Source organism: Streptomyces rishiriensis (assembly GCF_030815485.1).
GTDB lineage: Bacteria > Actinomycetota > Actinomycetes > Streptomycetales > Streptomycetaceae > Streptomyces > Streptomyces rishiriensis_A.
Genome location: NZ_JAUSWV010000002.1, coordinates 115344 through 226551, shown reverse-complemented (window position 1 = coordinate 226551; position 111208 = coordinate 115344). Strand labels below are relative to the sequence as shown.

The window sequence follows — 111208 nt, the reverse complement described above, 5'->3', positions numbered from 1 at the left end:
CGGACAGCAGGGACCGGGCGTCCAGCACATTGACAGCGAGCTGCGACGATAGGTGCACGGCTGTGGTCATCGTGGAGAGCCCCTTCGTCGTTCTTCCGGACGCCGGGTGCAGTGAAATGGTGGCACCCGACAACTGACTACAATCCTGTAGACGGTCTACTGAACTGTAGACGATGGCGGAGTGAGGAACGTTCCATGACCGACGCGAAGGACGAGCGGCGGCCGGCAGGCGAACTCGAAGCCGCCGTCATGGCCGCGCTGTGGGCCGCCGGGGCCCCGCTCACGCCCGGCCAGGTGCAGACCGAACTCGGCTCCGGCCTGGCCCGGACCACGGTGGCGACGATCCTGATCCGTCTGCACGACAAAGGCGTTGTCAACCGTGGGCGGGAGGGGCGCGGCTACGCCTACTTCCCCGTGCAGGACGCTCCCGGGCTCACTGCCCGGCGCATGCATACCGAACTCGACCGGGACGCCGACCGGGAGACGGCCCTGGCCCGCTTCGTCGCCCAGCTCAGCCCCGGCGACGAGCAGCATCTGCGCCGGCTCCTGGAGGGTGACGAGCGATGATTGCTCTGCTGCTCGTACCGCTCGTCCTGCCCTTCCTCGCGCGGCCACTGGCCCGCCGAACCCTCGGCCGCCTGGCCCCCGCCACCGCGCTGTGGGTCCTCACCGCCTCGGCCCTGGCACTGGCAGGAGCCTGTATCGCCGCCCTCGGAGCCCTGGTCCTGACCGGACTGCTCAAGCTCCCTGCCTTCGCCGCCCTCGGCGAACTGATCCACCCCCTGCGGACGCCCTCGGACTACCTCGTCCTCCCCGCCGCCATGGCGGCCACCGGAGTGCTGACCCTCAGTGCCTGGAACCTCGTACGCTCGGCCTTCCGGCAGACCCGCACCTTCCGTACCGCCCGAACTCAGGCCGACCGCCGCCCCGCCGCCGGCGACCTGTGCGTCATCGACTCACCCCACCCGGACGCATACGCCCTACCCGGACGGCCCCACCGCATCGTCGTCACCACCGCCATGCTGCGCAGCCTCGGCCCCGCCGAGCGGGAGGCCCTCTTCGCGCACGAACGCGCCCACAACCAGGCCGGTCACCACTACTTCCTGGCCGCCGCCGAACTCGCCGCCCACTGCCATCCCGCCCTGCGCGCCGCCCGCGACACCGTCCGGCTCGCCGCCGAGCGGGCAGCCGACGAGGCCGCCGCCACCGCCATCGGCGACCGACGCCTGCTCGCCACGGCCATCGCCCGCGCCGCCCTCGCCTGCCACGCCTCCCCGTCCAGCCGCCCGGACTTCGCACCCGGGGCGACGACCGGCCCCGTTCCGCAACGCGTCACCGCCCTCCTCCAACCGTGCGAGGGGCGCTCACGCGCCAAGCGCTTCACTGCGTCCCTCCTCGTGGCCTGCACGGTCTTGTCCGTCGCCACCGGAGCGGCAGGCGTCGTCGACTTCCACCACGAAGTAGAGGTCGCCCAGGGCGAGGAGGCTCCCTGACCAGTTCGGAGCCGGCGGCCTGACCACGAGGCCCTCGCTCTGCCCGCCCAGTGATCATTCCCGGGCGAGGGTCGGCTCCAGCCGCCGCAGGGTCACCAGTGGCACGCGACCGGAAGAGCGACGAAAACGGCGGAGCGCGCGGCAGAAAGGGCACGCGGGGAGCTGGAGAGCGGCGTCCTCGCCGCCCTGTGGGCCGTGGACGAGCCGCTGACCGCACGGCAGGGTTCGTGTGCTGGAGCGATGGGCCGACGAGGAGGCCGCGGCGCGGATCGGCAGCCGTACGGTCGTCGCCCGCGCCGCCGGACGGGCGGCTCTCGCCTCCGCCGTCCTGCCACGCCCCGCCGCGCTGGCCTCGACCGGCGGGGCGGTACCCCAGCGGGTACAGGCCCTGCCGGCTCCGCCTCCCGAGCGCCGCCCCCTGCCTTTCGCGGCGGGCGCCCTCCTGCTCTCCCTGTGCTGCGCGAGCCTGGCCAACGCCGCGTCGGACAGCGAGAGGCCTGGTCGAGCGCGCGGAACGCGCCCGGTGCGCCGCGGACGCCGGGACACCGGGCACGGTGTGGGCGGACCACCCTGCACAGCGGCCGGACGTCCGCTGCCACCAGGGTGGAACCGACGGACATGGAAGACACGGCAGGTGGTGGCGTAGTACCGCGGTACGACGTGCGCGGCGCGGTTCAGCCTTCCGGTACCACCGGATCGGAGCAATTCGGCGCTTAGCGTTGCCGGTGCGGCGTCGGAAGCGACGGACGCCGGTGGCCGACAGAAAGAACGCGAATGATCGACGCACGGCAGTTGACCAAGAAGTACGGCGAGAAGACGGCCGTCGACGGGCTGGACTTCGTCGTGCAGCCGGGAACGGTGACCGGCTTTCTGGGCCCCAACGGCGCGGGCAAGTCCACGACGATGCGCATGATCGTCGGCCTCGACGCCCCGACGAGCGGCTCCGTCACCGTGAACGGCCACCGGTACGCCCGCCACCAGGCACCCCTCCAGGAGGTCGGTGCCCTCCTGGAGGCGAAGTCGATCCATCCGGGCCGCTCGGCGTACAACCACCTCAGGGCCCTCGCACTGACCCACGGCATTCCGGGCCGCCGGGTCGATGAGGTCATCGACCTCGCCGGACTGGGCAGCGTGGCGAAGAAGCGGGCCGGCGCCTTCTCCCTCGGGATGGGACAGCGGCTGGGCATCGCCGCGGCGCTGCTGGGCGATCCGCAGACGGTGATGCTGGACGAGCCGGTCAACGGGCTGGACCCGGAGGGTGTGCTCTGGATCCGCAACCTGCTGAAGACGCTTGCCGTAGAGGGCAGGACGGTCTTCGTGTCCTCGCACCTGATGAGCGAGATGGCCCTGGTGGCGGACCACCTGATCATCGTGGGGCGCGGGCGGCTGCTGGCCGACACGACCGTGGCGGACCTGATCCGCGAGGCGGGCGGCGACACGGTGAACGTCGCGACGCAGGACCCGGCGCGGCTGCGGGACGTGCTGGCGGGACCGGGCGTCGAGGTCACCGGCCGGATCGGCTCCGAGGAGCTCCAGGTGACCGGGCTGACCACCCGCGAGATCGGGCTGAAGGCAGCGGAGCACGGGATCGCGCTGTTCGGCCTGAGCGCGCGGACCGTGTCGCTGGAGGAGGCGTTCATGGACCTGACCAGGGATGCGGTGGAATACCACGGCTCCACGCCCGGGATCGAGACCCTTGGGAGGCCCGCATGAGCACCCTCACCGCAACTGCCGAGGAACCCCGGACCACGCCCGTCCGACCCGTCTACCGGGTGACCGGACGGCGTGTGCTGTCCTCCGAGTGGGCCAAGCTGTGGTCCCTGCGCTCGACGTGGATCACCCTGGGCCTCGGCCTGCTGTTCCTGGTGGCGTTCGGCCTGATCTCCGCGAGCCACTACAAGTCGGGGATCAATTCCGGCCACACGGATCGGGACTTCGCCGATGCGACGGCCGTCAGTCTGTCCCTCTTCGGTACGAACTTTGCCCAGCTGGCCCTGGGGGTGCTCGGTGTGCTGGTCACTGCGGGGGAGTACTCGACCGGCATGATCCGCTCGACGCTCGCGGCGGTACCGCGCCGGCTGCCCGTGCTGTGGTCCAAGGCGGCCGTGTTCGGGCTGGTCGCGCTGGTCGTGGGGACGCTGGGCGGCTTCGTCGCCTTCCTGATCGGGAGCGGAATCGTCTCGGGCACGCCCGCGGCCATGAGCCTCTCGCACACGGGTGTCCTGCGGAGTCTGCTGGGCGCGGGACTCTACCTCGGCCTGGTCGGGGTGATCGGCACCGCCCTGGGCGCGCTGCTGCGGTCAGTGGCCGGCGGAATCTCGGTGCTGGTGGCCGCCCTGATGCTGATCCCGGGACTGATCTCCCTGCTGCCGAGCTCCTGGCAGGACGACATCAGCCCCTACCTGCCGTCCAACGCCGGGGAGGCTGTGTTCGCCCTGACCCACGACTCCACGACCCTGTCACCGGGCGTCGGACTGCTGGTCTTCCTCGGCTGGACGGCGCTGGCGCTGGGCGGCGCGGCGTACCGGCTCGTGCGCAGTGACGTCTGACGCCTGCACCATGGACAGGTGACGCCCGTGACCACCGATGACCTCAGCGGGATGGGACCGCTGGTCGCCCGTCTGTCCCGAGGCGGCCAGCGGTTGCGGCAGGCCGACAGGACACATCCGTGGGTGCTGGACACCGCGGTCGTCGTCCTGGTCTTTGTGCTGTTCTGCCTGCCCGACCTGTTCCACGGCGGTGGGGACAACGGCGACGGCGACGGCGACGGCGACGGTCCGCGCCGGTTCCGCCTCGCCCTCACCCAGCTGCCCGTCGCGGGAATGCTGGCCTTCCAGACCGGACTGGTTCTGCCCCTGCTGTGGCGGCGACGCAAACCCCTCGTGGCCTTTGCCGCCATCACCGTGGTGTTCATCGTCCAGTGGTCCGTGGGCGCGGCGCTGCGCGCGGACGTCGCCCTGTTCATCGCCCTGTACAGCCTCGCCCTGCACGGATGGCTGCGTCAGCTGCCGTGGGCCTGTGCGGCCATGGCGACCGCCATGGCACTGGTCGCGGTCCGGGTGTCCTCGGCCGTGTCCGTGTGGGACGCGCTGTTCTTCCTGCTGAGCACGGCGACCGCGGCCCTCGCGCTCGGCCTGATGGTACGGATCCGCCGGGCCCAGCTCGCTGGACTGCGGGACCGGGCCGCCCGGCTGGAGATCGAGCGCGACCAGCGCAGCAGGCTGGCCACGGCCACCGAACGCACCCGCGTCGCCCGCGAGATGCACGACATCGTCGGCCACAACCTGTCCGTCATCATCACGCTGGCCGATGCTGGCGCCTACGCCACCGACATTGCCTCCGAACGTGGCAAGGAGGCGCTCCAGCTCATCGGCGATACGGGCCGCCAGGCCCTCGGCGAACTGCGGCGCGTGCTCGGCGTGCTGCGCGAGGCGACGGACGGCGGCTCCCCGGGCGGGCCCGAACTCAGCCCACAGCCCGGCATCTCGGACATCGAGGTACTCTGCGCCAAGGTACGCGCCGCAGGGCTCGAGGTCGTCTACCGGACCTCCGGCGACGTGGACGCTCTCGACAGCGGCGTGCAGCTGACGGTGTACCGCATCGTCCAGGAAGCCCTCACCAACACACTGAAGCACGCCGACACCGACACCCTTGTGCGGCTGGCGATCGTGGAGAAGGACACCCGGCTGACCGTCCGGGTCCAGGACACCGGCCCGGCCCTACGGCCCGGACCGCCGAACGAAGAAGGACACGGTCTGGTGGGCATGCGGGAGAGAGCGGCTTTGTACGGAGGCACCGTCAGCGCGGGGCCGGCGGGTGACGGAGGATGGAGCGTCGAGGCCGTTCTCGACCTCACGCCGCAAGGTGGTGACGAATGACCACCGTGCTCATCGTGGACGACCAGCCCCTGCAGCGCTACGGCTTCCACCTGCTCCTGGACTCCGTCGCCGAGACCGATGTCGTCGGTGAGGCCGCCCACGGCGCCGAGGCCGTCCGCAAGGCGGCCGAACTGCGCCCGGACGTCGTCCTGATGGACGTTCGCATGCCCGGCATGGACGGCATCGAGGCCACCCGCCGCATCGTCGCCGCTGGGGGCCGTTCGCGTGTTCTCGTGCTCACCACCTTCGACCTCGACGAGTACGTCCACGCCGCCATCCGGGCCGGTGCAAGCGGCTTCCTCCTCAAGGACGTGCGCCCCGAGGAACTCCTTGCCGGCATCCGAGCCGTCGCCTCCGGCGACGCCGTCATCGCGCCCGCCCTCACCCGCCGTCTCCTGGACGAATACGCCCGCTACGTCCCCGCTCACCGCGCAGGCTCCGCCGAGGACTCGCGACTCGGCTCCCTCACCGACCGCGAGCGGGAGATCCTCGTCGCCGTCGGCAAGGGCTGGACCAACGGTGAGATCGCCGCCCGGTTCGTGCTGTCCGAGTCCACCGTCAAGACCCACGTCGGCCGCGTACTGGCCAAGATCGGAGCCCGCGACCGCATCCAGGCCGTGATCTTCGCCTACGACCACGGCCTCGCCCGGCCCAACGCGGACTGAGCCGATCGAGCGGCGGCCGGGCGGCCCGCTCGCCGGCCGCGACACATGGTCATCGGCCGCGCAGTGCGCCAGGTTGGCGGCGTCCGTCAGAGTTCCGGACGGTAGCCGTGCGCCCCCATGTGGCGCAGCTTGCCGGCTATCTGCTTCTGGTGGGTACCGCTGGTGTCGAACAGGAAGGCGCGCACGATGTCGCTGCCGGTAGCCCTCGCCACGTAGGCGGCGTCCGCGAGCGAGGGCGCCTTCGCGGCGGGCCGGACGCCGTAGAGGTCCTGGAGGTCGGAGCCGACGTAGGCGTAGCGGTGCTGGAGGGGCCCGACAATGCCGGACGCCGGAGACCTTCAGTTCTCCCGCCGCGCTCGGCGGGACCTGGCGGGCGCCGGGCGGTTCGGTGACGGTGACGTCCGCGCCGTTGGTGAGGCGGGCGTCAACGATGCACGGTCATGCAAGCCGATGGCCCGAGGTCGCCGGGTGGGGTCTACTCCGTCGCTCCGTCGCTCCGTCGCTCCGTGCGTCCAGCCGGACCACGAAGCGGTCGCGCCATAGCGTAAGTCCGGAATGATCCGGACATACCGTCGCCTGGATCCCGTCTTACGGAGGCACCTCGACATGACCGTCGCCAAGCCCGAACTCACCGGGGACTACGTTCTCGACCCCGCCCACACCCAGATCGGCTTCGTCGCCCGCCACGCCATGGTGACCAAGGTCCGCGGCGTATTCCACCAGTTCGAGGGCACCATCCATCTGGATGGCACGGATCCGACCCGATCCACCGCCCAGGTGGTGATCAAGACCGAGAGCATCGACACCGGCGTCGAACAGCGCGATCAGCACCTGCGCACCAACGACTTCCTGGACGCCCCCACCTTCCCCGACATCACCTTCCGCTCGACCGCGGTCGAGCCCCGCTCCGACACCGAGTACCGCGTCACCGGCGACCTCACCGTCAAGGACACCACCCGTCCGGTCACCATCGACTTCGAGTACACCGGCAACGCCGTCGACCCCTACGGCAACCTGCGGGTAGGACTGGAGGGATCGGTGACCATCTCCCGCAAGGAGTTCGGCGTGACCTGGAACGCGGCCCTGGAAGGTGGCGGCGTGCTGGTAAGCGACAAGATCGTCCTGGAGTTCGACATCTCCGCGATCAAGCAGAGCTAGCTAGGGCCTGTCCGATGGATCGCACGACTGGACCACGGGCGCATCGTTTCCCTGTCTCCGAACGTGCGCACTGAACGCGTCGGTCGGGGTCGGCTGCCGACACGGAGGGCGTCCAGCGTCCAGGTGCCGCCGCAGTACCTGCCGGAGCAGTTTGGGCGAATAGCGGTTAGGCAGCGGCGTCGCTCGGCCTGACTCCCCGATCCCTCAAGTTCGACGACGTGGGGCCGGACCGCCCCTGACCTGGAACCTGTACCAGGCCAGGGGCGGCATCCTCTCGCCCTTGACGCGGCGGCGGTTACGCGGCCGTCAGGCCAGATGCTCGGTCATGCGCAGAGTCACTTCCCGTGCCTCGCTGACGATTCGCCGCACGAGATCCCCCGCCGGTGCGATGTCGCGCACCAACCCCTGGGAGAGGCCGACGGACCAGATTCCGGCGTCGAGGTCACCGTCCTCGAAGACGAGGCGTCCTCGTGCACCGGTAACCAGTGGCTGGACATCGGGGAAGGTACCCCCGTCGGCCAGGATACGGACGACCTCGTCGCTGACCGCGTTGCGGGCCACCCGAGCGGTGTTGCGCAGTTGCCGGAAGATGAGACGGGTGTCGAGTTCGGAGGCGTCGATGATCCGCTGCTTGACCGATTCGGCGACCGGCGCCTCCGCCGAGCACAGGAAGCGTGTGCCCATGTTGACCCCGTCCGCGCCGAGCGCGAGTGCCGCAGCGAGCCCCCTGCCGTCGCAGAATCCGCCTGAGGCGATGAACGGGATCGTGAGCGCGTCGGCGGCCGCGGGGATCAGTACCAGACCGGGGACGTCGTCCTCGCCGGGGTGCCCCGCGCACTCGAAGCCGTCGATCGAGACCGCCGCCACGCCCAGCCGTTCGGCCTTGACGGCATGCCGGACACTTGTGCACTTGTGGATCACCCGCACGTTGTGCTCGGCAAAGAACTCCATGTGCGGTTCAGGACTCGACCCGGCGGTCTCGACGATCGTGACCCCGGAGTCGACGATCGCGCGCCGGTACTCGTCGTAAGGCGGTGGTGTGATCGTCGGCAGGATGGTGAGGTTGACGCCGAACGGCTTGTCGGTGAGCTTGCGGGTGCGCTCGATCTCGCGGGCGAGCTCTGCCGGGCTGGGCTGGGTGAGCGCGGTGACGATGCCGAGGCCGCCGGCCTCCGAGACGGCGGCGGCCAGTTCCGCCCGGCCCACCCACATCATCCCGCCTTGTACGACGGGGTACTCGATGCCCAGGAGCTCCGTGAACCTCGTCCGCAGCCGGGGCGCGGACGGTGCGGCCTCACTCATAGATCTCACCGCGTTCGGCACGCTCGACCAGTGAGCTCGGCGGGATGAACCGGGCGCCATAGGCCGAGGCCAACTCTCGGGCCCTGGCGACGAACCCGGGCAGACCGCCCTCGTACTGGTTGACGTACTGCAGGACCCCGCCGGTCCACGCGGGAAAGCCGATGCCCTGGATGGATCCGACGTTGGCGTCGGCCACACTGGTCAGCACTCCGCTGTCGAGGCAGTCGATGGCCTCGAGGGACTCGGCGAAGAGCATGCGTTCCTGGAGATCCCTGAGCGGCGGTACGCACCGGCCCGAGCCGTAGCGGTCGCGGACGCCGGGCCAGATGCCGAGCCGTTTGCCGGAGTCGTCGTAGTCGTACCAGCCGGCGCGCTCGCGCCGACCGATGCGGCCCTGTTCCAGCATCCAGTCCACGACGTCCTCCGAAGGATGGGCCACCCAGGTCCGGCCCTCGGCCTCCTCGGCCGTGCGCGTCTCGATGCGGATCCTCTGTGTCAGCGACAGCGTCAGCTCGTCCAGCAGCTGGAGTGCGCCCGCCGGGTACCCGGCCTGGAGCGCGGCCTGTTCGACGCTGGCCGGTTCGACTCCCTCGCCCACGGCGGCGACGGCTTCGGCGATGAAGCAACCGATCACGCGGGAGGTGAAGAAGCCGCGCGAGTCGTTGACGACGATGGGGATCTTGCCGATCTGCAGGACGTAGTCGAAGACCTTGGCGAGAGTCTCGTCGCTGGTGTGCTCGCCACGGACGATCTCGACCAGCGGCATCTTGTCGACCGGGCTGAAGAAGTGGATGCCGATGAAGTCGCGTTCCCGTGCGACGCCTTTGGCCAGCAGGGTGATGGGCAGGGTCGAGGTGTTGGATCCGAGCACTGCGTCGTGCTCGACGATGTCCTGGATCTGCTGGAAGACCTGCTGCTTGAGCGGTGCCGACTCGAAGACCGCTTCGATGACGAAGTCCACTCCGGTGAAGTCGGCGGCCTCGGAGGTCGTTGCGATCCGGCCGAGGAGCGCGTCGGCCCTCTCCTGGCTCTTTCCTCCGGCCGTCACTGCCTTCGCCTCAAGGCCGCGCGCGTAGTCCTTGCCCTTCTCCGCGGCCACGGTCGTGACGTCCTTGAGGACGACGTCGATGTCGGCCTTCGCACTCACGTAGGCGATCCCCGCGCCCATCATTCCTGCGCCGACGACCCCGACCTTGCGTGCGGTGAAGCGCTCGAAGCCCTCCGGCCGGCTCGCGCCCGAGGTGATACGGCGCAGGTCGAAGAAGGACGCCTTGATCATGTTCTTGGTGATCTGGCTGGTGATCAGGCTGACCAGGTAGCGGGTCTCGACCAGCGAGGCCGTGTCGAAGTCGAGGCGGGCCCCCTCGACGGCGGCGGCCAGGGCGGCCCGCGGCGCGGGCATCGGTGTTCCCTTGGTCTGCTTGCGCAGCAGGCCGGCCAACGCGGGCAGGGAAGCGGAGATTCCCGGGCTTTGCACGTCTCCGCCCGGCAGTTCGAAGCCCTTGGCGTCCCACGGCTGTACCGCTTCGGGGTGCTCGGCGATCCAAGCCCGTGCCTTCGCCTCGGCCTGCCCGGCGTCCTCGACGACCTCGTCGATCAGCTCCAGCGCCAGAGCTGCCCGGGGGCTGAACTCCCGCGCGGGCAGGATCACGTCGGAGAGCGCCTTGTGCAGGCCCAGCATGCGGACGGTGCGGGTGATGCCGCCGCCGCCAGGGAGCAGTCCGAGACTCACTTCCGGCAGACCGAAGCGGCTGCCGGGCGTGTCGGTGGCGATCCGGTGGTGTGCGCAGAGGGCGACCTCCAGGCCACCGCCCAGAGCGGTGCCGTTCAGTATCGCGACGACCGGCTTGCCCAGGCGTTCCAGCCTGCGCATAAGTCCCTTCATCCGGTTGATGTAGGCCGTCTCCTCGGCCGCCTTGTCGGCACTGCCCGCGCTCAGCCGGTTCAGGTCACCCCCCGCGAAGAAGGTCTTCTTGGCGGACATGAGCAGCACCCCGGCGATCTCGTTCCGCTCAGCCTCCAGTCGTGGAACGGACTCCTCCAGTCCGGTCATGAAGGCGTCGTTCATGGTGTTGACCGATGAGGAGGGGTCGTCCAGGAGAAGTGTGACGACCCTTTCGGCGTCCCGTGCGTAAGTGATGGCGGATCCGGACATGTCGTGGCTCCCATTCGGTAAGCGATGGCCCAGGCGTCAGAGGCGTTCGATTACGGTGGCGATGCCCATCCCGGCACCCACGCACAGCGTCGCGAGGCCCCGGCGTCCGCCGGTACGCTCGAGCTCGTCCAGTACGGTGCTGAGGATCATGGCCCCGGTGGCACCCAGCGGATGGCCCAGCGCGATGGCTCCGCCGTTGACGTTGACCTTGTCGTCGGGGATCTTGAAGTCTCGTTGCCACTTCATGACGACCGCGGCGAAGGCTTCATTGAGCTCGAACAGGTCGATGTCCTCGGTCGTCAATCCTGCCTTCGCCAGAACCTTCCTGGTCGCGGGGGTCGGCCCGGTGAGCATGATGGTGGGATCCGCACCGGTGACGGCGGTCGCCACGATCCGGGCGCGAGGGACGAGTCCGAGACGCTCACCGATCTCCCGGTTGCCTATCAGGGTCAGCGCCGCGCCGTCGACGATGCCCGAACTGTTGCCGGCGTGGTGGACGTGGTGAATCCGCTCCAGGTGGTGGTACTTCTGCAGCGCGACCGCGTCGAAGCCCGCCTGTGCGCCGGCGGCGGTGAAGGAGGGGGAGAGGGCCGCGAGTTTCTCCACGGTGGTACCGGGTCGGCGGTGCTCGTCGTGGTCGAGCACCAGGACGCCGTTGAGGTCGCGCACGGGCACGACCGACTTGCCGAACCGGCCTTCCCGCCAGGCGGTCTCGGCCCGTTCCTGCGAGCGGGCGGCGTAGGCGTCGACGTCCTCGCGGCTGAAGCCCTCGATGGTCGCGATCAGGTCGGCGCCGATGCCCTGGGGGACGAAGTACGCGTCGTACGCGGTGGTGGGGTCCTGTGCGTAGGCGCCGCCGTCCGAGCCGATCGGGACCCGGGACATCGATTCGACACCGCCCGCGAGAACGAGGCTCTCGTAGCCGGAGGCGACCTTCTGGGCCGCGAGGTTGACGGCTTCCAGCCCCGAGGCGCAGAAGCGGTTGACCTGGACGCCGGCCACGGTGTCGGGCAGCCCGGCGACCATGGAGGCGGTGCGGGCGATGTCACCGCCCTGCTCGCCCACGGGGGAGACGACACCGAGCACGATGTCGTCGATCCGGTCCGGGTCGAGGGTGGGGTTGCGTTCCCGGACCGCGTGGATCAGGCCCACGACCAGATCGACCGGCTTGGTGCCGTGGAGGGCGCCGCCGCGATTCTTGCCGCGTGGCGTCCGGACGGCGTCGTAGATGTAGGCGTCGGACATGACGCTCCCTTTCTTGGGACGGGACGTTGCCCAGAAGGAGTCGGATACCGCTGCGCGGGACACCGGGAAGCTCGGCGGGGGAGGGCTCCCGCAACCCCGAATGGAGAACCGCGGCGAACTACAGGCCCAGGTCGCGGCCGACGATCTCCTTCATGATCTCGGTGGTGCCGCCGTAGATGGTGGTGATCCTGGAGTCGAGGTAGTCATGGGCGATGCGGTACTCCAGCATGTAGCCGTAGGCGCCGTGGAGTTGAAGACAGCGTCCGACGATGTCGACGTAGTGCTCGGTGGCCCAGAACTTCGCGGATGCCGCGTCCACCGCGGTGAGTTCGCCGCGCGAGTGCCGGGTGAGCAGTTCGTCCAGGTACACGCGGCCTACCCGGGCTGTCGTGACCATTTCGGCCAGCTGGAAGCGGGTGTTCTGGAAGGTGCCGATCGGCCGGCCGAACGCCTTGCGTCCCTTGACGTAGTCCAGGGTCCGCTCCAGCACTCCCTCGATGGAAGCCACGGCGTTGGCGGCGATCGAGATCCGCTCCTGCGGGAGATTGCGCAGCAGGGACTCGAATCCCGAGCCCTCCTCACCCAGCAGGTGGGCGGCGGGTACCCGCACGTCCTGGAAGTACAGCTCGCTGGTGTCCTGCGCGTGCAGCCCGACCTTCTCCAGATTGCGGCCTCGTGCGAATCCCGGACGGTCGGCCTCGATCACCAGCAGGCTGATGCCGCCGTGGCGGTCCGGACCGGTCCTGACCGCGGTGACGATGAGGTCGGCGTTCTGGCCGTTGGAGATGAAGACCTTGCTGCCGTTGACCACATAATCGTCCCCGTCGCGGATGGCGGTGGTGGCGATCCCGGCCAGGTCGCTGCCGGTCCCGGGCTCGGTCATCGCCACCGCGACGACGAGCTCTCCGGCGGCGATACCCGGAAGCCAGCGGGCCTTCTGCCGGTCGTTGGTCAGGTCGGTGAAGTAGGGCACCACGATGTCGTTGGACAGCGTCACCGCCGCGAGGCCGTCCGCCGCGGGGTGGCGGGAGAACTCCTCACCGATCACCGCGTTGAAGCGGTAGTCGGTGACACCCCCGCCGCCGTATTCCTCGGGGATGTTGAAGCCCAGGATCCCGGCCCGGGCAGCCTCCTCGAAGAGCTCGCGGCCGACCTTGCCCTCGGTCCGCCAGCGCTCGGCGTGCGGAGCTGCGTGCTTGTCGGCGAAGGCGCGGGCCGTCTCCCGGAGCAGCTCGTGCTCCTCCTCGTAGAGCGACCGCTTGGCGGAGGTCACATCGGTCATCAGGACTCCTGTTTCAGACTCTCGGGTAAGTGGAAGTACGTGCGGTCAGCCGCCCGGCAGGAGCACCGGCTTGGTTGTCAGGCCGGCCCGTTGGTCGGCCACCGCCCGGTCGAGGTCGGCCAGCGGGTAAGTGGTCACCAGGCGGTCGAGGGGTAGCAGACCGCGCTGGTATCGCTGGATCAGGTGGGGGATGAGCACTGCGGGATCGGCGTCGCCCTCCACGCAGCCGCGTATCTGGAGCCCGCGCATCATCAGGGACCGCACGTCGAGGCAGACCTCGGCGGGACCGAGTCCGATCAGGGCGAGCACACCGCACGGCTGGAGCAGGGTGAGCGCGCGGGCGATCGACTCCGGCCGGCCCGTGGTGTCGAGTACATGGGTCACTGACGGCATCGGCTCGTCCAGCGAGGCGACGACCGTGGCACCACACTGCTTGGGGAGCGTGCGCCGGGCCGGGACCGGCTCCGCCACCACGACCTCGACGCCTTCCGAGAGGGCGGTGAGGGCGGCGACCGAGCCCACGCCGCCGGCCCCGAGGACCAGGAGACGGTCGCCGTGCCGGGGGCGCAGGACATTGAGCACCGCGCCCGCTCCGGTCAGGAACCCGCACCCCAGCGGCGCGATCGCCTCCGGGGGGACGTCACCGACGGGAACGCAGGAGCGGGCGTCGGCCAACGCGGCCGTGGCGAAGGACGACTGTCCGAAGAAGGATCCGAAGACGGGCTCTCCCCGTACGCGTATCGTCGGCGAACCGTCGAGACGCCGCCCCGAACCGTTGAGCGCGGTAGCCCATGCGCAGTAACCCGGAAGGCCGGCCCGGCACTGGGCGCATCCGCCGCACGAGGCGAAGGAGACCACGACCCGGTTCCCGACCGCGAGCTCCTTGACAGCTGAACCCAGGTGTACGACGGTGCCGCACCCCTCGTGGCCGAGGACGGCCGGGCGCTCGCCGAGCCACTGCCGGGTGACGAGATCCGTGTGGCACACGCCGACCGCCTCGATCCGGACGATCACTTCGTCGGACCGCGGGTCGTCCAGTTCGGCGTCGACGAGTTCGCTGGGGGCCCCGCCGCGCGAAAGGACTGCGGAGACCCTCATTCGCGTTCCAGGCCGAAGTAGAAGAGGTGACCGCTGTCGGACATCGCAGCAGCCTTGCCGTTCATCACGCCCAGGAGAGTCGTGTCGTCCACCCGCTTGAAGTGGTCGAAGACCGGCATACCGTCGTACGCCATGGTGGCGGTCACCTCGCCACGGAACTCGATGTTCCAGAGGCTGGCCTCGCCCAGGCCCGACGTGGTGTCGGAGTAGAGACCACCGTCATCCGCGCGGCAGATCAACGGTTTGGCGTCGTCCAGCGCGACGAACCGCTTGCCGTGCCACCGGCTGCGGGCGAGTACCCGTTCCACGGGATGGCCGGTCGGGAAGGCGAAGCCCCGCCAGGAGCCGAGGATTGACGAGGCATCGACCGTCTCGAGGTCGGCCCACAAGGCATCGAGCGCGTCCGGGTCGACCGGGCCCGCCGTGGCCCGCAGGGCGTTCCACCGCTCCCGCACGGGAGGCGTGCCGCCGCTCATCGCACACGCAGCCGACGCAGCAGGGCCAGCTGGCCGTTGGTCCGGCGTACGAAGCTCTGCGCCGACTGCCCGGCCGGGGGCCCGAGAGGTATGAGGCGCTGGACGGCGACCGTCTGTGTCTCCGTGTACTTGCGGATGCCCTCCGCCCCGTGCCGGCGGCCGAGTCCGCTGTCGCCCATTCCGCCCATCTCGGCCTCGATGCTTCCCGCCGCGGCGGCCGCACCGTCGTTGATGTTCACCGATCCGGAGCGAATCAGGCCGGCCATCCGGGCGGCTTCGCGGGTGTTCTTGGACCAGATCGACGCGGACAGGCCATAGGCCCCCCGGTTGGCCAGGCTCAGCGCCTCGTCGTCCGTCGTGTACCGGTACAGCGAGACGACCGGTCCGAAGGTCTCCAGGGCGCAGACGTCCATCTCCGGGGTGACGTCCTCAAGGACCGTGGGCTCGTAGAACAGCGGCCCGATGTCGGGACGCGCCCGGCCGCCCGTGAGTACCTTGGCCCCCTTCGCGACGGCGTCGTCGACGTGGGCCTCGACCGCCGCGAGCTGTGCCGCCGAGACCAGCGAACCGAGGTCGGAGGCGTAGTCGTACGACCTTCCCAGCCGCAGCGACTCGGTCACCCGGACCAGTTCGTCGCGGAAGGCGTCGTACACCTTCTCATGCGCGTAGACGCGTTCGACGTGAATGCACATCTGCCCGGTGTTCGCGAACACGGCCACGGCCGTGCCGGCCGCCGCTGCGGCGACATCGGCGTCCTCGCGCACGATGAGTGGATTCTTCCCCCCGAGCTCGAGGGAGGCGCCGATCAGCCGCCGGGCGGCGCGTTCGGCGACGGTCCGACCGGTGGCGGTCGATCCGGTGAAGCAGACGAAGTCGACCGCGTCGACCAGGGCGGTACCCACCACGGCTCCGTCACCGGCAACGATCCGCCACAGGCCGGCCGGCAAGCCCGCCTCGTGCAACAGGGCTCTCGTCCAGAGCAGGGTCAGTGCGGCCTGGGGGTCGGCCTTGGAGACCACGCCGTTCCCGGCGAGCAGTGCCGGGAGCACGTCACCCACCCCGAGGTAGAGCGGGTAGTTCCACGGCGAGACGACCCCGATCACGCCCCTGGGGACCCGCAACTGCTTCACCCTCGTCAGCCCGGGGACCATCCCCCGCACCCGGCGGCCGGCCAGGTACCGGCCGGCGCGGCGCGCGTAGTGCCGGGCCAGGGTCGCTACCTGCGCCACCTCCTGCCAGGCGTGGTAGCGGGCCTTCCCCGTCTCCCACTGGATCAGGTCGAGCACCTGGTGCTGCCGGTCGAGGAGCAGGTCGTGAAAGGCGAGCACGATCTCAGCGCGCCGTGCGACCGGCGTTCGCGCCCACTGTCGCTGGGCGGCCGCGGACGCGGCGGCCGCGGACTCCACATCCTGCGGAACACAGGAGGGAACGGGCGCGACCGGCGACAGGTCGAACGGTGCGAGCGCGGTCAGGGGTTCCGCCGCGCGCGGCTCCCGGCAGGTCTCGTCCCGGTGCACCCACGCACACCAATGTCTGATCAGTTCGTCGGTCACCCACAGGGGGCGCGAGTCGGTCACCACCGTGGGTGAAGGCGCGTGCATCGGGTCCTGCTCCGTGCTCATGAGGGCTCCTAGTGAGGGGGCCTGGCAGGTGCGTGGGTCTGGTCGGTCCGGTGCCGTCACGGCCCGCGCGACTGCGACGCCGACGGTGCCGGGCGGAGACAGCGTTTTAGCGCGTGCACAGGTCTTGCCGACGACTGAACGCATCGTTATGTTAATCAAAAATCACATCACAGGACAACCGTGTGACCTGCTTGAAGTTGGCACCACGTGCGCTTCTGCGAGGTGCCGTCCGACCGCGTGGAAGGTAGGGAAGTAAATGGAAGATCTCACTCGAAGGCGCGCCCTGTCGATCGGCGCCATACTGGGCCTCGCGAGCGTTACGAGCACCCCGAGCGCCTGGTCATGGTCCTCGGCGGGCTCGATCGCCGGAACCGACACGGTCACCGACCCGTTCCAGGTCTGGGACCCGGACGCGGACGACGTCGCGGCGCGGCTCCTCGCCGACGGCTCGATCCCCTCGGTCAACAGGGCCTGGGACTCGTGGGTCCGCAACAAGGACGCTCTGCCGTCCGGCATGCCCGGCTACCTGACCGAGTACCTGAGGGGGGTCAACCAACTCCCCTCGTGGGCCGACCCCGAGCTGCTCGCCGCGTCCGAGAAGCTCTACAAGCGTCTGAACAGCTACCTGTTCGTTTCGGAGAGCCTGGGCAGCGGGATTCTCAGCACCGTGATCCCGCGGGAGGCCAGGGCGGTCTACTGGTCGGCCGGCGGTGCCAACATGAAGGACCGCGCGGCCAAGACCTTCACCTTCGGGTACGACCTGCACAGTCCGACGGCCTGGCAGCCCTCGGGGTACTTCATCGTGAGCGCCAACAAGACGCGCCTGGTGCACTCGGTGGTCCGCAACCTGCTGGTGACCTCACCGCGCTTCATGGAGACAGCGGACCAGCCGAAGCCGATCAGTAACGGTGACATCCTGGTCACCTTCCACTCCGTGGCCACCGTCGCGTACGACAACATGAAGAAATGGGGCATCAAGCTCTCGGCCAAGGAAGAGGCAGCCGACCTGCACGCCTGGCAGGTCGCTCTCCATCTGCTCGGTGTGCAGCGCCAGTTCATCCCTGCCAGCTGGGCCGAAGCGCATAAGCAGGCGGACCAGATGCTGTGGCCGATCGTCTCGCCGACGGTCGAGGGCATCAGTCTGACCAAGGCGTTGCTCGGGTACATCGAGGACGCCACCCTGGGGCTGACCACCGGGTTCGTCAACGAGATGGTCCGCTACCTGATCGGTGACAAGTGCGCCGACTGGCTGGGTCTGCCGCGCGACTGGGTGTCGCGAGGTCTGATCCAGGCCGCCTGGCCGACCTACGTCGCGTTCCGAGAGGGTCTCTCACCCATCGTCCCGGACGGCATCTACCTGTTCGACCAGTTCGTACGCGGCGTCGCGATGATGTTCCTGAACAACGGGACCTCTCCGACACAGACCCCGATCACCCTCCCCGCCGCCAACCGGCCCGGGGCCTGAGCCGGTCGGAGACTCCGCCTCGCGGCCGTCCTGGCGGATCGCGGAGTGCCACCTGCCCGGCGCACCGGAAGTCGCCGCTATCCCAGGCCGAAGGCCGCGATGACCAGGGCGGTGACGGAGCTGCGGTTCTCAGGGGTGTCCTGCCAGTGCAGTCTGCGGCCGGTTTCGACCACGACGCCGAAGCCCGCGTGCACCAGCAGGCGCGCCTGCCGTGGGTCCAACTCTGTTCTCACCATGAGCAGTTGCTGTTCCCACACGGCGATGTGGTCGCGCTGCGCGCGGATCAGTGGCTGGCGCAGACGGTCTGGCAGGCCGACGACCTCGGCCTCGGCGACGCTGGTGAGCGCGGTGTGCTCGAAGCTGTAGGCCACGTAGGTGGCCGTCAGCGCGACCAAGGCGTCGTGCGGGTCGTCGGTTCCCTCGAGGCTCTGGTCGACCGCCTGGGTGAGCAGTTCCGCGGCCTGCAGGCATGCTGCCACCAGGATGTCCATTTTGGTGGGGTAGTGCCGGTAGATCGCGGACGGAACCAGTCCGACCGCCTCCGCGATCTGTCCGTTGGTGACCTTGGCGAACCCGTCCCTCGCGAACAACGGGATGGCGGCGGCCAGGATCTCCGCGCGCCGAGTGCGTGGCACCGGGCGGGCGGGCGGTTCAACGGAGCGCGGTCCGTCCACCCCCGGCGCGGGGTCGGTCGCGGCCACGCTCAGGGCGGACGCCAGCAGGGCACTCTCGGCCCGGCGCTGGGCGATGGAGACGTGATGCGTCGTGATGGATCCGATCACTCCGAGCGCCGCCACGGCACACAGCTCCGCTGACGGTGTCGCGTGCTCGCGGCGTACCGCCTCTGTCACCCTTCCCACTACACGCGCGAACTTCGCCCGCAGGAGCCGTCGGTCCTCGTGGTCGAGGTAGCGGGCCTCCCACCGGTACAGTCCGCCCGAGGCGCGATGGGTCACGGCGACACGGGTGACGGCGCGCAGCAAGTCTGCCAGGTCCGCCTCGGGTGGCACCCCGTCGAGCGCTCCGACCAGCCGGTCCACCATGGTGTTCGCGCACTCGGCGAACAGCGCGTACTTGTTGGGGAAATGCCGGTACAGGGCCGCCGCGCTGATACCCACCTCGGCGGCAATCTCCTCCATGGACGCCGCGTGATATCCGCGCTGGCTGAACACGCGGCCGGCCGCCTCGGAGATGAGCTGTCTGCGGTTGCGTGGCCGCGCGGCCACGAGCGGATCGGCGCTCACCGAGGGGGTGAGGTGTACGGGGACAGAGCCATGCGTGCAAGTCAATCACAGGGCGCCCCAGGGTCAGAAGCCGCCAAGAAGGGGGGCCGGGCATCACGTGATCAATGATTCACATCTATGTGATTTTTGATTAACAAAGTCCTTCTTGAGCGGCTGCTTCGCAGGCATAATGTCGCCCGTCCCCGAGTGCAAGGAGTGGCATGTCCACGGATACGGCTCCCGCCTGTTCCTTCCGTCACCACTGGATGGCGCACGCGGCCACCCACGCGATGATGCGGCCCGACAAGCCCGCCTTGCGATACCTCGGGGTCACCACGACCTGGGCCCAGCTCTCCAGTCGCTCGCTGCGACTGGCCGCCGCGCTCGCCGACCGCGGCGTGCGTGAGGGGGACAGGGTGGCCATGCTCACCCTGAATCACCCGTGGTTCGTAGAGAGCGTCTTCGCCGCGAACAGCCTTGGGGCCATGGCGGTTCCGCTCAACTTCCGGCTCGCGCCGCCGGAGCTCGACTGCATCCTGTCCGACTGCACACCGTCCGCGATCGTGGTCGACGCGCAATTGCTGCCCCGACTCCGCGACGTCCCGGCGATCGACTCCATCGGCACGGTGATCGTCATCGGTGAGCCCGGTGACGCCGGCGGGCGGTATGCCACCTACGAAGGCTTTCTGGCCGGGCACCCGCCGATGGAGCTCCCGGACGTCAGCGAGGAGTCCACTGCCCTGATCATGTACACGTCGGGAACTACGGGGCGGCCGAAGGGGGTGATGCTCTCCCACCGAAACATGCAGGTGCAGGCAATCACCTGCCTCCAGGCGATGGAAATCTTCGACGACTCCGATGTCGGCTTCCTCACCGCCCCGTTCTTCCACATCGCGGGGCTGGGGTCGATCGTCGCGAACATCCTGGTCGGCGGCACGGTGGTGATCCACCCACTCGGGGCCTTCGACCCCAAGGCCGTGCTCGACGCCTATGAACGTGAGGGCGCCACCATCGTCTTCAACGTACCGCAGCAATGGGACCTGATCTGCGCCGAGCCAGGCATCGGCGAACGCGACCTGAAGCTGCGTGTCATCAGCTGGGGGGCCGCCCCCGCGAGCGACGCGACCCTCCGCGCCATGAGCAGGAGCTTTCCCGAGGCGCTGAACGTAGCGGTGTTCGGACAGACCGAGACGTCGCCGATCTCCTGCGTCCTGCGCGGCCAGGACTCGCTGCGCAAGCTGGGATCGGTGGGCCGGCCCATCCCGACCATCCAGTACCGGGTCGTCGACACGGCCATGAACGACGTGCCGGCCGGTGAGGTGGGCGAGATCGTCTACCGCGGCCCCACGGTGACTCGGGGGTACTGGAACAAGCCCCGGGAGACAGCGGAAGCCTTCCACGGAGGGTGGTTCCACTCCGGCGACCTGGTCAAGCAGGACGAGGACGGCTTCGTCTGGGTCGTCGACCGCAAGAAGGACATGATCATCAGCGGCGGTGAGAATATCTACTGCGCCGAGCTGGAGAACGCCATCGCCGAGCACCCCTCGGTCCTCGAGATCGCGGTGGTCGGTCGCACCGACGAGCGCTGGGGACAGGTGCCGGTCGCGTTCGCCACGGTGGCGCCCGGGGCCACCCTGTCGCTGACCCAGCTCACCGACTTCCTCGACGGGCGGCTGGCTTCCTTCAAGATGCCCAAGGACCTGGTGGTGGTTACCGGCCTCCCGCGTAACGCCGGGGGAAAGGTCGTCAAGGGAAAGCTCATCCACGGAGTGATGTAGGGCCATTCCTTCGGAGCACGTCGCTGCACCTCCCTTCCCGTGTTGGCAGCGGCATCACGGCAGAGTGATCTCCTCACCGATCGATTGCTCGCGGGCGGACGCGACGACCAGGGCCGTGGCTGCGGCATCCTGCACGGCCACACCGACGGACTTGTAGAGGGTGATCTGGTCCGGCGCAGTGCGCCCCGCTTTGCTGCCGGCGATGAGTTCGCCCAGCTCGGCGTGCACGTGATCGGCTGTGATGAGGCCGTCGCGGATCGGGGTGAGCAGATCGTTGCTGCCCGCGGGGGGCGGGGCAAGGACGGCCTGGCGGGATTCGACGCACACCAGCGCCTCGGCGACCGTGGCGTCGTCGATCTCACGGCCGGCCGGGTTGTACCCCACGGACGTGATGTGGACCCCAGGTGTCAGCCAGGGGCGGCGGATCACGGGGTCGACGGTGTGCGTCGTCGCGGCGGCGATGTCCGCGCCGTCGAGCGCCTCGGCGTAGCCGGACACGGCCTGCACGTCGGCCTCCAGGGCGTCGGAGAGTTCCTCGGCCAGGGCAGCGGCTTTCGCCGGGTCCCGGCCGGCCACGCGGATGTGCCGGATCGGGCGAACCCGGCAGATCGCGCGGGCGTGGGAACGGGCCTGCACGCCGGTGCCCAGCACCGCCAGCACGGTGGCGTCCTCGCGGGCCAGCAGCCGCGCCGACAGTGCGGAGCAGGCGCCGGTCCGGGCCGCGGTGATGGCCGTACCGTCCAGCAGGGCCGTGGGCTCACCGGTGTCCGGATCAAAGGCCATGATCAGCGCCTGATGGGTAGGCAGCCGTGTCCCGTCATTGTGGGGAAAGAGCGACACCAGCTTGGTCATGAGCATCCCGGCCGACGGCAGAAAGCCCGGCATGGCCGCCAAAAATCCATCGCGTTCGGGCACCAGGGCGGCGACACGGGTGGGTACCGAGGCGCGGCCCGCACTGAGGTCTGCCATCGCCGACGCCAAGGCATCGATCAGCGCATCCACATCGAGCAGGGACTCGACCTGCGAGCGGCTCAGAACGAGCATGCGCCTCAACCTCCTGTTGCCGATCATTCGGCTAGCGACCCCGCAGCCGCAGTCGCGGCACGCAGCGGCGGTCGGCCCGGGGCGTGTCTTCTGCCGCCCTTCGGACTGAGCAGGCACGGGCACCGTAGTCGCGTCCTCGAGTCGGCTGCGGCACCCGCCTCGGCTGACTGGCCGATCTGCAACGGAGTCGTGGGTGCTCAGGGGGAGCGGGTTGGTATGTCGTCGGCTGGGGGTCTCGCGTCGTCTGCGGTTGCCGGGCGGGGGAAGAGGTGATCCTCGAGCGCGTCCATGGCGCAGAGGAATGCCAGCATCAGGGCGGGCACGAGCAGGGCGAGCAGGATCACAGGACCTCCCGGAGGCGGTCGGCCCGTGGAGCCGATGGTGCCGCTTCTCAGGATGGGGCCGAATGGCGCACTGCGCATGTCATGCAGCCTGTCGCAGCGTCGCCGGCGCCGGGTCGGGCCGCCGTCGGCGTGAACCTGGCAGCGAAGGAAGTCGCCGCCGGCGCCGGTGAGGAGGCGTCATAAGGGTGCGGCCGACTATCCGAGCACCGCATCGTCGTGGTCTGGACGCGTGATGCAGTGGATGTCATGATCACGTTGTCGTCGGGTGTGCGCCGGGTACGCAGGGAGAAAACGTGAAGCTGTACCTGGCCGCGCCTCTTGTCCTGGTGGCGCTGCTCATCGCTGTCTCCGGCGTTGCGGCGGTTACCAGGGGCTGGGTGCTTCCCATGAACCGGCGCCATATACGCGCCCCCCGCATCTATGGCTGGGGTCAGCTGGTACTGGCCTTCGCGCTGTGCTGGCAGCTGGTCTTCGGATTGCTGATCAGCGATTCCGGCGTCCGGCCCTTGGGAACGCTGATCGGCGCCGTGATCATCCTTGCCGGTCTCCTCGTCATGATGGTGGGTCAGCTCGGCGGTGGTGAGCGGAACGGAGGCGGCACACCGTAAGCCCTGGCTGAGGGGTCGTGTCCGGAGCCAGGCAATGAAGGCAGCTGCTGTGACGGTGTGCCAAGGAAGACGCAGCCGCGCCTGTCACAGCGGTCCGCGTGCCCAGATGCGTACGGGGAATCGCCGGGCCCGGCACTCGCGTCACGTCCAGATCGCCGAGGTCGAGCCGGATCGGCTGTGGCGGCGGCTGCTGCAGAACCAGCGGGGCGCGCTCGTCGCGTATGCCGTACGACCGGACACGGACGCGGTGATCTACCGGCTGCGGTTCCACATCTCCTGACCTCTGCGCCCGAACGGCCCGCACCTCACCGGTGCGGGCCGTCGGCGTTCCCGAAAGGAGCTGGTCCGGCACCCGCGGTGGACTCCGGCATATGGGTTCCGTCAAAAGCGTACGGGCCACCGTATGGAAGGCGTCAACGCCCGCCGAATCCGGCCAGCGAGGCGCTTTCCTCTAGTCGTCCGTTCGATCCGATCCTCATCTAGGAGCTCGCGATGGCCGACCTGGCCTTCGTCGTCACCACCATCACGGTCTTCGCGCTGGTGGCCCTCGTCGCCAAGGGGGTGACGAAGCTGTGACCGTCGAGAATATCGTCGGCCTGATCGTGGCCGTCGCCCTGCTGGGCTATCTCGTCCTCGCCCTGGTGTTCCCGGAGAGGTTCTGAGTCCTGATATGAGCCCCGTCCTCGCCGGTGTGCTCCAGTTGCTCGCGCTGATCGCGGCGCTGGCCCTGGCATACCGCCCCCTCGGCGACTACATGGCCCGGGCCTACTCCTCCGACAGACACCTGCGTGTCGAGAAGTGGATCTACAAGGGCATCGGCGCCGACCCGAACACCGATATGCGCTGGCCCGCCTATCTGCGCGGTGTCCTCGCCTTCTCCGCGGTGAGTGTTCTCTTCCTGTATCTGTTGCAGCGCGTGCAGGGCAGCCTGCCCGGCTCGCTCGGCTTCTCCTCGATCGACCCGGACCAGGCGTTCAACACCGCCGCATCCTTCGTGTCGAACACCAACTGGCAGTCGTATTACGGCGAGCAGGCCATGGGCCACGTCGTGCAGACCGGCGGCCTTACGGTGCAGAACTTCCTCTCCGCCGCCGTCGGTCTCGCCGTCGCGGTGGCACTCGTACGAGGATTCGCCCGCTCCCGCACCGGTGAGCTGGGCAACTTCTGGGCCGACATGGCGCGCGGTGTCATACGCATCCTGCTGCCGCTCTCCGTGATCGCTGCGATCGTGCTCGTGGCCTGCGGTGCCATTCAGAACTTCTGCGGGATTCACTCCGTGGGCCGGTTCATGGGCGGCTCGCAGGAGTGGAACGGCGGCGCGGTCGCCTCGCAGGAGGCCATCAAGGAGGTGGGCACCAACGGCGGCGGTTACTTCAACGCCAACAGCGCCCACCCCTTCGAGAACCCCAACGCGTTCTCCAACCTCTTCGAGATCTTCCTGATCCTGCTGATCCCGTTCGCGCTGACGCGGACCTTCGGCCGGATGGTCGGCTCGCTGCGCCAGGGCTACGCGATCCTCGCCACGATGGCGACCATCTGGGTCGGCTTCATCTGCCTGATGTGGTGGACCGAGTTCGCCCACCACGGCCCGGCGTTCGAGATCGCGGGCGGGGCGATGGAGGGCAAGGAGACCCGCTTCGGCATCGGTGCCTCGTCGATCTTCTCGGTCTCCACGACGCTCACCTCGACCGGTGCGGTGGACTCCTTCCACTCGTCCAACACAGGTCTCGGCGGCGGGCTGAATCTGCTGGGCATGCAGCTCGGCGAGATCGCGCCCGGCGGCGTGGGCTCCGGCCTCTACGGCATGCTGATCATGGCGATCATCGCGGTGTTCATCGCGGGTCTGATGGTCGGCCGCACGCCCGAGTACCTGGGCAAGAAGATCGGCACCCGCGAGATCAAGTTCGCGGCCTGTTACATCCTCATCACACCGGCACTGGTGCTCATCTTCACCGCGGCGGCGATGGCGCTCCCGACGCCCGGCAACTCGATGACCAACCCGGGCGCGCACGGTTTCTCCGAAATCTTGTACGCGTACACCTCGGGCGCCAACAACAACGGCTCGGCCTTCGCCGGTCTGAACGCGGACACGCAGTGGTTCAACACCACGATCGGCATCGCGATGCTGTTCGGGCGTTTCCTGCCGATGGTGTTCGTGCTGGCGCTGGCCGGTTCGCTGGCCGAGCAGCAGCCGGTGCCGGCCACCGTGGGCACGCTGCGTACCGAGAAGCCGCTGTTCACCGGGCTGTTGGTGGGTGCAATTCTGATCATCACCGGTCTGACGTACTTCCCAGCGCTGGCGCTGGGGCCGCTCGCTGAAGGGCTGGCGTCATGACCAGCGACATCAAGAAGCACGACGACGCACAGAAGCAGGACACCATGTCCACCTCGACTCCGACGCTCGCCCCCCACCAGGGCGCACCCACCGGTCACAAGACCGGCGAAGGCCGGGTCGGCGCGGGCCTTTTCGACCCCACGCAGTTGGTCAGGTCGCTGCCGGACGCTCTGCGCAAGACCGACCCGCGGGTGATGGTCAAGTCACCTGTCATGTTCGTGGTGCTCATCGGCTCGGTCCTGACGACGGTGTTCTCGTTCAAGGACCCGGGCGACTGGTTCGGCTGGGCGATCAGCGCCTGGCTCTGGCTCACCGTGATCTTCGCCAACCTTGCGGAGGCGGTCGCCGAGGGCCGCGGAAAGGCCCAGGCGGACACCCTGCGCAAGGCCAAGACGGACACCGTGGCGCGCCGGCTGTCCCAGGACAGCAGGGCCGAGGAGCAGGTGCCCGGCACCGAGCTGCGCATCGGCGACCTGGTCGTCTGCGAGGCGGGTGACATCATCCCCGGCGACGGTGACGTCGTCGAGGGCGTGGCATCCGTGGACGAGTCGGCGATCACCGGTGAATCGGCTCCGGTCATCCGCGAGTCCGGCGGCGACCGCTCGGCCGTCACCGGCGGCACGAAGGTGCTGTCCGACCGCATCGTCATCAAGATCACGACGAAGCCGGGTGAGACCTTCATCGACCGGATGATCAACCTGGTCGAGGGCGCCGCACGCCAGAAGACGCCCAACGAGATCGCGCTGAACATCCTGCTTGCCTCGCTGACGATCGTCTTCCTGCTCGCGGTGGCCACCCTGCCGCCGTTCGCGGACTACGCGGGCACGCATCTGACCATGGTCGTGCTGGTGGCCCTCCTCGTCTGCCTGATCCCGACCACGATCGGCGCCCTGCTCTCCGCGATCGGCATCGCCGGTATGGACCGGCTGGTGCAGCGCAACGTACTGGCCATGTCGGGCAGGGCGGTCGAGGCCGCCGGCGACGTGTCGACCCTGCTGCTCGACAAGACCGGCACCATCACGCTCGGCAACCGGCAGGCCGCCGAGTTCGTACCGGTAGCCGGCACGACCGAGGCCGAGCTGGCCGATGCCGCCCAGTTGTCGTCGCTGGCCGACGAGACGCCCGAGGGCCGCTCCATCGTCGTCCTGGCGAAGGAGAAGTACGGGCTGCGCGAGCGTCACCAGGGCGAGCCGGCGCAGGCAGAGTGGATCGCCTTCACCGCGCACACCCGCATGTCCGGTGTCGACCTCACCGAAGACGGCACCGCCCGCAAGGTCCGCAAGGGGGCCACCGGTTCGGTGCTCACCTGGGTCCAGGAGCAGGGCGGCACCGTCGCAGACGACGCCGACACCATCTCCAACTCCATCTCCGAGGCGGGCGGCACACCGCTGCTGGTGGCGATCGAGGACGCCGACAGGGCCCGGGTGCTGGGCGTGATCCACCTCAAGGACGTCGTCAAGGAGGGCATGCGCGAGCGGTTCGACGAACTGCGCCGCATGGGCGTCAAGACCGTCATGATCACGGGCGACAACCCGCTGACGGCGAAGGCGATCGCCGAGGAGGCCGGCGTCGACGACTTCCTCGCGGAGGCCACCCCCGAGGACAAGATGGCCCTCATCAAGCGCGAGCAGGCCGGCGGCAAGCTCGTCGCGATGACCGGCGACGGCACGAACGACGCACCCGCGCTCGCGCAGGCCGACGTCGGCGTGGCGATGAACACGGGTACGTCGGCCGCCAAGGAAGCCGGCAACATGGTCGACCTCGATTCCAACCCCACCAAGCTCATCGAGATCGTCGAAATCGGCAAGCAACTCCTCATCACCCGGGGCGCGCTCACCACCTTCTCCATCGCCAACGACGTCGCGAAGTACTTCGCGATCATCCCGGCGCTGTTCGCGGCCGTCTACCCGGGCCTGGACAAGCTGAACATCATGAGCCTGTCCTCGCCCGACTCCGCGATCCTGTCCGCAGTCATCTTCAACGCGCTGATCATCATTGCGCTGGTCCCGCTCGCCCTGCGCGGCGTGCGGTACCGGCCGGTCAGCGCGGACAAGATGCTCCGCCGCAACCTCGCGATCTACGGCCTGGGCGGGCTGATCGCACCCTTCATAGGCATCAAGATCATCGACCTGCTCATCTCACTCATCCCCGGGATCGGCTGACCGCCATGAACCACTCGGTTACGAACACTGCCCGGTTGCTCTGGGCCGGCCTGCGCGCCCTCCTCGTGCTGACCGTGGTGACGGGCATCCTCTACCCGCTCGCCGTCACCGGCGTCGCCCAGGGCTTGTTCCCCGGCAAGGCGAACGGCTCCGAGATCAAGGCGGACGGCAAGGTCGTCGGCTCCTCGCTCATCGGCCAGGCGTACAACCTGCCGCTGAAGAAAGGCCAGGAAACCCCCGAGCCCGACCTGAAATGGTTCCAGGGGCGCCCTCGGAACGGCCTGGGCACCAACAGCGTCAACACCCGGTACACACTGATCCTCTCCGGCGCCACCAACCGTTCCGGTGACAACTTCGACCTGATCAAGTGGGTCAAGGACGCCAAGGCCGCGGTCATCAAGGACAACTCGACCACGGACTACAAGGTCGAGCCGTCCGACGTACCAGCCGACGCCGTCACCTCCTCGGGCTCCGGCCTGGACCCGGACATCTCCCCGGCGTACGCCGACCTCCAGGTACACCGGATCGCCGAGAAGAACGGTCTGTCCGTCGCCCAGGTCCACAAGCTCGTGGATGAACACACGGACGACCGGATCCTGGGCTTCATGGGCGAGCCCACCGTCAACGTCCTCGAGCTCAACGTCGCGCTCAAGAAACTCGTGGCCAGGAGCTGATGGGCTTACGCGCACCACGCGGGAGTGGGCGGGCCTGGACGCGTTCCCGATCCGTGAACTCCCGCACCCCTGACATGGGTCGGCATCTTCTGGCTCTCCGGGCCACAGGAAAGGCGCACACCGATGACCCGGGAACCGGTCGTAGAGGACGACCCCCAGCTCGTACGGGCGCTCGTGATCAACAGGCGGGCGCGGCAGTACGGCGTTGACGGGGCCCCGACGGTGCCACCGCGCTCCGGCTCGCCGCCGCCCGCAAGACCGATGGGGTCCTCCTCGATCTGGGGCTGCCGGAGATGGACGGCACAGCAACAAAACGAACTATCTGCGTGTGTACATGGCCGCTGCGGCGCAAGCTGGAGGCGGACCCGGCCCACCCCCGCTACCTGATCACCGAACCGGGCATGGGCTACCGCTTCGAGAGCTGACCCGCTCCCGACCGCTCCAACCGCATACGGGGCAGAGACGAGACCATGGCACGCGGCAAGCTTCGTATATACCTCGGCGCGGCGCCGGGCGTCGGCAAGACGTACGCGATGCTGTCCGAGGCACACCGCCGTGTCGAGCGAGGCACCGACTGTGTGGTCGCCTTCCTGGAACACCACCACCGGCCCCGCACCGAGGTGATGCTTCATGGCCTGGAGCAGATCCCCCGCAAGGAGCTGGAATACCGGGGGAGCGTGTTCACCGAGATGGATGTCGACGCCGTCCTGGCACGGCACCCCCAGGTGGCTCTCGTCGACGAACTCGCCCACACCAACATTCCCGGCTCCCGCAACGCCAAGCGCTGGCAGGACGTCGGGGAACTGCTCGCGGCCGGGATCGACGTCGTCTCGACGGTCAACATCCAGCATCTGGAATCGCTGGGGGACACCGTCGAGTCGATCACCGGGGTGCGGCAGCAGGAGACCGTCCCAGACGAGGTCGTCCGGCGGGCGGACCAGGTCGAGCTGGTCGACATGTCGCCGCAGGCCCTGCGCCGGCGGATGGCGCACGGCAACATCTACAAGGCCGACAAGGTCGACGCGGCCCTGTCCAACTACTTCCGCCCGGGCAATCTGACCGCGCTGCGGGAGCTGGCGCTGCTCTGGGTGGCCGACCGGGTCGACGCGTATCTGACCGAGTACCGCACCGAACACCGGGTGGCGAAGATCTGGGGCTCGCGTGAGCGGATCGTGGTCGGCCTGACCGGCGGTCCCGAGGGCCGCACGCTGATCCGCCGGGCCGCCCGGCTCGCCGAGAAGGGCGCGGGCGGCGAGGTGCTGGCCGTCTACATCGGCCGCAGCGACGGACTGACCAGTGCCTCGCCCAAGGAGCTGGCCGTCCAGCGCACCCTAGTGGAGGACCTGAGCGGCACCTTCCACCACGTCATCGGCGACGACGTCTCGTCGGCTCTGCTGGACTTCGCGCGGGGGGTCAACGCCACCCAGATAGTCCTCGGCGTCTCGCGGCGCCGGGGGTGGCAGTACGTCTTCGGGCCCGGTGTCGGTGCCACGGTCGCCCGGGAGTCGGGCCCCGACCTCGACGTCCACCTGATCACCCACGACGAGGCCGGCAAGGGCCGCGGATTGCCGGTTGCGCGAGGTGCGCGGCTCGGCCGTGCACGGATCATTTCGGGCTGGCTGGCCGGGATGGCCGGCCCGACGCTGCTCACGCTGCTGCTGACCAACGTCGACGCCGGCCTCGGTCTCGCCAACGACATGCTGCTGTTCCTGACGCTGACCGTGGCGGCGGCCCTGCTCGGCGGCCTGCTCCCGGCCCTGGCCTCGGCGGCCTTCGGGTCCTTTCTGCTGAACTACTACTTCACCCCGCCCCTGCACCGCCTCACCATCGCCGATCCCAGGAACATCGTCGCCCTCGTGGTCTTCTTCGCCGTAGCGGTATCGGTGGCCTCCGTAGTGGACCTGGCCGCCCGTCGTACGCATCAGGCGGCCCGGCTGCGCGCCGAGTCCGAGATCCTCTCCTTCCTGGCGGGCGGCGTGCTGCGCGGCGAGACCAGCCTGGAGGCCCTGCTGGAGCGAATGCGGGAGACCTTCAGCATGGAGTCGGTCGCCCTGCTGGAGCGGGAAAGCGATGTGACCCCGTGGACCTGCGCGGGCAGCGTGGGCCCACAGCCTTGCCAGTACCCCGAGGACGCGGACGTGGACATGCCGGTCGGCGATCACATGGCCCTCGCGCTGTCCGGCCGAGTGCTGCCCGCCTCCGACCGTCGGATCCTCGCCGCGTTCGCCGCCCAGGCCGCCGTGGTCCTGGACCGCCAGCGCCTGCAGTCCGAGGCCGACCAGGCCAAGGAACTCGCCGAGGGCAACCGCATCCGCACCGCCCTGCTCGCCGCTGTCAGCCACGACCTGCGCACCCCGCTCGCCGGGATCAAAGCCGCCGTCTCCTCCTTGCGATCGGACGACGTGGCCTGGTCTGAGGAAGACCAGGCCGAACTCCTCAAGGCCATCGAGGAGGGCGCCGACCGCCTCGACCACCTGGTGGGCAACCTGCTCGACATGTCCCGGCTCCAGACCGGCACCGTCGCCCCGCTGATCCGCGAGATCGACCTTGACGAGGTGGTGCCCATGGCTTTGGGCGGCGTACCCGAGGACAGCGTGGAGCTGGACATCCCGGAAACCTTGCCGATGGTCGCCGTCGACCCGGGCCTGCTGGAGCGGTCGGTGGCCAACCTGGTCGAGAACGCGGTCAAGTACAGCCCCGCCGGTGAGCGCGTCCTGGTGGCTGCCAGCGCCATGGCCGACCGGGTGGAGGTGCGGGTGGTGGACCGCGGCCCGGGCGTCCCGGACGAGGCCAAGGACCGCATCTTCGAGCCGTTCCAGCGCTACGGAGACGCCCCGCGCGGCGCCGGCGTCGGCCTCGGCCTCGCGGTCGCCCGCGGCTTCACCGAAGCCATGGGCGGCACCCTCAACGCCGAGGACACCCCCGGCGGCGGCCTCACCATGGTCCTCACCGTCCCGGCCGCGTCCGACCGCCGACCCCTCACCTCCGCCCTTCCGGGGACCGCCGCCTCCTAGCGAGCGGCCCTCACCGGTTGCGGCAGCCCGGGCGGCCCAGCCATGGCATCTCGCACGTGGGTTCGATCAGGTTCCCTCTCGACACGCGATTCCACCACCGGGTGCCCATACGCGCCTTGGTGCTGGGTACCGGCGCCGGGAAGCCGCATACTCGATGATCATTGCACCGCCGCCAGGGCGGTGGCTGTGACGACCGTTTCGGTGGTCAGACAGGGAAGGTCATGGGGGATATGAGTGATGCCGACCGGCCGATAATGCCGGAGGTTGTGGATAGTCCCGCGTTGCGGACACAGCCGACAGGCAAGGCGGCGCAGTGGCTGCTGCGGCACCAAGTGCAGCCGGTGGGGCCGGCGGCCGGTGAAAGTCATGCCGAGCCGCATGCCTGGTGGAAGGTGATGTGCCTGACCGGGGTCGACTACTTCTCCAGCCTGGCCTATGTGCCGGCGATCGCCGCTTTGGCTGCGGGGGCAGTGGCGCCTCTGGCGACGCTGCTGATTGTGGCGTTGACGTTGCTGGGAATGCTGCCGATGTACAGGAAGGTGGCCAGGGAAAGCCCGCACGGTGCGGGATCGGTGGCCATGCTGGAGGATCTGCTGCCGTTCTGGCGGGGCAAGCTGTTCGTACTGGTGCTGCTCGGGTTCGTGGCCACCTCGTGGATCATCACGATCACTTTGTCCACGGCGGATGCCTCCGTGCACGTGGTGGAGAACCCCTTCTTTCCCTCCGTACTCCATGGTCATGAGGTCGCACTGACCGTGGGGCTGCTGCTGGTCCTGGGGGGTGTTTTCCTGCTCGGGTTCAGTGAGGCGGTCAGTGTTGCCATTCCGCTGGTCGCGGTGTTCCTGGTGATCAACGCGGTTGTCATCGCTGTGGGCCTGGTCCAGGTGTTCACGACGGATGGCGCGCTGTCTGCCTGGAGCGACGCGCTCGTTGACGCCGGAGGCGGCTTCGGTGACCTTGCCGGTCCGGCGTTGCTCGCATTCCCTTTGTTGGTGCTGGGCCTGTCGGGCTTCGAGACCGGTGTGAGCATGATGCCGCTCGTGGCGGCCGACGGTGTCGACGCCGAGCAACGGCTGCGCTCAAGGATCCGCAACACCCGCAGGCTTCTGACCACGGCCGGTGTGATCATGAGCGTCTACCTGCTGGCGGCCAGCTTCGTGACCACGGTCCTGATTCCGGAGAAGGAGTTCGAGCCCGGCGGTGCCGCCAACGGCAGGGCGCTGGCATGGCTGGCCCACGAACACTTCGGTGAGGCGTTCGGCACCATCTACGACATCAGTACCATCCTCATCCTGTGGTTCGCCGGTGCTTCCGCCATGGCAGGGCTGATCAACATCGTTCCCCGCTACCTGCCCGGCTACGGCATGGCTCCCGAGTGGGGACGCGCGGTGCGTCCGGTGGTCATCGTCTACACGGCCCTGTGCATCCTGATCACCATTGCCTTCGACGCCGACGTCGATGCCCAAGCCGGTGCCTATGCCACCGGGATCCTGGCGATGATGGTTTCCGGAGCCTTCGCCGTGACTGTTTTCGTCGCGCGCAGTCGCCGGCGCGCGTCCACCGTCGGGTTCGCCCTGCTCACCGCGGTCCTGCTCTACGCCCTGGGTGCCAACATCATCGACAAGCCCGACGGCATCGCCATCTCCGGCTTCTTCATCCTGGGCATCATCGTCGTTTCGCTGGTCTCCCGCGTCGCCCGCACCACCGAACTGCGCGCCGACCGCCTGGTCTTCGACGAGGCCGCCCGCCGCTTCATCGCCGAGACCCTCGCCCATGACGATTCCATCAACATCATCGCCAACCGCCGTCAGGCTGGCGACGAAGCCGAGTACAGCGCCAAGGAGCGCGAACAACGCGGCACCAATCCGGTACCGGGCCCCGCTGACGTGCTCTTCCTGGAGATCGACGTGGTCGACCCGTCCGATTTCAGTGAGACCCTCACTGTCCACGGCGTTGAAGTCGACGGTTACCGCATCCTGCGCGCTGCGGCACCGGCGGCCCCCAACGCCATCGCGGCCATCCTCCTCGCGCTGCGCGACGCCACCGGGGTGCGGCCGCACTGCTACTTCGCCTGGGCCGAGGGCAGTCCCCTGGTTCACATGATCCGTTACTTCCTCCTCGGCCGCGGTGACACCGCCCCGGTCACCCGCGAGATCATCCGCAGCAACGAACCCGACCCCGGCCGCCGCCCCGGTATCCACGTCGGCGGCTGAGCCCGTCACCTCCTCGGCGCGGGCGGGTTCACCCCGCACGAGCCCAAGCGCGGCGACATGGACGCCCTATCCGTGGCAGGCCGTGATCGACGCCCTCCCTGCCTGATCAGCTCGACCCCATCCGGAGTCCGCGAGTGCCGGACTTCCGCAATGCCGGAGTTCGGCAGTCCCAGAGTCTGTGAGGAAGGCGCGCTGCACCTACACGGTGAAGGTCACCAGCGCCGAGGCGGCCGAGATGCCCCGGGGCACCTGGCACGTCTTGGCGCTGGCGACCGCCGAGGACGGCGGCACGGGGCACGGCGTTCGTGTCCCGTGCCCCGTCCTCGACGTCAACGGCTCACGGATACCCGGGCTGCCGGTCCGGGGCCCGGACCGGCCCCCGGACCGGCAGCCCGGGTCAGCCGGCCTGGGACGGCGTCTGCTTGATGCCGTCGACGATCGCCCGGGTCAGAATGGCGCTGGTGTAGGTGACCGTGCCGGGCTTGATCAGGGCGTCCGTCCCGCTGAGCCGCTTCACCTGGACCGAACGCTCCCCGAGGAAGACATGGGTCTTCGTGTCGAAGATCCACTCTTCGCGCTGGCCGCTGGTCTCGTCCAGCCGGGCCACCGCCACCCCGTGCCGGCCGACCGCGTCCACCGCGTCGTCGACGACCACGACACCGGGGATCTTCGCGGCGGCCTTGAAGAGCGCCGAGTACAGCTCCGCCGGCGGGTAGCTCTCGGTAAGCAGGTCACCGATGGTGGTGAAGGCCTCCTGGTCCGGGGTGTTCCCCTGGCCCTCGGTCTCCTCGTAGATCTTGGCGAGCAGCTCGTCCGGGTCGGTGGTCAGCTTGGTCAGGTAGTCGTACGACGGGGCGCCCAGGTTCGCCTCCGGCGTGTTGCCCTGCTCGTCGGGGAGGCTCAGCGTCTCGCCCTCGGGGCTGTCGTTGACGGCGGGGTCGATCAGCCAGCCCTTGGTGCCGTCCGGGGAGTCCCACAGCTGCCGGGTGTGCAGCCGGTGACTGGCCAGGGTGGTCTTGTCGTGGACGGTCTTCAGAAAGGTGTCGGCAGACTTGGACTCGATGTAGATGTACTGACCGGGCTTGACCACCGGGTGGTCGTCCTCGGCGGCCGCCAGCGAGATCTGGTCCAGCAGCTGGGGCAGGCCCTTGGTGGTGGCGGCGCCGACGGTCGTGGTCAGGGCCGGTCCGGTGGCGACACCGCCGTCCCTGACCCCGTCACCCCCGGTCCGTACCACCCCGGCGACGACCACCCCGGCCAGCGCGGCGGCCAGCACGGGCAGCGTGATCGCCGGGCGTGGCAGCCGCAGCCGCCTGGTCCGGCCCGGCGCCGCCGCCGTGCGCTGTCCCTGTCGCTCTTCCTGAATCTGGGTCATCAGACGCTCCTTGTGGAACTGGTGACGACCCGTCGGCAGGTCACGCGCCGTCCGGGCGAAGAGCTGTGCGCTCTCCGCCCCCTCGGCCGGACTCTGCCGGGACGTGTTCGCGTTCATCGGTTTCCTCCCTGCGCGGGCCGGACCACGTGTGCGTGATCACCTCTTACCTGTCGGCCGGTGCGGCCGCCTTCCCGATTTCCGCCGACTTTCTCGGACGTCCGGTCGGCCGCTGGGTGTCCGGCCGCGCGGCCGGCCGGTTCGTCGTCGCTGAGGGCCCGCAGTTTTCTGCGGGCCCTCGAGAGGCGGGAGGCGACAGTGCCGACCGGGATCCCCAGGGCTTCGGCGGCGGCCTCGTAGTCCAGCCCTTCCCCCAGGCAGAGCGCCACGACCTCGCGCTCCGGTCTGCGCAGACCGGCCAGGGCGGTGAGGGCCGTCGCCAGCCGCCGCCGGTCGTCGATCCGGTCGGCGACCTCGTCGGCGTGGTCGGGCACGGACAGTTCGGCCGCCGCGGCCGCGCCGGCCGCCGCCCGATACCGCCGGTTGCTGCGGTGCTGGTTGCGGGCGGTGTTGGTGGCGATGCCCAGCAGCCAGGGCCGCAGCGAACCGCCCTCGGGGTCGACCCGGTCGCGCAGCCGCCACGCCTCCATGAAGGTCGCGGCCATCACGTCCTCGGCCGTCGACCAGTCGGCGGTCAGCCGGAAGGCATGGTTGTAGACGGCGCGGGCGTAGTCGTCGAACAACTCCGCGAACGCGCTCGACTCCCCGGCCCGTACCCGGGTACGCATATGAGTGCTCACCTCAATGAGCTGTCCGGCACACGACACCGACTTCCCGTGACCTGCGTCACATTCGACCCACCGACCCGTACGGGTCCCGGCGTAGAGGTTCGCACGCGGGCGCCGTCACGTCCGGCGGTGTTCGGCGGCACCCGGCACTGCCGCACTCCCGGCGCCGACCCGACGTCAGTCGAGGTCGAACCCGTCCTCGGGCGGGTGCGGGCTGAGGTGTCCGCAGTGGTGGCAGACCGCCCCGTCCGCACGGTCGAAGGTGGAGCCGCAGGAGTGGGGGCACTCCCCCCGTGCGAGCACGGGTCCCGAGCCGCGCACGCAGCCGGGGCGCGCGTGGTCGGCGTCGTCGTCGAGCTGCCGGCCCGCGGCCGCCAACGCGGTCTTGACCGGCCGTTGTTCGGGGCGGTCGTCGGGTTCGAGGTAGCTGGCCAGGCAGTCCGGCCGGTCGGAGATAGCAGTGTCGCCGAATTCACCGCCGTCAAGTTCGAGGGGACCTACCTCCAACATCACGGAGCACCCCCACGTCTGCAGCCGAGCGAGGATGCGGGGGAGTGGGCTTGTGAACGCCTTCGCCACACCGCTGGTCGACCCGGAGCGCTCCGACGATCGTGGTTGCCCGGACAGCACAGGAGGCCAGGCGGGTGGTCTCGCCCTCGCTCGCACGCCTGGCTTCGGTTCCTTCCAGGGGCAGCGTTTGTCCGCCGGTTTGGGCAGCAGTCGCGGAGCTTGAGGCCCGTGAAGGTTCATGAGACACAGCAGCGCGAGCGATGCGCGGTGCGTCGCCTCGTCGTGCCTGCGGGCGTCACTGCCCGGCGCGTGGCCGGGTGAGTCCGGTTTCCACCTTGGTCAACATCTGGCCGAGAAGGTGGAGGGCTCGTGTACGTGTCACTTCACGCACGGTGCCCGTCCAGTAGGCGTCGGCGAGTTCCTCTGTGACCACGTGGCGGCAGAGCCCGGTGCCCCTGCCGGGGAAATGGCGGCCAAGTGATCATCCACGTGCGGCCCGCGGCGTGCTTACGGCTACCGGAGGCGGGGAAACGATGATCTCTATGACGAACGCGATGCAGAGCTACGGTCTCCTGTGGACCGACCCGGACGGCGCCCCGCAGGCGTCCGCCGGCAGGTACGACAAGCGGTCCGCGAAGCACCGCCGCACGGAACTGAAAGCGGTGGGCTGCACCCGTGTCGAGATTGTGCCGGTCAGACCTGGAGAGGTTCCCGAACCGGCTGCCTGAGCGGAGGGGGGAGAGGGACGGCATCGGTCACCGCGCCGCTGCTCCGGCGTGCGCCCTCACCCGGTGTCCGGGGTCCTCGATGCCGACCAGGCCGTGGAGTCGAGCCGCCATCGTGCCCGAAGCCGCCCTCGTCGGCCCAGTTCGGCTCCGTCCGTCGCCACCACCTCGTCCAGCAAGTGGCAGCCGCGACCGCTTCAACGCCCGTCATCCGCCGGGCCGCGCCCTCGCCGGCGTCGGCCCACGTGGGCAGCGCCGTCAGGGGGGAGCGCCGAGCCACGAAACCAGGGCAGCCTTCAGGTCACGCTCGGCCTGAGCGTTCCGGCGGACATGGCCGTCGGGGCGGCAGGAACGCGCCGAAGCCCTCACCGGTGATCGGGGTCTCCGGCACCCCGACCGCGTCGACGCGATCGGCCCACGGACGGGCTGCGGCGACGAACACCGGTTGCCGGCAGGGATACCGGGCCGGCCTGGCCGGCGTCCTCGAACGGCACCGGCCTGGCGAAGTCCCAGTCGGTGCCGGTGGCGATGACACGCCGGTACGCGTCGTCGAGTGGACCGCGCAGGCCGAGCACCTCGGCGGTACACGCTGCGGGCTGAGCGCCTTGGCCCGGACGCGGCGCTCGGACAACTTACGGCGCCACCGCATCGACGCCCCCGAGCGCTAGCCCGGCAGCGAGGGTCCGGTCGGGCCACTGCCGACGCTCACGGCCTCCGTCGTCTCCATAACCTTTATCCTGACGCCCTGATGTGCTCGCGCTTTGTTCCGAAGAAGAATTCGAGATGTCCCCGAAGGCATTCGCAATGGCTTCACGTATCCGCCCCAGGGAAGGGATGGCCGTCGGGAATTCGGCACCCTGCCGACCTTGAAATGGCGGTCGAGTGAGACGGCCGGGAAATCTTCGTTCCCGAGATGCGGGAGCCACGGGGGAAGACCTGACCACCTCGGAGACCCCTGCACTCTCGCTGCCGTTTCGACGCCTCCACAAGCGCCCTTTCCTCGCCCGTCGCCAAGCCTCGGGGTTGACTTCATGGCCGGGCTGAGCGGCACCTCCGGCTGCCGGATCGCGCAGTTCACGCTCCCGCGGGGCGCGGGCACGTGAATCCTTGACCGCAATTCACCTGCGATCACCTGTTGCACATCGCATCGTCTGTCGCACTGTCCATGGACGTAACTCACCGAGCTCACCAGGACCGTCGCAAGCCGACCGCAGCCGCTTGCCCCGCGAGTGCGTCCTAGGTGACGGGAAGGGGGCGGCGGTAGGTGCGCTCGCGCCATTGCTTCGCTTCTGGATCCCAGGTGAAGGCGACATGGTGGCCGTCCTCACGTACCGTCGCCGCGATCCAGTAGCCGTCGTGGTCCCAGCGGATCGTCGCCGCCGTGCCGGGGCGCCGATCGGACCCGCCGAGCGGTGCGTCCGCGGCGCACAGCTCAGGAAGCTGAGCGAGGGCCTCCGGTTGGACGGTCACTTTCATCTCGACCAGCCACCCGTCCTCGGTCCGCAGGTGGATGAGATCCACAACGTCTGACGGCTCGTCGAGACTCGCTCGCGCCTGCCGACGGATGAACCGGTGCATGATGTCGCGCGTCCCGGAACCCATCCCCTTGGCCAGAGCGTTCCCGAAGTAGGTGGAGATCGCCTGCAGGAACGGCGTTGCCGTCATCGTCGCCACGACGAGCAGGACGTCCGACAGCTCGGCGGCGGGGGATGCGCCGTGATCGCCGGGGCTGTCCTCGGGAAACTCTGGTGGCCCGTACGTGAGTTCGCTGCTCATGATCCCCTGCCCGATCGCCGGCATGTGTCCCTCGTCGAGCACCCAGGGTATTCAGGGCCGTCCCGGCTGCCTCGCCCGAGGGACCGAAATCCGGTTGAGCATCGGCGCCCAGGGGGTGTTACGAACCTTCGTATGCGGCGGACATCACGAAGCCGGCCGTCTGCGGCAGCCGCTCCAGGAGGGCGAGGACGCTGGGGCGGACGTCACGCCGGTGCAGTCCGGTCCGGTTCGGCGCAGTGCCGGCGAGGACATGGAGGTGGTCGGACTCCGCATCGGTGAGCCGCAGGGCTCCCGCGATCGCGGCCAGGACATCGCCCCCGAGGGGCGTGGCGCCCTGCCCTGCTCGAGCCGGATGTAGTACTCCGTGGAGATGTACGCGAGGACCGCCACTTTCTCGCGGCGAAGACCTGGTGTGCGGCGTCGCGGGCCGGAGGGGAGGCCGACGTCCTGCGGGCGCAACCGCGCGCGGCGGCTGCGTAGGAAGGCCCCGAGTTCCTGTTTGTCCATACGCCCAGTGTGCGCGCGGCGCGGCGGCGGATCCTGGTACAGCCTGTGCCTGAATCCCGCCGGCAGCCGGCCGGACGCTGTTGCCATGACGAACAACACGAACACCACCGACAGTGCACCCGCCGGCCTGCTCACCGGCAAGGTCACCTTCATCACCGGCGCCAGCCGCGGCATCGGGGCGGCCGCGGCCCGGCTCTTCGCCTCAGAGGGCGCCGCCGTCGTGCTCGCCGCCCGCAGCACCGACGCCCTGGACCGCATCGTGAAGGAAATCCGTGCCGACGGCGGCATCGCCGACGCAGTCACCTTGGACCTCGCCGACCCCGCGAGCATCCGCGCCGCCGTGGATCGCGTCGAGGAGCTGCACGGACGCCTGGACGGTGCCTTCAACAACGGCGCAGTGATCCAGCAGCCCGGCCCGGTCGACGCCACCACCGATGAGGACATCGACAAGCAGTTCACCGTGAACTTCCGCTCGCACTGGACCGCCATGAACGCCGAGGTCGCCCTCATGCGGCAGGGCGGCGGCGGGGCCATCGTCAACACTTCGAGCATCGGCAGCCGCCGCGCCAATCCGGGCCTGCCCGCCTATGGAGCCATGAAGCGCGCGCTCAACAGCCTCACCGAGACCGCCGCGGTCGACCTGGCCCCCGCCAACATCCGGGTCAACGGCATCATTCCCGGCGGTACCGCCACCGAAATGATCGACGAATGGGAAGCGGCGACTCCGGGACTCATCGAGGGAATGAGCGCAAGGATCCCGATGGGCCGGATGGGTGAACCCCGAGAGATCGCCGAGGCGGCCGCGTGGCTGCTCAGCGACCGGGCCTCGTACGTGACCGGCGCGATCGTCCCGGTCGACGGCGGTGCCGACGCCTGAAAAAGAGCGGCCCGGTCAACTACTCGCGGGACGCATCCGGCGCCGCCACAACGGTCGCGCTCGCTCGCGTACCGGGCCGGGGACCAGGTAGCCGACCAGGCTTTCCAAATGACCCGTCAGGTTCTTGTGTCGCCGCAGCTCGCGGATCCGCTCGGTGGGAAGGTCGGGCCAGCCCACGGCGAGTCCAGCAGCCTGTGGGGGAGTGAAGGTCAGCGCATCGAGGGTGTCGGACGCCAGCGCCTCGGGGATCCAGTCGGTGCCCGTGTCGTCCTGGCCCAGACGCTCGATCACCCACATCCGGCGCATGAACTCCTGCTGAGCTACCCGCGCAAAGTGTCCCTCGGCGTGGTCGAGCATGCGCCGGTTCGCGAGCAGCGCCAGCTTCGCCCACTGGCCTGACATCGCCACAGGCCAGCATCGGCAACCGTGTCGACGGTCATGCAATTCCCCACCTCAGGTGGGTTCGGCGTCGGCTAATTTCCCATCCGCGCGGTCATGTCTCCCCACGGGGACGGCGGTCGCGAACGGCGCTAGGCACTGGCGGCTGCCGCCTTGGGAGCGGCGGCCAGTCGCAGGCCGACTTCCACGAGGGCCCAGCCGAGACGGGTACGGAGGTCCCGGGGGCGCCGGGGGCGCCGGGGGCGCCGGGGGAGCCGGGCCGCTGCGGCGAGACGGTACGCGTCGGCTTCGGCACGGAGTTCGGCAGCGCGGACATGGTGCAGGGCGAGGTGGTTCTCGGGGTGCATCAGGCTGCGGCCTTTCATTCCGTGGTGAGGGGGAAGGCGTGTGTGTGGATGCGTACCTGGGCGGTGTTGGCGTCGTCCTCGTCGGCGGCGCGGTCGCGGTAGGTGTCGACGAGTGCGTGCATCTTCTCGACGAGCTCCTGCGTCAGTTCGGGCGTCAGCCGCAGTGTCGCGCTGCTCATGTCCCAGGTGCGGTTCCATTCCTCCGGCCATGCCTGGCGGTTGCCAAGCCAGGTCGACAGGTCCCGGGTCTGGGTCGTGGCGATCTCGTGGAGGTACATGTCGGCGGCTCCGCGCACGTCCGGGCTGGCATCCGTGAGCAGCGCGTCGTCGAAGCGCAGGCCCTTGTGGACCGCCTTCCACCACCGCTCCCGGCCCTTGCCGCGCTCGGGGGCGTCCTCAATGAAGCCGTGAATGGCGAGCTGCCTCAGGTGGTAGCTGGTCGCACCGCTTGACTCGCCCAGCTTTTCGGCGAGTTGAGACGCGGTGGCCGGGCCACCAAAGCGCAGGGCGTCCAGCAGTTGCATGCGCAGTGGGTGTGCGAGCCCCCGCAGGGATCGGGCATCGAGATTGCGGACGTGTGAGTCCTGAGGCTCGTTCATGTCCACAAAGATAGCGATGCAAAGCAATGCTTGCAATCAAATCTTTGCATCGAATGCTTTGGAGTGACTGCGTAGCACCGGGCGGCGTCACAGGCACCAGACTTTCAGCAGATGAGGCGATTTGCCAGGTATGTGCTCTCTATTCTGAGCCAGCCGCACAAGTGCGCGGCCGGTGAGGTGACCTGAAACCAAGTCACCTACCTGACGGCCTGACCAACCGTGGAAGGTAATCGACCAGCGAACAGGGCGCTATGCGCCCTATATGGAGACCCGGCGCGCTGGGCCTGGCGGGGTTGCGATCCTGATGGCTGCACACCTGCGGTGACGGCCTCGCCGGCGCCCTCCCCGGCGCCGACCGGCGCCGAGGCCGTCACACAGTTCCCCATGCCGACCGGGACCAGCACGCCCACACCGCCCCCGGCGCCCACCGGCACCGCCGCCTCGGAACCTACGGAACCGTCCCTCGAGGCCCCTTCGCCCTCTGGGCCGGCCTCGGTGACCGAGCCGACGGACGTTCCCATGCCGCCGGCGGGTCAACTGAAGTCAACGGCTGAGGAGATCGCCGAGGCCAGGGCCGCGGAAGCCTACTGGACACCCGAGCGCATCGCCGCCGCCGTACCGGTGGAGTCGGGCAAGGAAGAGGGTGGCGACAGCAACGGCCGCGAAGGGGGCACCGGGGGCGCTCCGTCGCTGGGCAAGACGCTGCGAGCGTCCTCCGCGTTCGACAATAGAGGCGTGGCAACCACCGGTGTCTTCCTCGCCGCCGCGACCGTTGGAGGTGCCGGGCCAGTAGTAGTTCGCCGGATCCGGGAGTAGATAGTGGACGCCGTCGGGGGCTAGATGGGACCGTGTTGCTCTGGGTGCAGGCGATCGGGGAGGTCATCGAGGAGGTAGGCGAGCGTTTCGGCGCCCTGGAGCAGCGCCTTGACCTCGGCTTTTTCGTCGGAGTCGTGCCAGTGGTCCTCGGGCAGCCCGGTGCCGTAGAACAACACGCAGGCGTCGAGGGTCTCGGCAAGGAGGGCGGCGGGGGCTCCACCGCCGTTGCGGATGCGCAGCGCCGGGCGTTGCAGCGTCCGGCTCATCGCGTTCTCGAGCGCCGCAAGCGCCGGGTGGCCGGGCGGGGTGACGTAGGGGTCCTGGTTGGTGGGGGAGGTGCTCAGCTCGTATTCGAAGCCGTCGCTGATCTGCTCGGCGACCCACTGCCGTAGCTGCCCCATGACCTCGTCGGCGCTCTGGTCGGGCACCAGGCGCAGGGTGATGTCGGCGGAGGCGACCGCCGGGATCACGCCGCGGGCCGGATCGTCGGGGTCCCCGCCGAGCAGGGTCACGACTTCCGCCGCGGGCCGGGTCCACACGCGCTCCAGCACGCTGTAGCCGACCTCCCCCTGCACGCTGCGGCTGCGCGTGCGCTCCAGCCATGCATCGGTGTCGAAGGGTATCTGTACGATGCCACGGCGTTCTTCGTCGGACGGTTTCGCGACGGTGTCGTAGAAGCCGGGCAGGGCGATGCGGCCCTGGTCGTCGTGGAGCCGGCCGGCGAGGCGGCAGATCTCGGTCAGCGGGTTGGGCGCGGCGCCGGCGACGACGCCGCTGTGGATGTCCCTGCGCGGCCCGCGCACTTCCAGGTGGGCGTTGACCGATCCGCGGACACCCGTGCAGACCGCGGCTTCCTCGAGCGACCACAGCATCGTGTCCGACACGATGACAACATCGGCCGCCAACTGGTCGGCGTGGCTGCGCACGAGCTCGGACAGGTGCGGGGAGCCGACCTCTTCCTCCCCCTCGATCAGGTACTTGAGCGTGACAGCCGGGGAACTGCGGCCGGTGGCCTCCAGGTGGGCGCGAAGGGCCCAGATGTGAGCCAGGACCTGTCCCTTGGCGTCCGAGGCGCCGCGCCCGTACATCCGTCCCTGACGCAGGGCCGGCGCGAAGGGGGCCACCTCCTGCCATTCCTGGTCCTTGACGGCGCGGGACGTCGTGGTGGCTGTAGACCAGGACCGTCGGCGCGCCGGGATCCTCGGCCGGCCAGTGGGCGAACACCGCCTGCACACCGTCGGTGTCCCATTCCTCCACCTGGGGGAAGCCGGTCTCGCGCAGGTGGGCCTGCAGCCAGCGCGCCGACCGGGTCACGTCCCGCTCGCGGGCCGGGTCGGCGGACACGGACGGGATGCGAACCCAGGCCGCCAGGTCGTCCAACAGGGTGTCGACGGCGTCGTGCAGGTAGTCGCGGACGGCGTTCCCGGGTTCCTTCACGATGTTGCCTCTTCCTCTATAAGCGGCGTGTTCGGGCGCGTGCCGACCGAAGGGGGAGGGGACAGCGTTCGCAGGCGGTCCCGCACCGCGTCGCGGAGGTTCTCCAGGCCCTCGCCGGTGCTGGCGGACACGGCGACGGCACCCGGATGCTCGCGTCGCAGCCCGGTCGTCTGGTCGGGGTCCGCGAGGTCTGTCTTGTTCAGCACCAGCAGTTCGGGGACGCCGTCGGCGCCGATGTCGCGCAGCACCGCACGGACGGTGGCGATGTGCTCGGCCGCTTCCGGAGACGAGGCGTCGACGACATGGAGGGCCAGATCCGCCTGGACGACCTCCTCGAGCGTCGACCGGAAAGCGTCGACCAGCTGGTGGGGGAGGTGACGGACGAAGCCGACGGTGTCGGTGAGCGTGTAGGTCACTCCGTCAGGGGCGCCGACCTGCCGCACGAGCGGGTCGAGGGTGGCGAACAGGACGTCGGCCACGTCGGCGTCCGCGCCGGCCAGGCGGTTGAGCAACGCAGACTTGCCGGCGTTGGTGTAGCCGGTGATCGCCACGGACGGCACTCGGTTGCGCACCCGCCGCTGCCGTGTCACCTCCCGGCGGCGTGCGGTACGGCGCACCTGCTCACGCAGGGCGCGCATCCGCCTGCGCAGATGACGCCGCTGTATCTCCAGCCGCATCTCGCCGCGTCCGCGTACGCCGATGCCCGCGCCGCCGGCCACCCGGCCGCCGCCGATGCGCGACATCGCGCGGCCCTGACCGCGCAGCCTCGGCAGTTCGTAGGCGAGCCGGGCCAGTTCCACCTGCGCCTTGCCCTCGGAGCTGCGGGCGTGCTCACCGAAGATGTCCAGGATGAGCCGGGTGCGGTCCACCACCCGCACCCCGATAATCTCCTCCAGACCGCGCACCTGCGCGGGAGTGAGCTCGCCCTCAGCGATCACGAGGTCCGCTTGCCGGGCGTCGACGAGCTCCGCGAGTTCGCGCACCTTTCCCGAACCGAGATACGTCGCCGGGTCGGGATGGTCACGGACCTGCACCAGCCGGTCCAAGACGGCGATCCCGTCGGTCGCGGCCAGGCGTTCCAGCTCCTCCAGCAGGTCCGTCTCCGCCGGACCGGATCCGTCCCGCTCCGCAAGGCCCAGCAGAACCGCACGCCACTGCCGCGGCTCCTGCCCACGGCCCGCCCCTGCGGCACGCTCGCCGATCAACCAGGTACCTGGCATCGTCATCTCCCTCTCTCGCCGACGTCCCGACCTGCGCCGGCGCATCCACACTCCTGGAACCGCAGTCCCTCCTCGCACGGGACGTGCCGCCGCACACCCGAAGGCGGGGGATCCGCCGGGTACCCATCAACACCGTGCCTACCGGGCGGGCCGGCCACGTGTGTGCGTGCGCGATCGCCGAGGATGGCCAGTCGCCGGGACGAAACGGGGCAGTGTAGTCAGCGGCCTGCCGCGCGGTCGGCTTCCAAATGGCGACGTCGAAGCCCAGGGACACCCGGCCTCCGGGTATCAGGGCGAACTCCTGCCCGTCCAGCGGCGACGGCCCGACCGAGGAATTTGACGAGCGAGCTCCCTGTTGCGCACGTCGCGGGGAGAGGCCAGTCGTGCACGGCTAGGGTCCGTATGTGGCACACACCTTCGAAGAACTCGTGGAGCAGCAACGCGCCGCCGACCAGGCGCACGCGACCGTACAAGCCCTACGCACCAAAGGCGACCCGCCCGCTTACGAGGCCGCATGGCAGGCATGGCGCGACCTCGCCCAAGACGTGCAGGACGCAGTCACCGTGCACGCGAGAGAGCAGGGTGCGATGCGGGCCGGCGTGGAGCTTGCAGTGAAGAAGGCGGTCCGCCACGGGGAGTAGCGAGCGCGCAGCTCGCCCCTTGGTTGCCGATCAGTACACGGCCGCCCACGCTGTCGGCATCTCGCAGCGCACTGTCGAGCGCTACATCAAGGACCAGATCCGCCGGTCCCGCGCCGACCTCGCCCAGCGCCTGGAAGACGCCGTGCGCGCCCGCTGGCAGCCCCGCGTCCGCGAACTCGCCCGCCGCCAGGCCGCGACCACCACCGGCCTGGTCATCACATCCGGGCGCGGTTCGGCTATACCGCCGCGCCCGGCACCGCCTCCGACGCTCGCATCCGGCACCTCACCCGGGCCCTGCCTCCGCCGTACGCGGCCCGCTTCTTCAGCGCGCACGACGCTGGCGTCAGCGAGCAGCAGCTGCGCGTGATGTGGGGAACGAGATCGGGCGAAGCGGCCTGGTGGCCGCCAGTGCGGCACGTGCCGCAAGTGCTGGTTCGGCAGCCTTCCTGTCGCCAGTAACCGGCGTTGGCCGACCCGCTTGACTGATCGAAGGGAGGCTGTGAAGCGTTCCCGGCCGACAGCGCCGGGCACGTTCGCGTGGTGGGCGGGCGCGGGCGTCAGCGGGCCTGCTTGGGAGTCCCTTCGGGAGACTGCGGTCGGGAGGCGGAGGTGCCGGTCCAGCTGGCGAGGAGGGCCAGGGCTTCGGCGGAGGGGGAGGCGGGTTCGGGGGTGTAGATGGTAAGGGTCTGTTCGGGGTCGCCTTCGACGGCCAGGACCAGGTAGTCGAGGGTGAGGTCGCCGACGAGCGGATGGTGGAGGCGTTTGGTTCCGGTGGTGTGGGCGACGACGTTGTGGTCGGCCCACAGACGGCGGAAGGTGTCGCTGTGCAGGGACAGCTCACCGATGAGCTCGGTGAGCTGTGGGTCGTCTGGCTGGCGTCCGGCGTACAAGCGCAGCGCGGCCAGGCAGTCGCCGGCGACCCGGTCCCAGTCGGCGTACAAGGTGCGGGCGGCCTCGTCGAGGAAGACGAAGCGGGCGAAGTTGCGCTCGCGGCGGGGTCGGGCCTCGAAGTCTGTGTAGAGGGCGTGCGCCAGCCGGTTTGCGGCCAGCACGTCCGTGCGTCGCCCCTGGACCACCGCGGGGACACTGAGAGAGTCCAAGGTCCGGTAGAGGACGGGGTGGACCCTTTGGGGGGCGAGCGGGCGCTTTCGGCGGGCCCGTGTGGTGGCGGTGGGCTGGGCGAGGTCGAGGAGGTGGGCGCGTTCGGTGTCGTCCAGCTGCAGGGCGCGGGCGACAGCCTCCAGGACGCCTTCGGAGACGCCCTGGGTGCGGCCCCGCTCGAGGCGGACGTAGTAGTCGACGCTGACTCCGGCGAGCTGGGCGACTTCCTCGCGGCGCAGCCCAGGGACGCGGCGCGCGCCGCCGTGCGGGGCGAGGCCGGCCTGGTCGGGGGTGATCCGGGCCCGGCGGGTGCGCAGGAACTCACGGATCTCGCTGCTGCGGTCCATGGGTCCACGGTACGGCCGTACCTGGCAGGTCCGCGGGCTGTAGGGGGTACTGGCAGACCCCCGGAAGAGCGGTGCCCTCTACGACGGCCCACTGGGCGTTCCTGGGTGGTTGCCTGGATTGCGGGCCTGGTGCACGGCACTGATCGTTCGCGAAGTACGGAGAAGCTCGTCATTGCCGCCGCCTGCCCTTACGCCGTACGTCTGGAGAAGAGGACACCCCCCATGCCTTCGCAACTGACCGGCACCGTCGCTCTCGTCACCGGGGCGAGCAGCGGTATCGGCGCCGCCACCGCCAGCCGGCTCGCCGAGCAGGGCGCCTCGGTGGCGCTCGTGGCCCGCCGCAAGGACCGCCTGGAGGCCCTTGCCGCTGAGATCGAGCAGGCGGGCGGCACCGCGCTGGTGGTGGCAGCGGACATCACCGACCGCCTCCAGGCCGAGGATGCCGTACAGCGAGTCATCGAGCGGTACGGACGGCTGGACACCCTGGTCAACAATGCCGGTCTGATGCTCCTGGGCCCCGTAGTCGGCGCGGACGTCGAGCAGTGGGACCGCATGATCGCCGTCAACGTCCAGGGCCTGCTCTACACCACCCGCGCCGCCCTGCCACACCTGTTGAAGGCTGCCGAACAGGACCCGCGCCAGGTCGCCGACATCGTCAACATCGGCTCCTACGCCGGCCGCGTGGCGAGCAAGGGCTTCGGCGTCTACAACGTCACCAAGTTCGGCGTGCACGCCTTCACCGAGTCCCTGCGCCAAGAAGTCACCCAGCGCCACGTGCGCGTCGGTGTCCTTGAGCCGGGCGCCGTGGAGAGCGAGCTGGGCACGCACAACAAGCCCGAAGTCCGCGGTGAACTGATCGACCCCTTCTTCGAGGGGACCGAGGTCCTGGCTGCTGAGGACATCGCCGACGGTGTCGCCTACATGGTCACCCGTCCCCGCCACGCCTCCGTCGGCGAACTGTGGATCATGCCCACCGAACAGGCCTGAACATCCCCGCCCTGGTAAACACCAGGCACCACCCCCACACCAGGTGCCGCACGCGGTGCTGAAAGGAATCCCCCATGAGCAAGGTCATTCTCGTCACCGGCGCCGGACGCGGTCTGGGCACGGACATCGCCCGCCAGGCCCTCGCCGCAGGCCACCAGGTCGTCGCCACCGGCCGCCGCCCCGAGGAAGTCGAGAAGACCCTGGGCGGACCGCAGGACAACCTGCTCGCCACCAAGCTGGATGTCACCAGCCTGGACGACGCGCACGCGGCTGCACAGGCCGCCGTCGACCGCTTCGGCCGCATCGACATCCTGATCAACAACGCCGGGAACTTCTACGCCGGCTTCTTCGAGGAGATCTCTCCGGAGCACATGCACCGGCAGATCGCGACCAACCTCTACGGGCCCATGAACGTCACCCGCGCCGTCCTGCCCGTCATGCGCCGCCAGCGCGACGGCCACATCATCACCCTCTCCTCGATCGCCGGCCTGGTCGGCGCGGAATTCAACGCCGCCTACGCCGCCTCCAAGTTCGGCGTCGAGGGGTGGATGGAATCCCTGCACCACGACATCGCCCCGTACAACATCCGCACCACGATCGTGGAACCCGGCTTCTTCCGCACCGAGCTGCTCGTGGACGCCTCCACCACCTGGCCCGAGCCGACCATCGACGACTACGCCGAGCGCACCACTGCCACGGTCGAAGCCTGGAAGAGCATCAACGGACAGCAGCCCGGCGACCCCGCCAAGCTCGCCCACGCCCTGCTGACCATCGCCGGCCAGGACCAGCCGCCACAGCGCTTCCTCGCCGGCGCCGACGCCATCGAAGGCGCCACCGCCAAGGCCAAGGAACTCCTCGCCCAGGCCGAAGCCTCCCGCGAACTGGGCGACAACCTCGGCCACGACGACGCAGCTTGAGCGGCAGCCCATGCACCGGACAGGCCGCCCAACCTGTCCGGTGCACCGGCCTCCACGGGCAGCCGCCTCGCGGCGAGAGGCCCCGGACCGATGATTGCGCAACCGGCCCCGTCGCCGACTGCGCAGGACGGGGCAGTGGGCTAGGGGCCGCCGGCGCAGTCGGTCCTCCTGCGCAGTCCGACCGGCGGTGGCGGCGCTGGCGTGCAGCGCGCGGTTGCCCCCGGAAGACTCGCCTTCCGGGGGCATCCGCGCGCTGGGGGTCAGTCGAAGTTGTAGATGGTGACGGTCACGGATCCGCCTTCGGCGCTGATGGTGTATGGGCCGGGGCCCGTGTAGGGCACGCAGCCGTCGGCGAGGATGTCGTCGTCGTTGATGCCGGTGTCGTCCTCTCCCACGAAGGCGCACACCTCGGTGACGGGGTGGGGGACGTACCGGTGTTCGGCGCCGCCGAACAGCGGGTAGCGGGGCAGGGTGGGGGTGTTGATGTCCCGGTCCGGGTGCTCCCACAGGGCGGTCTGCTGGCCCCAGGGCGCCCTCACGACGACTTCACCGTAGGGCTCGGGCAGGTCGTTGTCGTCGCTCTCCCGGGGGTTGGAGAACTCGATCGAGTACGTGATGGGCCCGATAGCCGCCTGGGCCTGAGCCTGGGCCGTGCCGACGCTCGCTCCGCCGACCAGCATCAGGGCTGCCGAGGCAAGAACCACCAGCCGGCCCGTACATGTGGGACGCATCCCAATCCCCTCTCACTCTTGGTAGTCCGATGACTACGATGAGTACGCTATGGGGTGGGTGGAGTCGCTTCGCCAGGCCTACTGGGTAAACCCCCCGGAGGAATGGGCCCGCAGCCCACCGCAGTGGTCGTTTGCGCGGGCGTGCACCCGAGTGCCTGCCCGCGGCCGCCCTGTACGACCCGCACCCCGGCGAACCCCGCACGCCCCGCCCGGATATCGGCTTCGCCCTCGAAGGTCGCCGACCCGGACATGGCGTCGCCCAAGCGGGCGTCGCGCCGAGACGACATCCCGGGGCCGCCTGGGTAGAGGCGCTCGGACGTCCAGGGGTTCAGGGTGGCAGGTGAGGAGGGCGTCGATGCCGGGCGTCGGGGGAGAGGCGGGGTCAGGCGGCGGTTTGTGGTGTGAGGGCCTGCTCGAGGGTGGGGTAGAGGGTGATGACGTCGTCGAGTCCGACGATGTGCAGCAGTTCCGCCAGAGGCTTCGGGGTGTGGGCCAGGCGCAGCCAGCCGTTGCCGGCGCGGGCGGCGTTGTTCGCGGCGACGAGGACGTTGATGCCGCTGGAGTCCATGAAGGTGACGGCGCGGAAGTCGATGACGGTATGTGGGGCGAAGCCGCCTTGTGCGGTGAGCGCCTGGCGGAAGAGATCGGTGGTGGTGTGGTCGATCTCCCCGGCCAGTACGACCACGTGGACGCCGTCAGCGGTCATGTGGTGGGAGACGGTCAGTTGGGCCTGGCTCATACCGTCTCCTGCCCGGAAGGGATGTGGGTCCTCGCTGCTGTGATGCCCGTCTTCGCCCACGCAAGCGCACGCTGCCGTTACGTGTCAACCGCGCTCTGCGGGGCGGACTGAAGCCCCAAGTATGGGGAAGGCGGCAGGTGGCCGTGCGATGCTGCGTAGGCTACGTGAAATTCGTGTGACGATCGCAAGAGACGGGGCGGGCGCGTGGAGCAGGCCGTGGGCGACGAGGGGCAGGCGGCACAGCGCACCGATCCGCTGTCGGCATCGGCCGCCTACGACGGCAGCTCTTCCTGTATCGGGGACGCGCGGCGCCTGGCCACGGGTTTCCTCACCGAGGTGCAGGCCGTGCACGGGTTGCCGGTGTCGGAGCGGGCGCTGGGCATGACGCAACTGGTGGTCAGCGAGCTGGTGACGAACGCGGTGAAGTACGCCCCGGGACCGGTCATGCTCGATCTGCAGCTCAGTGAGGGCATGGTGCGGGTATCGGTGTGGGACAGCGATCCGGTCCTCCCGGACGTGGCTGACACCGACCCGGAGCGGGTGGGGCGGCATGGTCTGGAGATCACCCTTGCTGTCAGTCAGGCCTACGAAGTGCGGCGTGAGCCGGTCGGTAAGCGCGTCACCGCGGTGATCGCGCTGGCCGACGATCCGGACGGGGACATCGCCGGCCGCACGGCCCCGTAGCTGGATGAGACTGGCCCGCATGATCAGAGCGATCCGGGGAAGGCGCAGCGCATGCTGCCGCCCCCTTCGCTCGCCGAACGAGTCCGGCATGCTCTTACCGAAGCGGGCTTCCACCTGAGCACGGGCACGGATGCCGGTATGCCGGGCCTCGAGGTCATCGAGACGCCCGAGGGAGTGCTGATCAGATGGACGGCCTCCGACGAGTTCCAGAATCTGACGCACGCGCAGCTCGGCGGGGGTCCGAACGACGGCGTGCGGGCGATGGTGCAGGCGGCGGTATCGGGACTTCTCGAGCAGCAAGGCCACGTGATCACAGCGGCCGAGGGCGATGACCTGCTCGTGCTGCCGACAGCCGTAGGACCCTCCAGGCAACGCTGACGACAGCCGGCGCAGCGGTGACGCCAGGCTAGGGAGACCCGTGTAACCCGGCTGGTGGCCGCAGCAGCGGTCGGCCGCGCCCCCGACAGTTCCGGCTCGGCGTCCTCGGCCGTGCCTCGTGATTTCCTCGGGTTCAAGCGCGGTCGGCCGTTGTGAGGTGGGGGTGTGGTGTGGCTGGGGTCCGGCGGTTGGAGGTGCAGATTCCGCTGCTTCGCCGGGCCCCAGCTATGGGGTCGGGTGCCCGGGAAGGTGGTGGTTACACGGTTTGTCGGGAGGGATGTCGTGCGGCGGGACATGGTTGTGGGCCCCCGGGTGTCCCCGGGGGCCCACAGGGCTGCTGCTGGCGGCTGGTTACCAGCGATACCAGCGGCCCTTGCGGCCTCCGGTGTCCGCGCTGCGCATGACGAAGCCCAGCAGCCAGACGGCCAGCACGATGACGGCGATCCACCACAGTGCCTTGAGCGCGAAGCCCGCGCCGAAGAGGATCAGGGCCAGCAGAAGAACGAGAAGCAGGGGAACCATAGTTATCAACCTCCGTCGCTCCTTGTGCCCGGGGAATCGGAGAACACGCGATCGATTTACCTAGTTTTTCTGCTACCTCTGCGGGGACTCGAGGTGGTTTCACGCCAGCGCAGGCCGAGAAGCGTCCTGCGCCTGATGGCCGTCTCCGAGCAATCCGACGTCATCCCGCGACAACTCGGCTGCTAATAAGCGGTGTTCAGACAGAGGAATCGCTGCTGACCGTCACCGCGATCGAGGAAGGACGGCGCCAGGCCGGTGGTGTGAGTTCCAGGCCCGCGCGGTCGCTGCGATGAGATCCGGAACACTGTGTTCCGCCTGCCCGAGACGACGCAATCATCGACCTCCTCACGTCCGTCCATGACGTTCATTGTGAGAGTCGCGGAATGCGATCGACTACCGCCGGACCGCGGCCGGGGCCGCTTCGGCGGCGGGGGCGTCGCGCAGGCCGAGCCGCAGGTGCTCGACGTGGAAGAGGGCCTGCTCCAAGAGCTCGGCGACGTGGTTGTCGTAGAGGGCGTAGACGATGGAGCGGCCCCGGCGTTCTCCGATGACCAGTCCGAGGTTGCGCAGCAGGCGGAGCTGGTGGGAGCAGGCGGAGGCTTCCATGTCCACGGCTTCGGCGAGGTCGCCGACCGCACACGGGCCCTCCTGGAGGCGGGCCAGGATGTACAGCCTCGAAGGGGTCGCGAGGGCCTGGAGGGTGGCGGCGACGTCGGTCGCTCCCGCCGCGTCCAGGCGCTCGCGGGGGGTGGCGTGGTGCTTGTCGTCGGCTCCGTGACCCATGGCGCCCATCCTACCGGTCACATATGAAGACCTGTTCAGATGTTCCTGTACGGTGGGTGTGTAGCCGTCTTCCGCCCTGAAGGGTTGTTTTGTCATGCCTTCCGACCTGCTCCAGCGGCCCGAACGGGCAGCGCGGGCCGCCTCGGGTACGGCCCCGAAGCGCCGTACCCGGGTGTTCGCCCTGGCCGAGGCTCGCTGGGCCGCCGCGGCGCTGGTGCTGTTCCTGATCGCGCTGCCGCTCCAGCTGGCCGGCGCGCCCGACTGGTCGTGGGGCCCGCTGTACGCCGCCGCCTACGTCACCGGCGGGTGGGAACCGGCCTGGGCCGGGCTGACGGCGCTGCGGGACAAGACCCTGGACGTGGACCTGCTGATGATCGTGGCCGCCATCGGCGCGGTTTCGATCGGGCAGGTGATGGACGGCGCGCTGCTGATCGTCATCTTCGCCGCCTCCGGCGCACTCGAGGCCCTGGCCACCGCCCGTACCCAGGACGCGGTGCGCGGTCTGCTCGACCTCGCACCCACCACGGCCACCCGGCTGGCCGACGACGGGAGCGAGTCAACGGTCCCGACCGAGGAACTGGTGGTCGGGGACACCATGCTGGTCCGTCCCGGCGAGCGGGTCGGCGCGGACGGCCGCGTCCTGGACGGGACGAGCGAGGTAGACCAGGCCACCATCACCGGCGAGCCGCTGCCGGTCGCAAAGGAGACCGGGGACGAGGTCTTCGCCGGCACGCTCAACGGCAGCGGCGCGCTGCGGGTCAAGGTCGAGCGGGACGCCTCGGACTCGGTGATCGCCCAGATCGTGGCCATGGTCGAGGAGGCATCCGAGACCAAGGCGCCCACCCAGCTGTTCATCGAGAAGATCGAGCAGCGCTACAGCCTGGGCATGGTCTTCGCGACCCTGGCGGTTTTTCTGATTCCTCTCGTGTTCGGCGCGGACCTGACCGGTTCGCTACTGCGGGCGATGACCTTCATGATCGTGGCCTCGCCGTGCGCGGTGGTCCTGGCGACGATGCCGCCGCTGCTCTCCGCGGTCGCGAATGCCGGACGCCACGGCGTCCTGGTGAAGTCCGCCGTGGTCATGGAGCGTCTCGGGCAGGTCGACGCGGTCGCCCTGGACAAGACGGGCACCCTGACCGAGGGCACTCCCCGCGTCACCGACATCCGCCTGCTGTCCGGCTCCGGGCTGGCCGAGGACGCCCTGCTGGCGCTGGCGGCCGCCGCCGAGCACCCCAGCGAACACCCCCTGGCCCGCGCCGTTGTCGACGCCGCCCGCACCCGCGGCCTGGCCATCGCCGGCATGCGGGACTTCACCTCCACACCCGGCGTCGGTGTCACCGCCACTGTCGATGGCCACGCGGTTGCGGTCGGCGCACCTGCCCGCCTCCTCGACGGCCACGACGACCCCGGCTCAGCCCGCGCCGCCGAGGTGGCGGCCGGCCTGGAGGACGGCGGCCGTACGGCCGTCGTGGTCCTGCGCGACGGCTCCCCGGTCGGAGTGCTGGGCATCGCCGACCGGCTGCGTCCCGACGCCGCCGCGACCGTCGCCGCCTTCACCAGGCTCACCGGCAGCACCCCGATGCTGGTGACGGGCGACAACCCGCGCGCCGCCGCCCGCCTGGCCGCCGAGGCCGGCATCACCGGCGACGAAGTCCACGCCGGACTCCTGCCCCAGGACAAGGTCGAAGCCGTACGGCGCCTTCAGGCCCGAGGACGCAAGGTCCTGGTCCTCGGCGACGGCGTCAACGACGCCCCCGCCCTGGCCGCCGCCCACACCGGCATCGCCATGGGCCGCGTCGGCTCCGACCTCGCCCTGGAGAGCGCCGACGCCGTCATCGTCCGCGACGACCTCGCCACCGTCCCCACGGTCATCGCCCTCTCGCGGGCAGCCCGCCGCTTGGTGGTGCAGAACCTGCTCATCGCCGCAGTGTTCATCTCCGGCCTGGTCGTCTGGGACCTGCTGGGCCATCTGCCGCTGCCGCTCGGTGTCCTCGGCCACGAGGGCTCGACCGTCATCGTCGGCCTCAACGGGCTGCGTCTGCTGCGCGACGCCGCCTGGAACCGCGCCGCGCAGGACATGCGGTGAGCCGCCGCACAAGCAGGCTTTTCCACGCCGGGGCGGCCAGGTCCACTGTCTGCCGCGGCAGCCCGGCCAAGGTCCCGCGAATTCCGGAATAGAACAGCGGGATAAAACGACCTCTACGCTTGCTGTTCATGGTTCGCCGCCGAACGAGGGTCGAACTTGTTCGGTGTGTAGCAGTTCACCAGCTATGTATGGGGCCGCAGGTCGAGCCTGTGCTGAGCGACAGCGCAGTGCCTGCTGATTCGACCACACAACAGGGTGGTGACTGGCATGGCGGATACGGGTACGTACCCGTGCCCTTGGCGAGATGGAAAGGAGCACGACGATGTCCGATGCAACGTCCGTATCCCCGAGGAAGCCAAGGACCAGCTGGCCGCCATAGCTGCCGCCGAGGGTTTGTCGCTGCGCGCGTATCTCGCCCGTTTTGCTGAGTAGGTGAGCCGGTCCGCGTACTGGACCTCACGCCCTGAACGCAGCAGCACCCACCCCGCAGCCCCGCCATAGCAGGGGGCTGCGGGTGTCACCAGGGCGTGGCTGCCGCTGACCCGGTACGTCGGCGGGCTTGCACGCCCACATCACCGATCAAGTCCAGGAGCTACTACGCGGCCTGGCGTGGTAAAAGGATGTTCACACAGCTCAAGCACGACCCCGTCGGCCTTGCCCACTTCGAAGAAGGGCGCAAGCCCGAGCCCCCCGGATCCGTGATCGACACCCGGAGCGTAAAGACCTCCGTCAACGTGGCCCCTGACCCGGCGTGCGGGAGCCGCTCACCGCTCAGCCGCCACCTGGGTAATACAGGTACAGGACTACCGAGTTGATCGGTGTGAAGTCCCTCCAGATCCCTTCCTGCGGCCACAGGACGTCCTCGCAGTCGCCTGTCCCGTTGTACCCGGTGCACACCATGGCATTAGCGTTCCAGCCGTACTGGTTGTTGTAGAGCCAGTGCTTGTTGTACTGGCCGCTCAGGTTATGTGCGCCGTAGCTGTACCAGATGTGTGTGGGTTTCGACGAGGACGAGAGGAAAACACCCTCGCCATACAGGCAGACAGCTCCGTCGGGACAGTTGTACCGGGTCGCCTCGGCCTTTGCCTGAGCGGGACCGACCGCCATCACAACCGCAGTTGCGGCTCCTAATGCCATCACCAGGGCTCGGCGAATACTTTCCCTCATGGATCCCCCTCCATTGCCAGCCATTCATGCATCGCACATTGATGACCGTAGGCACGTTCCGTGGCCCACGAGCACCAATCCGCGCACGATGCCTCCCCAGTTCGTGCACGGTGAACAATGCGGCAGTAGAGTGCCCGTGCATGACGGGGGTGCATCGGCATGACGAACCGTAACGATCTTCACTTAGCAGGAACCGAGGCGTTCGAGGCTGTTGCCTCAGCCTTGTTCGCTCCTTTGCGGGTTATCGGTCCCGGCCCGCAGGAGTTCCAGGCCGTGGTCGACCACACCGCCATCGGACCCGTGGTCGTCGCCCGCATCCAGGCCACTGCCGGAACGGTGATGCGAGACAACCGCAGCATCACCTCCAGCGACGTCGAGTGGATGCACTTCACTCTGCACCACCACGGTCCGCTTACGGCGACCCAGGACGACCGGACCGTTACGGTGAGACCCGGTGAACTGTTCGCTTGTGACAACACCCGGCCCTACCGGCTCATCGGTGCCGACCCCAGCGACATGACCGTGTTGTGCGTTCCCCGGGCAAGCCTCGGCAGGCACGCGAACTCCATCAGCCGGCGCACTGCGCTGCCCATATCCCCCCAGGGCGGGATCGGCTCACTCCTCGGCCACGCACTGTTCGCAGTCAACGAGGATCTCCCGCGCCAGGGTGTAGCGCGTACGTATCTGGCCGACGCGCTCACCGCCCTGCTCCTCGCTGCTTTCTCCGACACCACCCCTGAGCGGGTCTCCGTCGCCAGCGAGCTTGTTGACCGTATCCGCAGCTACGCGCTGGCCCACCTTGGCGACCCCCAACTCGGTGCGGAGACAGTCGCCCGCCAACACCGCATCTCCGTCCGGCACCTGCACGCACTGTTCAAAGGCAGCGATCTGACCTTCGCCGCCTGGGTTCGGCACGAACGCCTGCTACGGATCCGCAGGGATCTCCTCGCCCCCGCCTCCTCAGACGTTTCCACGGCCACTATCGCAGCACGATGGGGCGTACACGACACCAAGCACCTCGGCAGGGCCCTGAAACGCGAGTTCGGTGAAACCGTCAGCGACCTACGCCGCGGCCAGCAGGCTCGCTGACCGTGGGTCAGAAGGTAGCCGAACTCGAGGGCGCCTACACGGCCGTGGAGGAGGAGGACAAAAAGGGCAGCAGGCCGAAGACCGGGCTGCTGGTGGCGTCGATGGGCAGCTTCGAGCGAGCCTGGAAGACGGCCGTCGACAAGCTGAAGGCCCGTGAGGAAGCGGAGCACCTGGTGGCGGTGGCCGGGCTGGGGCTGTCCCAGCAGGAAACGGTCGACGCCGCCCGGGAGCTGAGCCAGGCTGATCTGCCCATGGTCGGCGACCTCATCACCGCAGAGGGCTTCGACGCGACCGGCGCGGTCGACGGCAAGGGAGCGATCAACGGACTGGTCCGGGTCGCCCTGTCCAACAACGATCAGCTCACCGCGATCAGCACGTACTCGGCTGCCACAGCCTCAATGGCGTTTCTGCGGCGCCCGCTCTGGTGGAAGCCACCGACACGTCGGTCTTCCTCATAGGCGCCAGGCTCAGGCCGAGCCGGTCGTGCCCGGGCTGGCTCCGGTGGGCCCGCCCACGACCGAAAGCAGGTCCACGACGAAGATCAGCGTCGAGCCCGCCGGGATCAAGGGAGACGGCGACTGCCTGCCGTATCCGAGACGCGGGGGAACGATGATCTCGCGTCGGCCGCCGACCTTCATTCCCCGCACACCCCGGTCCCAGCCTTTGATGGCCCTGCCACCGCCCACGGCGAACTTGAACGGCCGGTCCTCCTCCCAGGAAGAGTCGAACTCTCTACCGGACGCGAACGTGACACCCACATAGTGAACCCGGACGACCCGGCCCGGCTGTGCCTCGGCTCCATCCCCGACCACGAGGTCCCGGATCGTCAGCTCGGTGGGCGCACCACCCTCCGGGATCTCGATTCTGGGCTTCGTCAGTTCGCTCATCACGGTCCCATCGCTCGCCACCGGAATCCCTCGCACGGGCAGGCCGGACACATGGACCCTCCATGCGGCAGACGATCACGCTACCGGCAATGCCCACAGGCCACCCCCGAGTGAAGCTGACCCCACCGGAGGCGGGTCGCGGCGACGACCAGCTTGGTGTCGGCATCGGTGATGACCTGCACGTTCGCCGAGAACCGGTAGTTGCGTGAAGACGCCCCGGTCTTCCGGTCACGGACGGGACAAGGGTGCCGTCCACGATCCACAGCCGTTCTACCGTGTCTGCCGGCCAGGCTGCCGGCTCGATGGCCAGCAGCGGCCGCAACCGGTGAACAACTCGGCACACTGTCGCAGGCGAGCATCCGAACAGCGGGGCGAGCTGCTGCATGGTGAGGTTGGTAGTACACGGCGACCGGCAGCACACGGTCGGCCAGCGGCAGGCACCGCGGACGGCTGCCACCGGGCCCGTTCCCGCCCCGTTCACGGACCACGTTCAGCAGCCGCTCGAACTGCCGCATCCGCAGTCCCGTGAACGTCTCCACCGACAACGGATCAGCCCTCAACACCCCACGCACGCAAGGGAAATGCCCGCTTCTCAGCATTCTGCAACACGCCTTTAGACGGTGTCCTATGTGGTGATCATTCGCTGGTCTGTTCATGGGGCGGGGTACGTCGCCGCTCGCGGCGATCATCTAGCGCCTGGCGGGCTCTGCCGCCGTGCTTCGGCATATCGAAGTCGGCGGCCCACCGCCGGTTCCTGATCTCTCATGGCTGTCCCGCTACCGCAGGCTCACCCCCCGCTACGAACGCGATCCACGCGACTACCTGGCCTTTCTCGGCCTGGCTGCGGCCCTGTGCTGCTACAAGCGCCTCCTCCGGCTCACCACGTAGGACAACGTCTTAGGTGGCCTGACCTGAATCGTCGGTCAGAGCAGCCGCGGTCAAGGTGAGGTGCTGGACCAGAACCGCGGCTGCTGTGTCGGCGTCGCGGGCCAGCACCGCCTCCTCCAGCCTGCGGTGTTCCCTGGCGCCGTCCCGGTCGGGGTTGCGGTGTGCCGACCAACGGCGGGCCAGCTCACTCGCGGTCCACAACCGGTCGAAGGTCTCCAGCAGCACGCGATTGCCACACCCCTCCAGCAACGTGCGGTGGAAGGCCCTGTGAGCCTCGGCCCAAGCGCCGGTGTAGTACTCGCCCTCCTCCGGCACGTACGCCGGAGTGCGAACCAGACGATGGTGGGCGGCCCGCACACGGGCCTCCCATTCGACGTCGCCGCGCTCGATGGACATACGCAGTACGACCGGTTCGACGGTCCGGCGGGCTTCCGCGATCTCCTGCCAGCGGCGGTCGGAGAAGGACGGGACTGCGAAACCGCGATTGGGCAGCCGGTCGGCGAGCCCCTCGCCGACCACCCGCACGAGCGCCTCGCGCACCACGGCCAGGCTCACGCCCTGCTCCTTGGCAAGATCCTGCGGCTTGAGGGGGGCGCCAGGGGAGTGGTCCCCGCGCATGATCGCGTCCCGCAGGTGTGCGTAGACCTGCTCGGAGAGCATCTGCTTCCCCGGCGGGGTCGGGGAGTGCGCCGTCTGACTCATGGGCCCATCCTAGACGGTTGATAGACGATCCCTCGAATAATCGATTATTCGTGTTACCGTCGATTTAGTAGCCGATCAGGGCGTCCTCGTCCGGAAAGGAATGACCGCTGTGCCTGCCAACGACCCTTTCGCCCGCCTCCCCCAGGCGGCCTCGTTCACCGTCACCAGCACCACCGTCACCAACGGCGCCGCCTGGCCGCCCGAGCAGCACTCCTCCTGCCTGCCCGGCGGGAAGGACACATCCCCGCAGCTGTCCTGGAGCGGCGCCCCGGAGGGCACCAAGAGCTACGCCGTCACCGTCTACGACCCCGACGCCCCCACCGGCTCCGGGTTCTGGCACTGGGCGGTCGCCGACATCCCCGCCACCGTCACCGAGCTCCCCGAGGGCGCCGGCGACGACACCGGCTCACAGCTGCCCGAGGGTGCCTACCAGTTGCCCAACGATGCCCGCGTGGCCCGCTACACCGGCGCCGCCCCGCCGGCCGGACACGGGCCGCACCGCTACGTCGTCGTGGTGCACGCCCTCGACATCCCCGTCACAGGCGTCCCGGCCGACGCCACACCGGCCGTCCTCGGCTTCACCATGGCCGGTCACATCCTCGGCCGCGCGGTGTTGATCGCCACCGCCGAAACACCCGCCTGACAGCACCGCCCGACACCCGGAGGCACCACCGCCATGCACCTCGACACCCTTCCCGACGACGCCCGCACCGGCGGCGGTCCGATGGACCTCAACGCCGTCCGTGACGTCAGCCGTGCCGTCAGCGCCGCTCACCTGTTCATCTACCTTGCCCCCGAGACCGCCGAGGAGGCGGCCGAGCTCGGCGTGACCGACCGCGGGCCGGCGTATCTGGCCTTCCGGTCGGCCGCGATGGGCGCGGTTCCGTGGCAGGTCACGCTCGCGGCCTTTTACAACTTCAGCCCGCGGGCAGTGCGGGCCATGGCGGGCGTATGGGACGCTGCGCCGCCCGAGCGGTGGCAGGCCGCCCGCTTCGTGGCCGCCGGACGGGCGATGCGACGCGTCAACGTACAACTCACGGACGACCACCTTGCCGAGGCGCGCTCGCTGATCGACCCGGTCGTCGCCGGTGCCGACTACGCCGGCAAGGTGCTGGCCGCCGCGAACGCCTCGGTCGCGCTTCCTCCCGATCCTCTCGTCGCACTGTGGCAGCAGATCACGGTGGCTCGCGAGTGGCGCGGCGACGCCCATCTCGTCGTACTCGCAGACAACGGCCTCGGGCCGTGCGACTGCCTCGTTCTGCACACTGCGACCGGCCGCCTCCCGACAGCTCTCGCGCGAGCGACCCGTCAGTGGGACGACGAGGAGTGGAGCGCGGCGACGGCACGCCTCGTCGCGCGCGGCTGGCTCGACTCCCATGGCGTTGTCACCGACGCCGGCAGTGCGGCACGCGAGCGCATCGAAGTGGAAACAGACGAGTACTGCGCCGCGCTGTGGGCGCCGATCGGCAATGCAGGTGCCCGCCGCTTCGCCTCGCTCATCGCGCCGATCACCAACGCATTCACCGCAGCGGGGACGTTTCAGGCTGTTCGTGGTCGGTCTGGTCTCGCATAAATGGTCCTTTGCGCGAGCAAGATCTATTGCCGGCCGCCAGACCCCCGTCGAACCCGGACTCGTTTTCGCCCGGACAGGACCTAGTCTGAACTTGGTCACGCAGGTTTGAACCGGGGATGTCAGCTCCGGATTCGGTGTATCTCCCGTTCCGCAAAAGCGCGGAAGCTGCGCGGCGGGCGGCCAGTGAGGCGTTGCACAGTGTCGGTGGTGCGGTCCTCGGCGCCTTCGGCGATGGCGTGGTCCATGCCGGCGAGCATCGCGGCGAACTCGGCGGGCATGTCGGCCGCCAGGCGGTCGCGCATCTGCTCGTAGGTCAGCCGACGGTGGGTGATGGTCCGGCCGGTGACCTGGGTGAGGACGGCGGCGATGTCGCCGTAGCTCAGCGCTTGGGGCCCAGTGATGATCAGGTCGGTCTTCGGAGCCTGCGCCTCGGTCAGCGCATGCACGGCGACGGCGGCGATGTCGTCGGCGTCGACGAACCCGACGCGGCCTTCGCCGGCTGCCGTTCGGATGGTCCCGTCCGCTCGAATGGTCCGGGCGTGCGCATGGTCACCGGTGAAGTTCTGCATGAACCACGAGGGCCGCAGGACCGCCCACTGGGTGAACAGGCCGGGCAGGGCCTGGTGAACCTGTCCCACGGCAGGGCCCCCGGCGGGGATCGCCGACGAGCTGAGCAGGACAGCGCGGTGGACTCCTGCGGCGCGGGCCTGCTGGAGGAAGGGCAGCATGACGGCTGCCGGGTCCGGAGAGCCGAGCGGCGGAATGAGATAGACCCGGTCCGCGCCTTCGAGTGCGCCCTCGAAGGACGCGGGGTCGTCCCAGTCGAACCGCACGGGACAGGCCCCGCCGACGGGGGTGGCGCGTCGGCTGGCGGCCTTGACGCGCCGGCCTACGGCGGCCAGTTGGGCGGCGACGCGGCTGCCGGTGGTGCCGGTGGCCCCGATGACCAGGGCGAACTCCTGGGATTTGTTCATCAGTTGTTCCCGGCGAAGTGGGTGGCGGGGTTCTGGACGGCGAGCGGGTTCCAGTAGTCGCGGTAGTGGGCGATGAGGCCGCTCCTGACGGTGACCACGGCGATGTAGGACATGTCGAAGGGGCTGTCAGTGTCCACCAGACGGCCCACACCGCGCATTTCGACCACGATGGTCTCGGGGGCGATGGTCTGATGGATCTCCACGTAGGGGAAGTCGTGAAGGTCTATGTGGTCGGGGTAGTCGCGCATGTACTCGGCGACCGCCGCCTTGCCCTCCAGCCGCTTTGGCCAGCCTTCCGGCGCGAAGGGAAACTCTAAGATCCCGTTCTCGTCCCACAGGTCGACCCAGGCGGATATGTCCTTGTCCAGCAGCATCTGCAGGCCGTGGCGGTACAGGTCCACCGGTGCGGTGTTCGTGCTCATGGGGTGCTCCGTCCCGTACGATACGGACTCTGAGTCCGTTTCATGCGTTCGACGATACGGACTAAGGGTCCGCTTTGCAATCGGAGGAACCGCATGCCCGAACGCAAGCCACGCGCGGACGCCACTCGCAACCGGGAGGCCGTCCTCGCGGCTGCCGACACGCTCTTCGCCCGTTGCGAGAGCCCTGAGGCGGTCACCATGGCGGACATCGCGGCAGCGGCCGGCGTCGGCAAGGCAACGCTCTTCCGCGGTTTCCGTGACCGCACCGGCCTGATCCACACGCTCTACGAGATGCGGCTCGCACCGATCAGGCTCGCCGCCGAAGAGGGGCCACCACCTCTGGGGCCCGCCACCCCGCCACTGGAGCGTGTACCCGCCCTCCTCGACGCCGTGCTGTGCTTCAAGATCGACAACCGCCACCTTGCCCTGGCACTGGAGGGAACCGGCGGCGACAGCCCCTACGCGGCGGAACACTACGAGCGGTGGCACAGCACACTCCAGGCCGCACTGGAGCAGATTCCCGGGCTTGCCGACAGCGATTTCACTGCGCATGCTCTGCTTGCCGCCACCCGCGCCGACCTCGTCGAACACCTCGTCGGCCAACAGCGGATGACTCGTGAGCAGATGCGGATTCACCTGGCGGCCTTCACCGCCAGAGTCCTGGAAGCCCGTGTACCACTGGACTGAACACCCTGGACCGACGTCGGATGCCACCAGTGAAGGCGTTCACGCCATAGCGCGCTCCGGAACTGGTTCCGTTCCTGCGGCGCCTCATGACTGCTGAATTCGACGCGTGCCTGCTGAGCGACCACTCTCTATGGGGACGAGTGGGCATCTTCGTCCATCACGAGGAACAGGAACGCCGCTTCCACGCGGGCCTCGACCCGATGACTGGTGAACCAGGCCCCCACGCAGGCATGTTCGACTGACAGACAGCCAGTGTCTTCATCGAGGAGACAGGCCCTAGTACAGGGGAGGACGCAGTGGCCGTCTACGAACTCAAGAACCGGCTGGTCGTCGGTATCGCCTCCAGTGCACTGTTCGACCTAGCGGAGGCGGATGCCGTATTCCGCGATCAGGGAGAGGAGGCCTACCGTGCTTACCAGGAGGAGCACCTGAACGACACGCTGGACAAAGGAGTCGCCTTTCCCTTCATTCGCAGACTGCTTTCCCTGAACGACCTCTCACCCGATGACCCTCTGGTGGAGGTCATCATCCTGTCCCGCAATGATCCCGACACCGGACTGCGGGTCATGCGGTCCATTCAGTCCTACGGTTTGCCGATCAGCCGGGCCATCTTTATGCAGGGCCGCTCGCCCTACCGCTTCATGCCAGCCCTGACCATGTCCCTGTTCCTGTCTGCGAACGAGGACGATGTCCGCGAGGCCGTCGCACTCGGGCTACCCGCCGGCCGCGTGCTCGGCCCAGCGGTGGCAGACGAGGGCGATGACCAGGATCTGCGGATCGCCTTCGACTTCGACGGAGTCCTTGCCGACGACGCCTCAGAACAGGTCTACCAGGTTGGCGGCATCGAGCGCTTCCGCTGCCACGAGACGACGAACGCCGCCGCCCCGCACGACCCAGGCCCCCTGCGCGACTTCCTAGCAGGCGTCAACCGCCTCCAGCGACGCGAAGAAGAACAACGAGCAGAAGACGCCCACTACAAGATTCGTGTCCACGTTTCCCTCGTCACCGCCCGCGACGCACCCGCTCACGAACGACCGGTGCGCAGCCTGAAGAACTGGGGCGTAACCGTCAACGACGCCTTCTTCCTGGGCGGCATAGACAAGAGCACGGTCATGGAGGTCCTCAAGCCCCACATCTTCTTCGACGATCAGGTCGGCCACCTGACCGGCACCGCCCGCAGCACGCCCAGCGTGCACATCCCCTTCGGAAAGATAAACGAACCGGACCGTTCGGCGCCCGACGAAGCGCATTGATGAGCGATGGCGGCCTAACGAGCTCGTTAAGCGCGGATCGGGGGCACGTCGTAGCGGCTGACGGCCAGATACGTCTCCGGCGTCGCCGCTTCGAGGAGACCCTCGTCGCCTTCCGGGTCGAACTCCGGCTCCTGGGGGCTGGCCCCAGTCATAGAAGCGGTGGCCCTTGGCGCCGGTGCCCGCCGAGAGCCGCTGCCAGGCCTTCTTCGGCAGGCCGTAGGCGAGTTGGCCGGCCCGGAAGACGCCCGCGCGGGTGGCGATGGGTCGCTTGCGTGAGACGGCCAGGACGTAACCGATCTGGCGCCTCTCCAGCTCGGCGCTCAGGTGCGGATCGCCGCCGTAGACCTCGTCGCCGGTGACCCACGCCGCGGGGACGCCGGCATCAAGAGCTCGGGCGATCATCTCGGTGGCCAGTGCGGGCTTGGTCGCGAACGTCAGGTCGTCGGGGACGCCTGCCGCGCGGCACCGATCGGGGTCCTGGGTCCAGGAGCGCGGGATGTAGAGGCGGCGGTCGATGGCGGCGTGCCCGGCCGCACTCGCGTAGACGAGGTATACGGCGACCTGGGAGTTCTCGATCCGGCCCGCGGTTCCGGTGTACTGGCGCTGGATCCCGACGCTCGCGGTGCCCTTCTTCAGGTCCCCGGTCTCGTCAACAACCAGTACGGCGCCCTCGTCTCCGAGGTGCTCGACTACGAAGTCCCGTATCTCGTCGCGGACTTCGTCGGCATCCCAGCGGGCCCGGCTGAGAAAGTGCTGCATGCCGGCCGGACTGGCGTCACCGGCGTGCTCGGCGATCGTCCAGCAGTTCTTCCTCGGCAGGTCCACGAGCAGCCCCAGCACGAACACCCTCGTCCGGCGGCGCGGTTCCACCCGGGCGAACCGGCCCGCCACCTTGCCCATCAGGCCATCGAATACAGATTGCCACCGGGCAAGGTTTACGCTGTGGCCCACGGCCACCGGCTGATCTTCGATTGTCGACACAACTCACGATGATCAACGGTGGCTGCCCTCAGAGGAGACCGACCTCACTCAGCACGATCAAGGCCGGCGTCAGACCGGCTGTCCGCTGTCAGAGGGTGGCAGCACGCAGCACGATCAGGGCGACGGAGGCCATGGTGAGGACCACCGCCGGAGACGCGCCCTTGCGGTCACCGACGCGCAGGTGGAAGGCGACCGCCCCGGCGAAATAGAGCGTCAGGCCGATCGCGGCGGCGATTCCGATGGGTCCCCACCAGAGTCCGGCGATCGCACCGGCCGCGCCCGCGATCTGAGCGCCGATCAGGAACGCCATCATGCTCTGCGGCACTCCGAGGGTGGACATCTGCTCGGTGATGTGCCGGGTCCGCAGAGACTTGGCCCCAGCCGATACCAGGAGAAGCGCCGATATGAACACGGTGACGACGGCAAGAGAGACGAACATGGCTGAAACCTCAATCATGCGAGATGCGAGTAAGGGGCGTGCACACCTCGACGACGATAGGCGGCCACCAGGTACCTCCAGGTAACCTTCGGCGCATGAGCCTGCGTCCCGGAATTGCCTTCCTCGCCGACTGTCCCGCTCTCCTGGCCATGGAGATCATCGCCAGCAAGTGGTCCATGGTCACGCTCTTCGCGCTGACCGACGGCCCGTTGCGCCACGGCGAGCTGGTCGAGCTGAGCGGTGGCATTTCGCGCAAGGTACTGACCCAGACGTTGCGCCGGCTCCAAGCCAACGGGCTCGTCGAGCGGCACGCGTACGCCGAGGCGCCGCCGCGCGTGGAGTACGGCCTGACCGATCTCGGGCGAACCCTGGAGGAGCCCATCAGGATGCTCACCGCATGGGCACGGGAGAATGGCGAGGCGGTCGTCACCTTCCGGGAAGCAGCCGAGGCGGCCAGGATCATCGAGGCGGATCAGGCGACCCCCGTGAAGGCCCCTCCTGTTGATGAGAACCTGAGCCGTTTCTGACCAATAGAGCTGAACTCCTGGTCGCTGATGTTTTCGGCGCGCAGCCCTGGGCTTCGCCGGGCGATAACGAGGTCTTCCTCGTGGAGGCGCTTGCAGGCGGCGAACAGTTTCCGGGACATGCCGAGGTGGACCTCGGTGCCGGGGATCCGACAGGTGAGGAAGTCGTCGAGCCCCATAGTGCGGATACCGGCGCGCGGGTCGGCCTGGGGTGCCGCTCCGCGGGCCTCGGCCCGCATGGCGAGGATGAGGCCGTCGTCTTTCAGAGGGGTGGTCAGGCCGGAGCGCCGGTGACGGGAGACGCGCTCTGCGGGCACCGGCGAACTCGACGACCATGCCCACCTGCTCGTGATCTTCACGCGCCACAAAATCCGCGCAGAGCCCAGAAGTTGGACCAGAACCCGCTCCCGCATACACAGCTACGCAGGCGCCCACTCATCTGCACTGCTTCTCTTCGATCGCCGATGAGTTTCGGTGTGCCGGACGGTCCAAGTCGGCACACCTGACAAAGGGAGAACCCGATGGGCAAGACGCGCTCGCATCCGATGACTCACATCGCCCGTCGCATGTTCGAGCTCCTGGAGCCGATCTGCCTGGTCACCTTCCTCGCCGACGAGTGCAACGAGGAACTGGCGGCACTCGGCCACCGCACCTACTGGGACGGCTACTTCGCCAGCCGCGCCGCACCACTGGGACAGGTGCCAGCTCACGTCGTGCATGCAGCCTTCTACAACTTCGCCTACGGGGAAGCCGCACGGCACATCCCCAGCGCCTGGGAGACGATCCCGCCCGAGGCCTCCGTCGCCGCGCGGGAGCGGGGCAGCGCGGCCTCCCTACGGCGCATCCTCGGCGATGAGCTGGCCGACTCCCCGGGTCTGGTGCGCGCCGCCGACCTGACCACCAAGGCCGCGACGAGCGCCCCCGCCGAAGGCCGGGTGATGTACGCCGGCATGCGCACCCTTGAGGTGCCCAGCGACCCCGTCGCCCGGCTGTGGCATTCCGCGACCATGCTGCGCGAGCACCGCGGCGACGGGCACATCGCCGCTCTCGTCGGCGCGCGCATCGGCGGCACGGAGGCCCACGTGCTCTCCGCTCTGGAACAGGGCATCCATCCCCCGGAGTCGTTCGGGCGCATCCATCACCTGCCGAAAGAGCGCTTGGCCGCGGTCATGGACGGCATGCGCGAACGCTGCCTCATCGACACCGACGGCCACTTCACCGACGAGGGCCGCGCGACCAAACAACGCATCGAAACCCTCACCGACGAACTCGCCACCCCGCCCTACGACGCCTTGTCCCCGGCCGAACTCGACGAACTGATCACCGAGCTGGAACCCATCACGGCGACGCTGATGGCCACAGGCTCGCAGTGACACGCAGAAAATGCTACAGATCTTCATGATCAGAGAAGGCGCAGGACACCGACGGCGGGGCAGCTGGAGGCTGTCGGCCAGGTGGTGGAGGAGGACGGTCTGCTGCGCGCGTGACAGTCCGGCTTGCTGCACAGTCTGCGGCGCACACCGCTGCTCACCGAGCCACCGCAGGCGCTGTACCTCACCCCGGGCCGGAGCGGTCGGCGGCCGTTTGCCGCGCCGTCAGCCTGATCCCTCCCAGGCCGTGTTGAACAACGCGCATTCGAGCAGGTCGGGGCCTGCACCGTAGGGCCAGCCGCCCGTGGTGAGAGTCTGCCTCGGTTTTGGCACGTACGGCCCTTGGTGCTGTGCTGGCCATGACCTGGCCAAAGTCTCTACGTCGTGTCGGCAGACCTGGACTTCAAGCGGTGCGTTCCTGAACCTGCTTCTCCCATCCCCTCCTCTTGTCAGGCGGGCCGGGTGAATGAGCCCTGCGCGTGGGAGCGCTCTGCGTAACAGAGGCCGTCTCCACCCGCCCGCCGTACGAAGACCTGACGCTCGGAGGGATGGGGGTTGGTATGCAGGATGGCGGAATCAGACGCTGCCCGGCTGCGCCGGGAACGAAGCGTGACGCCTGCGTTGTCGACTTCCTACCGTCGTGCCTCAGGAGTGTCAAAGGTCCAGGTAGGGGCCCAACGTGGCAGCGGTGACCAGTCGCGGCAGTACACCGGCGCCGCGGGCAAGGTCACCAAATGCCAGGCGGGCGTCTCCCTGCACCTGGCCAATGAGCGTGCCTCCGCGGCTGTCAACTGGCGGCTGTACCTGCCCGCATCTTGGGATCCCGCCTCGCCGGAGGCCGATGCGGACAAGATCGCCCGCCGCGGCCGCTGCGGGATCCCCGCCCAGGCCGGTCATGTGGAGAAGTTGCAGCTGGCCCTGGACATGATCGACGAGGCCCGGTCATGAGGCGTCGACGTTCCCCTGGTGGTCGCGGACGCCGGATACGGTGACACGCCCCGCCCGGAGAGCTTGTCGTCCCCTGGCAGGCCCAGCTTGCGGTACCCGGAACCGGTGGCGACAACGGCGGCCTTCGCCCAGTGCACGGGTGTCGGCGGTGTCGGTGACGGTGACGGTCTTGATGTCCCCGGTCAGGTCGACCTCGACGACATCGTCGTCGACCATCTCCGCGCCGAAGCGCATCGCCTGAACCCGCATGTTCTCCATGAGGACCGGGCCGTCGATGCCCTCGGAAGTGTGGGGAAGTTCTCGGCCTCGGTCGTCCAGTCAGCGCACCACCCACGAAGATCGCGCCGCCGAAGACGAGCGGCTTGAGTTCGGCGCGGGCGGTGTAGAGGGCGGCGGTGTATCCGGCGGGACCGAGCCGATGATGACGACATCGCGCACGCCGTCACTGTTGGTACCGCTCACGCGCTCACGCCTCCTGCTTGGCGTCAATCTCCGCGATCAGGGCCTCGATGCGGGTCTTGATCTCGTCGCGGATGGGGCGCACCGACTCGACACCCTTGCCCGCCGGGTCCTCGAGGGCCCAGTCGAGGTACTTCTTGCCGGGGAAGACCGGGCAGGCGTCGCCGCAGCCCATGGTGATGACGTAGTCGGACGCCTGGATGGCCTCGCTGGTGAGCACCTTCGGCTTGGCGTCGGCGATGTCGACGCCGGCTTCCTGCATCGCCTCGACGGCGGCCGGGTTGACCTGGTCGCCCGGGATCGAGCCGGCGGAGCGAACCTCGATCCGGTCGCCCGCGAGGTGGCTGAGGAATCCGGCGGCCATCTGCGAGCGGCCGGCGTTGTGGACGCAGACGAAGAGCACGGAAGCGAGCGGGGCGGTGGACATGGGTTCTTCCTTCACGAGGATGGACCAGCGGGTGGTTCAGGCGGGCAGGGAGGGCAGCAGTTCGGTGTTGCGGGCGTCGATCGCGTCGCGGATGTCCCGTACGACGGCGACCGCGGCGCCGTCGGGGTCGGCGACGGGCCAGTTCAGGTAGCGGCGGCGGGCATGACGGGGCCTGTCCCTGACCTTTAAGGGGGCGCGGCAGTTCGCCGACGGCGTGGAACTCACCGTCGGCGAGATAGCCGAGCGGTGCGCACTGAAGCCGTCGACCGCCTCGGAACACCTCAGCCTGCTGCGCCGCGGCGGCCTGGTCCTCTCGCGAAAAGAGGACAAGCGGGTCTTCTACCGCGGCGACGGCGCCACCACGGCCGAAAGGCTCGGCGCACTTCAGCAGTACCTGGCGCGCTGCTGCCCGCCGGGCTGCGCCTGATGACCCGCGACTGCTGACGCTGCTGACGCCGCGATCGGTCAGGTGCGCAGGTCGAGCATGGCTGACATCGCGGCCACCGCGGACGGCGCGACCTGGTAATAGACCCAGGTCCCGCGCCGCTCGGAGGTGAGCAGGCCGGCTTCGCGCAGCTTCTTCAGGTGGTGGGAGACAGTCGGCTGGGAGACGCCGACGTCGGAGATGTCGCACACGCACGCCTCGCCACCGGGGTGCGAGGCGACCCGGGAGAACAGCCGCAGCCGCACCGGGTCGGACAGTGCCTTGAACATCACGGCCATCTTCTCCGCATCCGCCTGCGACAGTTCCCCCGCGGTGATCGGCGGGCAGCACGGCACCACAGTTCCGGTGTCCAGGACCGGCAGTTCGACAACCTCTGACTTCGACATGCGTCTATGTTGACACTCATCGATACGGGTGGCAAGGTCGGGATATCGACAGCGATCGAAACAGTGGCCCGGGCCGGGCCGCGCGCACCCGGAGGACGATCACCATGACCACCACCACTGCGGACCTGCCGGTCGTCGTCATCGGCGCCGGCCCGGCAGGCCTCGCAGCCGCCGCCCACCTTGTCGAGCGCGGCATCGAACCACTGGTCCTGGAAGCCGGACCGGCCGCAGCCTCCGCGGTACGCGAGTGGTCCCACGTCAGGCTGTTCTCCACCTGGGGCGAGCTCACCGACCCGGCCGCGGAGAAGCTGCTCGCCCCCACCGGCTGGACCAAGCCCGACGCCACCGCCTACCCGTCCGGCGGGGACTGGGCAGAGCTCTACCTCCAGCGTCTCGCCGACGTCCTGGGTGACCATGTCCGCGTGGGCGCCACCGTCACCGGCGTCTCCCGCACCGGACGCGACCGCATCGTCGACGCCGACCGCGAAACCCAGCCCTTCGTCGTCCACTTCACCACCGCCGACGGCGAAGAGCGCGTCTTCGCCCGGGCCGTCATCGACGCATCCGGCACCTGGACCACACCCAGCCCGGCCGGCGCCAGCGGCCTTGCCGCCCTCGGAGAGAACGCGGCCGCCGACCGCGTCAGCTACCGCGTACCCGACCTCGAGGACCCGGTGATCCGGGCCCGGTACGCAGGCAAGCGCACCGCCGTCATCGGCTCCGGAGCCTCCGCCTTCACCGCGCTGGCCACCCTCGCCGACGTCGCCAAGGACGAGCCGGGCACGCACGCGGTGTGGATTCTGCGCCGGGGCCTCTCGGGCTCCACGTTCGGTGGCGGCGAAGCCGACCAGCTGCCCGCCCGCGGCGCCCTCGGGCTCGCCGCGAAGGCGGCCGTCGACAACGGCTACGCGGACGCGGTCACCGGATTCCGCACCGAATCTATCCAGCGCGATGGCGAGGGCCGCCTGGTGCTGGCCGGTGAGGACGGCCGTCGCCTCGACCCGGTCGACGAAGTCATCGTGCTGACCGGCTTCCGCCCGGACCTGTCCTTCCTCTCCGAAATCCGCCTCGGCCTGGACGAACGGCTCCAGGCACCCACCGAGCTGGCCCCGCTGATCGACCCCAACCAGCACTCCTGCGGCACCGTCTACCCGCACGGCCACCAGGAGCTGTCCCACCCGGAAGCCGGCGTCTACCTGGTCGGCATGAAGTCCTACGGCCGCGCCCCTACCTTCCTCGCCATGACCGGCTACGAGCAGGTCCGCTCCGTCACCGCGGCGATCGCAGGCGACCTCGAGTCCGCCGACCGAGTCGAGCTCACCCTCCCCGAGACCGGAGTGTGCGGCGGCGCCGGCCTCTTCGACGACCCGGCTGCCGGGCAGGCCGACACAGGCGGCTGCTGCGCTCCGGCGCCTACGCTCGTGCAGATCGGCGTCGGCGCGCCCGCTGCCGTGGTTGCCGAGGAGGGGTCGGCGGGCGACTGCTGCGGCTCGTGACCGACCTCAACACCCCTGAACGCGGGGCCGCGACCGGAACCGGGGACCGGTCGCGGCCCCGCGCCGCCCTCCTGGCGCTGTGCGCCACCCAGATCACCAGCTGGGGCATCGTCTACTACGCGTTCCCCGTGCTGAACCCGCAGATCACCGCCCACACCGGCTGGCCGGTCGGGGCGACCACGGCCGCGTTCTCCGCCGCGCTACTCGTCTCCGCCATCGCCGGGATACGCGTCGGCCGCATCATCGACCACCGCGGCCCGCGGACCGTGATGACCGTCGGCTCCATTTTCGCCGTGCTGAGCATCCTCATCGTGGCCGCAGCCCCCAATTTGCCGGTCTTCGTGGCCGGCTGGCTGCTCGCCGGCCTGTCGATGGCCGCGACCTTCTACCAGCCCGCCTTCGCCGCGCTCACCCGCTGGTGGTCCCCCGACCACGTCCGCGCCCTCACCATCGTCACCCTGGCCGGCGGCCTGGCCTCCACGATCTTCGCCCCGGTGACCGCGGCACTCGCCAACCACTTGTCCTGGCGCGCGACCTACGCCGTCCTCGCCCTGGTGCTCGCCGCCGTCACCATCCCCGCCCACGCTCTCGCACTCAACGCACCCTGGCCGAAGGCACCACCGGTCCCCGCCCACGCCACCGGCGGAGCGAACACGGTCGCCCGCAGCCGCCCGTTCCGGATGCTGGCCGCCGCCCTGACCCTTTCCGCGTTCGCTGTCTCCGCCGTCGTCGTCGCGCTGGTCCCGCTCCTGCTCGAGCGTGGCTTCACCACCACCGAGGCCGCCTGGGCACTGGGTCTCGGCGGCGCCGGACAGACCCTCGGCCGTACCCTGTACGCCACCCTCGCCCGCCGCACCGGGACAACAGGCCGCACAGTCGCGCTCATCGCGCTCGGGTCGCTCACCACAGCCGCCCTCGCGCTGGTGCCCGGCCCATATGGCCTGCTGGTCGCCCTGTCCGTCGCGGCCGGGATGGTCCGCGGCAACCTCACCCTCCTCCAGGCCACCGCTATCACCGACCGCTGGGGCACCACCCACTACGGCCGCCTGTCCGGACTCCTCGCCGCCCCCACCACGGCAGCCTCCGCCCTTGCCCCCTTCGCCGGCGCCGCACTGGCCGCACCACTGGGCGGCTACCCACAGATGTTCGGACTGCTGGCACTCATCGCCGGAATCGCCGCTCTGGTCACCTCCGGGCACACGCCGTGAGGCCGTTCCGCCGCGGCTGCGCAAGCTGACCCTCATCCTCCACGTCACCGCCTCGGTCGGCTGGCTCGGGCCGGTCGCCGACTTCCTGGCGCTGGCCGCCGCCCTGCTGGTCCTGCTCACCGCGGCGGCCCCTCGGCTTCAAGCCGCGGTCGTGACCCGCCACCGGCGCCGCCGCCGACGCCAACGTAGCTTCCCGCCGCACTGAACCTGTACCCCGAGCCGGCCGGTCGGCGGACATCGCCAGATGACGCGCCGCAGCGCAAACGCGCCCGGGTGGACCTGCAGGTGCCGCCCGGGCGTGCGCTTGCTGGGTGAGAGGTCACTGGTAGGCGTGGACGACGGCGTGGCCCTTGCCGCAGCCGATCAATATTTCAGGGAAGTGGAGGAGCATGACAAGCAGTGGGGGAGTGTGGGCCACGCAGGCACACACACCCCCCACTGCCGGAGTGGGTCAGCTCTTGCCGAGGAGGTCGTTCATCTGGGTGATCTCGGCGGTCTGCGAGGTGACGATGGCGTCGGCCATCGTCTTCGCGCCGGGGAAGGAGCCTTCTGCCTTCTCCGTCTTCGCCATCGTCACCGCGCCTTCGTGATGCTTGATCATCATCTCCATGAAGGCGGTGTCGAACGCCGTACCGGATGCCTTCGCCAGCCGGTCCATCTCCTCGGCCGTCATCATCCCGCCCGTGCCGTGAGCGGAGTGGTCCATGGCGCCCTCGGCGGGCACTTCCTCGCCCCAGGAGGTCAGCCACCCGGACAGGGCCTTGATCTCCGGGCCCTGGGCCTTCTTGATCTGCTCGGCGAGCTTCTTCACCTCGGCCGACTTGGCGCGGGACGGGGCGAGGTCGGCCATCTCCACCGCCTGGCGGTGGTGGGGGATCATCCCCTGGGCGAAGGCGGTGTCGGCGGCGTTGTGCCGGCCCTGCGAGGCGGAGGCCGAAGCGGACGCCGAGGTCGCGGTGTGGCCGTTGTGCCCGGCCGCGCTGTCGCCACTGCCGCCGCATGAGGCCAGGACGAGAGCGGCCGTGCCGGCGACGGCCACGGCGGCGCCGCGGCGGATCAGGGAACGCTTGCGGATCATAGTGGTGCAACTCCTTCACGTGCGCCCGTCTCGGGGCGCGCGGAATCAGGGGGAAGAGAACAGGCCGAAGACGGCACCCGCCCCGGACAGGGCATGTGGGAGTGCCGTGCGGGCCGCCCTATATCCGCAGGAGTTGCAGTTCGGAAAGATCAGGCGGCGCCCGTCCCTGCACGACCGACGCCGACGGGGCGATCGAAACACCGGCCGCGGCCAGGAAGTCGGGCAGAGCGCCGGCCGGCGCAGGCGGCGCGTATGGGGAGCCGATACCCGCCGCCGCACACGTGCCGTCCGCGTGTGAGAGGTGCCCGGAGCCGCCGTCGGTGTGCGAGCACGCCGCGCTCGCCTGCACCGTGGCAGAAGCATGGGCCATGGTCATGGCGTGTTCGGATGCCGGCGCTCCGCCGGGAGCCAGCGCGTGCATGCCCAGGACCCCGGCCAGCACGGTCAGCAGCAGCAACGCGAACAGCGGCCCAGCGGGGCGGCGGCTCGATCGGGTGCTGCTGGTCATGCCCGTCATCGTACGGATACACCCGCGACAGCGTGACGTTGGGGGACCCGCGCGCACGCCCGGCCTGCTGGAGGACACGGACTCATCGCCATGACATCCCACATGCTGAGCAGGCCCGATGCGCCCATGCCGCCCCGCCTCGGCCACCTGCGGCCCCGCCCGTGGCGAACTCTTCGTCGTGGGCTGTCGGTGTTACGCCACGTCGGTGCTACGCCACGCCCCCGGTCTCGGGTACCTGCTTGCCTGGTGGCGTGAAGGCGGCGAGCACTGTGGCGGTGATGTGGTGGGCGGCGCGGTCGGAGGTGAGACGGCCGGCCCGGATCTCCTCCGCGGCGCTGTGCATGAACGGTGTCCCAGTCGAGGTCTGCGGGCCGAGGGGGGCGGCGGTCGAACGCACCGCTTTCGGCCGTCCGGGGTGCTGTGGCAGGGCGGGGCCGATGGGCCTTTACTGGAAGGTGAGGATCACCAGAACAGGCGACCGAAGTATTTTCGCCCGGTACTGGATGCTTCGCCAAGGCAGGAGGTCGTGCCATGGACCCGCCTCCGCGAGAGCGCGACCTACCGCACCTCGTGGTCGACCACCCGGACCGGCTGCGCGGCCGGGTCTTCGTCCTCGACGACCAGCCGATGCTGGTCGGGCGGGACTCCGACTGCCAGCTCCAGGTGGGCGATCCGGGCGTCAGCCGACGGCACGCGGTGGTGTGGCGGGCCTCGGGCCGGACCACCGTCGAGGATCTGGCCTCCACCAACGGCACCATGCTGAACGGTCACCCGGTGCTCGGGCAGCAGGTGCTGCACTCGGGCGACGTGCTGGATTTTGGGCCCTTAGAGGTGCATTACGAAGAGCTGGACCCGGCCGACCGGACCGTTCAGGCCCCGATGCCCGGAGGCGGCGCCACCTCGGACACCATGCCGGGCTGGGGCCCCGCCTCTGAGCCCGGACCTACGCCTTACGGCGCTCGCGCCGCAGGGCCGCCACCCTCCGGGCCGCCGGGGCGCTCGGCACCGCGCGAGGCCGGCCGTACGCCGCCCGGCGGCGAGCGGCGGTTCGACATCGGGGCGCAGCAGGCCGACCGGCTGAGCAACGTCGCCGGGGACCAGTACAACTACGTTCAGCAGGCTCAGCGCGAGAGCTTTTTCAAGGAGATCGCCGCGACCCGTACCAGGGCGCGACACCTGATCATGCTCGGCTTCCTGCTCTTTCTGGTCGGAAGCGGGATCTACGGCTGGGTGATCATTCGGTTCATTGCCAGGACCAACGACGATGTTTCGTCGGGGAGTTCGGGCTTCGACTCCTCCCCGGAGCTGCTCGGACCGAAGGTGGCCGGGGTGCCGGTAGGGGCGGTCGGGTTCGCGATGGCGGCCATCGGGACGGTTCTGATGGTCATCGGGATCGTTCTGCACATCGTGACGACGTCCCGGCGCCGCCGCTTCGAGGACGCCGAGCGGCAGGCGTCCTGGCAGCAGCGGTGAGGAGATGGAGAGCCATGGCCTTCAACATCGGCAATCAGCAGGGCGGCGTGGTCAACAACGTGGCCGGGAACCAGACCCTTCACGGTGGCCAGTCGGCCGACTTCACGGCGGGCGGGCAGGAGGTGCGCGGCCTGGTACGGGACCTGAGGGCGTCGATCGGGCAGACGGCGTTGCCGCCAGCAATCGAGCCCGAGGTGCGGGCCGAGCTGGACTCGCTGGACGAGGAGGTCGCACGGCCGGAGCCGGACCGGGAGGCAGTGGCGGGCCGGCTCGGCCGGATCACCCGGCTGCTGTCCTCGGCGGGCGCGCTGGCCACGGCCGGCACCGGGCTGATCGGGCCGCTCGGAGCGCTCGCGGGCTGGCTCGGCGCACTCGGCCAGCCGATCTTGCGGGCGATCGCAGGCTGATGGGGAGGACTGCTCTGCTCTCACTTTGGCACAAGCGAACGGACGTCCGTCCCCGGTTGTCCGGGGAGGCACCCGAACCCGCCCGAACCCGCCACGCCGCGGGAAGCGCGCACTTCGCGCACCTCACCGGCTCAGCGAGTGACGAGGAGCCACGTCACCCTCATGCCGACACACCCAGGGGGAGAGCCCATCAGATCCGCCAGGAGCGGAGCACGTCTGCGATGTCGTAGATGGTCAGTCGGGTCTCGCGGACTTTTCTGATCAGGTCGGACAGGGCGCCGTAGGGAGGGTCGACTCCTTCCCCGGACTGGTCCATGTACTGATGTGTGACGAACGCGGCGAAGAGGCTGTTGCGGTGGGGGAGTGGTTCGAGACGCACGATGGTGTGCAGGAGCGCGGCCGCGCGCCATGCGACGTCGGGGTTGGACGTGGCGAGAGTCGGCATGCGGGTCTTGTGGCGCGCGACAGCCGCTACAAGGGCCGAGTAATCGGTGACCGACACGTCGTCGTGGCCAAGAGCGAGGTCTTGGACATCCAGGAGCCAGGAGACGTCGATGTACAGGATTTCGCTCATCAGGCGGCGTCGGTCCCTCGGTCGCGCTGGGACACGGGAACTTCGTCCGGGAACGCCTCGTCGAACTCACCACGCAGCTTGTCCGCCCACGAGGCGGCGCCGGACACGAACCGTTTGCGCTGCATCTCCCGGACACCGAGATCGTGCAGGTACTGCTTGAGGCTCTTGCCCTCGGCTGCCGCAGCCGCGCGCACGCCTTCCATTTCTTCCTCAGTGAAGGGCACATTCAGTGATGGCATGCTGAGCATGGTACCTACTTGGTACCTTCCGGTGCGACCGCATCAGTGTGAGGTCGCACCGTTCCTCTCCCCAGCATCCGTTCCTGCTCTCCTGCCCCGGCGCCCCTGACCGGGTTACAGCTCGAACACCCGGCGGGTGGCCGGCGCCGAGAGTGACGGGGATGCGGTTGTCGAGGGTGCCGGTTCTCGTCGCCCGCCCCGCACCCACGGAGGGAGTCGCCGACCGTGTTCGACCGGACCAGCTTCTGACCGGTACGCGGATCGCGTCTCAGTTGTGCTGCTCGACGTCCAGTAGTGCGAGGGCGTTGCGGATGCCCTGTTCGAGTAGTTCATCGGAGAGCTGCCGGTCGGTCAGGGCGCGGGAGAGCTGCAGGGTCCCGGCCATCATGCCGAGGAGGCTGAGTGCCTTCACACGTGCGGAGGAGGGGGCCTCGGGCGCCATACGGGCGGCAATGCCCTCGACGAGGATCAGCACACCGTCGGTGTACGCCTGCCTGGTCGTCTCGGTGCAGCGCCCGATCTCGTCGAGCAGAGCGGCGTTGGGACAGCCGTCACCAAGGCTTTCGCGGTGCTGGGGCGAAAGGTATCCCCGCACTATCTGCTCGAGTCCGGCACGGCCGGGCTCGGCCAGCGCGACGACACTCTCGGCCTGCACCTTCAACTGGTCGGCGATTGCCGTGGTGACGAGGTCGTCCTTGGACGCGAAGTGAGCGTAGAAGGCGCCATTGGTCAGACCCGCGTCCTTCATGAGCGTGGAGACCCCGGAGCCGTCGATCCCGTCCTGCTTGAACCGGCGGCCCGCCGTCTCGATGATCCGCCGCCTGGTCTCCGACTTGTGCTCTCTTCCGTACCGCACCACGCCACACACTCCTTCGCCGGCCGGAAGGACCGGTTGCCCTTCACCGACTCAGTCAGTCTATTGTATTGCAAACGTAATCCAAAGAGTCGGCAGCGGCGACGGGCGAGCAAGCGTGAGGCGTTCGTCAGTGAGGGCACGCCCATCACCGCATCCGCGATCACCTCGTCGAAGACGCGCCGTCATTCTCGGGCGGGTTCGGCGACGCGAAGACGGGCGTCAGTTCGGCATCCGGTTGAACCTGCGGACGATGCGGTCGAAGACCCGGGCCGGAAGGACGCGGTGGAACACGCTGATGCCGGCGGCCGTCGAGCCCGCGGTGCGCCGCAGTTTCGGGTTCCGGTCGGTCGGTGGTCTTCTGACGTTCATACGACCAGTGCAGATCTCAGCGGGGAAGCTTGTTGCTCTTGCGGACCTGTCCGTCGAAGACCCCGGCGGGAAGGATGCGGTGCGCCGCGCTGAGGAGCCGGGCGCTCCGGCCGGCGGTGTACCGCACCCGCGGCTTGGAGTCGGTGGCGGCCGCGACGATCGCCTTCGCGACGATGGCGGGGTCGTCGCCGTCCTCGTTGACGGCCAACGCCACCTGGTCGGCGATGCGCCGCTGCTCCGCATAGATCTGCAAGGGCATGTCGGGTGCGACGGTGTTCGCCTCGAACGAGGATTTGGTACCGCCCGGCTGGACGATGAGGGCCCGGACCCCGTATGCGCGGATCTCGTGGTCCAGGGACTCGGTGTACCCCTCGAGGGCGTGCTTGGACGCCGAGTAGGTGGCCATGTAGGGCGCGGGGAGGAACCCGAGGACGGACGAGATGTTGATGATGCGCCCGCTTCCCCGGGCGCGCATGTGCGGGAGAACGGCCTTGGTCATGCGCATCACACCGAAGACGTTGATGTTGAAGAGGTGCTGGGCCTGCGCGAGAGAGTTCTCCTCGGCGGCGCCCGAGGAGCCGATGCCCGCATTGTTGACCAGGACGTCGATCCGCCCGAACCGCTCGATCACTTGGTCGACCGCGGCAGCGACCGAATCGTCGCTGCCCACGTCGAGGGCGAGGAACGTCACGCCGTCGCGACGGTCGGCTGCCGACGTCTTCCGGCTCGTTCCCACCGTCTCGAAACCTGCTGCGACGAGCGCGAGGGCGGCCGCCTTTCCGATTCCGGTGGATGCACCTGTCACGAGTGCCACCGGCCGAGTTGTCGCCATCACGAGCTCCCTTGGTTTTGAAGTACGTCCGTATGCCTTACGTTCGTACGACAATATGGTGCCCGTCGGACGATGGCAAGTGGTCGCGTCTGGTGATTCGAGAAGGAGCCGGGGGTGGTGGGGTGCCAGTACGGGAAGCGTGGCTCCGCCCGGGCCCGGTTCGAGGCTCGACGCGCATCGCGGAGAGACCCCAACGGGCAGCGGGGTTAAGGGTGTCGGCGCGCGATGGAGGATCGCGGACTTCGCCGACGGGAAACATATGGGGCCTGATCGGCCGGGCGCCCCACGCTTACTCAACCGATTGGTTGACAAAGTGGCGGGCTCGATCGTACGGTTATTCAACCAAGGAGTTGAACATGGAGGGTGGGAGTGGTCGACGACCGACTGTCCCGGGTTTTCTCCGCGCTGGCCGACCCGACGCGGCGCGACATCGTCGCGAGGCTGGCCGACGGCGACGCCACGGTGAACGAACTGGCCGAGCCCTATGACGTGACCGTCCAGGCCGTGTCGAAGCACATCAAGGTCCTGGAGGATGCCGGCCTCGTCAGCCGCACCAGGGACGCCCAGCGGCGGCCCTGTCACCTCGAAGGTGAGGTGTTCGACCTGATGACGAAGTGGATCGAGCGGTACCGCCGCGAGGCGGAGGACCGCTTCCGTCGACTGGACGCCGTGCTCGAGCAGATGGAGGAACGGCCCGCGCATGACAACCTGCCCAGGGAGGAAGCATCATGAGCACCACAGAGGCCGACGGCCGGCTCGAGACGAGGATCGAGGCCGACCCGGCGCTGCCGACCATTGTCATCACCCGCGAGTTCAACGCCTCGCTGGACCGTGTGTTCACGGCCTACACCGACCCCGACCTCGTCGTCCAGTGGCTCGGCCCTCGTCGGCTCACCATGCGGATCGACGAGTACGACGCCCGCAGCGGCGGCGCGTACCGCTACGTACATCTCGAGGACGACGGCACCGAGTACGGCTTCCGCGGTGTGTTCCACGAGGTGCGCCCCCAGGAACGCATCGTGCAGACCTTCGCCTACGACGGTTTCCCGGACAGCGTCAGCCTGGAGAAGGCCGTCTTCGAAAGCCTCGGCGGCCGGACCCGCGTCACCACGACATCGGTCATGGAGACCGTCGAGGCCCGCGACGCGATCATCAAGAGCGGCATGCAGGACGGCCTACGCCAGGGATACGAGCGGCTCGACGAACTGCTCGCGGGCCGTGAGGGCGGCAAGGGCGACCACAGCACCAACTCGGCAGAGCAGCTTCGGACCGACGGGAAGGGCCTGAACCCATGACGAGCGCAGCCGACGAACACCGAATCATCGCAGGAGCCTTCACGGAGCGCGTGCGCGGCGTGAGCCCGACGGCATGGGACAACCCGGCGCCGTGTGAAGGCTGGGTCGCCCGGGACGTGGTGCGCCACCTCGTCGAATGGTTCCCGGCCTTCCTGAAGTCGGGCGCCGGCGTCGAACTTCCCCAGGGGCCCTCGGTCGACGACGATCCGGTCGCGGCCTGGACGGTTCACTGCGACGGGGTGCAGGCGCTCCTCGACGACCCGGCCACCTCGGGCAAGGTCCTGTCGAACCCCCACATCGGCAAGGTTCCCCTCGACCAGGCGGTCGACCGCTTCTATACGGCCGACGTCTTCATGCACACGTGGGACCTGGCGCGGGCCAGTGGCCAGGAGGAGACCCTCGACCCCGTCAGGTGTGCCCGGTTGCTCGACGGGATGCTGCCGCTCGACGACGTGCTCCGCAAAAGCGGGCAGTACGGACCCAAGGTCGAGATTCCAGAGAGCGCCGACGTGCAGACGCGCCTGCTCGCCTTCATCGGGCGCACACCCTGAGCGACGAGCCCCGGACCGCCGGATCGAGTTCAGCTGGCGTGGTACCTCGGCAGTTCGACGGCGCCCCGGCGCCCCTCTGGGCGGAACAGGCCAGATGGTGCGGGACATGAGGTTGTTGACGCCGGTCTTCATTTCGTCGTGGCGATGAGCGCTGGAAGATCACGGTGCGCCCGGACGTTGCCTCGGGTATGAAGATCAGCGAGGCTTCCAGGGTCAGCGGCGTGAGCGCGCGATCGTTGCGGCACTACGAGGATGAGGGCTTGATCGTCCCGGGTCGGTGCAGCAATGGGTTCCGCGACTACTGCCCGTCCACTATCGACCGGGTGCACGTCATCCGCACGCTGTTGGAGTCCGGACTGCCCGTGCGGTTGATCAGGGAAGTTCTGCCCCGCCTCGCTGACGGACCTGTTGTCGGTACGGATGTCGTGTGCGCGGAGTTCCTGCACGAGGTGCAGAGCTATCGCGATCGGCTCGCTGCACGTATCGCCGTTCTCAGCGATCAGCAGACGGCACTGGATGCCTACTTACGAGAGGCCCGTCGCACTGGTCCATGACCGCCGTTTGACCTTGACACAAGTGTGAGACTCCTACGTTTCGTGCATGGAGATCAAGGAGCAGCACGGAGCTGAGCAGACGGTACGAGCACTGGTCCAGCGGTCGCACCGGGGACCGGAGGATTTGACCCTCACGGCCGATCTGCGTCGACCCACCCCGGGGCCCGGTGAGTACCTGATTCGCGTAGGTGCCGCCGGGGTCAACTTCGCTGACGTCATGCAGACCCGCGGCATTTACGGAGGAGGCCCGCAGGCGCCCTACGTGGCGGGCTTCGAAGCCGCGGGCGAGATCGTGGGCGTCGGTCCGGACGTCGAGAGCCCGCTTCAGCTCGGCACCCACGTCGTTGGAGCCGGCCCGGGCGCCTTTGCGCAGTACATGACGATGCCGGCCGCAGGTGCACTCCCCGTGCCCTCGGGCTGGAGCGACGCCGAGGCCCTCGGCCTCGTGCTGAACTGGGCCACCGCCTTGGCGGCACTGAAGCCGTTGGGCGAGATCAGGGCTGGTGACGCGGTGCTCGTTCATGCCGCGGCCGGAGGCGTGGGCCAGGCCGCTGTCCGCCTCGCACGCCACTACGGTGCCCGCGTGATCGCCACGGCGTCACCGACCAAGCACGACACCGTCAGAGCTCTTGGCGCCGACGCAGTCCTGGACAGCGCACGCCCCGATCTGGCTGAGGAGATCACCCGCCTGACCGGCGGTGTCGACCTGGTCCTGGAATCGGTGGGACAGGCCACGTTCGAGGTCAGCCTGTCGGTCACCAAACCCTTCACAGGACGCGTCGTCGTGTTCGGCGCCTCTTCTGGCAACGCCACTTTGACCACACACGATCTGATCTTCACCCACCATGTGCAGGTCAAGGGCCTTCACATCGGCGCACTGGCGGACGCAGCCCCGTCCCTCTACGAGTCGTTGCTCGTCGAGATAGAGGCACTCATCACCCGAGGCGTGTACCCGCCCGGCACCCCACAGGTTCACCCCCTGGCCGAGGGGCCGGCAGTGCTGCAGCAACTCCAAACCGGTCAGACCCGCGGCAAGCACGCCCTCGATCCCTGGCGCTAGGAACGATCGTGACTCCCCGCAGTGCCCAGCTGTCAGCCGAGGGGCAGTTGCGCCTCGTACAACGAAGTGTGACGCCACAGAGAACGCATCCCACCGGGCATCGCGCATGACCGAGCGTTTCGAGTTGGCCCTACCGGCTGATCTGTCGGCATGGCCTCCTGGTCCGGATACTGAGGACATGGGATTCGCCGTCTTCATGACCTTGCCCGGACTGGTCATCCTGCTGACCGCCGTGGCCTTCGCAGATCAGCTGCTTCTCCGTGCCGGGCGGGCCGGACTGCTGCCATGGCGGAACAGCGCCCGGCAGGGCCAGATATCGGCGACCGGGTTCGAGCAGCTCCACGCGAGCTTCTCACCCGGAAAGCAGAACGAGCTCAAGGAGCGGCAGTCGGCACTGGTGTTGCCGGACGACGAGGAAGACGGGGCACCACCGAACCGGACAACGGTAGACCTGGAGGCAGGGACGGCGGTCGTCCGGATGCCGCAGGCCGACCAGTAAAAGGCCACCCAGCACGGTCAGACTTCAAAGAACACGCTCAGCCGCCCATGGGATGTCAGCTGAGGACCTGGGCACCTCCGCCCAGCCAGGGGTCAGATGGCGAGGCGGTGTACGGCCTCAAGGAGAGCGTCGACGTCGTGCTCGGTGGTGGAGAAGGAGGCGACGAAGCGGCAGACACCCGGCTCCCAGCGGTCGTGGTAGAAGGCGAATCCTTCTGCCAGGAGCTGGTCGATGACCGGCTGGGGCAGGCGGCAGAAGAGGATGTTGGCCTCGACGGCGTGCAGGAGATCGGCGCCGGGAATGGCTTTGAGACCGGTGCCCAGTCGTTCGGCCATCGTGTTGGCGTGGGCGGCGTTGCGCAGCCACAGGCCGTCGGTGAGGTAGGCGTCGAGCTGGGCGGTCTGGAAGCGCATCTTGGAGGTGAGCTGGCCGGCACGTTTGGCCCTGAAGGACAGTTGCGGGGTGAGGGCTCGGTCGAAGACGACGATGGCGTCGGCGGTCATGGCGCCGTTCTTGGTCGCTCCGAAGGACAGGACGTCGATGCCGGCCTGCCAAGTCAGCTCGGCTGGAGTGCAGCCCAGGGCGGCGACGGCGTTGGCGAAGCGCGCTCCGTCCATGTGGACGCGCAGACCTGCGTCCTTGGCGATGCGGGCCAGATCGCGGATCTCGTCGGGGGTGTAGAGGGCGCCGGTCTCGGTGGCCTGGGTGATGCTGAGCACGGAGGGCTGCACGCTGTGCACGTCACCGACCTTCCGCATCGCGGCCGCGCGCAGCTGGTCGGGGTCGATCCGGGCGTCGTCGCCGGCCAGGGGAACAAGCTTGGCCCCGCCCGTGAAGAACTCCGGGGCGCCGCATTCGTCGGTGTTGATGTGGCTGTCGCGGTGGCACAGCACGCTGCCCCAGGGAGGGGTGAGGGCGGCCAGGCTCAGGGCGTTGGCCGCGGACCCGGTGGAGACGGGCAGGACGTCGACGTCTCGTTCGAAGATCTCCGCGAAGCGCGCGCCGGCGCCGGCGGTGAACCGGTCGGCGCCGTAGGGCAGATCCTGGCCGACAGCCGCGGAGGTGACGGCCTGCACGATCTCGGGCGAGGCCCCGGCGGTGTTGTCGCTGGTGAATATCCGCTGGGGCGTGGCGGTGGCGGTGACGCTCATGCGCAGGGGTGTCTTTCAGCTGATGATGGGGGAGGCGATGACGACGGTGACGTCGGCCGGCTCAGGGCCGGTGCGGTAGACGTGCGGGGCATCTCCCGCGAAGGCGAGCAGGTCTCCGGGGTACAGGTCGGTGGGGGCGTCGGCAGGCCCGGCAGTGAGGTGACCGGAGGAGACGAGCAGGTGCTCGACAGTGCCGGTCGCGTGCGGCACACCGTCCAGGTGTGTTCCGGGGGGCATGCGCAGCCGCCAGATCTCCAGGCTGTTGCCGCTGCTGATACGGCGCAGCAGTTCGCGTCCGACTTCGCCGTCGGCCAGACCGGTGCCGGGTACGAACACCGGCCCCGGGTCAGTGTCGCGGGCCAGGAGGTCGGTCAACGGGATGCGCAGGGCGATCGCGAGCGCGTCGAGGGTTTCGATCGTCGGGTTTCCCCGCCCGGCCTCCAGCTTCGACAGCGTCGCCTTGCCCAGGCGCGCCCTGCGGGCCAGCTCGGCGCTGCTCATGCCACGCTGCTCGCGGCGCCGGCGGATCTGGGCTCCGACCGCGATCGCAGTGCTGCTGGCGGGCCGGCGCTCTCCCGGTGGCGGCGTCATCACCGCTCCCGGTGGGTGGCGCTGTAGGAGACGCGGAGGCGGCCCTTCTTGACCTTCAGCGTCGGCAGCACGACGTCGGCGAGGTCGCCGAGGCTGCGCGCGTGGGTTCCGCCGCACGGAGCCGAGTGCAGGTGGGCCAGGTGAACGATGCGACGTCCATCGGCGTCGTTCTCCCAGGTCACGGGCAGGTCCTCGGCAATGGCCTTGGCGACCTCCGTCCGCAGGGCCTCAGTGGCCTCCTCCCTGCCCTCCGGGGTGTCCAGGCGGGCGTCAGGCGTCGGCGCGGTGAACTCGATCCGGGCTTGGCCGGGGAAGTGGTTGTTGGCAGCCAGCACCCAGCCCTGTGCCCGTCCGGCCGCCTCGATCAGATGGCCGGCGGTATGCAGAGCTGCATGCGCGAGACGCGTCGGAAGGTCGATGCGAACCTCGACCGGCTGCCCGACCGAGAAGTCCGGCAGCGCCGTCCCACCGCAGGCCACGGCCAGGATCAGCCCGGAGTCGTGATCCCGCACGGGGACGATCTCGTGACCGTCCACCCAACCGCGGTCGGCCGGCTGCCCGCCGCCCTGGGGGTGGAACAGACAGTGCTCGACCGCCACCCACGGTGTGCCGTCGTGCTCGCCTATGGCAGCGACCCGAGTCTGGGCCTGCTCTTCGTACGTGTCCGCGTAGTAGGCCGGGACCTGCATGACACCCCCGCTAATATTGGTGAACTATGCGTTCACTATAGCGAACGATGTGCGCTGCATCCAGTCCGACCCGACGTCGAACCCGAGGTCGAGACGAGCGGTCGGAGCCGGTGAAGGCTGCTACGCCATAGCGGGGTCAGCCCGAAACGGATCAGGCCCCTGGGCACAGGACCTGCCGACACATCGACACGGACGAGGATCCGACGGACCGAGTGCGTTCCGTGCAAGGGGATGTCCTCGCCCATCGACTGATGCCAGCACTCACCTTCCTGCCCGCCATGCGCGGGACCGCTGCGGGAGTAGGGCCGTGGCGGGAGATCGGTCGGCAAGCGCCTCACGGCCCGCATCACCCTGCCCACGAGCAGCGACATCACTCGCCGTTGACAAGCAGGTCAGCCGGTGCCGCTGACACCGGGCAGCGAAGGACCCGGGGCGCACAGCGTGCCCGGAGCCCTGCTCACCAGCCATGTGCCGCCGACGACAGTCCGAGGGCGGCGGCACGACATGGGGCACTCACCAGTCGTCGGGCGCGCTGCCCGCTCACGCGATCGGTCGGCCCTCACTGTTGTGGCCCCGGTGCCGTTCCTCCATCGGGGTGCGACCGTGCCACAAGCCCGAGAGGCCCGAGGTCCCGGCCGGTGCGGCCGTGCCGCTGGCCTGTCGCCGTGCCGGCCGACGGCCCCCCGTCCCCGCCTACCCGCCCGCCACCCCCTCGCGGCACGCCCGCAGCAACTGTTCGTCCTCCAGGATGTCGCTTCCGCCGAAGCCTTCTGAGCGGGCCCGGTGCCGGCGGGGGTTGGCGAGTTCGGCGTGCAGCAGATCGTGGAGGGGCGACCCCGCCGGGCCCATGCCGGTGAGGCAGTCGGCGATCGTGCGGCGGGTGTACGCGTTCTCCCGCCAGGCGGAGCGGAAGACCGGGAGGACCCGCTCGGCGTCCCCGGTGACCCGCCACAGCGCGCACGCCGCCGTGGTCCGCTCCCACACCTCTCCCGCGTCGAGTGTGCGACGCAGTGCGTCCGACGCGGAGCGCGCCGACGGCCCCAGCCCGCCCAGCGCCTCGGCGGCCGCACGTCGCGGAAAGGAGCGCTCGGCCGTCAACTCCCGTTGCAGCAGCGGGAGTACGGCATCGGGGTCGCGCTCCAGTGACCAGAGCGCGGTCGCGGCGGTCACCCCGCACTCGGTGTGCAGCAGCTCGCGCAGCGCCGGTATCGCCGCCGGGTCCCCCAGACGCCCCAGGGTGCGGGCCGCGTCCGTCACGAGCGAGTCCCGGTTCCGCAGGTCCTCGGGCGTGCCGTGCAGCAGTCGCAGCACCTCCGGGGCGGCGGCGCCGTGACCCAGGGCGGCCAGCGCCACGAGCAGCGGCGCGGCACGGTCGTAGGTGTCGGGGGAGTCGAGGGGGACCTCGGCGAGCCGGACCCGCAGCAGGGGGCCGAGCGCGGTGGCCGCCGGGCTGGCATACGGGATCGCGTATCCGAGGTCCTTCGGTACCTCGGGCTGCCGCAACACCTTGGCCAGCAGGGGCACCGCTCGCGGATCGCCTGTCATGGCCAGCGCCTTGAGGGGACGGCCCAGCGACGGCGCACCGCGCTCCCACTGCCGCACCCGGGCATCGGGACGCTCCATGACGAGTGTCACGAGATGGTCGGCCGCCGGGGAAGCCAGGTGGAACAGATCCTCCAGGACGGACACCGCGGCGTCGCGCAACCGCTCGTCGTCCGAACCCAGCTGCTCCCCGATGAGCGCGACCGGCTCCGCGTAGGACGCCCGCCACTCGCGGAACAGCCCGGCGGACATCCATACGGCGTTGCACCGGTCGGTGGCGTCGGGGCCGGCCAACTGACCCTTCAGGAGGGCGATCCGGTCGGCGACCCGGCTGCCGAGCGCCGTGTGGAGCGTCCGCAGCAACTGGGCGCCTTCCTCGTCGGCGGGGCGCAGCCGGCGGAGGTGTCCGATGAGGGTGCCCGTGTCGGGCCGCTCGGTCACGTCCGGAACCCGGAGCCGCTGCGATCTGTCGCGCAGCAGTCCGATGACCGTGGGCACGAGGTCGGCGGGGAGACGCCCGGGCGCACATCCGGCGAGCTGACCGAGCGCGGCGAGCCGCAGCCCCGGGTCGCCGGCCGTCGTCCCCAGCCGGGCCAGACAGTCCACCGCCGGCGAAGCCGCCCCCGGATGCAGTCGCGCGAAGAACCCCAGGCCTTCGGCGAGCGCCAGCCGGACCCCGCCGTCCGTCTCGTCGGCGAGGCGCTGTCGCAGCAGGCCCAGTACGCGCGCCGGTTCACCGAGGAAGCGGACCAGAGCGGTCGGCACTGCCCGCCGCACCTCCGGGTCCCGGTCGGCGACGAGCGAGGCGAACACCGCGGCGCCCGACCGCACCGCTGCACGAGCCATCGCGTAGTTGGCGTCGGGATGATCGGCGGGGGCACCGGACTCCTCGCCGAAGTCCCACGTGTCCACGGTCCCGCCGCCGATACTGGCGAGGAGCTCCACGATGCCGCCCCGGTCCGCGACGTCCTCCGAGGCGATCAGCGCGAACAGGAAAGGGATGCAGGCGAGGGTGGAGTCGTACACGTCGCCCTGGTGGTGCACTGCTCCGTACATGGCGTCGAGCGCCCGCTCCCGGTCCTCGGGTCGCGGCGATGCCAGCCCGCACAGCAACGCGGGCACGTCCTCGGCGCTTCCGTAGGCATGCTTCATCGAGGCCCAGTCGACCTCGTCGATCCCCCTGAACACGGCGTCCCTCCCGGACGGTCGGCAACTGATCGCGAGTGTGCACCACGGCACTGACAGTTGCCGACCGTCCGGGAAGGGGTGCCGGTCGAAGGGTTGATCGCCATCGAGGTCGTTGAGCGGCCCACTGGGCTCGACGCGGTACGGGCCGGCGTACTGGTGGCCGAGCCCCAGCCTGTCGTCCAGCGATGGCCCGCCGGTGTTGTCAGGCCGCACAGCAGCGAGACCCGCTCCGGATCGACAGCCGTGACACATGCGGCGTGTGGACGGGTACCAGATTCCTCGGCCGTGCCAGGCAGGGGTGACGACAAGCTCACACAGTGGCCGCTACCGTCCTCACCGCTCCTCATCGTGCGGTTGGCGAAAGCGCAGTCTCACTCCGCGACTTCCGCCCTGCGGCGGCAAGGGGGACAGTATGATCAACACCGTGGGCGGCTCCGAGCACGGTTCGACAGGCCACCGGACGGAAGGTGACAAGTCCGTGAAGGCCCTGCGACTGTTGACCCTGAACACCCTCTTCACCGGCGATGTTCCGGCTCGGCTGCGTGCTCTTGGCACGGTGCTCAACCGGTCCGACTACGACATCGTCTGCCTGCAGGAGGTCATGTTCCGGCGCAACGCCCGGCTGATCCGCCGTGCCGCTCCTGCATACCGCTACGGCGCGTACTCGGGCACGGTCCTGCTCAAGGGTGGCCTGGTACTGCTGTCCCGCCGGCCGATCAGCCGGTGGCGGTTCGTGCCCTACCCCATGATGGGCCCGGTGCGCGGTGAACTCCTCATGCGCAAGGGTGCGCAGCTGGCTTCCGTCGCCACCCCGGCCGGTGAACTGGTGGTCGTCAATACCCACCTGTCGGCCAACCGCGACGACGACTGGTCCCCCACGAACCGGTACACGCGGATCGCAGCTGCCGAACTGGCCCGGATCACCGGGCTCGTCGCGGCCATCGACCCCTCCCTGCCCGTCGCCGTGGTCGGTGACCTGAACGTCCCGCGCGACTCGACGGCACTCGCGAACTTCGTCGCCGGAGCAGGGCTGCGCGACATCCTCGCCGACGACACGCGTCCGACCTACCGGCCCACACCTCGATGGCCGTCGCCGCCGGCCTTGGACCACGTCCTGGTCCGGGCCGCAGCCGGGGAGACACTGACCGGCAGCGCTGACCTCGTATTCCAGGACAAGGTGACACTGGGCGATGGCCGCCAGGCCTACCTGTCCGACCATTACGGCGTGCAAGCCCAGCTGATTCGCTCGAAATGACACATGGACCTCCTGAACGCCGCAGTGACCGTGCCCGCGATCGGACCGTTGTCCTTGCGGGCTGACAGCTTCCTCGCGCGGTTTTTGGGTCCTTCGACGAGTCAGCACGGGATCACACGAGAGCGCTGGCCACAGACGCAATCGGACCAGTTCGGTATACGCTCTCGCGTTCGGACCGCAGGGTTGGGATCTGGTACCGGCGGCGAATCCTATTTACCGCTCGGATAGATCCGAAGAAAACCCGCTCGCTCATAAAGTGTGAAGGGAGATACGTAGGACTGGATGCGGGAAGGTTCACTCATACCGGGGTCGCGGTCACTCGTTCTGCCGCGCTTCCGGAAGAGACGGGGCGGCGTTAGCGGGATATGGCGAAAGCGACGTCCCCTGGCCTTCCTCAACGCAACGTGAGGCGCAACGCGACGAGGACAGAAGATCTACCCGCGACTCCTGACTGGCCGATGGGTGCGACATACTCAGTACTTGCGGCGCAGGGCGCCGCCATGGGAGACGGTATGTGGGCCGAACATGGGGTCACCGAGCCGCTGTTACGCGATTTCCTCGGGCTCTTGGAGGCAATCCAGGAGGAACTCAATTCTCGGTGGGACGGCCAGGATCGCTTTGGTCGGCACGAGAACAGCGCATGACGGTAGAAAGCACATGAACCATGACTATGTAAGTCCTTCGTTTGCGCAGCGTGAGTATCGTGAGTATTACTCCGACGCGCACTCCTACGGGACGGGAACCGACTGGAACGGGGGGCCTGGCGACGGCGTCCATACGGGGGTTCCTCTGACTGCACCCGACACGGGCTGGGATGCGGTCGAAGAACTTGCCTATCTCCTGCAGGAAGCTGTTCCGGCGGAGCAGCCGGCCAGGGTGCCGCCGCCTCGCAGCGAGCCTTCATCCGGCGTCGGCTTCACCGATCCGCTGGACGGCCTGGCTCAGCCACCGCCCGCCCGACGCCACATTGTCGGGCATCGCAAGCTGCAAGTCCGAGAAGCCCGGCTCAAGTGGTTGCAGGCCGGCAGTTTCGCTCTCGTTGCCCTTGTCACTGCCACCGTGGCGATGGTCAGCGTCTTCGGAGGCATGGTGACCTACAGGCCGCTGCAGAGCATCACCTCGGGAACGGGTGTCGGCATCGCCCCGTCGTGGCCTCTACTCGTGTACGGCCCCTGGGTGGCGGCCTCGCTGTCCATCCTGCGTGCTGCCCTGCATCGACGCCGAGCCGTGCACTCATGGTTCATCGTCCTGCTCTTTTCTTCCGTCGCGGTGATGCTGTGCGTGGCACAGGCAGACAAGACCATCACCGGAATCGCTGGAGCTGCCCTGCCCGCCGTTGCGTCACTCGCGTGTTTCCAGCAGCTTGTCCGGCAGATCACACTCACCCTGCCGCCCCGGCAGGCCACGCGCCGCCACCGCCTGTAGCCGCGGCGGGCGAGGCGGAACGCGGTCGGTGAGACGGGTGATCAGGCGTCTGGCCGAGGTGGATGAGCTGGGAGGATCCGTTCTCTGCTCCTCGTCCCCGCAGGTGATCGCTCGTACGGGGATTCCGGGGACGTGAACACGGCCTCCGTCTGATTTCGTGCTCCGACCAAAGGGAACCCCTGGGCCCGACCGATCTTACGAATGACCGCCTCAGACCCACGCTTGGAAGGTAGGACAAACACAGGCCAATTCAGCAAACCGTCAACCGAGCCCTGGACACAGCACAGGCGCCGGTCGAGCGCGGCGTCACACGACTGAAGGCGGCGGATCTTCCGCAGGTCCCGGTGCAATTCGAATCGAATGCCGTCAATCGCCGCGGCCGCCTCTACCCTGGAGCGGCAGGTTTGAAACGGCTCGGTAAATACTTACGGTCGTTGCCGAGCGATCACATCAAGCCATGACGGCCTCAACCTCCCTGAAGTCGCTTGCGGTTATGGCGTCAACCATTCAGCATGAGGCTTCCTGGGTAGCAATTGCCTCTGGCACCAGCCATCACGAAACAGACGGCAACAAGTGGCCAAGCCCATGTGTATGCGCGGCCACTCGCAGCCCTGTATCCCCCTGTGCTGGATGCGAAAGATGTTTACGGAAGGGCACTTGAAAGTTTAAATGGAACCTGAAAGCCTGATCACTCACACGGCAGCTGTAAGTCCTGATCGTTGAAGTATCCGTGCAGGCCAGGAGGGTGAGTGCGGGTACGGAACGGCCACCGTGATCATGAATGTTTGTGACGACGATCAAGGATCAGGTGGCCGTGGAGGCCGCGATAGCCGAGCGGGCCTGGACAACGGTGTTCGGGTCGCTGATGGCGGCGGTGGCCGTCTGCTTCCCGCGCCGGGACTCGCGGATGCTGGGCAGGACGATGACACGGGGGATGTTGATGGAGTTGGAGCGGCGTAACTGCTGGACGCTCGCACAGGCTCTGGGCCATGACGGGCCGTACCTGTTGCAGCACTTTCTCGCGCGGCGCCTGGAACCATGACTTGGCCCGCGATCATCTCGCCGCCTGGACGGCAGGCGAACCCGGCGACGCTGAGGCCATGCTGGTCGTCGACGAGGCCGGAGGTGAGAAGTCCTCCACCGACTGCGTGGGTGCATCCCACCAGTACTCCGGTGCGCTGGGCGGGGTGGGCCTGTGCCAGGTCGCCGTCCATCTCACCTACGCCAACGCCTCCGTGCACGGTCACGCACTCATCGACCGTCAGCTGTACCTGCCGGTCCGGCCGAAGACGAGGAACGCCGGCTGCTGCGGCACGTGCCCGACAAGATCACCTTCGCCACCAAGCCGCAGCCGGCCGCCGCGGTGCTGCACCGTGTCCGTGAAGTGGGCGTTGCCTCCCGCTGGTTCACCGGCGACGAGGTCTACGGCAGTCTGGAGTTGCGCCGCACCGCCCGCACCCTGGGTTTCGACTACGCCCTGGCCGTCAAGGCCGACCACCGCGCCACCACCGCCGTCGGCCGCTTCGCGGCCACACAGCTGGCCGCGAAGGTCCCGGCCAGGGCCTGGATGGGCCTGCGCACGGGCAACGGCACCAAGGGCGACCGGCACTACGACTGGGCATTGATCGACGTCCTGCCCGACGACACACCTCCGGGCCAGGACGCAGCCACCACCGGACACGCCTTCCTCCTCGTACGCCGCCACCGCTACACCCGCCAACTGGCCTTCTAACGCTGCCAATCGGCCGCCCCCGTCAGCCTCACGACCCTCGTGAACATCATCCGCACCCGCTGGAAGATCGAGGAGGGTTTCCAAGGAGCGAAGGGCTTGGCCGGACTCGACCAGGGCTAGGTGACCTGCTGGACCTCCTGGATGCGCTGGAGCCTGATCAGCCTGTTCGCCGCCGCCGTCATCGCCGTCACCCACGCCCGCACCCGCACCCCCGACGGAGCCGTACACGGCCTGGAACGCCCCGGCCAGTGGCCGCGAACTCCTGGCCATCCTGCGGATCACCGCACTTCCGCAACCCCGACGCGACCGGGACCACATCCTGCACTGGTCCGCCTGGCGCCGCCATTACCAGCACCAGACCATCGAGGCCCACCGCCGGTGGAACAACATCACCGCCGCGGCAGCCCGTGACCCTGGCCCATGGATCAAGACTCACAGCTGCCGTGACAGAAGGGACGGAGGAGGATTTTAAATGCCGAAAAGGTCATTTCTGGCAGATTCTGCGCGCATATTTCCCAATGCTGGAACATGCGCAAAATGTCAACTCATCCGACAGGCGATGGCTCTCTGGCTGAGTGGCTGGTCCGACCGCAGTCTGTATCTTGCTGAAGAATCTGCCAAGACAGCCGCTGACTCTTCATGCGACTGTGACCTGCGTACTAGAATGTGGTTGGCTTTCGTGCTGACAAGGAGAGGAGAATTCGATCGCGTAACGAAACTTCTCTACCATCCAGAGAATCCGAATAGCAGTCTCTTCGGCCCGGTGATCTTGCCGGCCGGACTCTCGCTAGCCCGGTCACACCTGGCTTTCATGGCCGGAGACCTGGACGCAGCAGCGGCCCTGAGTGACCAGGTGCTTGCGCAAGACGAGGGTAGCCGTGAAATCCGTATCGCGAGTCACCTCATCCTGGCCTTGATCGCTTTGCGGCGTGCAGATGTGAATGCGGCTTCGTCGCACATGCAGATGATTACCGACGACGCATTCATGGGGCGTCTCACCCTGCTGGCGGGACAGTGCGCATGGGTAAACGTGCGGATACGCGAAGCCCAAAGGGGAGCCGAGGGGGTCGCACCAGTCATCGAGGAACTCGTTGACTTCGGCCCGGTCAGCAGGAGCGTACTCCTGTCACAGTCGGCTGCTGCCCCCTGGATTGTGCGGCTGGCGCTGAAATTCGACCAGAAGCCAACGGCGCACAAAGCAGTGAAGCTAGCTCAGAAACTGGCTGAGATGAACCCGCAGCACCATGCGCTAGCCGCATCGGCCCTCCACGCGCAGAGTTTATTCGAGCGAAATTTGGTCGATTTGCGGCTCGCTGCGAAGGCGCAGGTCCACCCCTGGGCGCGAGCTTCGACTATAGAAGACATCGGAAAGTTCTTGGCCCGTGAGCGGTCGCAAAAAGATCAGGCCATAAGAATATTCGAGCAGAGCGCTGACGCCTATATCAAGGCGGGAGCCCCGCGCGATGCCTTGCGAATCAAGAAGAGGCTGTGGGATCTCGGTGTTAGGCACCATCAATCCCGTTGGCGCGCAACCCCACCGACGGCGATCGCGAATCTCACCGAAACGGAAGCCAAGGTAGCTCAATTGGTAGCACAAGGAATGACCAACACCCAGACGGCCAAGCACCTTTTTATATCTCCTCATACTGTGGCCTACCATCTGAAGAAAATATTCTGCAAGTTACGGATCTCCTCACGCGTGGAATTGGCCAGGGACTGGACCAATATTGAGGGTTTTCAGAGTGGCCTCCGTACGGGTGGCGGCGGGACCTTAGGCAACGGACACGGCTTCCGTGCCGTCGAGAGAGGTGCCTAGCTCTCAACTCTCCGGCCCTGGAAGCCTGTTGGTCTCGTATCCTGCCGCACTCAACTGCTCCACGCACTGTGGAGTGGGTGACGATGCTGATCGTGACCCGTGAGGGTGACCGACGCTGCACACTCCGGCTGTCCAAGCGTGTGGTGATCGCTCTCGCGTACCTGTGCCGACACGACCCGCCGGCTCAACTCGCCGCGGGTTTCCGTGTCTCCGCCGGCACCGCCCACGCGTAGGTCACACCGTCGTCGGGCACCTGGCCGACAAGGCGCCGGGCCTGCTGAAGGTCCTGCGCGGGACAGACGTCGACCATGTTCTCGTGGACGGCGCACTCGCCGAGTGCGACCGGGCGAATTCCAGCGGACTTCCGGCTGGGGACAATCTGATGGCCACCGCTCGTCAGAAAACCCCTAAAACACATCGCAGAAGGCCGCGACCATGGTGCTTCCCTGGCCTGTGCGGGGTGTTGAGTGATGAAAGCTGAACCACAGACCAGACTAGATCCCTGTCAGCTTCCCCGTATCCCTCACATTGGTAGTCGCCGAGACGATCACATCAAGTCCATGACCCTTTCCCCTGTCTTCGAGGTGTCTCTCAGTTCGTCCGGGTGCCGCGGTGTGCCTTGATCACCGGGTCCGGTGACCTCCAGAACGGGCCTCGTGTTTCTTGTGGGAGTTGCTTCTCAGGTCCTGCATCACGAACATCCCCGCGTGTAGCGTGACCCGGCGCTGACGCAGCGGACCTGGTCGACGAGGCGGAGCCGCATGCAGAGCCAGGCGACGGTACGGGAGATGCGCATCGGCGACACCTCCAAGGACCGGATACGCGACCTCGGGGCCATCTTCATCGACCGGGGATACTGCAGAAGTGGTGTACGACGACGGCCGTCGGGAGCATGCCCCGGTGTGCGGTCCAGCGGCCGTCGAAGGCCTCGATGCGATGTCCGTCGACCAGCGGCGGTGAACTCGCGGCGCCGTTTTCTCCACGGCCCGCGCTATGACCGCCTCCACCTCGGGGTGGAGGATGACGCCGTCGCCGAGGGCGTCACTGCCCAGCGTCTCCACGACCGTGACCGACCCCGGGAGCAACTCCTCGAACACGTGCTTGGTCCTCCCTCGGAAGAATTTGACGCAGTCTTCCGGGCGGCTGTGCGCGCGGGCCCCATTCTCGGGGGTAGCCCAGCGACACCTCTTCGAAGCGGACGCCTTCGTGGTGGGTGGTCCGCGGAATGTGGAGATGACCGTAGACCATGCATGCGACCCGGAAACGGCGGTGCCAGTCGGCGGTCAGGCGGGTGCCGCACCACATGGCGAACTCCGGGTAGCGCAGGATTCGCGTGGGATGCCGGTCCAGCGGATAGTGGTTCACCAGCACCACGGGGAGATCGCCGGGGATCTCCGCCAGCCTGCGTTGGGTCGCAGCCACCCGGGCCCGGCACCACGCCTCGCGGCTGGGATAGGGATCGGGGTGTAGCAGGTACTCGTCGGAGCAAACGACCCCGGTGCCGTGCGCGTACGCGAGTCCCTCCTCCTTGGTCGTGCAGCCATCAGGGAGGAACGAGTAGTCGTAGAGCAGGAAGAGCGGTGCGATGGCTGCGGGTCCGTCCGGGCCGGCCCAGACGGGGTAGGGGTCCTCGGGTGTGATCACACCCATTTCCCGGCACATGGCGACAAGGTGGTCGTACCGTTCCACGCCGCGCAGGGTGATCGTGTCTCTTTGGTGGGTCCACAGCTCGTGGTTGCCGGGTGCCCAGATCACCTTGCGGAAGCGGCCGGCCAGTAGTTCAAGGGTCCAGCGGATGTCGGCGACGGTTTCGGCGACGTCACCGGCGACCAGCAGCCAGTCCTCGTCCGACGTGGGCCGAATCTTCTCCACGAGGGCGCGGTTCTCGGCGTAGCCGACATGCAGGTCGCTGATGGCGAGCAGGCGTCCACGGCCGTCCGTCGACTCCACCTTCACCCCTTCCGACAGTCGAATGGCACCACGCAACACATTGGCCCACCGCAGGACACCCGACCCTGAGCTGTATCTGGCGGATCACTTCCCGCGGAATGCGCTGCCCGAGCCAGCCGTAGTCCAGGGGCCCATCAGTACAGCGGCGGGCCCAGACCAAGCTCGGTGCTGGGAGATGCCTGTCGGGCTGCGCATGATGCCAAACCTACATGCCCTCTTCATGGGTCTCATGCCCTTCGGTCAGGAGCTACCAGACCAGGGGATGCCTCGCGAAGACCGTACTGTCTAGTGTCGTGCAGGTCAGCTCTCGATTTTCGCGGACCAACTGCGGTCTTGACGAACTGCCCAGCAAATTTCAGGGGTCTTTGTGTCTTCTCTTCTTCACATCGATGCGAGCATCCGCCATGAGGGTTCCACGTCGCGTCAGCTGACCTCGTACTTCGCGACCCAGTGGCGGCAGAACCACCCTGACGCCGGCTACGTCTACCGCGACCTGGCTGCCCAGCCCATCCCTCACCTCACCCATCCCGTACGCGAGTACCTTCTGGACCCCAGCCGCGATCACGGTCAGACGGACGAGGAGAAGGCGCTCGTCGACACGGTGGTGTCCGAGGTGCACGACGCCGACACGATCGTGCTCGGCGTGCCGATGTACAACTACACGATCCCGTCAAACGTCAAAGCCTGGATCGACCTGCTGGTCAGCCCGGCCCACACGATCCTCCCGGGGACCGATTCCGGTCCGCTCAGCGGCAAGTCGGTCATCGTGGTGACCGCGCGCGGCGGCTCCTACGCACCGGGCACCCCGCGCGAGGGCCAGGATTACCAGGAGCCCTACCTGCGGGACGTCCTGAAGGCGATCGGTCTCGCGGACAACCTCACGTTCGTGCACGCCGAGTTGACCTTGGCCGCGATCGTGCCGGCCATGGCGGAGCTCAAGCCGCTGGGGGAGAAGTCCCTGGCAACTGCCCAGGAGACGCTCAAGAAGCTCGCCGCCTGATGCCTGCATGCCCGCAGATCTCTTAGGAGTCCGCACCCGCTTGCCGCGACCCGCTGGAGACTGCGGGCGGGCGGAAGCGCATCGCCAGCCGGCCGAGGACACAGGCCTTCTGGGGCGGCCACTTCTTCCTCGCCGACCGTGCAGCCGGTGTCATGCAGGTCAGTTCTCGACCTTCGCGGACCATCTGGAGTCTTTCGGCCCCGCTCACGCTGCGCCAGCCGTTCCAAGACATCGCAGGCTCGGAAGCCGACCAACACACGGTCGAGCTGACTCACCCCTATAGACGTACACGCTTGCCGAACAGCAGTTGGCCGTCCCCGATAGCCGGTTAGGAGTTCGAGCCAAGGTGCTTCCCGACCTGATCACCTCGCTACCGGTCATCCTGAGTGAGAACGCGGGCCGGTTCCCGGACAAGATCGCTTTCGAGGACGACCGGTACGCGGTCACCTACAGGGAACTCGACGCACGGACGAGGAGACTGGCCGGTCACCTGGTCGGCCTCGGTGTCCGGCGCGGCGACCGGGTGGCTCTGTGTCTCGGCAACTCGGTGGCGATGGTGGAGAGCTACCTCGCCGTGGTACGGGCTGGAGGCATCGGCGTACCGATCAACCCGCAGGCCGCCCCGGCGGAAATCGAATACCTCCTGGCCGACAGCGCAGCGGCGTTCGCCCTCACCGGCACTGCACACGCAGAAACTTTCCTTCAGTCAATTCCCCGTGCAACCCGTGGGGTGTCCGTCGTCGTGGCCGGCGCCCTCGGGGCCGGTGCCGGGCACATGCTGCCCCCGGGCACCGTACCGTTCGAGGAACTCGCCGCCACCGAGCCCGTCAACGATGCCCCGGACGACCTCGGCCTTGACGAGGTGGCCTGGATGTTCTACACCTCGGGTACCACCGGCCGCCCCAAGGGCGTCCTTTCCACCCAGCGCAACTGCCTCTACTCTGTTGCCTCCTGCTACATTCCCGTGCCCGGCCTCTCCGAGCATGACCGCGTGCTGTGGCCACTGCCGCTCTTCCACAGCCTGTCCCACATTGCCTGCGTCCTGTCCGTCACTGTCTCCGGCGCCACCGCCCGGATCATGGACGGCAGTTCGGCCGACGACATTCTGACTGCCCTACGCGAGAACCGGTCCACCTTCCTGGCCGGCGTCCCCACCACCTACCACCACCTGGTCGGCAGGGCCCGCCGCACCGGCCTCTCTCTGCCCGATCTCAGGGTCGGCCTCGTCGGCGGTGCCGTCACCGGCCCTGGACTGCGCCGCTCCTTCGAGGAGACCTTCGGCATCCCCCTCGTCGACGCCTACGGCAGCACCGAGACCTGCGGGGCCATCACCATCAACCCGCCCGACGGCCACGTGGTCGAGGGCTCCTGTGGCCTTCCCGTGCCCGGTGTCGGAGTCCGGATCGTCGACCCCCGCACCGGGCAGGACGTGCCCGCCGGGCACGAGGGCGAGGTCTGGGTCAGCGGGCCGAACGTCATGGTGGGCTACCACAACAACCCACAGGCCACCGCCGAGGCCCTACAGAACGGCTGGTTCCACACCGGTGACCTGGCCCGGCGCGACGGAGCCGGCTACTTCACCATCTGCGGTCGTCTCAGGGATGTCATCATCCGCGGCGGTGAGAACATCCACCCCGACGAGATCGAGGCCGCCTTGCGCGTGGCGGAGGGCGTGGCCGACGTCGCAGTCGCGGGCATGCCCCACGACACCCTCGGTGAGGTCCCCGTCGCCTGGGTGGTCCCTGGTCCGGGCGGCGTCGACCTCGCCCGGCTGCTCGACCACTGCCGCACCCAACTCTCCCAGTACAAGCTCCCCGAGCGCATATACGAGGCCCGGACCATCCCCAGGACCGCCTCGGGGAAGGTCGTCCGGCGCCTCCTCGCTGACTTGCCGGCCCGGCTGCGATACGCCGCCGACGGTCACCACGAGGGACTGATGCTGAGGGACTGGAGCAGGGTGGCAGTCTCCCCTGACGCGCCGGAAGAGCTGCGCTGGGCAGTGGTTGGTCGGACCGCCGTCACCGACGGCCTGGTCGCCGCTCTTCGGAAGGCCGGCGTCGCCGACGTACGGCAATACGCTGACCTTTCAACGTCACGCACCACCCCTGCCGCGGCCACCGACGTGACGGTCCTCGCAGAGGCAGACGCGGACACATTGACGCCGACCTGCACTGGAGGGGGCAAGGAGACCGGGTCCCGGCTCGTCGTCCTTACCCGGGGCGCGATGGGCGTCACCGACCGGGACGAGACGCCAGATGGCGCCGAAGTCGCACTGTGGGCAGCCGCACGGGCTGCACAGGCCGATGGGGGTGGCGGCGCGCCGCTGACCATCGTCGACGTCGAAGCCTGCACCCCGGAGTCCGAGTACGCTGCGGCGCTGATCGCCGCCGTCTCCTCGGGCCTGCCCCAGCTCGCCGTACGGGACGGGGAACTGATGCGGCCCAGGCTCGTGCGCCTCCCCGTCGCCGCCAGGCCGGATCTTGCCACGCCGGGGATTGACGGCGTCGTGGTCGTTACAGGTGCCGACACGAAGACTGGCTCGGTCCTCGCCCGCCACCTGGTCACCGAGCACGGAACACGACACCTCGTGCTCGTCCAGGCAACGCCTACCTACGACGAGTGGAGCCAGGACGAGCCACTGCCGGAGGGGGTGGATATCGTCCGCGTCGTTGCCGACGGCTCGGATTCGCTGAAGTTGTATGAGGCGCTGACCAGGACCGGTCCAGTGACCGCGGTCGTCCACACCGCTGATGATCCCGAACTCGCCCGAACGCTGCATGACTTCACCGCCGACGACGATCTCGCCGCGTTCGTCGTGGTGACCGACGCTGCCGCACTGGTGGGCGCGCAGTCCGACGGCCTCGCCTCGACGGTGGTCACCGCCGCCCTCACCGAGGCCGTGGTCCGCAACCGCCGACTGCACGGATTGCCCGGCTCGCTGCTGGCCCTCGGCCGGCCGGACGAGGGCCCCGCCGCCTTCGACGCGCTGATCGAGACCGGATCCCCGGCCCTGCTGGCGCTTTGGCCGAGCACCATCAATCCCGGCGACCGAGTGCAGACGCTGCTCGACACTCTGACGGAACAGGAGCCCCGCGCCACCGCCCAGGCCGACGAGACGATCACAGCCGCCCTACGCGCGCGCCTGGCCGACCTGGACGAGCGGGCCCAGCTTGCCCTGCTCGGCGAGATGATCCGCAAGGAGACTGCCGCCGGCCGCACCCACACGAGCACCGAACCAACCCTGGCTGGCCGGTCCTTCCGCGACCTCGGCCTCGGCTCCCTCGCCGTCGTCGAGCTGCGCAACCGGCTGACCGAACGGACCGGGCTGCGTCTGCCCACAACCGTGACCTTCGACCACCCGACTCCCGAGGCCCTTGCCGCACACCTTCGGTCCAGGATCCTGGGTCTGCACGACACGGCCAGGGAGGCGACGGCTGACAAGGATCGGACCGGGGCCGCCGACCCCGCGGAGCCGATTGCAATCGTGGGTATGGCGTGCCGCCTGCCAGGCGGTGTGGCGAGCCCCCAGGACCTGTGGCGGCTGGTCAGCGAGGGCCGGGACGGTGTGTCCGGCTTCCCGGAGGACCGAGGCTGGGATCTGGACGGCCTGTTCGATGCTGACCCGGAGAAGACCGGCACGTCGTATGTCGATCAGGGCGGCTTCCTGCACGAGGCGGGCCTGTTCGACGCCGGGTTCTTCGGAATCTCACCGCGTGAGGCACTTGCCATGGATCCGCAGCAACGGCTGCTGCTGGAGACCTCGTGGGAGGCGCTGGAGCGGGCCGGGATCGACCCATGGACGCTGAAAGGTCGTGACATCGGGATCGTTTCAGGCCTGATGGGACAAGGGTACGGGCTGTCGGGTGCGGCTCCGGCGGAACTCGAGGGCTTCGGCGAGACGGGCACGGCGTCGAGCCTGGCATCCGGGCGCGTGTCGTACGTGTTCGGTTTCGAGGGACCCGCGATCACCGTGGACACGGCCTGCTCATCCTCCCTCGTGGCCATGCACCTGGCGGTCCAGTCGCTGCGCCAGGGCGAGTGCTCCATGGCGCTGGCAGGCGGCGCGACGGTGATGGCGGACCCCTCCACGTTCGTGGAGTTCTCGCGGCAACGTGCACTGTCCTCGGACGGCCGGTGCAAGTCGTACGCGGATGCCGCGGACGGTACTGGCTGGGCCGAGGGCGCCGGTGTCGTGGTCCTGGAGCGGCTGTCGGAGGCGCGGCGCAACGGGCACCGGATCCTTGCGGTGATCCGCGGCAGCGCGATCAATCAGGACGGCGCGTCGAATGGTCTGACGGCGCCGAATGGTCTTTCGCAGCAGCGGGTCATCCGTAAGGCGTTGGCGTCGGCTGGTCTCTCGGCGGCTGAGGTTGACGTAGTGGAAGGGCACGGCACGGGCACGGTACTCGGCGATCCCATCGAGGTGCAGGCCCTGCTGGCGACGTACGGCCGTGACCGTGAACCCGGGCGCCCGTTGTGGCTGGGTTCCCTGAAGTCGAACATCGGTCACACGCAGGCGGCGGCGGGTGTGGCTGGTGTGATCAAGATGGTGGAGGCGATGCAGCACGGCGTGATGCCCGCGACGCTGCATTTCAATGCTCCGTCGTCGCAGGTGGACTGGTCGGCGGGTGCCGTCCAGGTGCTGACCGAGGCTCGCGCGTGGCCAGAAACCGGCCGGCCCCGCCGTGCTGGTGTGTCGTCCTTCGGTCTCAGTGGGACGAATGCGCACCTGATCCTGGAACAGGCCCCGGAGACGGAGCCCGTCAATGCGGAGCCCGTCGAGTCCGAGCTGACGTTGGACGTCGTTGATGGTGTGGTGCCGTTGGTCCTGTCCGCCGCCTCGGCGGCATCCCTGGCGGGTCAGGCCGGTCGGTTGGCGTCCTTTGTGGAGTCGAGTGAGGTGTCGCTGCCGGATGCGGCGGGTGCGTTGGTCGCTCGGCGGGCGATGTTGTCCGAGCGGGCGGTGGTGGTGGCCGGTTCGCGGAGTGAGGCTGTGGCGGGTCTGGAGGCGCTGGCGCGGGGCGAGTCCCGTGCTGGTGTGGTCACCGGCGGGTTGTCGTCGGCCGCGGTCGCGGGGCGGACCGTGCTGGTGTTCCCCGGTCAGGGTTCGCAGTGGGTGGGCATGGGCCGTGAACTCCTCGATTCCTCACCGGTGTTCGCGGAGCGGATCGCTGAGTGCGCGGCGGTGCTTGAGCGGTGGGTGGACTGGTCGCTGGTGGATGTGTTGCGGGGGGATGTTCCGGCTGCGCTGCTGGAGCGGGTGGATGTGGTGCAGCCGGCGAGTTTCGCGGTGATGGTGGGTCTGGCTGCGGTGTGGGCGTCGGTGGGTGTGGTGCCGGATGCGGTGGTGGGGCATTCGCAGGGTGAGATCGCCGCGGCGTGTGTAGCGGGTGCGTTGTCGCTGGAGGATGCTGCCCAGGTGGTGGCGGTACGCAGCCAGGTGATCGCCGCGAGCCTCGCCGGCCGTGGCGGTATGGCGTCGGTGGCCGTGCCGGCGGCCGAAGCGGCCGAGCGTATCGAGCGGTGGGCGGATCGAGTCGAGGTGGCGGCGGTCAACGGTCCGTCCTCGGTGGTGATCGCCGGTGATGCCGAGGCCCTCGCCGAAGCCCTCGATGTCCTTGCGGCGGATGGCGTCCGCGTGCGGCGGGTCGCGGTGGACTACGCCTCCCATACACGGCACGTCGAAGCGGTCGAACACGTACTGACAACCGCCTTTGCCGACATCCGTGCTCAGGCACCGCTGATTCCTTTCTACTCGACTGTGACGGGTGAGCGGGTAAAGGACGCGGGTGTCCTGGGCGGCGGGTACTGGTACCGGAACCTGCGTAGCCAGGTCCGTTTCGGTCCCGCGATCGCCGACCTGCTGGGTGAGGGTTACTCCGTGTTCGTGGAGTCGAGCGCTCACCCCGTCCTGGTCCAGCCGGTCAGCGAGATCGTCGACCAGGCCGACACAGAGGCCGTGGTCGGCGGTTCGCTGCGTCGTGATGATGGCGGCCTGGGCCGGTTGCTGGTCTCGATGGCCGAACTTTTCGTCCGGGGTGTGGTCGTGAACTGGGCGGCCATGCTGCCGGTTGCCGGTGCTTCACACGTTGAGCTTCCGACGTATGCCTTCGATCGTCAGCATTACTGGCTGCGCTCCACTCCTGCTGTCGATGCTGTCGCGCTCGGTCAGGCCGCCGGCGGTCATCCGCTTATCGGGGCGATCGTCGGTCGGCCGGACTCCGGCGGTTTCCTGACCACCTCGCGGTGGTCGGTGGACGCGCACCCCTGGCTGGGTGATCACATCGTCGGTGATGTCGTCGTCGTGCCGAGCGCGGCGTTGGTGGAGCTGGCCATCCGGTTCGGTGACGAGGTCGGCTGCCCGGTGGTCGAGGAGCTGACCGTGGACCGGCCCGTGCTGTTGCCACTGCGTGGCGGCAGAGCCGTACAGATGACCGTCGGGGAGGCCGACGAGCAGGGGCGGCGGCCGGTCGAGGTGTACTCCCGCCCGGACAACGCCGCTCTGGACGCGATGTGGACCCACCACGCGCACGGCACGTTGGTGCCCGGCCCGGTGACCCCGTCCGCTTCCGGTGGCGCGTGGCCGAAAAACGCTCCCGCAGCCGATGTGGCCCTCGACAAGGCAGTCGGTGACGCCGACCGCTACGGCCTGCACCCGGCACTGCTCGACGCGGCGGTCCGAACGGCGTTCCCTGATGAGGACGTGATCGCTACCCGGTGGAGCGGGGTGGCCTTGCTGGCCTCCGGCGCCGTGGCGGTGCGGGTCCGCACGGCCCATAGCGTCACTGGCGAGACCCGTCTTGAGCTGATGGACGCCACCGGCGTGCCGGTGCTGACCGCTGATGCCGTTGTCGCCGAGCCGTTTTCGCCCGAAGAGGCAGAGACCGAGGACGCGTCGGCCCCTGGCGCCCTGTTCCTGGTCGACTGGGTTGAGCTTCCCCTTTTGGCAGGTGAGATGAGTGAGGACGCCGGCACTACGGCGACCGTCGTCGATGCCGAGGACGTTGCTGCCCTCGCGGCGGACGGGGCAGCGGTGCCGGGCCTTCTGGTGTATGAGGCGGGGCGGGCGCCCGCCGGCCCGCGCGAGGCCGTCGCCGCCGCGTTGGCCGTGGTCCAGGCATGGCTGGCGGCACCGGCCCTGGCGCACACCCGGCTCGTCGTGATGATCCCGGACGCCGAGGACGATCTCACCGTTGCCGCCGTGTCGGGCCTGCTGCGTTCGGCGCAGTCGGAGCACCCGGGCCGTATCGTCCTTGTCGAGAGCGGCCATGCCGGGCACCGCGGCAGTGCGGCGGCCTCGGAGCACTCGGCGGCCGTGAACGCCGTGCAGGCCGTGCGGCTCGCGGTGGCCACGGGCGAGCCCCGAGTCCGTGTGCGCGGTGGCGTGGCCTTCGCCCCCCGCCTCCGGCGCGCCCCGCTTGCCGAAGGTACCCGGCGCGGGCTCAACCTTGACGGCACCGTCCTTGTCACGGGCGGGACCGGGACGCTCGGCCGTCTCGTCGCCCGGCACTTGGCGACGGAACACGGCGTACGGCACCTGCTGCTGGCCAGCCGGAGCGGACCGGATGCCGAGGGGGCGGCGGCGCTGTACGAGGAGCTGACCGACCTCGGGACGACCGTCACCATCACGGCGTGCGACACCGCCGACCGGGACGCTGTCGGGGCGCTCCTGGCCGCGATATCGGATGCACACCCGCTCACCGCCGTCGTTCACACCGCCGGAGTCCTCGACGACGGCGTGGTCACCGCCCTGACCCCGGACCGTTTCGACACCGTCCTGCGGCCGAAACTCGACGCCGCACTGCACCTGCACGAACTGACCCGGGACGCCGATCTTGCGGCGTTCGTCCTCTTCTCCTCCGCCGCCGGAGTCCTCGGCAACCCCGGCCAGGGCAACTACGCCGCCGCCAACGCCTCCCTCGACGCCCTCGCCCTCCACCGCCACCGCTCCGGCCTGCCCGGCACCTCCCTCGCATGGGGCTATTGGAACGACGCCAGCGGCATGACCCGACACCTCGGTGCCACCGACCTGCACCGCACCCGGCGCCTCGGCATGGTCGGGCTCTCCGCCGCCGACGGCCTGGCGCTCCTCGACACGGCCCTGCGGGCGGGCGACGAGACCCCTGCCGCGCTCGTGGCCACCCGGTTCGACCTGCCCGCACTGAGGGCATCCGCCCGCGCCGGAACTCCCGTAGCACCGCTGCTGCGCGGCCTCGCGCCTGCTCCTCGGCCAGCGGCCGCGTCCTCGCACACGGCCGTAACCGACTCCCTGCGTCAGCGGCTCGACCGCCTGGGCCAGCGGGAGCGGTCAGAGGCACTGGTGGACCTCGTCCGCCGGAACGCCGCCCAGGTGCTTGGCCACTCCGGCGCTGACGCCATCCGCACCGACCGTGCCTTCAAGGACGCCGGCTTCGACTCGCTGACCGCCGTCGAGCTGCGCAACCGGCTCGCGGCCGCGACCGCTCTCAGCCTCTCTTCCACCATCGTCTTCGACTACCCGAAGCCGACGCTGCTCGCCGACCACCTGCGTGCACGGCTCTTCGGCGACGACGAACAGGGGGGCGACGGCCAGGAGCGGGGCGCTGAGGAGCACACCACCGCCACCGTGGCTGCCCTCTCCGACGATCCGATCGCCATCGTCGCGATGGCCTGCCGCTTCCCCGGCGGTGTGGAGAGCCCTGAAGACCTGTGGAGGCTGGTTGCCGAAGGCGTCGACGCCATCGGAGAGTTCCCCGACGACCGCGGCTGGGACATCGACCGGCACTACGACGCCGACCCAGACAGCGTCGGCAAGACCTACGTACGGCACGGCGCGTTCCTCGACGACGCGACCGGCTTCGACGCTGCCTTCTTCGGGATCTCACCGAACGAGGCGCTCGCGATGGACCCCCAGCAGCGGCTGCTCCTGGAAACCTCCTGGGAGGCGTTCGAACGCGCCGCGATCGACCCGAGCGAGCTCGCCGGGCAGGACATCGGCGTCTTCGTCGGCGTCAACAGCCACGACTACACCGTACGGACGCACCACGCGTCCGGCCTCGAAGGCTTCCGCCTGACCGGCAATTCCGGCAGCGTCATCTCAGGCCGGATCGCCTACCAGTTCGACTTCGAGGGCCCGGCCATCACGATCGACACTGCCTGCTCGTCCTCGCTCGTCGCCCTCCACATGGCGGCCCGCGCACTTCAGCAGGGCGAGTGCTCCATGGCTCTCGCCGGCGGCGTGATGGTCATGGGCAACCTGGAGACCTTCGTCGAGTTCTCCCGGCAGCGCGGCCTCTCCCAGGACGGCCGCTGCAAGGCCTTCGCCGATGCGGCGGACGGAACCGGCTGGTCCGAGGGCGTCGGCGTGCTCCTCGTGGAACGGCTCTCCGACGCACGCCGCCGCGGCCACCAGGTCCTCGCGGTGGTCCGAGGCACCGCGGTCAACCAGGACGGAGCGTCCAACGGACTCACGGCGCCGAACGGACTCTCACAACAGCGGGTGATCCGCAAGGCGCTCGCCGACGCCGGTCTGTCGACATCGGATGTGGACGCGGTCGAGGGCCACGGCACGGGAACGGTCCTCGGTGACCCCATCGAGGCCCAGGCACTGCTCGCCACCTACGGGCAGGGCCGACCCGCCGACCGCCCGCTGTGGCTCGGCTCGGTCAAGTCCAACATCGGGCACACGCAAGCCGCGGCCGGTATGGCAGGCGTCATCAAAATGGTGATGGCGATGCGGCACGGCGTCTTGCCCCGCACGCTGCACGTGGACCGGCCCTCAACCCACGTGGACTGGTCCACGGGTGCGGTGCAACTGCTCGCAGAGACTCGCCAGTGGCCCGAGACCGGGCACCCACGGCGCGCCGGCATCTCGTCCTTCGGTATCGGTGGCACCAACGCGCACATCGTGATCCAGCAGGCGCCGGTGGAGGACGCTGAGGCCTCCGACCGGGCGGTGACGAACGAACTGGCACCTGGCATCGGATCGGCAACCGTCTCCGACCAGGTGCATGCTGCCGATGCGGCACCCGCCACAGATCTCGTATCGTCAGGTTCCGCTCTTCTGCCCGTGCCCGTGCCCGTGTCGGCCCGGACAGCGGCGGCTCTGTGCGCCCAGGCCGGGCGCCTTGCTCGCTTCGTCGAGGCACGCCCTGAGCCGGCCCTTACCGACACCGCGCACGCGCTGGCCACCACTCGTGCCCAGCTCGACCACCGGGCGGTCCTGCTGGCCACCGACCGGCAGCAGCTTGCCGATGCGCTGCGCGCGCTCGGCACCGGCACGCCCACTGCCGGCACCGTCACCGGCAGCGCCTCTGAGGGCAAGCTGGCCTTCCTCTTCACTGGGCAGGGCAGCCAGTGGGCCGGCATGGGCCGCGAACTCGCTGAGCGACACACGCTGTTCCGGAACGCCTTCACCGCCGCGTGCGAGGCTGTTGAACGACACTTGGATGGTCATCTGGAGCGTCCGCTGCGCGAGGTGGTGTTCGCCGAGCCCGGCACGGCGGAGGCCGCACTGCTCGACCGTACCCTGTACACGCAGGCAGGTCTCTTCGCCCTGGAGACCGCTCTGTTCCAGCTCTTCGCCTCCTGGGGTGTACGTCCGGACCTGGTCGCCGGCCACTCAGTCGGCGAGATCTCCGCCGCCTATGCCGCCGGAGTCCTTGACCTGGCGGAGGCAGGCGAACTGGTCGCCGTCCGGGGCCGGTTGATGCAGGCCCTGCCCGAGGGCGGCGCAATGGTCGCCGTACAGGCGACCGAGGCCGAGGTGGCACCACTGCTGGAGGGGGCCACGGGCGAGATTGCGATCGCCGCAGTCAACGGACCCGGCGCCATCGTGCTCTCGGGTGCCGAGGACACCGTCCTCGACGTGGCCGCGCGACTGGCCGAACAGGGCCGGAAAACCAAACGCCTGAAGGTCGGTCATGCCTTTCACTCGCCACTGATGGCCCCCATGCTCGACGAGTTCCGAGCTGTCATTGCCTGGCTGCGTCCCCGCCCAGCCGCCATCCCCGTCATCTCCACGCTCACCGGTGCCCTTGCGAAGGACGGCCAGTTCGCCACCCCGGAGTACTGGGCCGACCAAGTGCGCCATGCCGTGCGGTTCGCCGACGCAATCACCGCGCTGCGCGACCAGGGCGCCAAAACCCTCCTGGAGGTCGGACCCGGCGGCGGCCTGACCGCCCTCGCCCTCGACACTCTCGGCACGGATCACCGGGGCTGCTTCGCCACCCTGAGCGAGGACGGCTCGGAGGAGACCGCCGTCCTCACCGCACTCGCCGAACTGCATGTCCGCGGCACGGACATCGACTGGTCTGCTCTCCTCGGCACCCCGGCCACGGCGATCGGTACCGAGCTGCCCACGTACGCCTTCCAGCACCAGCGGTACTGGGTCGAGCCCGAGACCACCGCCACCGACGCCGAGGCGCTCGGCGCCCGCTCCACCGGGCACCCGCTTCTCGGCACGGCAGTCGAGATCCCCGACGACGACCACGTCAGCCCGGTCAGCGACGGCGGCACCCGTGTGGTGCTCACCGGGCGGCTCGACCGGCGTGCCCTCGGTCCGCTCCTCGATCCCGGCACCGGTACCCGTTGTGGCCGCCGTACTCCTCGACCTGCTGGTCCATGCCGGAACCGAGGCGGGAAGCGGCGCCGTCGAGCAGATCATCGTCGACACCGCGCTGACCGTGCCCGAACACGGCCACCTCCAGCTCCGTGTCCAGGTCGATGTCCCCGGCCGGGACGGGCTGCGCCCGGTCGTCGTCCACAGCAGGCGGGCCGGCGACGAGGCCAGCACCTGGACACGCCACGCCCGCGCACTGCTCCGGCCCGGCCTGCCCACGCCATCCTTCGACTTGCGCACCTGGCCGGCCACCGGAGCCGACGCCCCGGCGGACCTCCTCGACTTCCGCGGGGTACGAGGAATACACGGCCTGGCGGAACAAGACGGCCAGCTCTTCGCCGACGTCTCCCTGCCTCCGGAACTCGTCGATGAGGCCGCGGGGTTCACCCTCCATCCCGCACTCCTCGACACCGTCTTTCGCCTCCTGGTCGGCCGCACCGGTGAGAGTGAGCGCGAGCTCACCATGTGCGCGGACCTGGCCGTGTACGCCGAGGGCGCCACTGCCCTGCGGCTGCGGGCCACGCCTGTGGAGGGCGGACGCCACCTCGTGGAGCTCGCCGACCACACGGGCGAACCAGTCGCCGCGCTCGGACCACTGACCCTGGGCCGCATGGACAGCACCGCTATCGCCGCCGCGGTCGGCATCCCCGCTCTTCGCGAGGCACGGGCGACGGAGGACGGTCCGTTCGTCCGACGCGTTGTGGGACGTCCGGCCGCCGAGAACGGATCGCTGGCCCACCGGCTCGCCGCGCTCGGAGCCACCGAACAGCAGCGCGTCCTGCTGGACCTCGTGAAGGAGAGCGCGGCCGTCGTTCTCGGCCACACCAGCGCTGAAGCCCTCGACGAGAAGCAGCCTTTCAAGGACCTCGGCTTCGATTCCCTCAGCGCCGTCAAACTCCGCAACCGGTTGCACGACTTCACCGGCATGAGCCTCCCCAGCAGCCTTGCCTTCGACTACCCGACCCCTTCCGCCCTCGCCTGCCACCTGCGCACCGAGCTGCTCGGTGAGGAAGCCGCGAACTTGTCGGCTGGAGTCGTCCAATCCGGACCTGCCGTGCCCGCGGACCCCAACGAGCCGATCGCCATCATCGCCATGAGCACCCGCCTGCCCGGCGGCGTCAACACCCCCGAGGAACTGTGGCGACTGGTTGCCGAGGAGCGCGACGCGCTCTCCGGCTTCCCGCAGGACCGGAACTGGGACGTCGACAAGCTCTACCACCCCGACCCCACCCACCCTGGCACCACCTACACCCGCGTCGGCGGATTCCTGCACGACGCCGCCCAGTTCGACGCCGGACTCTTCGGGATCTCGCCGCGCGAGGCCCTCGCGATGGATCCGCAGCAGCGGCTGCTCCTGGAGACCTCATGGGAGGCCCTGGAGCGGGCCGGAATCGACCCCCTCTCCGCCCAGGGCCGTGACATCGGTGTTTTCACCGGCATCGTCCACCACGACTACGTCACCCGGCTGCGGCAGATCCCCGAAGACGCCCGGGGCTACGTGATGACCGGCACCTCGTCGAGCGTGGCGTCGGGACGCGTGTCGTACGTGTTCGGCTTCGAAGGGCCGGCGGTGACCATCGACACGGCTTGCTCGTCCTCCCTCGTGGCGATGCACCTGGCGACCCAGGCGCTACGACGCGGAGAGTGCTCGCTCGCCCTCGCAGGCGGTGCGACCGTCATGTCCAGCCCGGACGCCTTCGTGGAGTTCGCCCGCCAGCGGGGTCTCTCCGCCGACGGCCGGTGCAAGGCGTACTCCTCGACCGCCGACGGCACCGGCTGGGCCGAGGGCGTGGGCGTCATCGTCCTGGAGCGCCTGTCGGAGGCCCGCCGCAACGGCCACCGGATCCTGGCCGTGCTGCGCGGCAGCGCCGTCAACCAGGACGGCGCCTCGAACGGCCTGACCGCTCCCAACGGACCCTCCCAGCAGCGCGTCATCCGGCGCGCTCTGTCCGACGCGGGCCTATCGACGAAGGACGTCGACATGGTCGAGGGGCACGGCACCGGCACATCCCTGGGCGACCCGATCGAGGTCCAGGCACTGCTTGCCACCTATGGACAGGACCGGCCCGCCGACCGTCCGCTGTGGCTCGGCTCGCTGAAGTCCAACATCGGCCACACCCAGGCAGC

Annotated in this window: 101 protein-coding genes and 14 pseudogenes (2 of these 115 only partly in view); 62 read left to right on the top strand and 53 right to left on the bottom strand. The window is 69.0% G+C overall.

The window, feature by feature from the left end; translation table 11 throughout:
- Positions 1-70, bottom strand: partial view of a DedA family protein gene (locus QF030_RS03295; protein ID WP_307161126.1) — the start only. The gene continues 599 nt to the left of window position 1, outside the view; 70 of the gene's 669 nt are visible here — the first part of the coding sequence; its start codon is at positions 68-70; the stop codon falls past the left edge of the window.
- A gap of 125 nt (positions 71-195) precedes the next feature.
- Between QF030_RS03295 and QF030_RS03290 the strand changes: the two genes are divergently transcribed.
- The 6 genes from QF030_RS03290 (at position 196) to QF030_RS03265 (ending at position 6036) form a co-directional block, all read left to right on the top strand.
- Complete coding sequence (locus QF030_RS03290; RefSeq protein WP_307161125.1) at positions 196-567, top strand: BlaI/MecI/CopY family transcriptional regulator; 372 nt, start codon at positions 196-198, stop codon at positions 565-567.
- Positions 564-1493 carry a M48 family metalloprotease gene (locus QF030_RS03285; protein WP_307161124.1) on the top strand — a complete coding sequence of 310 codons (930 nt, stop codon included), beginning with the start codon at positions 564-566 and terminating at the stop codon, positions 1491-1493. The genes QF030_RS03290 and QF030_RS03285 overlap by 4 nt, the downstream gene beginning before the upstream one ends.
- A 774-nt stretch (positions 1494-2267) precedes the next feature.
- Positions 2268-3206: an ABC transporter ATP-binding protein gene (locus QF030_RS03280; protein ID WP_307161123.1), complete on the top strand. Its 939-nt coding sequence runs from the start codon at positions 2268-2270 to the stop codon at positions 3204-3206.
- Positions 3203-4042 carry an ABC transporter permease gene (locus QF030_RS03275; protein WP_307161122.1) on the top strand — a complete coding sequence of 280 codons (840 nt, stop codon included), beginning with the start codon at positions 3203-3205 and terminating at the stop codon, positions 4040-4042. The genes QF030_RS03280 and QF030_RS03275 overlap by 4 nt, the downstream gene beginning before the upstream one ends.
- Before the next feature lie 27 nt (positions 4043-4069).
- Positions 4070-5371 carry a sensor histidine kinase gene (locus tag QF030_RS03270; protein ID WP_307161121.1) on the top strand — a complete coding sequence of 434 codons (1302 nt, stop codon included), beginning with the start codon at positions 4070-4072 and terminating at the stop codon, positions 5369-5371.
- Entirely contained in the window at positions 5368-6036 is a 669-nt protein-coding gene (locus QF030_RS03265; RefSeq protein WP_307161120.1) for a response regulator, read from the top strand. The genes QF030_RS03270 and QF030_RS03265 overlap by 4 nt, the downstream gene beginning before the upstream one ends.
- 86 nt (positions 6037-6122) lie before the next feature.
- Here the strand turns inward: QF030_RS03265 and QF030_RS03260 are convergent, their stop codons facing one another.
- The gene (locus QF030_RS03260) at positions 6123-6248 is read right to left on the bottom strand and encodes a hypothetical protein (protein WP_307161119.1); all 126 of its coding nucleotides are present in this window, start codon (positions 6246-6248) and stop codon (positions 6123-6125) included.
- Positions 6249-6642: 394 nt separating this feature from the next.
- Between QF030_RS03260 and QF030_RS03255 the strand changes: the two genes are divergently transcribed.
- Entirely contained in the window at positions 6643-7194 is a 552-nt protein-coding gene (locus tag QF030_RS03255) for a YceI family protein (RefSeq protein ID WP_307161118.1), read from the top strand.
- Between the two features lie 306 nt (positions 7195-7500).
- Here the strand turns inward: QF030_RS03255 and QF030_RS03250 are convergent, their stop codons facing one another.
- The 7 genes from QF030_RS03250 to QF030_RS03220 form a co-directional block, all read right to left on the bottom strand.
- Positions 7501-8496: an NAD(P)H-dependent flavin oxidoreductase gene (locus tag QF030_RS03250; RefSeq protein ID WP_307161117.1), complete on the bottom strand. Its 996-nt coding sequence runs from the start codon at positions 8494-8496 to the stop codon at positions 7501-7503.
- On the bottom strand, positions 8489-10651 hold the full coding sequence (locus QF030_RS03245; protein ID WP_307161116.1) for a 3-hydroxyacyl-CoA dehydrogenase NAD-binding domain-containing protein: 2163 nt from the start codon (positions 10649-10651) through the stop codon (positions 8489-8491). The genes QF030_RS03250 and QF030_RS03245 overlap by 8 nt, the downstream gene beginning before the upstream one ends.
- Positions 10652-10687: 36 nt before the next feature.
- A complete protein-coding gene (locus QF030_RS03240; RefSeq protein ID WP_307161115.1) occupies positions 10688-11896 on the bottom strand; it encodes an acetyl-CoA C-acetyltransferase in 1209 nt (402 codons plus the stop codon).
- 118 nt (positions 11897-12014) lie between these two features.
- Positions 12015-13178, bottom strand: coding sequence for an acyl-CoA dehydrogenase family protein (locus tag QF030_RS03235; protein ID WP_307161114.1), 1164 nt, complete (start codon positions 13176-13178; stop codon positions 12015-12017).
- A 45-nt stretch (positions 13179-13223) separates the two neighbouring features.
- Entirely contained in the window at positions 13224-14276 is a 1053-nt protein-coding gene (locus QF030_RS03230) for an alcohol dehydrogenase catalytic domain-containing protein (protein WP_307161113.1), read from the bottom strand.
- Complete coding sequence (locus QF030_RS03225) at positions 14273-14752, bottom strand: DUF4334 domain-containing protein (protein WP_307161112.1); 480 nt, start codon at positions 14750-14752, stop codon at positions 14273-14275. The genes QF030_RS03230 and QF030_RS03225 overlap by 4 nt, the downstream gene beginning before the upstream one ends.
- Complete coding sequence (locus QF030_RS03220; protein WP_307161111.1) at positions 14749-16374, bottom strand: succinic semialdehyde dehydrogenase; 1626 nt, start codon at positions 16372-16374, stop codon at positions 14749-14751. The genes QF030_RS03225 and QF030_RS03220 overlap by 4 nt, the downstream gene beginning before the upstream one ends.
- Positions 16375-16630: 256 nt before the next feature.
- On the opposite strand from QF030_RS03220, the gene QF030_RS03215 reads away from it, so the two are divergent.
- The gene (locus QF030_RS03215) at positions 16631-17839 is read left to right on the top strand and encodes an oxygenase MpaB family protein (RefSeq protein ID WP_307161110.1); all 1209 of its coding nucleotides are present in this window, start codon (positions 16631-16633) and stop codon (positions 17837-17839) included.
- 77 nt (positions 17840-17916) lie between these two features.
- Here QF030_RS03215 and QF030_RS03210 read toward each other — a convergent pair whose 3' ends face one another.
- Positions 17917-19083: a TetR/AcrR family transcriptional regulator gene (locus QF030_RS03210; RefSeq protein ID WP_307161109.1), complete on the bottom strand. Its 1167-nt coding sequence runs from the start codon at positions 19081-19083 to the stop codon at positions 17917-17919.
- Positions 19084-19283: 200 nt separating this feature from the next.
- Between QF030_RS03210 and QF030_RS03205 the strand changes: the two genes are divergently transcribed.
- Positions 19284-20840: an AMP-binding protein gene (locus QF030_RS03205; protein WP_307161108.1), complete on the top strand. Its 1557-nt coding sequence runs from the start codon at positions 19284-19286 to the stop codon at positions 20838-20840.
- A 54-nt stretch (positions 20841-20894) separates the two neighbouring features.
- On the opposite strand, the gene QF030_RS03200 is transcribed toward QF030_RS03205, so the two are convergent.
- Positions 20895-21884, bottom strand: a complete 990-nt coding sequence (locus tag QF030_RS03200) for an ornithine cyclodeaminase family protein (protein ID WP_307167451.1) — start codon at positions 21882-21884, stop codon at positions 20895-20897.
- A 637-nt stretch (positions 21885-22521) separates the two neighbouring features.
- Between QF030_RS03200 and QF030_RS03195 the strand changes: the two genes are divergently transcribed.
- From QF030_RS03195 to QF030_RS03150, 10 genes and pseudogenes are all read left to right on the top strand, one after another.
- Positions 22522-22836: a hypothetical protein gene (locus tag QF030_RS03195; protein WP_307161107.1), complete on the top strand. Its 315-nt coding sequence runs from the start codon at positions 22522-22524 to the stop codon at positions 22834-22836.
- A gap of 106 nt (positions 22837-22942) precedes the next feature.
- On the top strand, positions 22943-23116 hold the full coding sequence (locus QF030_RS03190) for a hypothetical protein (RefSeq protein ID WP_307167852.1): 174 nt from the start codon (positions 22943-22945) through the stop codon (positions 23114-23116).
- 292 nt (positions 23117-23408) lie between these two features.
- Positions 23409-23498 (top strand): K(+)-transporting ATPase subunit F, encoded by a 90-nt coding sequence (gene kdpF / locus QF030_RS03185; RefSeq protein ID WP_046925563.1) that lies wholly within the window; start codon positions 23409-23411, stop codon positions 23496-23498.
- Positions 23499-23506: 8 nt separating this feature from the next.
- Positions 23507-25171 (top strand): potassium-transporting ATPase subunit KdpA, encoded by a 1665-nt coding sequence (gene kdpA, locus QF030_RS03180; RefSeq protein ID WP_307161106.1) that lies wholly within the window; start codon positions 23507-23509, stop codon positions 25169-25171.
- Positions 25168-27333, top strand: a complete 2166-nt coding sequence (gene kdpB, locus QF030_RS03175) for a potassium-transporting ATPase subunit KdpB (protein WP_307161105.1) — start codon at positions 25168-25170, stop codon at positions 27331-27333. Before kdpA ends, kdpB begins: the two co-directional genes overlap by 4 nt.
- A 5-nt stretch (positions 27334-27338) precedes the next feature.
- Positions 27339-28007 carry a potassium-transporting ATPase subunit C gene (locus QF030_RS03170; protein ID WP_307161104.1) on the top strand — a complete coding sequence of 223 codons (669 nt, stop codon included), beginning with the start codon at positions 27339-27341 and terminating at the stop codon, positions 28005-28007.
- Positions 28008-28130: 123 nt separating this feature from the next.
- Positions 28131-28432 (top strand): annotated as a pseudogene (locus tag QF030_RS03165) (winged helix-turn-helix domain-containing protein).
- Between the two features lie 45 nt (positions 28433-28477).
- Positions 28478-31021 carry a sensor histidine kinase gene (locus QF030_RS03160; protein WP_307161103.1) on the top strand — a complete coding sequence of 848 codons (2544 nt, stop codon included), beginning with the start codon at positions 28478-28480 and terminating at the stop codon, positions 31019-31021.
- A gap of 254 nt (positions 31022-31275) precedes the next feature.
- A complete protein-coding gene (locus QF030_RS03155) occupies positions 31276-33234 on the top strand; it encodes an amino acid transporter (protein WP_373428876.1) in 1959 nt (652 codons plus the stop codon).
- 178 nt (positions 33235-33412) lie between these two features.
- Positions 33413-33493, top strand: a pseudogene (locus QF030_RS03150) (DUF5707 domain-containing protein); the annotation flags it as partial.
- A gap of 138 nt (positions 33494-33631) precedes the next feature.
- Here the strand turns inward: QF030_RS03150 and QF030_RS03145 are convergent.
- The 3 genes from QF030_RS03145 to QF030_RS03135 form a co-directional block, all read right to left on the bottom strand.
- Entirely contained in the window at positions 33632-34726 is a 1095-nt protein-coding gene (locus tag QF030_RS03145) for a CU044_5270 family protein (protein WP_307161101.1), read from the bottom strand.
- Positions 34723-35394: an RNA polymerase sigma factor gene (locus QF030_RS03140; protein WP_307161100.1), complete on the bottom strand. Its 672-nt coding sequence runs from the start codon at positions 35392-35394 to the stop codon at positions 34723-34725. Before QF030_RS03140 ends, QF030_RS03145 begins: the two co-directional genes overlap by 4 nt.
- 177 nt (positions 35395-35571) lie before the next feature.
- The gene (locus QF030_RS03135) at positions 35572-35904 is read right to left on the bottom strand and encodes a hypothetical protein (protein ID WP_307161099.1); all 333 of its coding nucleotides are present in this window, start codon (positions 35902-35904) and stop codon (positions 35572-35574) included.
- Between the two features lie 542 nt (positions 35905-36446).
- Here QF030_RS03135 and QF030_RS03130 point away from each other — a divergent pair.
- Positions 36447-36632, top strand: a complete 186-nt coding sequence (locus QF030_RS03130) for a hypothetical protein (RefSeq protein ID WP_307161098.1) — start codon at positions 36447-36449, stop codon at positions 36630-36632.
- A 1233-nt stretch (positions 36633-37865) separates the two neighbouring features.
- Here the strand turns inward: QF030_RS03130 and QF030_RS03125 are convergent.
- Positions 37866-38447 carry a hypothetical protein gene (locus QF030_RS03125; RefSeq protein ID WP_307161097.1) on the bottom strand — a complete coding sequence of 194 codons (582 nt, stop codon included), beginning with the start codon at positions 38445-38447 and terminating at the stop codon, positions 37866-37868.
- A gap of 85 nt (positions 38448-38532) precedes the next feature.
- A pseudogene (locus QF030_RS03120) lies at positions 38533-38912 on the bottom strand (helix-turn-helix domain-containing protein); the annotation flags it as partial.
- Positions 38913-38997: 85 nt separating this feature from the next.
- Here QF030_RS03120 and QF030_RS03115 point away from each other — a divergent pair.
- Positions 38998-39789, top strand: a complete 792-nt coding sequence (locus tag QF030_RS03115) for an SDR family NAD(P)-dependent oxidoreductase (RefSeq protein WP_307161096.1) — start codon at positions 38998-39000, stop codon at positions 39787-39789.
- Positions 39790-39804: 15 nt separating this feature from the next.
- On the opposite strand, the gene QF030_RS03110 is transcribed toward QF030_RS03115, so the two are convergent.
- The 3 genes from QF030_RS03110 to QF030_RS03100 all read right to left on the bottom strand — a co-directional run bounded on the left by QF030_RS03110 (position 39805) and on the right by QF030_RS03100 (position 41134).
- On the bottom strand, positions 39805-40191 hold the full coding sequence (locus QF030_RS03110; RefSeq protein WP_307161095.1) for a hypothetical protein: 387 nt from the start codon (positions 40189-40191) through the stop codon (positions 39805-39807).
- A 128-nt stretch (positions 40192-40319) separates the two neighbouring features.
- Positions 40320-40535: a hypothetical protein gene (locus QF030_RS03105; protein WP_307161094.1), complete on the bottom strand. Its 216-nt coding sequence runs from the start codon at positions 40533-40535 to the stop codon at positions 40320-40322.
- Between the two features lie 14 nt (positions 40536-40549).
- Complete coding sequence (locus QF030_RS03100) at positions 40550-41134, bottom strand: ArsR/SmtB family transcription factor (protein ID WP_307161093.1); 585 nt, start codon at positions 41132-41134, stop codon at positions 40550-40552.
- Between the two features lie 519 nt (positions 41135-41653).
- Between QF030_RS03100 and QF030_RS03095 the strand changes: the two genes are divergently transcribed.
- Entirely contained in the window at positions 41654-41950 is a 297-nt protein-coding gene (locus tag QF030_RS03095) for a hypothetical protein (protein ID WP_307161091.1), read from the top strand.
- 20 nt (positions 41951-41970) lie between these two features.
- On the opposite strand, the pseudogene QF030_RS03090 reads toward QF030_RS03095, so the two are convergent.
- Positions 41971-43390, bottom strand: a pseudogene (locus QF030_RS03090) (M20/M25/M40 family metallo-hydrolase).
- Positions 43384-44607, bottom strand: coding sequence for a GTPase HflX (hflX, locus tag QF030_RS03085; RefSeq protein WP_307161089.1), 1224 nt, complete (start codon positions 44605-44607; stop codon positions 43384-43386). The pseudogene QF030_RS03090 and the gene hflX overlap by 7 nt, the downstream one beginning before the upstream one ends.
- A 404-nt stretch (positions 44608-45011) precedes the next feature.
- Here hflX and QF030_RS03080 point away from each other — a divergent pair, with 404 nt between their 5' ends.
- Both QF030_RS03080 and tpg read left to right on the top strand, forming a co-directional pair.
- Positions 45012-45248, top strand: coding sequence for a hypothetical protein (locus QF030_RS03080; protein ID WP_307161088.1), 237 nt, complete (start codon positions 45012-45014; stop codon positions 45246-45248).
- Between the two features lie 43 nt (positions 45249-45291).
- Positions 45292-45611 (top strand): annotated as a pseudogene (tpg, locus tag QF030_RS03075) (telomere-protecting terminal protein Tpg); the annotation flags it as partial.
- Between the two features lie 194 nt (positions 45612-45805).
- On the opposite strand, the gene QF030_RS03070 reads toward tpg, so the two are convergent.
- Positions 45806-46696, bottom strand: a complete 891-nt coding sequence (locus tag QF030_RS03070) for a helix-turn-helix transcriptional regulator (RefSeq protein WP_307161087.1) — start codon at positions 46694-46696, stop codon at positions 45806-45808.
- Between the two features lie 222 nt (positions 46697-46918).
- Between QF030_RS03070 and QF030_RS03065 the strand changes: the two genes are divergently transcribed.
- Both QF030_RS03065 and QF030_RS03060 read left to right on the top strand, forming a co-directional pair.
- Entirely contained in the window at positions 46919-47683 is a 765-nt protein-coding gene (locus QF030_RS03065; RefSeq protein WP_307161086.1) for an SDR family NAD(P)-dependent oxidoreductase, read from the top strand.
- A 74-nt stretch (positions 47684-47757) separates the two neighbouring features.
- Positions 47758-48600 (top strand): SDR family oxidoreductase, encoded by an 843-nt coding sequence (locus QF030_RS03060; protein WP_307161085.1) that lies wholly within the window; start codon positions 47758-47760, stop codon positions 48598-48600.
- 260 nt (positions 48601-48860) lie between these two features.
- Here the strand turns inward: QF030_RS03060 and QF030_RS03055 are convergent, their stop codons facing one another.
- Both QF030_RS03055 and QF030_RS03050 read right to left on the bottom strand, forming a co-directional pair.
- Positions 48861-49331 (bottom strand): hypothetical protein, encoded by a 471-nt coding sequence (locus QF030_RS03055; RefSeq protein WP_307161084.1) that lies wholly within the window; start codon positions 49329-49331, stop codon positions 48861-48863.
- Positions 49332-49713: 382 nt separating this feature from the next.
- Positions 49714-50070, bottom strand: a complete 357-nt coding sequence (locus tag QF030_RS03050; RefSeq protein WP_307161083.1) for an STAS domain-containing protein — start codon at positions 50068-50070, stop codon at positions 49714-49716.
- Positions 50071-50274: 204 nt separating this feature from the next.
- On the opposite strand from QF030_RS03050, the gene QF030_RS03045 reads away from it, so the two are divergent.
- Positions 50275-50754 (top strand): ATP-binding protein, encoded by a 480-nt coding sequence (locus tag QF030_RS03045; protein ID WP_307161082.1) that lies wholly within the window; start codon positions 50275-50277, stop codon positions 50752-50754.
- A gap of 51 nt (positions 50755-50805) precedes the next feature.
- Positions 50806-51132: a hypothetical protein gene (locus tag QF030_RS03040; RefSeq protein WP_307161081.1), complete on the top strand. Its 327-nt coding sequence runs from the start codon at positions 50806-50808 to the stop codon at positions 51130-51132.
- A gap of 351 nt (positions 51133-51483) precedes the next feature.
- Here QF030_RS03040 and QF030_RS03035 read toward each other — a convergent pair whose 3' ends face one another.
- Together QF030_RS03035 and QF030_RS03030 are read right to left on the bottom strand one after the other, a co-directional pair.
- On the bottom strand, positions 51484-51654 hold the full coding sequence (locus QF030_RS03035) for a hypothetical protein (RefSeq protein WP_046260526.1): 171 nt from the start codon (positions 51652-51654) through the stop codon (positions 51484-51486).
- A 393-nt stretch (positions 51655-52047) separates the two neighbouring features.
- On the bottom strand, positions 52048-52437 hold the full coding sequence (locus QF030_RS03030) for an ArsR/SmtB family transcription factor (RefSeq protein ID WP_307161080.1): 390 nt from the start codon (positions 52435-52437) through the stop codon (positions 52048-52050).
- A gap of 94 nt (positions 52438-52531) precedes the next feature.
- Here QF030_RS03030 and QF030_RS03025 point away from each other — a divergent pair, with 94 nt between their 5' ends.
- A complete protein-coding gene (locus QF030_RS03025; protein WP_307161079.1) occupies positions 52532-54523 on the top strand; it encodes a heavy metal translocating P-type ATPase in 1992 nt (663 codons plus the stop codon).
- 593 nt (positions 54524-55116) lie between these two features.
- Positions 55117-55260, top strand: a pseudogene (locus tag QF030_RS03020) (IS5/IS1182 family transposase); the annotation flags it as partial.
- Positions 55261-55294: 34 nt separating this feature from the next.
- Here QF030_RS03020 and QF030_RS03015 read toward each other — a convergent pair.
- Positions 55295-55690, bottom strand: coding sequence for a hypothetical protein (locus QF030_RS03015; protein ID WP_307161078.1), 396 nt, complete (start codon positions 55688-55690; stop codon positions 55295-55297).
- A 159-nt stretch (positions 55691-55849) separates the two neighbouring features.
- Here QF030_RS03015 and QF030_RS03010 point away from each other — a divergent pair, with 159 nt between their 5' ends.
- Together QF030_RS03010 and QF030_RS03005 are read left to right on the top strand one after the other, a co-directional pair.
- The gene (locus tag QF030_RS03010) at positions 55850-56779 is read left to right on the top strand and encodes an AraC-like ligand-binding domain-containing protein (protein WP_307161077.1); all 930 of its coding nucleotides are present in this window, start codon (positions 55850-55852) and stop codon (positions 56777-56779) included.
- Between the two features lie 2 nt (positions 56780-56781).
- The gene (locus QF030_RS03005) at positions 56782-57237 is read left to right on the top strand and encodes a hypothetical protein (RefSeq protein ID WP_307161076.1); all 456 of its coding nucleotides are present in this window, start codon (positions 56782-56784) and stop codon (positions 57235-57237) included.
- Between the two features lie 9 nt (positions 57238-57246).
- Here QF030_RS03005 and QF030_RS03000 read toward each other — a convergent pair whose 3' ends face one another.
- On the bottom strand, positions 57247-57666 hold the full coding sequence (locus QF030_RS03000; protein ID WP_307161075.1) for an FKBP-type peptidyl-prolyl cis-trans isomerase: 420 nt from the start codon (positions 57664-57666) through the stop codon (positions 57247-57249).
- Positions 57667-57797: 131 nt separating this feature from the next.
- Positions 57798-58238, bottom strand: a pseudogene (locus QF030_RS02995) (helix-turn-helix domain-containing protein); the annotation flags it as partial.
- A 187-nt stretch (positions 58239-58425) separates the two neighbouring features.
- Here QF030_RS02995 and QF030_RS02990 point away from each other — a divergent pair.
- A pseudogene (locus tag QF030_RS02990) lies at positions 58426-58554 on the top strand (IS5/IS1182 family transposase); the annotation flags it as partial.
- A 9-nt stretch (positions 58555-58563) separates the two neighbouring features.
- Here QF030_RS02990 and QF030_RS02985 read toward each other — a convergent pair.
- Positions 58564-59256: a GntR family transcriptional regulator gene (locus tag QF030_RS02985; RefSeq protein ID WP_307161074.1), complete on the bottom strand. Its 693-nt coding sequence runs from the start codon at positions 59254-59256 to the stop codon at positions 58564-58566.
- 109 nt (positions 59257-59365) lie between these two features.
- On the opposite strand from QF030_RS02985, the gene QF030_RS02980 reads away from it, so the two are divergent.
- Together QF030_RS02980 and QF030_RS02975 are read left to right on the top strand one after the other, a co-directional pair.
- Positions 59366-59899 (top strand): YbhB/YbcL family Raf kinase inhibitor-like protein, encoded by a 534-nt coding sequence (locus tag QF030_RS02980; protein WP_307161073.1) that lies wholly within the window; start codon positions 59366-59368, stop codon positions 59897-59899.
- Positions 59900-59932: 33 nt separating this feature from the next.
- Complete coding sequence (locus QF030_RS02975) at positions 59933-60829, top strand: SCO6745 family protein (protein ID WP_307161072.1); 897 nt, start codon at positions 59933-59935, stop codon at positions 60827-60829.
- 119 nt (positions 60830-60948) lie between these two features.
- Here the strand turns inward: QF030_RS02975 and QF030_RS02970 are convergent, their stop codons facing one another.
- Positions 60949-61803 carry an NmrA family NAD(P)-binding protein gene (locus QF030_RS02970; protein ID WP_307161071.1) on the bottom strand — a complete coding sequence of 285 codons (855 nt, stop codon included), beginning with the start codon at positions 61801-61803 and terminating at the stop codon, positions 60949-60951.
- Positions 61803-62225: a nuclear transport factor 2 family protein gene (locus QF030_RS02965; RefSeq protein ID WP_307161070.1), complete on the bottom strand. Its 423-nt coding sequence runs from the start codon at positions 62223-62225 to the stop codon at positions 61803-61805. Before QF030_RS02965 ends, QF030_RS02970 begins: the two co-directional genes overlap by 1 nt.
- A gap of 93 nt (positions 62226-62318) precedes the next feature.
- On the opposite strand from QF030_RS02965, the gene QF030_RS02960 reads away from it, so the two are divergent.
- The 3 genes from QF030_RS02960 (at position 62319) to QF030_RS02950 (ending at position 64165) form a co-directional block, all read left to right on the top strand.
- Complete coding sequence (locus QF030_RS02960) at positions 62319-62912, top strand: TetR/AcrR family transcriptional regulator (protein ID WP_307161069.1); 594 nt, start codon at positions 62319-62321, stop codon at positions 62910-62912.
- Between the two features lie 86 nt (positions 62913-62998).
- The gene (locus QF030_RS02955) at positions 62999-63154 is read left to right on the top strand and encodes a hypothetical protein (RefSeq protein WP_307161068.1); all 156 of its coding nucleotides are present in this window, start codon (positions 62999-63001) and stop codon (positions 63152-63154) included.
- A gap of 54 nt (positions 63155-63208) precedes the next feature.
- Positions 63209-64165, top strand: a complete 957-nt coding sequence (locus tag QF030_RS02950) for a 5'-nucleotidase (RefSeq protein ID WP_307161067.1) — start codon at positions 63209-63211, stop codon at positions 64163-64165.
- A 26-nt stretch (positions 64166-64191) separates the two neighbouring features.
- Here QF030_RS02950 and QF030_RS02945 read toward each other — a convergent pair whose 3' ends face one another.
- The 3 genes and pseudogenes from QF030_RS02945 to QF030_RS02935 all read right to left on the bottom strand — a co-directional run bounded on the left by QF030_RS02945 (position 64192) and on the right by QF030_RS02935 (position 65585).
- Positions 64192-64317, bottom strand: coding sequence for a hypothetical protein (locus QF030_RS02945; RefSeq protein WP_307167851.1), 126 nt, complete (start codon positions 64315-64317; stop codon positions 64192-64194).
- Positions 64268-65065: pseudogene (locus QF030_RS02940) on the bottom strand (IS701 family transposase); the annotation flags it as partial. The pseudogene QF030_RS02940 and the gene QF030_RS02945, both read right to left, overlap by 50 nt.
- 169 nt (positions 65066-65234) lie before the next feature.
- Positions 65235-65585, bottom strand: a complete 351-nt coding sequence (locus tag QF030_RS02935; RefSeq protein ID WP_307161066.1) for a DoxX family protein — start codon at positions 65583-65585, stop codon at positions 65235-65237.
- A gap of 95 nt (positions 65586-65680) precedes the next feature.
- On the opposite strand from QF030_RS02935, the gene QF030_RS02930 reads away from it, so the two are divergent.
- Positions 65681-66112 carry a winged helix-turn-helix transcriptional regulator gene (locus QF030_RS02930; RefSeq protein WP_307161065.1) on the top strand — a complete coding sequence of 144 codons (432 nt, stop codon included), beginning with the start codon at positions 65681-65683 and terminating at the stop codon, positions 66110-66112.
- Here QF030_RS02930 and QF030_RS02925 read toward each other — a convergent pair.
- Positions 66058-66468: a hypothetical protein gene (locus QF030_RS02925; protein ID WP_307161064.1), complete on the bottom strand. Its 411-nt coding sequence runs from the start codon at positions 66466-66468 to the stop codon at positions 66058-66060. The two genes, QF030_RS02930 and QF030_RS02925, sit on opposite strands and share 55 nt — an antisense overlap.
- Positions 66469-66630: 162 nt before the next feature.
- Between QF030_RS02925 and QF030_RS02920 the strand changes: the two genes are divergently transcribed.
- Positions 66631-67482, top strand: coding sequence for an SCO6745 family protein (locus tag QF030_RS02920; protein WP_307161063.1), 852 nt, complete (start codon positions 66631-66633; stop codon positions 67480-67482).
- 693 nt (positions 67483-68175) lie between these two features.
- Positions 68176-68424, top strand: a pseudogene (locus QF030_RS02915) (transposase); the annotation flags it as partial.
- A gap of 44 nt (positions 68425-68468) precedes the next feature.
- Here the strand turns inward: QF030_RS02915 and QF030_RS02910 are convergent.
- The 3 genes and pseudogenes from QF030_RS02910 to QF030_RS02900 all read right to left on the bottom strand — a co-directional run.
- Positions 68469-68865: pseudogene (locus QF030_RS02910) on the bottom strand (NAD(P)/FAD-dependent oxidoreductase); the annotation flags it as partial.
- Positions 68866-68893: 28 nt separating this feature from the next.
- Positions 68894-69313, bottom strand: a complete 420-nt coding sequence (locus tag QF030_RS02905; protein WP_307161062.1) for an arsenate reductase ArsC — start codon at positions 69311-69313, stop codon at positions 68894-68896.
- 36 nt (positions 69314-69349) lie between these two features.
- Positions 69350-69538 (bottom strand): hypothetical protein, encoded by a 189-nt coding sequence (locus QF030_RS02900; protein WP_307161061.1) that lies wholly within the window; start codon positions 69536-69538, stop codon positions 69350-69352.
- Between QF030_RS02900 and QF030_RS02895 the strand changes: the two genes are divergently transcribed.
- Positions 69528-69740: an ArsR/SmtB family transcription factor gene (locus QF030_RS02895; protein WP_307161060.1), complete on the top strand. Its 213-nt coding sequence runs from the start codon at positions 69528-69530 to the stop codon at positions 69738-69740. The two genes, QF030_RS02900 and QF030_RS02895, sit on opposite strands and share 11 nt — an antisense overlap.
- 38 nt (positions 69741-69778) lie before the next feature.
- Here QF030_RS02895 and QF030_RS02890 read toward each other — a convergent pair whose 3' ends face one another.
- A complete protein-coding gene (locus QF030_RS02890) occupies positions 69779-70144 on the bottom strand; it encodes an ArsR/SmtB family transcription factor (RefSeq protein WP_307161059.1) in 366 nt (121 codons plus the stop codon).
- Between the two features lie 104 nt (positions 70145-70248).
- On the opposite strand from QF030_RS02890, the gene QF030_RS02885 reads away from it, so the two are divergent.
- Together QF030_RS02885 and QF030_RS02880 are read left to right on the top strand one after the other, a co-directional pair.
- Complete coding sequence (locus QF030_RS02885; protein ID WP_307161058.1) at positions 70249-71640, top strand: NAD(P)-binding domain-containing protein; 1392 nt, start codon at positions 70249-70251, stop codon at positions 71638-71640.
- The gene (locus QF030_RS02880) at positions 71637-72848 is read left to right on the top strand and encodes an MFS transporter (RefSeq protein ID WP_307161057.1); all 1212 of its coding nucleotides are present in this window, start codon (positions 71637-71639) and stop codon (positions 72846-72848) included. Before QF030_RS02885 ends, QF030_RS02880 begins: the two co-directional genes overlap by 4 nt.
- A gap of 451 nt (positions 72849-73299) precedes the next feature.
- On the opposite strand, the gene QF030_RS02875 is transcribed toward QF030_RS02880, so the two are convergent.
- From QF030_RS02875 to QF030_RS02865, 3 genes are all read right to left on the bottom strand, one after another.
- A complete protein-coding gene (locus QF030_RS02875; protein WP_307161056.1) occupies positions 73300-73926 on the bottom strand; it encodes a DUF305 domain-containing protein in 627 nt (208 codons plus the stop codon).
- Positions 73927-74044: 118 nt separating this feature from the next.
- Positions 74045-74434: a DUF6153 family protein gene (locus QF030_RS02870; RefSeq protein ID WP_307161055.1), complete on the bottom strand. Its 390-nt coding sequence runs from the start codon at positions 74432-74434 to the stop codon at positions 74045-74047.
- 208 nt (positions 74435-74642) lie between these two features.
- Entirely contained in the window at positions 74643-74777 is a 135-nt protein-coding gene (locus QF030_RS02865) for a hypothetical protein (RefSeq protein WP_307161054.1), read from the bottom strand.
- A 188-nt stretch (positions 74778-74965) separates the two neighbouring features.
- On the opposite strand from QF030_RS02865, the gene QF030_RS02860 reads away from it, so the two are divergent.
- Together QF030_RS02860 and QF030_RS02855 are read left to right on the top strand one after the other, a co-directional pair.
- On the top strand, positions 74966-75907 hold the full coding sequence (locus QF030_RS02860; RefSeq protein ID WP_307161053.1) for an FHA domain-containing protein: 942 nt from the start codon (positions 74966-74968) through the stop codon (positions 75905-75907).
- Positions 75908-75921: 14 nt separating this feature from the next.
- On the top strand, positions 75922-76314 hold the full coding sequence (locus tag QF030_RS02855) for a hypothetical protein (RefSeq protein WP_307161052.1): 393 nt from the start codon (positions 75922-75924) through the stop codon (positions 76312-76314).
- Between the two features lie 190 nt (positions 76315-76504).
- On the opposite strand, the gene QF030_RS02850 is transcribed toward QF030_RS02855, so the two are convergent.
- The 5 genes from QF030_RS02850 to QF030_RS02830 form a co-directional block, all read right to left on the bottom strand.
- Positions 76505-76888: a toxin Doc gene (locus tag QF030_RS02850; RefSeq protein ID WP_307161051.1), complete on the bottom strand. Its 384-nt coding sequence runs from the start codon at positions 76886-76888 to the stop codon at positions 76505-76507.
- A complete protein-coding gene (locus tag QF030_RS02845) occupies positions 76888-77127 on the bottom strand; it encodes a hypothetical protein (protein ID WP_307161050.1) in 240 nt (79 codons plus the stop codon). Before QF030_RS02845 ends, QF030_RS02850 begins: the two co-directional genes overlap by 1 nt.
- A 268-nt stretch (positions 77128-77395) precedes the next feature.
- Entirely contained in the window at positions 77396-77986 is a 591-nt protein-coding gene (locus QF030_RS02840) for a TetR/AcrR family transcriptional regulator (RefSeq protein ID WP_307161049.1), read from the bottom strand.
- 216 nt (positions 77987-78202) lie between these two features.
- Entirely contained in the window at positions 78203-78352 is a 150-nt protein-coding gene (locus QF030_RS02835; protein WP_307161048.1) for a hypothetical protein, read from the bottom strand.
- Positions 78353-78368: 16 nt separating this feature from the next.
- Positions 78369-79184, bottom strand: a complete 816-nt coding sequence (locus QF030_RS02830; RefSeq protein WP_307161047.1) for an oxidoreductase — start codon at positions 79182-79184, stop codon at positions 78369-78371.
- Positions 79185-79553: 369 nt separating this feature from the next.
- Here QF030_RS02830 and QF030_RS02825 point away from each other — a divergent pair, with 369 nt between their 5' ends.
- The 6 genes from QF030_RS02825 (at position 79554) to QF030_RS02800 (ending at position 83143) form a co-directional block, all read left to right on the top strand.
- Positions 79554-79916: an ArsR/SmtB family transcription factor gene (locus QF030_RS02825; RefSeq protein WP_307161046.1), complete on the top strand. Its 363-nt coding sequence runs from the start codon at positions 79554-79556 to the stop codon at positions 79914-79916.
- On the top strand, positions 79913-80479 hold the full coding sequence (locus QF030_RS02820) for an SRPBCC family protein (protein ID WP_307161045.1): 567 nt from the start codon (positions 79913-79915) through the stop codon (positions 80477-80479). Before QF030_RS02825 ends, QF030_RS02820 begins: the two co-directional genes overlap by 4 nt.
- Positions 80476-81030, top strand: a complete 555-nt coding sequence (locus tag QF030_RS02815; RefSeq protein WP_307161044.1) for a TIGR03086 family metal-binding protein — start codon at positions 80476-80478, stop codon at positions 81028-81030. Before QF030_RS02820 ends, QF030_RS02815 begins: the two co-directional genes overlap by 4 nt.
- Before the next feature lie 188 nt (positions 81031-81218).
- Positions 81219-81584 carry a MerR family transcriptional regulator gene (locus tag QF030_RS02810; protein ID WP_307161043.1) on the top strand — a complete coding sequence of 122 codons (366 nt, stop codon included), beginning with the start codon at positions 81219-81221 and terminating at the stop codon, positions 81582-81584.
- Positions 81585-81630: 46 nt separating this feature from the next.
- Positions 81631-82644 carry a zinc-binding dehydrogenase gene (locus tag QF030_RS02805; RefSeq protein WP_307161042.1) on the top strand — a complete coding sequence of 338 codons (1014 nt, stop codon included), beginning with the start codon at positions 81631-81633 and terminating at the stop codon, positions 82642-82644.
- Between the two features lie 178 nt (positions 82645-82822).
- Positions 82823-83143 (top strand): DUF6191 domain-containing protein, encoded by a 321-nt coding sequence (locus tag QF030_RS02800; RefSeq protein WP_307161041.1) that lies wholly within the window; start codon positions 82823-82825, stop codon positions 83141-83143.
- A 92-nt stretch (positions 83144-83235) separates the two neighbouring features.
- Here QF030_RS02800 and QF030_RS02795 read toward each other — a convergent pair whose 3' ends face one another.
- The 4 genes from QF030_RS02795 to QF030_RS02780 all read right to left on the bottom strand — a co-directional run bounded on the left by QF030_RS02795 (position 83236) and on the right by QF030_RS02780 (position 88304).
- Entirely contained in the window at positions 83236-84294 is a 1059-nt protein-coding gene (locus QF030_RS02795) for a threonine aldolase family protein (protein ID WP_307161040.1), read from the bottom strand.
- A gap of 15 nt (positions 84295-84309) precedes the next feature.
- Positions 84310-84885 (bottom strand): helix-turn-helix domain-containing protein, encoded by a 576-nt coding sequence (locus QF030_RS02790; protein ID WP_307161039.1) that lies wholly within the window; start codon positions 84883-84885, stop codon positions 84310-84312.
- Entirely contained in the window at positions 84885-85574 is a 690-nt protein-coding gene (locus QF030_RS02785; protein WP_307161038.1) for a metal-dependent hydrolase, read from the bottom strand. Before QF030_RS02785 ends, QF030_RS02790 begins: the two co-directional genes overlap by 1 nt.
- Before the next feature lie 693 nt (positions 85575-86267).
- Positions 86268-88304, bottom strand: a complete 2037-nt coding sequence (locus QF030_RS02780) for a HEAT repeat domain-containing protein (protein ID WP_307161037.1) — start codon at positions 88302-88304, stop codon at positions 86268-86270.
- A gap of 412 nt (positions 88305-88716) precedes the next feature.
- Between QF030_RS02780 and QF030_RS02775 the strand changes: the two genes are divergently transcribed.
- From QF030_RS02775 to QF030_RS02745, 7 genes and pseudogenes are all read left to right on the top strand, one after another.
- Positions 88717-89559 (top strand): endonuclease/exonuclease/phosphatase family protein, encoded by an 843-nt coding sequence (locus tag QF030_RS02775; protein WP_307161036.1) that lies wholly within the window; start codon positions 88717-88719, stop codon positions 89557-89559.
- Between the two features lie 657 nt (positions 89560-90216).
- Complete coding sequence (locus tag QF030_RS02770) at positions 90217-90984, top strand: DUF2637 domain-containing protein (protein ID WP_307161035.1); 768 nt, start codon at positions 90217-90219, stop codon at positions 90982-90984.
- Positions 90985-91771: 787 nt separating this feature from the next.
- Positions 91772-92026, top strand: coding sequence for a hypothetical protein (locus QF030_RS02760; RefSeq protein WP_307161034.1), 255 nt, complete (start codon positions 91772-91774; stop codon positions 92024-92026).
- Positions 91974-92207 (top strand): annotated as a pseudogene (locus QF030_RS40485) (transposase); the annotation flags it as partial. The gene QF030_RS02760 and the pseudogene QF030_RS40485, both read left to right, overlap by 53 nt.
- Positions 92208-92299: 92 nt before the next feature.
- Positions 92300-92716, top strand: coding sequence for a hypothetical protein (locus QF030_RS40480; RefSeq protein WP_373428945.1), 417 nt, complete (start codon positions 92300-92302; stop codon positions 92714-92716).
- 679 nt (positions 92717-93395) lie between these two features.
- Positions 93396-94532 (top strand): helix-turn-helix transcriptional regulator, encoded by a 1137-nt coding sequence (locus QF030_RS02750; protein WP_307167450.1) that lies wholly within the window; start codon positions 93396-93398, stop codon positions 94530-94532.
- An 83-nt stretch (positions 94533-94615) separates the two neighbouring features.
- A pseudogene (locus QF030_RS02745) lies at positions 94616-94878 on the top strand (IS5/IS1182 family transposase); the annotation flags it as partial.
- 695 nt (positions 94879-95573) lie between these two features.
- Here QF030_RS02745 and QF030_RS02740 read toward each other — a convergent pair.
- Positions 95574-96482 carry a metallophosphoesterase family protein gene (locus QF030_RS02740; RefSeq protein ID WP_307161033.1) on the bottom strand — a complete coding sequence of 303 codons (909 nt, stop codon included), beginning with the start codon at positions 96480-96482 and terminating at the stop codon, positions 95574-95576.
- A 367-nt stretch (positions 96483-96849) separates the two neighbouring features.
- Between QF030_RS02740 and QF030_RS02735 the strand changes: the two genes are divergently transcribed.
- From QF030_RS02735 to QF030_RS02725, 3 genes and pseudogenes are all read left to right on the top strand, one after another.
- The gene (locus QF030_RS02735; RefSeq protein ID WP_307161032.1) at positions 96850-97482 is read left to right on the top strand and encodes an FMN-dependent NADH-azoreductase; all 633 of its coding nucleotides are present in this window, start codon (positions 96850-96852) and stop codon (positions 97480-97482) included.
- A 307-nt stretch (positions 97483-97789) separates the two neighbouring features.
- Positions 97790-109453 (top strand): SDR family NAD(P)-dependent oxidoreductase, encoded by an 11664-nt coding sequence (locus QF030_RS02730; protein ID WP_373428722.1) that lies wholly within the window; start codon positions 97790-97792, stop codon positions 109451-109453.
- A gap of 370 nt (positions 109454-109823) precedes the next feature.
- Positions 109824-111208: pseudogene (locus QF030_RS02725) on the top strand (type I polyketide synthase); its annotated part runs 3877 nt beyond the window's last position; the annotation flags it as partial.

What these genes read in the sequence shown, in the direction of transcription:
- QF030_RS03290 (WP_307161125.1), top strand. Translation starts at nt 196, where the DNA reads ATGACCGACGCGAAGGACGAGCGGCGGCCGGCAGGCGAACTCGAAGCC.
- QF030_RS03285 (WP_307161124.1), top strand. Translation starts at nt 564, where the DNA reads ATGATTGCTCTGCTGCTCGTACCGCTCGTCCTGCCCTTCCTCGCGCGG.
- QF030_RS03280 (WP_307161123.1), top strand. Translation starts at nt 2,268, where the DNA reads ATGATCGACGCACGGCAGTTGACCAAGAAGTACGGCGAGAAGACGGCC.
- QF030_RS03275 (WP_307161122.1), top strand. Translation starts at nt 3,203, where the DNA reads ATGAGCACCCTCACCGCAACTGCCGAGGAACCCCGGACCACGCCCGTC.
- QF030_RS03265 (WP_307161120.1), top strand. Translation starts at nt 5,368, where the DNA reads ATGACCACCGTGCTCATCGTGGACGACCAGCCCCTGCAGCGCTACGGC.
- QF030_RS03255 (WP_307161118.1), top strand. Translation starts at nt 6,643, where the DNA reads ATGACCGTCGCCAAGCCCGAACTCACCGGGGACTACGTTCTCGACCCC.
- QF030_RS03250 (WP_307161117.1), bottom strand. Translation starts at nt 8,496, where the DNA reads ATGAGTGAGGCCGCACCGTCCGCGCCCCGGCTGCGGACGAGGTTCACG.
- QF030_RS03245 (WP_307161116.1), bottom strand. Translation starts at nt 10,651, where the DNA reads ATGTCCGGATCCGCCATCACTTACGCACGGGACGCCGAAAGGGTCGTC.
- QF030_RS03240 (WP_307161115.1), bottom strand. Translation starts at nt 11,896, where the DNA reads ATGTCCGACGCCTACATCTACGACGCCGTCCGGACGCCACGCGGCAAG.
- QF030_RS03235 (WP_307161114.1), bottom strand. Translation starts at nt 13,178, where the DNA reads ATGACCGATGTGACCTCCGCCAAGCGGTCGCTCTACGAGGAGGAGCAC.
- QF030_RS03230 (WP_307161113.1), bottom strand. Translation starts at nt 14,276, where the DNA reads ATGAGGGTCTCCGCAGTCCTTTCGCGCGGCGGGGCCCCCAGCGAACTC.
- QF030_RS03225 (WP_307161112.1), bottom strand. Translation starts at nt 14,752, where the DNA reads ATGAGCGGCGGCACGCCTCCCGTGCGGGAGCGGTGGAACGCCCTGCGG.
- QF030_RS03220 (WP_307161111.1), bottom strand. Translation starts at nt 16,374, where the DNA reads ATGAGCACGGAGCAGGACCCGATGCACGCGCCTTCACCCACGGTGGTG.
- QF030_RS03215 (WP_307161110.1), top strand. Translation starts at nt 16,631, where the DNA reads ATGGAAGATCTCACTCGAAGGCGCGCCCTGTCGATCGGCGCCATACTG.
- QF030_RS03205 (WP_307161108.1), top strand. Translation starts at nt 19,284, where the DNA reads ATGTCCACGGATACGGCTCCCGCCTGTTCCTTCCGTCACCACTGGATG.
- QF030_RS03200 (WP_307167451.1), bottom strand. Translation starts at nt 21,884, where the DNA reads ATGCTCGTTCTGAGCCGCTCGCAGGTCGAGTCCCTGCTCGATGTGGAT.
- QF030_RS03190 (WP_307167852.1), top strand. Translation starts at nt 22,943, where the DNA reads ATGCGTACGGGGAATCGCCGGGCCCGGCACTCGCGTCACGTCCAGATC.
- kdpA (WP_307161106.1), top strand. Translation starts at nt 23,507, where the DNA reads ATGAGCCCCGTCCTCGCCGGTGTGCTCCAGTTGCTCGCGCTGATCGCG.
- kdpB (WP_307161105.1), top strand. Translation starts at nt 25,168, where the DNA reads ATGACCAGCGACATCAAGAAGCACGACGACGCACAGAAGCAGGACACC.
- QF030_RS03170 (WP_307161104.1), top strand. Translation starts at nt 27,339, where the DNA reads ATGAACCACTCGGTTACGAACACTGCCCGGTTGCTCTGGGCCGGCCTG.
- QF030_RS03160 (WP_307161103.1), top strand. Translation starts at nt 28,478, where the DNA reads ATGGCACGCGGCAAGCTTCGTATATACCTCGGCGCGGCGCCGGGCGTC.
- QF030_RS03155 (WP_373428876.1), top strand. Translation starts at nt 31,276, where the DNA reads ATGCCGGAGGTTGTGGATAGTCCCGCGTTGCGGACACAGCCGACAGGC.
- QF030_RS03145 (WP_307161101.1), bottom strand. Translation starts at nt 34,726, where the DNA reads ATGAACGCGAACACGTCCCGGCAGAGTCCGGCCGAGGGGGCGGAGAGC.
- QF030_RS03140 (WP_307161100.1), bottom strand. Translation starts at nt 35,394, where the DNA reads ATGCGTACCCGGGTACGGGCCGGGGAGTCGAGCGCGTTCGCGGAGTTG.
- QF030_RS03135 (WP_307161099.1), bottom strand. Translation starts at nt 35,904, where the DNA reads ATGTTGGAGGTAGGTCCCCTCGAACTTGACGGCGGTGAATTCGGCGAC.
- QF030_RS03130 (WP_307161098.1), top strand. Translation starts at nt 36,447, where the DNA reads ATGACGAACGCGATGCAGAGCTACGGTCTCCTGTGGACCGACCCGGAC.
- QF030_RS03115 (WP_307161096.1), top strand. Translation starts at nt 38,998, where the DNA reads ATGACGAACAACACGAACACCACCGACAGTGCACCCGCCGGCCTGCTC.
- QF030_RS03110 (WP_307161095.1), bottom strand. Translation starts at nt 40,191, where the DNA reads ATGTCAGGCCAGTGGGCGAAGCTGGCGCTGCTCGCGAACCGGCGCATG.
- QF030_RS03105 (WP_307161094.1), bottom strand. Translation starts at nt 40,535, where the DNA reads ATGCACCCCGAGAACCACCTCGCCCTGCACCATGTCCGCGCTGCCGAA.
- QF030_RS03100 (WP_307161093.1), bottom strand. Translation starts at nt 41,134, where the DNA reads ATGAACGAGCCTCAGGACTCACACGTCCGCAATCTCGATGCCCGATCC.
- QF030_RS03095 (WP_307161091.1), top strand. Translation starts at nt 41,654, where the DNA reads ATGCCGCCGGCGGGTCAACTGAAGTCAACGGCTGAGGAGATCGCCGAG.
- hflX (WP_307161089.1), bottom strand. Translation starts at nt 44,607, where the DNA reads ATGCCAGGTACCTGGTTGATCGGCGAGCGTGCCGCAGGGGCGGGCCGT.
- QF030_RS03070 (WP_307161087.1), bottom strand. Translation starts at nt 46,696, where the DNA reads ATGGACCGCAGCAGCGAGATCCGTGAGTTCCTGCGCACCCGCCGGGCC.
- QF030_RS03065 (WP_307161086.1), top strand. Translation starts at nt 46,919, where the DNA reads ATGCCTTCGCAACTGACCGGCACCGTCGCTCTCGTCACCGGGGCGAGC.
- QF030_RS03060 (WP_307161085.1), top strand. Translation starts at nt 47,758, where the DNA reads ATGAGCAAGGTCATTCTCGTCACCGGCGCCGGACGCGGTCTGGGCACG.
- QF030_RS03055 (WP_307161084.1), bottom strand. Translation starts at nt 49,331, where the DNA reads ATGCGTCCCACATGTACGGGCCGGCTGGTGGTTCTTGCCTCGGCAGCC.
- QF030_RS03050 (WP_307161083.1), bottom strand. Translation starts at nt 50,070, where the DNA reads ATGAGCCAGGCCCAACTGACCGTCTCCCACCACATGACCGCTGACGGC.
- QF030_RS03040 (WP_307161081.1), top strand. Translation starts at nt 50,806, where the DNA reads ATGCTGCCGCCCCCTTCGCTCGCCGAACGAGTCCGGCATGCTCTTACC.
- QF030_RS03035 (WP_046260526.1), bottom strand. Translation starts at nt 51,654, where the DNA reads ATGGTTCCCCTGCTTCTCGTTCTTCTGCTGGCCCTGATCCTCTTCGGC.
- QF030_RS03030 (WP_307161080.1), bottom strand. Translation starts at nt 52,437, where the DNA reads ATGGGTCACGGAGCCGACGACAAGCACCACGCCACCCCCCGCGAGCGC.
- QF030_RS03025 (WP_307161079.1), top strand. Translation starts at nt 52,532, where the DNA reads ATGCCTTCCGACCTGCTCCAGCGGCCCGAACGGGCAGCGCGGGCCGCC.
- QF030_RS03015 (WP_307161078.1), bottom strand. Translation starts at nt 55,690, where the DNA reads ATGAGGGAAAGTATTCGCCGAGCCCTGGTGATGGCATTAGGAGCCGCA.
- QF030_RS03010 (WP_307161077.1), top strand. Translation starts at nt 55,850, where the DNA reads ATGACGAACCGTAACGATCTTCACTTAGCAGGAACCGAGGCGTTCGAG.
- QF030_RS03000 (WP_307161075.1), bottom strand. Translation starts at nt 57,666, where the DNA reads ATGAGCGAACTGACGAAGCCCAGAATCGAGATCCCGGAGGGTGGTGCG.
- QF030_RS02985 (WP_307161074.1), bottom strand. Translation starts at nt 59,256, where the DNA reads ATGAGTCAGACGGCGCACTCCCCGACCCCGCCGGGGAAGCAGATGCTC.
- QF030_RS02975 (WP_307161072.1), top strand. Translation starts at nt 59,933, where the DNA reads ATGCACCTCGACACCCTTCCCGACGACGCCCGCACCGGCGGCGGTCCG.
- QF030_RS02970 (WP_307161071.1), bottom strand. Translation starts at nt 61,803, where the DNA reads ATGAACAAATCCCAGGAGTTCGCCCTGGTCATCGGGGCCACCGGCACC.
- QF030_RS02965 (WP_307161070.1), bottom strand. Translation starts at nt 62,225, where the DNA reads ATGAGCACGAACACCGCACCGGTGGACCTGTACCGCCACGGCCTGCAG.
- QF030_RS02960 (WP_307161069.1), top strand. Translation starts at nt 62,319, where the DNA reads ATGCCCGAACGCAAGCCACGCGCGGACGCCACTCGCAACCGGGAGGCC.
- QF030_RS02955 (WP_307161068.1), top strand. Translation starts at nt 62,999, where the DNA reads ATGACTGCTGAATTCGACGCGTGCCTGCTGAGCGACCACTCTCTATGG.
- QF030_RS02945 (WP_307167851.1), bottom strand. Translation starts at nt 64,317, where the DNA reads ATGACTGGGGCCAGCCCCCAGGAGCCGGAGTTCGACCCGGAAGGCGAC.
- QF030_RS02935 (WP_307161066.1), bottom strand. Translation starts at nt 65,585, where the DNA reads ATGTTCGTCTCTCTTGCCGTCGTCACCGTGTTCATATCGGCGCTTCTC.
- QF030_RS02930 (WP_307161065.1), top strand. Translation starts at nt 65,681, where the DNA reads ATGAGCCTGCGTCCCGGAATTGCCTTCCTCGCCGACTGTCCCGCTCTC.
- QF030_RS02920 (WP_307161063.1), top strand. Translation starts at nt 66,631, where the DNA reads ATGGGCAAGACGCGCTCGCATCCGATGACTCACATCGCCCGTCGCATG.
- QF030_RS02905 (WP_307161062.1), bottom strand. Translation starts at nt 69,313, where the DNA reads ATGTCCACCGCCCCGCTCGCTTCCGTGCTCTTCGTCTGCGTCCACAAC.
- QF030_RS02890 (WP_307161059.1), bottom strand. Translation starts at nt 70,144, where the DNA reads ATGTCGAAGTCAGAGGTTGTCGAACTGCCGGTCCTGGACACCGGAACT.
- QF030_RS02885 (WP_307161058.1), top strand. Translation starts at nt 70,249, where the DNA reads ATGACCACCACCACTGCGGACCTGCCGGTCGTCGTCATCGGCGCCGGC.
- QF030_RS02875 (WP_307161056.1), bottom strand. Translation starts at nt 73,926, where the DNA reads ATGATCCGCAAGCGTTCCCTGATCCGCCGCGGCGCCGCCGTGGCCGTC.
- QF030_RS02870 (WP_307161055.1), bottom strand. Translation starts at nt 74,434, where the DNA reads ATGACCAGCAGCACCCGATCGAGCCGCCGCCCCGCTGGGCCGCTGTTC.
- QF030_RS02865 (WP_307161054.1), bottom strand. Translation starts at nt 74,777, where the DNA reads ATGCACAGCGCCGCGGAGGAGATCCGGGCCGGCCGTCTCACCTCCGAC.
- QF030_RS02860 (WP_307161053.1), top strand. Translation starts at nt 74,966, where the DNA reads ATGGACCCGCCTCCGCGAGAGCGCGACCTACCGCACCTCGTGGTCGAC.
- QF030_RS02855 (WP_307161052.1), top strand. Translation starts at nt 75,922, where the DNA reads ATGGCCTTCAACATCGGCAATCAGCAGGGCGGCGTGGTCAACAACGTG.
- QF030_RS02850 (WP_307161051.1), bottom strand. Translation starts at nt 76,888, where the DNA reads ATGAGCGAAATCCTGTACATCGACGTCTCCTGGCTCCTGGATGTCCAA.
- QF030_RS02845 (WP_307161050.1), bottom strand. Translation starts at nt 77,127, where the DNA reads ATGCCATCACTGAATGTGCCCTTCACTGAGGAAGAAATGGAAGGCGTG.
- QF030_RS02835 (WP_307161048.1), bottom strand. Translation starts at nt 78,352, where the DNA reads ATGAACGTCAGAAGACCACCGACCGACCGGAACCCGAAACTGCGGCGC.
- QF030_RS02830 (WP_307161047.1), bottom strand. Translation starts at nt 79,184, where the DNA reads ATGGCGACAACTCGGCCGGTGGCACTCGTGACAGGTGCATCCACCGGA.
- QF030_RS02820 (WP_307161045.1), top strand. Translation starts at nt 79,913, where the DNA reads ATGAGCACCACAGAGGCCGACGGCCGGCTCGAGACGAGGATCGAGGCC.
- QF030_RS02815 (WP_307161044.1), top strand. Translation starts at nt 80,476, where the DNA reads ATGACGAGCGCAGCCGACGAACACCGAATCATCGCAGGAGCCTTCACG.
- QF030_RS02810 (WP_307161043.1), top strand. Translation starts at nt 81,219, where the DNA reads ATGAAGATCAGCGAGGCTTCCAGGGTCAGCGGCGTGAGCGCGCGATCG.
- QF030_RS02805 (WP_307161042.1), top strand. Translation starts at nt 81,631, where the DNA reads ATGGAGATCAAGGAGCAGCACGGAGCTGAGCAGACGGTACGAGCACTG.
- QF030_RS02800 (WP_307161041.1), top strand. Translation starts at nt 82,823, where the DNA reads ATGGGATTCGCCGTCTTCATGACCTTGCCCGGACTGGTCATCCTGCTG.
- QF030_RS02795 (WP_307161040.1), bottom strand. Translation starts at nt 84,294, where the DNA reads ATGAGCGTCACCGCCACCGCCACGCCCCAGCGGATATTCACCAGCGAC.
- QF030_RS02790 (WP_307161039.1), bottom strand. Translation starts at nt 84,885, where the DNA reads ATGACGCCGCCACCGGGAGAGCGCCGGCCCGCCAGCAGCACTGCGATC.
- QF030_RS02785 (WP_307161038.1), bottom strand. Translation starts at nt 85,574, where the DNA reads ATGCAGGTCCCGGCCTACTACGCGGACACGTACGAAGAGCAGGCCCAG.
- QF030_RS02775 (WP_307161036.1), top strand. Translation starts at nt 88,717, where the DNA reads ATGATCAACACCGTGGGCGGCTCCGAGCACGGTTCGACAGGCCACCGG.
- QF030_RS02770 (WP_307161035.1), top strand. Translation starts at nt 90,217, where the DNA reads ATGAACCATGACTATGTAAGTCCTTCGTTTGCGCAGCGTGAGTATCGT.